The organism is Bradyrhizobium sp. USDA 4354 (genome assembly GCF_054060315.1).
This window is the reverse complement of record NZ_JBSSDC010000001.1, coordinates 2,791,309-2,902,939: the sequence shown is the minus strand read 5'-3', so window position 1 is coordinate 2,902,939 and position 111,631 is coordinate 2,791,309. Positions and strand designations below refer to the sequence as shown.

The following is a 111,631-nucleotide window of genomic DNA, read 5'->3' as shown; positions in this document are numbered from 1 at the left end:
CATGTGACCTCGCAGCCTGTCCACATCGGGAATTAAGCGCTACGCTGGCTGTTCTCTTTCATGACCTGATACAACCGAATCATGGCCACCGCTCCCGTACATATGCCCGAACTCGTCCGCGCCACCAGCGTGCGGCAGGTGCGGCTCATCTGCGGAATCATCCTGTTCTCTTATGTGGTCAGCCATTTCCTCAACCATGCGCTCGGCAACATCTCGGTCGATGCCATGGAGGCCGGTGTCTACTACCACACCCTGTTCTGGCAGTTCCTGCCAGTCGCGATCGTGTTCTACACGGCGGCTCTGACCCATATGGGTCTCGGCATTTACGCGCTGTATCAGCGCCGGCAGTTCCGCTGGCGGACCATCGAGCCGCTCCAGCTCGTGCTCGGCTTGAGCATCCCCGTCCTCGTCATGGGCCACGTCATCGGCGTGCGGCTCGGACAGACGCTGTACGGACACGAGAAGCTCTATCCGCAGGAGCTCTATTTGTTCTTCGTCGCCGCGCCGGGCCGGCTCTGGCAGATGTCAATCTTGCTACTCATCGCCTGGATCCACGGCTGCATCGGCATCTATTTCTGGCTTCGCCTCAAGGCCTTCTTCACGCGCGCGGCACCCTATTTGCTCGCGGCCGCCGTGCTGGTCCCGACGCTGTCGCTGCTCGGCATCTATCAGGGCGGCCGCAGCATCGAGATCGAGAGCGACGATCGAGACTGGCGTTCGCAAAATCTGGCCCGCCGTCAGGTCGGCACGGTCGCGGAAAACAATACGCTCGACCGTATCGCCGGTGGTCTCACCATGGGTTATTTTGGACTACTGGGACTGGCGCTGGCCGCGCGCGGCGTGCGGGCCTGGCGCGAACGGCGCGGCGGCATGATCGCGCTGTCCTACGGCAACGGCAAGACGGTGCGCGTGCCAAAGGGCCTCTCCGTGCTGGAGGCAAGCCTGCGCCACAACGTGCCGCATGCCAGCGTCTGCGGCGGCCGCGCCCGCTGCTCGACCTGCCGCATTCGCGTCATCGGCGATCACGGCGTCCTGCCCGAACCGTCGCAACGCGAGGCCTTCGTGCTCACCCGCGTCGGCACCGCCGATCCCTCGATCCGGCTGGCCTGCCAGCTGCGGCCGACGTCCGACCTCTCCTTCTTTCAGCTTTTCACACCTCACACGCATTCAACGGATGGGCAGGCCTCGACACCGGCGCGCATCGGCCAGGAGCGCTATCTCGTCAGCCTGTTCGTGGACATGCGCGGCTCGACGCAGCTTGCCGAGAAGCGGCTGCCGTTCGACACCGTCTTCATCGTCAACCGCTTCCTCGGCGCGGTGTCGCAGGCCGTCATCGAAAACGGCGGCCAGCCGAACCAGTTCGTCGGCGACGGCATGCTGGCGCTGTTCGGGCTGTCGGCCGATCCGCAAGCAGCCTGCCGGCAGGCCCTGAAGGCGGCCTCCGGCATCGCCATGCACATCGACGAGCTCAACGCGCTGCTGAGCCATGATCTGCGCCAGCCGATCCGCTTCGGCATCGGCATCCACGGCGGCGAGGTCATCATCGGCGACATCGGCTATCGCGATCACATCGTCTTCACCGCGCTCGGCGATGCCGTCAACGTCGCCGCTCGCCTGCAGGACATGACCAAGACGCTGGCCTGCGAGGCCATCGTCTCGGAAGAGGTCCGCCGCACCGCAAGTCTTGCCGAGGACGCCCTGCCGCAGCAGGAGGTCGCAATCCGCGGCCGCGACGAGCCGATGGCCGTGCGCGTGGTGGCGGATGCAAGGGAGCTGGCGGTGCTGGTCGATCGCGGCGAGCGCGTGGCGGCGTGATCTTTCTTCACCTCTCCCCGCTTGCGGGGAGAGGTCGGATCGCGCAGCGATCCGGGTGAGGGGGTACAGGTCTCTCGATGGATCTCACGTGTGGAGAGAGGCCCCTCACCCCAACCCTCTCCCCGTAAGAACGGGGCGAGGGAGCACACCTTCGCTACGGCCGCAGGTCGCCTCAATCTCGTTGCATGCGTAACACCGGCCTGCTGCAACGCAGCGGCATAGGCTTGCTGCGAAAGCACGAATTGACTTCATCCAAATCGTTGCGACAGATGAGCGTAGGATTGTGGTGATGACCGCTGGTCCAACAAAAAGCTCCGGGAGGAGACCAGAATGTTCGATCGACGCGACCTGCTCAAAGGAGCGGGGCTTGCCGCCTTTGCGGCCACACTGAATTCCACCCGAGCGCTGGCACTCGACACCGTCACCCTGCCCTTCGTCAATGGCGAACGGCCGCTGGTGAAATATCCGCAGAAGCGGCCGATGATCGGCCTGACCAGCCGACCGCCGCAGCTGGAGACGCCGTTTGCGGTGTTCAACGGCGGCCCGATCACGCCGAACAACGCGTTCTTCGTGCGCTATCACCTCTCCGACCTGCCCTACAATCTCGACCCCGACAAATTCACGCTCGAGGTCAAGGGCAAGGTCGACAAGCCGCTGAAATTGTCGCTGAAGGACATCAGGAAGATGAAGGCGACGGAGATCGTCGCCGTCAACCAGTGCTCCGGCAACAGCCGCGGCTTCTTCGAGCCGCGTGTCGCCGGCGGCCAGCTCGCCAACGGCGCGATGGGCTGTGCGCGCTGGCGCGGCGTGCCGCTGAAGGCGGTGCTGGAGATGGCGGGCGTCCAGACCGGCGCCAAGCAGGTGACGTTTGGCGGCATGGACGGGCCGGTCAACGACAAGACGCCCGATTTCGTCAAGGCGCTCGATCTCGAGCACGCCACCGACAGCGAGGTGATGCTGGCCTATGGCATGAACGGCGAGGATCTGCCGTTCCTCAACGGCTTCCCGCTGCGCCTGATCGTGCCCGGCTATTACGGCACCTACTGGCTCAAGCACCTCAACGAGATCACCGTCATCGACAACGTCTATGACGGCTTCTGGATGAAGTCGGCCTATCGAATCCCTGACACGCCCAACAACGCGGTCGAGCCGGGCACCGCGCCGAAGGCGACCATCCCGATCAACCGCTTCACCATCCGCTCCTTCATCACCAGCGTGCCTGATGGCGCCAAGCTGAAGGCGGGAGCTGTGACCCTGCGCGGCATCGCCTTCGACGGCGGCAAGGGCATCAAGGAGGTCCAGGTCTCGACCGACGGCGGCAGGACCTGGACCAGCGCGAAACTCGGCAAGGATCTCGGCAAATACGCGTTCCGCGAATGGAAGCTGCCGGTGAAGCTCGCATCCGGCAGCCACGAGCTCAAGGTCCGCGCCACCGGCAATGGCGGCGAGACCCAGCCGGATACGCCGCGCTGGAACCCGGCGGGCTATCTACGCAACGTGGTCGAAACCGTCCGCGTCAGCGTGGCCTGAAGGAGACTGATCATGCAGCGCACCGTTCTCCTCACCATCACGCTCGCCCTCGCCGCCGCGGTGGGTTCGGCGTTTGCCGCTCCGGTCAATTACAAGACCCCCGACGAGGTCGCAGCCTTCAAGCCCGGGCCCAATCTCGAGGTCGTGCAGGGCAATTGCAGCGCCTGCCACTCGTCCGACTACATCGCCACGCAGCCGCCGATGAAGGACAAGAAGGGCTTCTGGCAGGCCGAGGTGACCAAGATGATCAAGGTCTATGGCGCGCCGATCGACGATGCTGATGTCGGCAAGATCGTCGATTATCTGGCCGCGACTTACTGACGGACCGCATCACGCGCGCGCTTACCCTCCCCTGGAGGGCTACGCCGTATCGCCCTTTCCTCCGCAGCATGGCTTGCGGCGCACGAGCCATTTGACCGCGAAACGGGCAAAACCGGTAAAAACGCCACGAAGTTGAGCGGAATTCAGCAGAATGCCGATGTGGTTTGAGCTACCAAGCCCGCCACATTCCGCGTATCCTGCAGGACCGAACCGGCCGGTTGGCGGGGACTGGCGGTTCGAGATCTCGGAGGAAGACCCGCGGAGAAGTCGTGATGGCTAAAGGTACGGTCAAGTGGTTCAACCCGACGAAGGGTTATGGATTTATCCAGCCTGCGTCGGGTGGCAAGGATGTGTTCGTGCATATCTCGGCAGTGCAGAAAGCCGGTCTGTCCACCCTGAACGAGGGACAGACGGTGGAATACGAAGAGATCGCAAACCGGGGCAAGACCTCCGCGGAGAACCTCAAAGTATAAGCCCGCGCCAGCTTTTGCTGCCTCCCGGATTTGTCCGGGAGCGGGCCAAGAAAATTTAAGAAGACGGCCGGTGCACTCGACGACAGGCGTTGCGATTGCACAAGGATAGCTATTTTTCCTGCGAAGACCGCTTATCAAACCACAGCAATGACAATCGCGACAGCACTTCGCTAACCCACCGGCAGCGGTGCGTCGCGCTTGATCTCCTCCATCACCGCATAGGTCCGCGTCTCGCGCACGCCCGGCATCGACAGCAGGGTCTCGCCGAGAAAGCGTCGATAGGCGGCCATGTCTGCCAGCCGCGCCTTCACAAGATAGTCGAAGCCGCCGGCAACCATGTGACACTCCAGCACTTCAGGGGCGAGCTTCACGGCACGCGCGAAGCGCTCGAAATTGTCGGGCGTGGTCTTGTCGAGCAGCACCTCGACGAACACCAGGAGTCCGAGGCCAAGCCGGTGCGGGTTGAGCCGCGCGCCATAGCCTTCGACAAAACCCTCGCGCTGCAAGCGCTTCAGCCGCTCGCCGATCGAGGTCGGCGACAGCCCGATGCGCTCGGCGAGCTCGACATTGGCGATGCGCCCATCCTCCTGCAAAATCGAGAGGATTTTCCGGTCGATGCGATCAAGTTCCATATCTTACGAGGCCAAATGGCGAATGGTCTTCATTTTCTAAGGCAAAGTGGCTAGATTGTCTATCGAACTACGGCCATGCGGGCTTTATCCTGAATTTCAGCCACAGGACACGCCATGCCGAACATCCCGCCGCCCTTCACCGCTCCCTACGCACCCGACGACGCCGACCTTGCTGCGCGCCTATTGCCATCGGCGCATCTGAGCCTGCCGCAGGAGGCGCGGATCGACCGCATCGCGACGCGGCTGATCGAGACGATCCGCAAACGCGACGACCGGCTCGGCGGGGTCGAGGACATGCTGCGGGAGTTTGCGCTGTCGACGAAGGAGGGCCTCGCGCTGATGGTGCTGGCGGAAGCGCTGCTGCGCGTGCCTGATGCCCGTACCGCCGACCAGTTCATCGAGGACAAGCTCGGCGAGGGCGACTTCATCCATCACGAGACCAAGTCCACCGCCTTCCTGGTCAACGCTTCGGCCTGGGCGCTCGGCCTGTCGGCGCGGGTGATCCAGCCCGGCGAGACACCCGACGGCACCATCGGCCGGCTGGTGAAGCGGCTGGGCGCACCTGCCGTGCGCACCGCCACGCGCCAGGCGATGCGGCTGATGGGCAATCATTTCGTGCTAGGCGAGACCATCGAGCAGGCGCTGGAGCGGGGCCGGCCGCGCTCCGGCCAGAAGCCGCGCTATTCCTTCGACATGCTCGGCGAAGGCGCGCGCACGGCCGCCGACGCCAAGCGCTATTTCGACGCCTATGCCAGTGCGATCGAAACCATCGGCAAAGGGGCGGGCCCGCATCCCCTGCCCGACCGGCCCGGCATCTCGGTCAAACTCTCGGCGCTGCATCCGCGCTTCGAGGCGATCAGCCGCGCGCGCGTAATGGCCGAGCTGGTGCCGCAACTGCTGGACCTCGCGCAGCGCGCCAAGACCTACGACCTGAACTTCACCGTCGACGCGGAGGAAGCCGATCGGCTGGAACTGTCGCTCGACGTGATCGCGGCGACGCTCGCCGATGCCTCACTTGCCGGCTGGGACGGATTTGGCCTGGCGATCCAGGCCTATCAGAAACGCGCCAGCGCAGTGATCGACTATGTCGACGAACTTGCCCGCGCGCATGACCGCAAGCTGATGGTGCGGCTGGTCAAGGGCGCCTATTGGGATACCGAGATCAAGCGCGCACAGGAGCGCGGCCTCGACGGCTACCCCGTGTTCACGCGCAAGGCGATGACGGATCTGAACTTCGTCGCCTGCGCGACGAAGCTGCTGGCCTTGCGGCCGCGCATCTTCCCGCAATTCGCCACCCACAACGCACTGACGGTCGCGACCGTGCTGGAGCTCGCAGCCGGCAGCGGCGGCTTCGAATTCCAGCGCCTGCACGGCATGGGCGAAGCGCTGTACGAGCAGCTTGCCAAGGACCACTCTGATATCGCCTACCGCACCTATGCGCCGGTGGGCAGTCATCGCGATCTGCTCGCCTATCTGGTGCGACGGCTGCTGGAGAACGGCGCCAACTCGTCGTTCGTGGCGCAGGCGGCCGATTATCGCGTGCCGGTTTCGGCGCTGCTGCAGCGCCCGGCGGATGCCATTGGCCGACCGCAACAGGCACCTCATCCCAGGATTCCGCTGCCGGCAGATCTGTTCGCGCCGGAGCGGCGCAATTCGCGCGGCGTCGAATTCGGTGAGCGTGCCGCACTCGACCAGCTGCTGATGGACGTCAGGACCGAGGCGGCCGATCTCAAGCCCATCACCGACGCGACGCCGCATAAGGCCAACGCGGCGGTGACTGCTGCGAGCGCCGGCTTTGTCGCCTGGAGCCGGACGCCGGCGGGCGCGCGCGCGGCGGCGCTGGAGCAGGCCGCGCATCTGCTGGAGAGCCGGAGCGCCCGTTTCATCGCGCTGTTGCAAGCCGAGGGCGGCAAGACGCTCGATGATGCGCTGTCGGAGCTGCGCGAAGCCGCCGACTTCTGCCGCTACTATGCCGCGCAGGGCCGCAAGCTGTTCGGGAACGATGCCGCCATGCCGGGCCCGACCGGCGAGAGCAATGCGCTCACCCTGCGCGGCCGCGGCGTCTTCGTCGCGATCTCGCCGTGGAATTTTCCGCTGGCGATCTTCCTGGGCCAGGTCACGGCGGCGCTGATGGCCGGCAACAGCGTGGTCGCAAAACCAGCCGAGCAGACGCCGCGCATCGCGCGCGAGGCCGTCGCCCTGCTGCACGAGGCCGGCATCCCCAGAAGCGCGCTGCATCTCGTCACCGGCGACGGCCGAATCGGCGCCGTGCTGACCGCGCATGCGGATGTCGCGGGAATCGTCTTCACCGGCTCGACCGAGGTCGCCCGCAGCATCAACCGGACGCTCGCGGCCAAGGACGGGCCGATCGTGCCACTGATCGCGGAGACCGGCGGCATCAACGCCATGATCGCGGACGCGACCGCGCTGCCCGAGCAAGTCACCGACGATGTCGTGACCTCCGCGTTCCGCTCCGCCGGCCAGCGATGCTCGGCGCTGCGCCTGCTGTTCGTGCAGGAGGATGTCGCCGACCGCATGATCGAGATGATCGCGGGCGCCGCACGCGAGTTGAAGATCGGCGATCCCTCTGACGTCGCAACCCATGTCGGCCCGGTGATCGATCTCGAAGCCAAGCAGCGGCTCGATGCGCACATCGCGCGGATGAAACGCGAGGCGCGGCTGCACTTTGCAGGCCAGGCGCCGGAAGGCTGCTTCGTCGCGCCGCATATCTTGGAGCTCGAGGAGGCCGGCCAGCTCACCGAGGAGGTGTTCGGCCCGATCCTGCATGTCGTGCGCTATCGCGCCGAGAACCTCGCGCGCGCCCTGCAAGCGATCGAGCGCACCGGCTACGGCCTCACCCTCGGCGTCCACTCCCGCATCGACGACACGATCGAGGCCATCATCGACCGCGTCCAGGTCGGCAACATCTACGTCAATCGCAACATGATCGGCGCGGTGGTCGGCGTGCAGCCGTTCGGTGGCAACGGCCTGTCCGGAACCGGCCCCAAAGCCGGCGGCCCGCACTATCTCTCACGCTTTGCCACCGAGCAGACCGTGACCATCAACACCGCAGCAGCCGGCGGCAATGCGGCGCTGATGGCGGGGGAGGAGTGAGCGCCACTGCTAGAGGCGCCTTCACACACACGCGCCATATAAGTTCCGTCATCCTGAGGTGCGAGCGGCGCGATGCGCAGGCATCGCGCTGGGAGCCTCGAAGGATGAACGGCCCGGATGCAGCCGGGCCCTCGCCCTTCGAGGCTCGTCCTGCGGTACACCGCAGGACGAGCACCTCAGGGTGAAGGGGGATGGTTCTCGGTCCGTGGCGGATGCGCGCTGAGTAGCGCAATGAGCCCTGCGCCGGGCGCCGTTGCATCCCGCGGAGACATCGGTCTAATGCTCCCATGATGAGCCCGCGCCAATTCCAGCGCGCGGGAAACGACAAGAGCGAGGGAGCAACGCCGCGATGGAAAAGGGGATTTTTTCGGGGCTGAAGGTTCTGGACTGCGCGAGCTTCATCGCAGCGCCCGCGGCCGCGACCGTGCTGTCGGATTTCGGCGCCGACGTCATCAAGATCGAGCCGCCCGGCACTGGGGATCCCTACCGCAATCTGCCCAACCTGCCGGGCTATCCCTCAGGCGAGCACAATTTCGCCTGGCTCTTGGAGGCCCGCAACAAGAAGAGCATCGCGCTCGACCTGTCGAAGCCCGAGGCGCAGGCCGTGCTCTTTAAGCTGGTGGCGGAAGCCGACGTCTTCATCACCAACATGCCGCCGCCGGTGCGTACCAAGCTCGGCATCACCTATGACCATCTCGCCCATCTCAACGACCGGCTGATCTACGCCTCCTTCACCGGCTATGGCGAGAAGGGCGAGGAAGCCAACAAGCCCGGCTTCGACAGCAATGCCTATTGGGCGCGCTCCGGCCTGATGGACCTCGTCCGCGCCGACACCGACACGACGCCGGCGCGCTCGATCGCCGGCATGGGCGACCATCCCTGCGCCATGGCATTTTACGGCGCCATCGTCACCGCGCTCTATCAGCGTGAGAAGACCGGCAAGGGCTCGCATGTCGCCTCCAACCTGATGGCGAACGGGGTGTGGGCGGCAAGCGTGCTGGCGCAGGCCAAGCTCTGCGGCGCCAAGTTCGGCGAGCGACGGCCGCGCGAGCGTGCGCTGAACGCGGTCGCCAACCACTACCAGTGCAAGGACGGCCGCTGGCTGATCCTGTCCCTGCTCAACGAGGAGAAGCAGTTTCCGACGCTGGCCAAGTGCCTCGGACGCGAAGACCTGATCGCCGATCCCCGCTTCGCCACCAAGGCCGACCGTCACGCCCGCTCGGTCGAGCTGATCAAGATCCTCGACGAGACCTTCGCCACCAGGGATCTCGCCGAATGGCGCAAGATCCTCGACGGCAATGGCCTCGTGTTCGGCGTCGTCGCCATTCTGGACGACATCCCCAACGACAAGCAGATGCTCGACAACGAGGTGCTGGTGCCGTTCGAGAACGACACCATGCTCACCATCAACAGCCCGATCTGGATCGACGGTGCCAAGAAGGTGCAGCCGCGCAAGCCGCCGGCCGTCGGCGAGCACAGTGACGAGATTTTGCGTGGCGCGGGATACGACGAGGCGGCGATCAAGCAGCTGCGGAATTCGGGGGCGGTGTGGGGTAGCCCCGTCGTCTCTACAAACTCCGTCATTGCGAGCGCAGCGAAGCAATCCAGAGTGTCTCCGCGGATGCATTGCTGGATTGCTTCGCTGCGCTCGCAATGACGATGCCGGACTATCTCGCTATAACAATCGGCAACACACCGATGCCACGAGGTCCCATGCCCAGCTACCGCCTGCACTACTTCCCCGAATCCGGCAACAGCTACAAGCTGGCGCTGATGCTGACGCTCTGCGGCGAGACGTTCGAGCCGGTGTGGACCGATTTCGCCGGCGGCGTCACGCGCACGGCGGAGTGGCGTCGCAGCGTGAATCCGATGGGCGAGATTCCCGTGCTCGAAATCGACGGCGTGAAGATGACGCAGACCGCGCCCCTCCTGCTCAAGCTTGCCGATCAGTATGGCCGCTTCGGCGCCGAAACGGAAGAAGAGAGGTTCGAGCTGCTGCGCTGGCTGTTCTGGGATAACCACAAGCTCACCGGCTACATGGCGACCTACCGCTTCATGCGCGCCTTCACCGAGAAGAACGACGCGCAGGTGCTGAAGCATTTTCGCCGGCGGCTCGAGGATTTCCTCGGCATCCTCGACGGACATCTCCAGCACAATGAATTCGCGATCGGTACGAAGCCGACGGTCGCAGACATCTCGATGATGGCCTATCTGCACTATCCGAGCGACGAGCACGGCTTCGATTTCGCGGCGAGCCATCCAGCCATCCACGCCTGGCTCGGCCGCATGGCCGCGCTGCCCGGCTGGAAGCCGGCCTATGAGCTGCTGCCGGGCAAGCGGATGACGAATTACGCGAAGTGAGGCGCTCTTTCCCTCTCCCCGCGCGCGGGGAGAGGCGAAGGCAATCTCCGCAGCTACCGCAACGCCAGCCAGCCGAGCGTGAACAAGATCCCGCCGATCATGACGGCCACCGCGACCGCCCAGATGCTGACGCGGATGCTGCCGGTGATCTGCTTGGCTTCCTCATTGCGCGCGATCTCGCGATTGCGCTCCTTGTTGGCCTCGCTGGTATCCGTCATGGATCATCCAAATCGCTTGCTGGCTTTATCTAGCGCCTGATCTTTTCGAAAAACCGCTACGCACTTTTTCGGATCACGCGCTAACGCGTCTTGATGAAGCACATGCCGATGCGGCGCGAGGCCGCGGCAGCATGACAGGTGAGACCGTTAGCACAGCTCCATGACGTAAAACTCTTGTCGGGCGTTCCCGATCCCGCCTCTTGCAGGGAACAATGCGCGCCCCAGCCGTCCTGATATTCGGTGCCGGCGAGTTCGCTTCTGCCGCGGGTCTGCGGCCTATCGGCAAATCCGCGTGAGAAATCAGGGGGCTTGCCCGCGGCGAACGCGGTCAGGATGTCGCGGCGGCGCACCTGGTCGCCGAAGAAATGCGGCGAAGCCGCCACGATGGTGGAATTCGACGGCTTGTCCGCAAGCCAGTCCACGCCCGGGAAATGGAAACCGCCGATGCCGCGGGTCTGGTGGCAGCCGGCGCAGGTGAGGTCGTTGAGGCGGCGCTGGAAGCCTGCGACCGAGCGGACGCTCTGCATGTCGATCCCGCGTGCCGCAGCCTGCTTCAGCGCGCTGACCACGTCGCTATCGGTGAAGACTGGATCGCCGTTGCTCTCTCCTTGCATCATGCCGAACTCCGGCTGCAGCGCCGAGGCATCGAGGCCGGCGGGAGTCGGCACCACCGCGGCCTTGGCCAGGAATTTCTCCGGGATCAGCACGGTGCCGCGATCGAACTCGCGCAGATGATCGGGCGCGAGCAGCCAGGCCTTGAAGTCGCGCCGCAGCGCGTCGTCGGCAAGAATCCGGTCGCGATCGATCTGGTTCTCCAGCGTCGATTCCTCGAATGTCTTGGTGGCTGCGTCGTACTTGAACACCTTGAGCAGGTAGTCGGATCGGAAATCGTGCAGCGCCGACTTCGGCGCGACCGAGACCTGGATGTTGGTCTCGATGCGGTCGAGCATGGTGTCGTAAGGCGAGAAGCGGCTGCCGATCAAAACCTGCCAGTCGCCATTGTCGAGCCAGCGCCGAGCGACCTCGGCGCACGTGATCGGCTTGCCGCTCGCATCCATCTGACGCGGATCGCGCGCCTTCATCACGAGGTTGAGCGTCATCGGCAGGCGCGTTGCGGTCTTGCCGCCATCCGGTCCGCTGTCGAAACGCGCAAGACGGTAAATCAGCCGGATCTCGCCGCAGTACTCTTCCGAGACATAGGCGCGGTCCATACGATTGACGATGCCCGCCAGCACGAAACGGGTGTCGCGCGATTTCAGATTGGCGAGATCGAACAATTGCGCGTCAAAACCCTCGCCGACGCCGATGGTCTCGCCCGGATATGCCGCCTTGTACCAGGCGATGTAGCGGTTGAATTCCGCATCGATCGCCGGTGGAATGTCTTTCAGCTGCGGCAGCGACGCGAACATCAGCTCGGTCGTGAGCGGGACGTACGAATTCCGTTCCGGCGACAAAAGATGCGAGATCGTCAGCGTATTGTTCTGGTCGAGCTTGCGCAGGAGATCGGGATCGGTGATCGCGGTGCCGCGCGTCAGCGCAGTGTTTTCCGCTGCGAAGAGCGAAACGACACCGCCCAGCAATGCGGCGGCAGCAACGAGAATTCGCAAGGCGCGGCCCATGTCTCCAGTAACACCGCGCAGGGACGCCTATTCAAGCAAAAAGGCGCCTCACATCGTGGTGAAGCGCCTTTTCGAAGGTCGGATATCGAACGCTCAGCGACCGACGATCAGGCCCCTGCTGGTGACAACCACCCAGCGGCCGTCCTGACGGCGGATCGCATCGACACGGCCCACCCCGGGAATGGGGTCGCCGGGATAGACCTCGTAGAGACCGTCGCGGCCCTCGATCAGCGCACCGCCATTACCGGCGTTGCGCAGCCTCCAACCTTCGACCGTCGGCAGACGTCCGACCTCGGTCTTGGGCGCGGCGGGAGCCGGTGCGGCCGCGGCGGTCGCGACCTGGGTCGGCGCGATCGAGCCGGTGGTCTCCTTGGGCACCGCGGCTGCGGCCTGCGCGGGCGCGGCGGGTGACGTAGCGCGGAGCTTGTCGACGGTCTCGGACAGCTTTGCGATCCTGGCCAGCGGCTCGGCCTGTGCCTTCTCGAGCTTGTCGAGGCGGTCGTTAGCCCGGTTGAACTGGCTGAGACCGGTCTTCGAGCTCTGCTCGAGATTGGCCTTCAGTGCGACGACATCGGCATCGATCCGCGCGACGGACGCATCCAGCGCGCTGGTGTCGGCGACCTGTACCGGCGCCTGGGCCGGGGCGGCGAAATGCATCATGCCGGCGGTCGCAAGAGCGCCGCTGATCGCGCCGACGCCGGCGGCAATCGCCACCACTGCGGCCATGGCCGAGAGACGGCGCTTGCTGCCGGCCTCGCGCGGCTCGTCCGCCTTCACATGCGGAGCGAACGCCTCGCGCTCCCAGGCGCGGTCGGTGGGCGGCATGACGATGAGCTTGCCGAGCTTCGGCTCGGGATTGGCCTCGGTCTTGACCTCGGACTTGGCGTCGGATTTGGCTTCGGATTTCGGCACTTCGATCCGCGGCGGCTCCACCTTTGGGGCTTCCGCCTTGACCGGATCGGGCTTGGGCGGTGCCTCGTGGTCGGGGGCGATCGAGGGGGCGTCGATACCGGCGGCCGCCTCGATGGCCTGCGGCGCTGCGGCGTCAACAGCACCGGAATCCTGGGCAGCCTGCTCGGGCATTGGTTCGCTCACGGCTCAAATACTCCAGTCTCGGTTGACCTTTTGGTAACTTTCATTGCTTGCGAAATCCTTACCTCGGACCCGCTTACCGAAATTTTAGGAAGTTATCCGGGGCCGAATTGGGCCGGGAACGTGGAACCGGTGTGGCGGGCGTGAAACAATTCGTAATCGGGGGAAGATGAACGGCGGCGGAATGCGTGAAACACGAGGCAACCGTCGATCCGTCATGCTGAGGTGCGAGCGGCGCGGTGCGTAGCACCGCGCCGGGAGCCTCGAAGCATGAACGGCCGAGTTGCAGCAGTCGGGCCGTCGCCCTTCGAGGCTCGCCGAAGAGGCGAGCACCTCAGGGTGACGGTGCGAGAGTTGACCTAGCTCCTCGTCACATCACCACCGGTGCGTCCGGCAGCTCGTTCGGACGCGGGCCGCCCTGCGGTGGAAAATGCTTTGCCAGCTCGCGCGACACCGCCTCGATGCCGCCGATCACGCCGCGCTCGAAACGGCCGGATCTGAACTCGGCCTCCATCGCGCGGCAGATGGTTTCCCACCCCTCGGCGCCAACCTTCGCATCGATGCCGCGATCGGCGACGATCTCGACGTCGCGGTCGGCGAGCAGGAGATAGATGAGGACGCCGTTGTTGTGCGCGGTGTCCCAGATGCGCAGGAGCGAGAACACGTCGAGCGCGCGTTCGCGCGCCGGCTGGTTGCGGAACAACGGGCGGCCGTCGAGCGCGCCTTCGACGACGAAGCGGACCTGGCCGGAATGGCTCGCTTCGCCGCGCTTGATCGCCTGCTCGATGCGGTCGAGCACGGCTCGCGGAAAAATCTGCTTCGCCCGCCAATGATGCTGCACGAGATGTCGGGCAATGCGCTTGATGCTCATGACCGCTACCAGCTCCCCGAGGCGCCGCCGCCGCCGAAACTACCCCCACCGCCGCTGAAGCTGCCGCTGTCGCTGCTACTCGACGATCCGCTGCTCCAGCCGCCCGAGGAGCCGCTCGACCACGAGCTGCCGCGCGAGCGGCCTGTGCCCGGCGTGATCGCCGAAAACAGATCGGCGACAAATCCGATGATGAAGCCGAGGACCCCGACGGCCGCGGCGAGCGCGGCGGAGCCGAGGATGAACCAGGTCACCGCCGCGATGATGCCCCCGGTCACCAATGATCCGAGCAGCCGTCCCAGCATCGCGCGGAAGAACCCGCCGACGCCGATCGAGGCAAACAACGCCACGGCAAACACCGGCGCGAGGTCGTCCAGATTGTGGGCGAAGTTGACGCTGCGCGAGGGCGACGGCAGCGGTTCGCCATCGATCACCCGCATCATGCGGTCGACGCCGGCACCGATGCCCGCGGCGAAGTCGCCGCTCCTGAACTTGGGGGTGATATCCTCGTCGATGATGCGCCGCGACGTCACGTCGGTCAGCACGCCTTCGAGGCCATAGCCGACCTCGATGCGCAAGTGCCGGTCGTTCTTGGCGACCACGAGGATCGCGCCGTCGTCGACCTTCTTGCGGCCGATCTTCCAGGCTTCCGCAACGCGGATCGAGAATTGCTCGATCGTCTCCGGCTGCGTGGTCGGCACGATCAGGACGGCGATCTGACTGCCCTTGCGGTTCTCGAACTCGCGCAGCTTTTGCGACAACCCGGCGATGTCGGCGCTGGAGAGCGTGCCGGTCTGGTCGACGACGCGGCCGGTGAGCTGCGGCACGGGGACGTCGGCGTGGGCGGGAACGGTAAAGGTGGGGACCAGCGCGACAGCGAGGACGATCTGCGAGGAGACGGCCCAGCAAGCCAGCCACAGACTCAGTGTCATCGCCCGGCTCGACCGGGCGATCCAGTATTCCAGAGACGCCAGCGGACCACGGAGGAGCCGCGGCGTACTGGATTCCCCGCCTTCGCGGGGAATGACGGCGGAGGGTGTGGCGCGCATAGGAGGCGAACGCGCTTACTTCGACGGCGCCGGTGCCGGATTGAAATCCACCTTCGGCGCGGTCGAGATTGCCTTCTCGTTCTCGACCGCGAAGTTCGGCTTCTCCTTGTAACCGAACGCCATCGCGGTGAGGTTGCTCGGGAAGGAGCGGATGGTGACGTTGTACTCCTGCACCGCCTTGATGTAGCGGTTGCGCGCCACCGTGATGCGGTTCTCGGTGCCCTCCAGCTGGGACATCAGGTCCTTGAACAGGGCGTCCGACTTCAGCTGCGGATAGTTCTCGGTGACGACCAACAGCCGCGACAGCGCGCTCGAAAGCTCGCCTTGGGCGGCCTGGAATTTCTGGAACGCGGCGGGATCGTTCAGCACCTCAGGTGTTGCCTGGATGCTGCCGACCTTGGCGCGGGCATTGGTGACGCCGAGCAGGACGTCCTTCTCCTGCTGGGCAAATCCCTTCACCGAGTTGACGAGATTGGGCACGAGATCGGCGCGGCGCTGATACTGGTTCACGACCTCGGACCAATTGGCCTTGATCTGCTCGTCCTCGCTCTGGATCGCGTTGTAGCCGCAATTGGTCAGGCTCAGCGAGGCCAGGGCCGCCAGCAGGGTCAGGATATTGCGCATTAAATTTCTCCCGGTGGAATCCGGCGCAAACTATCAGATTGCGCGCCCGAGAAAAGCAGCCGGCTGACGCAAGCCTCTTGCCTATCGCAGGCCGACATAGTCAACTCCGGCAAAACAAAAGCGGAAACGCCAGGGGGAACGCGATGTCCTCGTTCGAGACCATCCTCGTGGAGCGGCCGGAGCCGGCGATCGTCCGTGTCGTGATGAACCGGCCCGAGGCGCGCAACGCGCAGAACCTGCAAATGACCTACGACCTCAACGCCGCTTTCGACGCGGCGCTGCAGGACGACGCGGTCAAGGTGATCATCCTCGCCGGCAACGGGCCGCACTTCTCCTCCGGCCACGACCTGCGCCCCGGAGACAAGAATACCGCAGGGGTCGATTTTCCGCCGATCGGAAATTGGGGCGGCTTCGCCGAGCCGAACGCCCATGGCCGCTTCGCCCGCGAGCAGGAAATTTATCTCCAGATCACGCGGCGCTGGCGCAACCTCGCCAAGCCGACCATTGCCGAGGTGCACGGCAAGTGCATCGCCGGTGGTCTCATGCTGGCGTGGGCCTGCGATCTCATCGTCGCCAGCGACGATGCGCAGTTCTGCGACCCCGTCGTCACCATGGGCGTTTGCGGCGTCGAATGGTTCGTGCATCCCTGGGAGCTCGGGCCGCGCAAGGCCAAGGAGTTCCTGTTCACCGCCGACAGCTGGAGCGCCGAGGTGGCGCACCAGCTCGGCATGGTCAACCAGGTCGTGCCGCGCGCGGAGCTGTCATCGCGCGTGCTGGAACTGGCGCGCCGGATCGCGACAAAGCCGTCCTTCGCGCTGAAGCTGACCAAGGAGGCCGTCAACCGCTCGGTCGACGTGATGGGCCAGCCCGCCGCGATCGACCAGGCCTTCGCGCTGCATCAGCTCTGCCACGCGCATAATCTGCAGGAGTTCGGCATGATCGTCGATCCATCCGGCCTGCATCCCTCCGTGCGCAAGCCGCCGGCGGCCGCGGAGTAGGCACGATGGATCTCAATCTCAGTGACGAGCAGAAGTTGCTGCGCGAGAGCGCGGAACGGTTCGTGGCCGAAAGCTACGATGCCGATCACCGCCGCAAGATGGCGAACGATCCGCTCGGCTTCAGCCCTTTGGTATGGAAGCAATTCGCCGAGCTCGGCTGGCTGGCGCTGCCGCTTCCGGAAGAGTTCGGCGGGCTCGGCGGCGGCGCGGTCGATATCGGCATTTTGATGGAAGCCTTTGGCCGCGGGCTGGTGTCCGAACCATATGTTGCGACTGTGGTGCTGGGAGCTGCGCTGATCGCCAGGTGCGGCACCACGGAGCAGAAGCAGGCGAGCCTGCCCAAGGTGGCGGACGGATCGTTGAAGCTTGCCTTCGCGCATTCCGAGCGTGCGGCCCGGTTCGATCTTGCCAAGGTCACGACCAGCGCCAACAAGACGGCGCAAGGCTGGCGCCTTGACGGCAACAAGATCGCCGTGCTGGACGGACATGCCGCCGATGAGATCATCGTCTCCGCCCATATCCACGATCATCGGGGGCCGTCCGGGCGGATCGGCCTGTTCCTTGTGCAGGCGACGGCGCCGGGCCTCGTCGTCAGCGACTATCCGCGTCTTGGCGGCGGACGTGCCTGCAATATCGAGCTGTGTGACGTGCATCTGCCGGACGACGCCCTGCTCGGCGACGGCAGCGATGCACTGCCGGCGATCGAATGGGCGGTCGATCGCGCCATGGCCGCGCTCGGTGCGGAGGCTGTCGGCATCATGCAGACGCTGCTCGACACCACGCTCGAATACACCAAGATCCGCAAGCAGTTCGGCCGGCCGCTCTCCGCCAACCAGGTGATCCGCCACCGCCTCGCCGACATGGCGATGCAGGTCGACGAGGCCCGCTCGATGGCGCTGCGGGCTGCGTTGAAGGTGGATGCTGCGCCGATCGAGCGTGCCCGGGCGGCGTCGGGCGCGAAGGCGAAGATCGGCAAATGCGCGCGCTTCGTCGGCGAGCAGTCGATCCAGCTCCATGGCGGCATGGGCGTCACCGAGGAGCTCGAGGTCGGCGCCTATTTCAAGCGACTCGTCGCCTTCGACACGCTGTTCGGCGGCAGCGCGCATCACTATGCCCGTCATGCCGAGCTGCGCCGCAGGGCCGTCTCGGCCTGACACTGGGAGAGCCTCATGGACCTATCGTACAATGCCGAGGAGCGTGCCTTCCAGGACGAGGTGCGCACCTTCATTGCGAAGAACCTCACCGAGGAGATGAAGCGAGCCACCGCGCTGACGCCGTCGGTGTTCTCCGATCCTGATATCGGCATGGCCTGGCAGCGCGCGCTGCACGCCCAAGGCTGGGGCGCGCCGGGCTGGCCGGTCGAATATGGCGGTCCGGACTGGACGCCGGCACAGCGTTGGATCTTCGAGACCGAATGCGCACGCGCCGGCGTGCCAAACGTGAATGTCATGGGCGTGAAGATGGTCGGGCCCGTCATCATCGGCTTCGGCTCGCCGGAGCAGAAAAATTTTTATCTGCCGCGGATTCTCTCCGGCGAGGACTATTGGTGCCAGGGCTATTCCGAGCCGGGCTCCGGCTCCGATCTGTCCTCGCTGAAGACGCGCGCGGTGCGCGACGGCGACGACTACATCATCAACGGCACCAAAATCTGGACCACGCACGCCCATCACGCCAACCGCATGTTCGCGCTGGTGCGCACCAGCGACGGGCCGCGGCAGCAGGACGGCATCAGCTTCATCCTGATCGACATGACGACACCGGGCATCACCACGCGCCCCATCCTCACCATCGGCGGCGACCACGAGGTCAACCAGGTGTTCTTCGACGACGTCCGCGTGCCCGTCGCCAACCGGGTCGGCGAGGAAGGCAAGGGCTGGACCTACGGCAAATATCTGCTCGAGTTCGAACGCGGCTCCGGCATCGCCTCGGCCAAGCTGCGTGAGGGCCTGAAGGCAATCGCGGATCTCGCCGAGTCCGACCTCACGGGCCGCGCAATCGACAGCCCCGATATCGCAACGCGGATCTCGGAGGTGGAGGTCGATATCGACGCGCTGGAGATGACCGAGCTGCGCGTGCTCTCGGCACTCCAGACCGGCCAAAATCCCGGCGCGGTTTCATCGATCCTGAAGCTGCGCAACAGCGAGATCCGCCAGGCCGTGACACGGCTGGGGGCTGACGTGATCGGCCATGACGCCCTCGCCGTCGAGCCGATGCGCCCGCTCTACAAGCTCAACCACGAGCCGGCGATTCCGGAGGAGATGCTGACGGTGATCCCGGAATATCTCAACGGCCGGGCGTACACGATCTTCGGCGGCACCTCGGAGATCCAGCGCGACATCATCGCGAAGATGATGCTGGGGATTTGAGGGCGACGGCTCTTTCCACCGTCATTGCGAGCGCAGCGAAGCAATCCAGAGTCCCTCAGCGGGAGGATTCTGGATTGCTTCGCTGCGCTCGCAATGACGTCGTGGTTACAGTGCGGCCGGATTTCGCTGCGCTCCATCCGGGCGTCGCACCTCTTACCCCACCGCCTTCGCGTCCCGGATCGCCTGCCAGATCTTCTGTGGCGTCAGGGGCGTGTTGAGCTGGGTGATGCCGAGTTCGGCGAGCGCATCCATCACGCCGTTGGTGACGCACGGCGGGCCGCCGATCGCGCCGGATTCGCCGCAGCCCTTGGCGCCGAGCGGATTGGTGCGGCAGGGCGCGGAATCATCCAGCGTCACCACGATCGGCGGCACGTCGTCGGCGCGCGGGATGCAGTAGTCCTGGTAGGTCGCGGTGAGCAGCTGGCCGTCAGCGTCGTACGAGACGCCCTCATACAGCGCCTGGCCGATGCCTTGCGCGACGCCGCCATGGATCTGCCCCGTGACCAGCATCGGATTCACGGCGACACCGACGTCATCGACCGTGGTGTAGCGCACGACCTTGGAGACGCCGGTCTCCGGATCGATCTCGACCTCGCAGATATGCGTGCCGTTCGGCCAGCTCGGACCGTCCACCTCGCCCTCCGAATCCACGCTGAGCTTGGCGCCGTTCTCCTTCTCGGCGAGATCGAACAGGCTGATGCGGCGATCGGTGCCGACCACGGTGAGCATGCCGCCCTGGTACTCGATGTCCTCGACCGAGGTCTCCAGCACGTTGGCCGCCTTCTCGCGCGCCTTCTGGATCAGATCGTTGGAGGAGACCGCAACCGCCGTGCCGCCGACGAACAGCGAGCGGGAGCCGACGCTGCCGAAGCCCATGGCGAGATCGGTGTCGCCCTGGACCACGTCGATCTTATCCATGGGGATGCCGAGCGTGTCGGAGATCATCTGGGTGTAGGTGGTCTGCAGCCCCTGCCCCATCGCCATGGTGCCGGAATGCAGCACGACGCGCCCTTGCGATGTCGCGTGCAGGCTGACCTTCTCGGTGTGGGCGCGGCCGCCGGTCCATTCGATATAGGAGGTGAGCCCGCGGCCGTAGAGCAGGCCCTTTTTCTTCGCCGACTTCTTGCGCGCGGCAAAGCCGTCCCAGTCCGCGAGCTTCACGGCACGGTCGAGCATGTGCGCGAAGGCGCCGGAATCGTAGACCTGGCCGGCGGCATTGGTGTAGGGCAGCTGCGCCGGCTTGATGTAGTTGGCTTTCCGGATCGCGCGCGGATCCATGCCGATCTTGCGCGCGGCGGCGTCGAACAGGCGCTCGACGATGAAGACGGCTTCGGGCCGCCCCGCGCCGCGATAGGCGCCCACCGGCGCGGTGTGGGTCATCACCGACTTCACCTCGAAATGCACCAACGGCAGATCGTAGACGCCGGTCTGCACGAACGGCCCGAGCACCAGCGGGATGATGTTGGCAGCGCCCGAGGAATAGGCCCCGGTGCAGCCGATCGACTTGACGCGATAGGCCAGCACCTTGCCCTTTTCATCCAGCGCGAAGGAGGCCGTCGAGGTGAGATCGCGGCCATGGGTGCCGCCGACGAACTCGTCGGTGCGGTCGCCGCGCCAGCGGATCTTCTTGTTCAACTTGGCCGCGGCATAGGCGACGATACCGTCCTCGGGATAGAGGTTGGTCTTCTGGCCAAAGCCGCCGCCGATATCGCCGACCAGCACGCGCACGCTGTCCTTCGGACGCTTGAGCACGGCTTCCGCCAGCACGTCGCGGGTCGAGGCCGGCGTCTGCGACTGCACGTGCAGCAAGAGACGTCCGGTGTTCTTGTCGATCTCGGCAATGGTCGAGCGCGGCTCCATCGCGGAGGGCACCAGGCGCTGGCTGACGATATCGAGCTCGACGGTGTGCGCGGCCCTGGCGAAGGCCTCGTCCACCTTGGCGGCATCGCCGTAAGCCATCGCGCCGACGATATTGTCGGGCGCCTCTGGCCACACCACGGGCGCACCGGGCTTCACCGCCTCGACGGGATCGACCACCGCGGGCTGCACGTCGTATTCGACCACGATCGCCTCGGCCGCGCTCTGCGCCTCCACGCGCGATGACGCCACCACCGCGGCCACGGCCTCGCCGGCATAGCGCACGACCTCGTGGGCGAGCAGCCGGCGCGGCGGCACCGTCATCGGCTTGCCGTCGGGGCGCTTGAATATGTTCAGAGTCGGGATGCTGCCGATGTCGTCCTTGACGAGGTCCGCGCCGGTGTAGACCGCGGTGACGCCCGGCATCGACGCCGCGGCGCTGGTGTCGATCGAGACGATCTTCGCGTGGGCGTGCGGCGAGCGCAGCACGTGCAACCACAGCGCGCCGTCTTCCGGCTTGTCGTCGATGAACTGTCCCTTCCCGGTGAGCAGCCTCTGGTCTTCCAAACGCTTGACGGGTTGCCCCGCTCCGAAACGCAAACTGCCGGGAAGAATGTTCATTCCGTTATGTCCTTGAAATCCGGAAAACGACCGCGGCGGTTTTAACCGATTTTGCGGGCCAGACAACCGAGCCCCGGCACATCTGCGATGCGCGTCAGAGCCCCTTGCTGGCGCGGATTGGCCCGCTAGGACCTGTCGATGTCGACGATGCTCACATTTACGTCACGGCTGTCCGCGCCCCGCTTGACAGTGAGGCGGACGGTCTTCCCGGCGCCGGCTTGCTCCAGCGCATCGGTCAGGTCGGAGAGGCGCCGCACCGGCTTGCCTTCCGCCGCGGTGATGATGTCTCCGACCGCTCCAGTCGAAAAGTTGACGCCGCGAATCCCTGCCCGCTCGGCAGGGCTACCGGGGCCCGTCCGCACCACGATCACCCCTTCGACGCCGAGCCGCGTCGAAACATCCTCGCTGGCGGCCACAATGCCGATACCAGGTGTCGGCACGCGGCCGTTGCGGATGAGCTCGGGCACAATCCGGTTCACGACATCGACCGGCACCGCGAAGCCGATGCCGGCGTTCGAGCCCGACGGCGATATGATCGCCGTCGTGACGCCGATCAGCCGGCCGGCGGAATCCAGCAGCGGCCCGCCCGAATTGCCTGGATTGATCGCGGCATCCGTCTGGATGACATTGGCGATCTCCCGGCCGCCGTGGGTCGGGAGCCTGCGCTTGAGCGCGCTGATGATGCCGCTGGTCATCGATTGATCGAGCCCGAAGGGGTTGCCGATCGCAAAGGCAGATTGCCCGACCTTCAGGTCGCTCGAACTGCCGAGCGCCACGGGCGGAGGGAATTCGCGCACACTGCGGATACGCAGCACCGCAAGATCGTAATTGGGAGCCGTGCCGACCAGGTCGACCTGGGCCACTTCTCCCGACGCAAAGCGCACGGCGATCTCGCCGCCATTGGCCACGACATGATTGTTCGTCACGAGATGGCCCTCACGGTCCCAGACGAATCCCGTGCCGGAAGCGCTGCCCTGGCCTTCCTCACCCATGAGAGGATTGGCCGCCGATTTCGCCGCCACCTGGACGACCGAGGGAGACACGCGCTCGAAGATGTCGATGGTGGCCTTTTCGGCCTCGGACAGCGGCCCGCGCTGCTCGATGGCTCGCGCGGAAGGCGCGGTCCAAGGCACATGCTGGATTTTCGCGGCAGTGACCACGACGAGCAGAGCGGCCAAAACTGCCGCGGCAATTCCGTAGCGACGGTTCATGGGTGATCACCGCGGTGTGTGCTGAAGGCAATGCTGGGGATGCACATACATAAGCTGGCGGACCTCGCTCACGCAGCAACGTTCGAAGCGGCTGGAAGTTTCCCAGTCAGGCAGATAGGGAACGGCTCGGCTCTTGGGCGTCCGACGACATATTGCCGCGTGACAATCGGCTATGCCAACTCCCTCAGTGCGGCTTCGACGATCCTGCGCTGCTCGGCTGTCAGCGCGGCCTGCGGCGGGACGGGATCGCCGACATCGTAGCCTTGGATTGAAAGGCCGGCCTTGATGCAGGCGGCGAGGTTGAAGCGGGCGAAGGCTTCGTTGATGCGCCACAACCTGCGCTGCAGCACCATCGCCTCGTCCCAGCGGCCGGCCTTGCAGAGATCGTAGAGCGCGACACTCTGGCGCGGGATGATGCAGGCCGGGCCCGCCATCCAGCCAAGGCCACCGATCAGCATCACCGCGGCCGGAATGTGGGCGGAGGCGGAGAACACGCGCAAGGCGTCCCCGCAGCGGTTCATGATCGACAGCAGCCGGCCGGTATTGGTCGAGGCGTCCTTGATGTAGCCGATACGCGGATGCTCGGCGAGGCGAGCGATCACATCGAGCGTCAGGTCGGAGCGCTGGAATTGCGGGTTGGTATAGATGACGACGGGAATGTCCACGGCATCGGCGATGGCGCGGAAGTAGGATTCGACCTGGGCATCGGCGAGCGGGAAATAAGCCTCCAGGATCGCCAGGATACCGTCGGCGCCGAGTGCCTGATAGGCTCTCGCCTGCGCCACCGCATCCGCCGTCGAAGTGGAGGCGACGCCTGCCACGACCGGCGCGCGGCCCTTCGCGGCTTCAATCGTGGTCTGCACGATCGCGGTGCGCTGCGCGGCATTAAGATAGGCGAATTCGCCGGTCGAGCCCAGCGGCGTCAGCCCGTGCACGCCGGCCCTGATCAGGTCGTCACAGAGCCTTGCGAGCACATTCGTCCGCACCGTGCCGTCAACATCAACGGGGGATACGAGATAGGGAAAGACGCCGTGGAATTCGGACATGTCGGAGGCTTCCGGAAAGCTGCTGGCACCCCATGGGTATTAGCAATGCCCGCTCCGGCGATCAAACCTTGAGCAAGCGCACCCGCGTGCCCCAGGGATCGATCGCCTCCACGCCGTCGGCAAGCGCCGTCACCTTCGCGCCGCTCTTGCGCAGGCGCTCCTCCTGGGCGGCGAGCAGCTCCGGTTTCGCCATCACCAGCGAGAACCAGGCAAGACCGGTCATGGAATCGTCGCGCGGCCCAGCACCCTGGCTCTGCCAGACGTTCATGCCGAGGTGATGGTGGTAGCGGCCCGACGACAGGAACGCCGCGCCGTTGCGGCGGCGGGTCGGGTCGAGGCCGACCGTGCCGTGATAAAAGCTCTCGGCCTGCGCGAGATCGCCGACGCGTAGATGCATGTGGCCGATGCGCATTCCGTCCGGCGCCTTGGCGTAATCAGGAACGCGCGTATTCGTCAGCGACAACAGGTCGGGGATGTTAAGCTCGTCGGTCGCCATCTTCACGCTGCCCTCGCTCCACTGCCATTGCGAGGGATCGCGATCGGCATAGACCTCGATGCCGTTGCCCTCGGGGTCGTCGAGATAGACGGATTCAGAGACGAGGTGATCGGCAAAGCCCGACAGCGGCACGCGGTGCGAGGCCGCGTGTACCAGCCAGCGCGCAAGATCCTTGCGCGTCGGCATCAGGAAGGCGGTGTGGTAGAGGCCGGCGGCGTTGCGCGGCTCGATTCCCGCATCGGGGCGGGCTTCCAGCACCAGCAGCGTGATGCCTGATGTGCCGAGCCTTGCTGCGGTTGCCGAACGCTCCATGACGGTGAGCCCGATCACGTCGCGGTAATAGTCGGCAACCTTGTCGAGATTCTTGACCCGGAGCGTCACCATGCCGACCCGCATCGGCGTGCGGCTGGCGTAGGTTGGCCCGCCGCCCTGCGGTGTGCCCTCGGCACGCGCTGCGGCTGTGGCTGCCATCGCGAGCGAGGTCGCACCGGCGAGCTGAAGCAGGGTGCGGCGGGTGAGATCGATGCTCATCAGTCAGGGCTCGCTGAAAAGGTTGAGGCCGCGCGGCGCAATGTCGGGCCGATTGCTACACGTTCCCGTGAGCGGCTCCCAATCACATGTTCGTCGGCAGCGGCCCTGCGCAGGCCTGGCCGCCCCCTATGTCCTGGCCACCCGGCCAGTTTCGCAAACGCCTGCGACGTCCCAGATTGAGGACAGCTACAGGAGCCTGCCATGACCGATCCAACTCCTCTGTCTTCGCTGTCGTCCGCGCTCGCGGACATCGTGGCGCGCACCGCGCCGTCCGTCGTGTCGGTGCATTCGCATCGCGCCCGCGCCACCGGCTTCGCCTGGAAACCCGGCCTGATCGTCACCGCCGACGAGGCGCTGGCCGACGAAGGCGCAGTCGAGATCGGCCTTGCAGACGGCGGCACCGCGGCCGCCACGATCTCCGGCCGCGACCATACGACTGACATCGCGCTGCTGCGCACGGATGCCGCCATCGCGCCGGCCAGGCTAGCCGCAACCGTCCCGCCGCTGGGGGCATTGTCGATCGTGGTCGCGACCAATCGCGATACGCCGAGTGCGGCGCTCGGGATGGTGTCGGCGTCTGGAAAGAGCTGGCGCTCCTTACGTGGCGGCGACATCGACGCGCGGATCGAGCTCGACGTCCGCCTGCGCGGCAGCCAACAGGGCGGCCTTGCGCTCGATGCATCGGGCGAAGCCTTCGGCATGGCCGTGCTCGGCCCGCGGCGCGGGCTGGTGATCCCGGCGGCCACGATCGAGCGCGTCGCGGCGCAGCTCGAGACGCGCGGCCGCATCGCGCGCGGATATCTCGGGCTCGGGCTCCAGCCGGTGCGGCTCGATGACGGCGTCGGCGCCATGGTGATGAACGTCGACAAGGCCGGGCCTTCGGCCGCGGCCGGCATCCGCCAGGGCGACGTGATCGTCGCGGTCAACGACCAGAAACTGTCGGGCGTGCGCGCGCTGTCGCGGACGCTGGGACCTTCGAGCGTCGGCGCGGTGGTCGATATCGCCGCCCGCCGCGGCGGCGAGCCGATCAGCTTCAGGGTCACGGTCGGCGAGAGGCCGGAGGCGTGAGCGAGAACAAGACGGCCGAGATCGTGCTGGCCCTGGAGATCGACGATCCCGCCCTCGCCGATCGCCTGGCGGCGCTGCTCGGCAATGTCGCCGGGCTTCGCCTTGCCGGCCCCGGCGAGCTTGCCGCGGCGACGATTGTCGCCCGCGATCCGCGCGGCATGCCCGATGACATCGCGCTGACGCAACGCGAGCTCGACGTGCTGGCGCTGATGGCCGAGGGCGCCTCCAACAAGATGATCGCGCGGCAGCTCGGCATCTCCGTGCACACCGTGAAATTCCACGTCGGCTCGCTGCTCGACAAGCTGGATGCCACCGGCCGCACCGATGCAGTCGCGCATGCGGCACGGCGCGGCGTGATCGAGCTTTGACGCCACCGGGCCTCACGGTGCTGGCGTCGCCGGGAAGCTGAGCTCGACCTTCAGGCCGGGCACATTGTCATTCAGCGCAATCTCGGCGCCATGAAGGCGCGCGACCGCGGCGACGAGGCTGAGGCCGAGACCGTTGCCCGGCGTGTAGCGGCTCTGCTCGAGCCGGTAGAAGCGCTTGAAGACATGATCGCGCTGCTCGGCGGGAATGCCCGGACCGTCGTCGGCAATCGAGATCACCGCACCGCGATCGGCTCTGCGGCAGCTCACGGTCACCTGCCCGCCCTTGCGGCCGTGCTTGATCGCGTTGTCGACGAGATTGGCAATGGCGTCGAACAGCAGGTCGCGGTCGCCGGTGATTGGCACTTCCCGGTCGCCGGCGAGGCTGAGCTTTGTAGCAACCTCTTCGGCGGCGGCATCGTAGAGTTCGACGACCTCGCCGGCGATCTCGGCGAGATCAAGCGCCCGGAAAGCGCCGGTGCGGGCGCGGGTCTCGATCTCGGAGATCCGGGTGATGGAGGCGAACATGCCGAGCACGGCATCGAGATCGGCGATGGTGTCCCCGATCAGCGCCGCGTCCGTCTCGCTGTTGCGCGGAGCGTGGTAGGCCTTCTCCAGCCGGCCGCGCATGCGCGTCAGCGGCGTGCGCAGATCGTGCGCGACGTTGTCGCTGACCTGCTTGACCTCGCCCATCAGCGTCTCGATGCGGTCGAGCATCTGGTTGAGGTTTTCGGCGACGCGATCCCACTCGTCGTTGCTGCCGCGCAAGGGGATACGCTGGTCGAGGCCGGAGAGCATGATGGCGCGGCTGGTGGCATTGATCTGTTCGATCCGTCCGACGGTGCGCCGCGTCACCAGGACGGCCGCGAGCCCGGCGAGCACCAGCAGCAGCGCGGCGACGGCGGCCATCGCGAGCTCGATCATGCCGGTGAAACCGTCATGATCGGCGACAGTGCCGAGCCGGCGCTCCACATAGGCGAGCGTGCCGAAATAGACATAGGCCATGATCGCCGCCACGATCAACCCGAATGCCGCGATCGCGATCAGTGCCAGGCGGAAGGTCGAGGAGCGGAGCGTCTTAGCCAGGAGCACGGAGGCAATATCCGATGCCGCGAATGGTGTGGATCAGCGGATAGGCCTGGGCATCGTCGACCTTGCGGCGGACCCGGCCGACATAGACGTCGATGATGTTGGTGGAGGGATCGAAATGCAGGTCCCAGACATGCTGGAGCAGCATCGCGCGGGAAACGACGCGGCCCTCATTGCGGACGAGATATTCGAGCAGCTGGAATTCCCGCGGCAGCAGCGGGATCTTGCGGCCGCGGCGGGAGGCGCTGCGCGCAATCAGGTCGATGGCGAGATCGCCGACGCGCAGCAGCGTTTCCTTGGCGATGGTCTCGCTGCGGCGGCCGAGCGCCTCGAGCCGCGCCAGCAATTCGGTGAAGGAGAACGGCTTGACGAGATAATCGTCGCCGCCGGCGCGCAGGCCGCGCACGCGGTCGTCGACTTCGCCGAGCGCGGAGATGATCAGAAAGGGTGACGCGATGCCGTCGTCACGCAGCTGGCGCATCACGCTGATGCCGTCGATATCGGGCAGCATCCGGTCGATGGTGATCACGGCATAGTCGCGCGCGGCGCCGTGGCTCAGCGCTTCGCGGCCATTGGCTGCGAGGTCGACGTCGTAGCCCGAAACCGTCAGCTCCTCGACGAGCTGGCCTGCGGTTTCCGGATCGTCCTCGACGACCAGGATGCGACGGTGACCTCCGGTCATGACAAGCTCCGCGCGACGATCGCCACCAGACTAGCCCGTTCCGGGGCTGAGCGGAACTGCCCGGTGGCGATCGCGACAATGGTGCGGTACGGCGATGCGATTACCAATAGTCTCCGCACACATTGACCCATTGCCACCCATAGGGCGTCCAGCTCCTGCGCCAGCAGCCGTCGTTGTAGCCGGCGTAGAAATAGGGCGCGCCGAAGACGGCGAAACGACGGAAATGGTGGTGACGATGGAAGCCGTGGTGGCCGTGCCAGGCCGCACCGGCGAAACGCGGGCCGATCGCCGCGTGCGCGAAGCGCGCCCCGCCCAAGGCGGGACCGCCGACGTGAGCGAAGCGTGCGCCTCCCATGCCGCCGGCTCGCATGCCGCCGAAGCCGCTGGCGTGCATGCCGCCGCCGAAATGGCCGCCGCCACCGAAATGACCGCCACCGCCAAAGCCGCCATGGCCGCCACCGCCGCGCGCAAGCGCCGGTGACGCGACCGCCATCATTGCTGCGATCACGGTTGCCGTGAGGCCTTTGAGAAGCCTGTTGTTCATCGGAACGTCCTCCTTGCAGCGCGGCGGTCTCCATGCCGCGCGAGGAGGATCAGATGAGGAGAACGGGCCGTCGGCTTCAACTTACAAATGCGCCAGATTCTGACGCGGCTGTTAGGGAGAGGAAGTCCCGGCTCTCTCCCCGTCATTGCGAGGAGCCCTTGCGACGAAGCAATCCAGAATCCCTCCGCGGAAGGACTCTGGATTGCTTCGCTGCGCTCGCAATGACGACGTGGGGATAAATTTCGATACGTCGAGCAGAGGACCTCTCCCCGCAAAGCGGGGAGAGGTTAAAAGAGGTCACACCCGCTTGCCGTTGTTCTTCTCCGCCGCGCGGCGCAGCGCTTCCGCAAGTGCGCCGCCGCCCGAAGACTCCTGCTTGCGCGGTGCCGACGAGGTCATGCGGGCGGGATTGCGTGAGCTGTTGTCCCGCTGCATGCCGGGGGCGTCCTTCTTGGCGCCGACCTCGTCGTCGAGACGCAGCGTCAGCGAGATGCGCTTGCGGGCGACCTCGAAGTCCAGCACCTTCACCTTGACGATGTCGCCGGGCTTCACCACCTCGCGCGGATCCTTGATGTAGGTCTTGGACATCGCCGAGATGTGGACAAGGCCGTCCTGGTGCACGCCGATGTCGACGAAGGCGCCGAAGGCGGCGACGTTGGTCACGGTACCCTCGAGGATCATGCCCTTCTTGAGATCCTTGATCTCCTCGACGCCCTCCTTGAACACCGCGGCCTTGAACGCAGGACGCGGGTCGCGGCCCGGCTTTTCCAATTCGCGCAGGATGTCGGTCACGGTCGGCAGACCGAACGTCTCGTCGACGAAGTCCTTCGGCTTCAAGGTGCGCACGATCTCGCTGCTGCCGATCAGCGCCTTGATGTCGCTCTTGGTGGCCGCGAGGATTCGGCGCACCACCGGATAGGCCTCCGGATGCACGCCGGAGGCATCGAGCGGGTCCTCGCCGCCGAGGATGCGCAAGAAGCCCGCGCACTGCTCGAACGCCTTCGGCCCGAGCCGCGGCACGTCCTTCAGCGCCTTGCGCGACTTGAACGGGCCGTTGGCGTCGCGGTGCGCCACGATGCTCTGCGCAAGGCCTGCGCCGACGCCCGACACGCGCGCGAGCAGCGGTGCGGAGGCAGTGTTGACGTCGACGCCGACCGCGTTCACGCAGTCTTCGACCACCGCATCGAGCGATTTTGCGAGCTTGGCCTGGCCGAGGTCGTGCTGATACTGGCCGACGCCGATCGCCTTGGGCTCGATCTTGACGAGCTCGGCAAGCGGATCCTGGAGACGACGGGCGATCGAGACCGCGCCGCGCAGGGTGACATCGAGGCCGGGCAACTCCTCCGACGCAAAGGCCGAGGCCGAATAGACCGAGGCGCCCGCTTCGGACACCACGATCTTGGTCATTTTCAATTCGGGCAGGCCCTTGACGAGGTCGGCCGCGAGCTTGTCGGTCTCGCGCGAGGCGGTGCCGTTGCCGATCGCGATCAGCTCGACGCGATGCTTCAGCGCAAGCCGGCCGAGCGTCGCCAGCGACTCGTTCCATTGCCGCTGCGGCTCGTGCGGATAGATTGCGGTGGTGTCGACCACCTTGCCGGTGGCGTCGATCACCGCGACCTTGACGCCGGTGCGGTAGCCGGGATCGAGGCCCATGGTGACGCGGGTGCCCGCGGGCGCGGCCAGCAACAGGTCGCGCAAGTTCGAGGCGAACACGCGCACGGCCTCCGTCTCGGCCGAGTTCCACAGCCGCATGCGCAGGTCGATGTTGAGATGCACCTGGATCTTGGTACGCCAGGCCCAGCGCACGGTGTCGATCAGCCAGCGGTCGCCGGCGCGCTTGAGGTCGGCAACGCCGAACCGCTTCATGATCTTCAGCTCGTAAGCGCTCGGCACGCCCGGCGGCGGCGCTTCGGCCTCGGGCTGAATTTGCAGATCGAGGATCTCCTCCTTCTCGCCGCGGAACATCGCGAGGATGCGGTGCGACGGCAGCTTGGTCAGCGGCTCGGAGAAATCGAAATAGTCGGCGAACTTCTCGCCCTCGGTCTTCTTGCCGTCGCGCACCTTGGAGGCCATGCGCGCGTTGGTCCACATCTCCTCGCGCAGTGCGCCGATGAGGTCGGCGTCCTCGTCGAAACGCTCGACCAGGATGGCGCGGGCGCCGTCGAGCGCGGCGGCGGCGTCAGCAACGCCCTTCTCGGCGTTGACGAAGCTTTCGGCCACGACCTTGGGATCATTGCCCGGCTCCGCCAGCAGCTGATTGGCGAGCGGCTCGAGGCCGGCTTCCTTGGCAATCTCCGCCTTGGTGCGGCGCTTCGGCTTGAACGGCAGATAAATGTCTTCGAGGCGAGCCTTGCTGTCGGCGGCCATGATCGTGGCTTCCAGCGCGGCGTCGAGCTTGCCCTGCTCACGAACCGATTCGAGGATGGCCTTGCGGCGGTCTTCGAGCTCGCGCAGGTAGACCAGGCGCTCCTCCAGGGTGCGCAATTGCGCATCGTCGAGCGCACCGGTCGCTTCCTTGCGGTAGCGGGCGATGAAGGGAACCGTGGCACCACCGTCGAGCAGCGTCACCGCCGCCTCGACCTGCTCGGCGCGAACCCCAAGCTCCTGCGCAATTTTCTGGTTGATGTTGGCCACGCGAGATTCCCTCTGTCAAAGCACGCGACGCAGGGGCGAACCACCGGCCGCGGGACGCCGCTTATGGACCAACCAAGGTTGATTCATCAAGGTGCGCCGCGCAACCGTCGACAGAGGATTTTTTGCTGGATCGATGCGATCTCGCCACATTCGTAGGGATGTCAGCGACTTCTCTCTTGCGTCGCGGCAAACCAGATAGCCGACCCGTCATCCCTGCGTAACGGCGAGGCCGTTATCGCTGGAGGTGCGAACGCCGCAGCGCCCATGGCGTTGCGGAGTGAGCCTCGAAGGATGAACGGCCGAGATGCAGCCGAGCCGCCGCCCTTCGAGGCTCGCCGAAGAAGCGAGCACCTCTCAGGGCAACGGTCAAAGATGAACGCTTGCGGCTTGACATCAGCCCCGCGTTCCGCGCCTGTTTCATCTGCCGGACCATCGAAATCCAAGGACCAATCATGCCTACAACATCGGTTGGCGTCTTCAGGGTCGCCACCAGCGGCCCCGGCGACGCCTCAGGTCTCATGGCCATGATCGGCTCCGGCGCGATCGATCCCAAATCGATCCTCGCCGTTCTCGGCAAGACCGAAGGCAATGGCGGCGTCAACGACTTTACCCGCGAATATGCCGTCGGCGCGCTGTGCACGGCGCTGGCGCCCAAGCTCGGCCTGTCGCCAGAGGCTGTCGAGCAGCGCATCGCCTTCGTGATGTCAGGCGGCACCGAGGGCGTGCTCAGCCCGCATCTTACGGTGTTCACGCGCAGCGAGGCCGAGCGCCCGGCAGGCCTGTCCGGCAAGCGCCTGAGCATCGGTATGGCGCAGACGCGGGATTTTCTGCCCGAAGAGCTTGGGCGCTCCGCGCAGATCACGGAGACGGCCAAGGCCGTGAAAGCCGCGATGGCGGATGCCGGCATCACTGATCCCGCGGACATCCATTTCGTGCAGATCAAGTGCCCGCTGCTGACCAGCGAACGTGTCGCGGCGGCGAACACGCGCGGCAACAAGACGGCGACGACAAGCTCTTACAGCTCGATGGCCTATTCGCGCGGCGCCTCGGCGCTCGGCGTCGCCGTCGCGCTCGGCGAGATCGGCTCCGATGTCCGCGACGAGGACGTGCTGCGGCGCTACGACCTGTTCTCCAAGGTCGCCTCGACCTCGTCGGGGATCGAGCTGATGCACAACGTCGTCATCGTGCTCGGCAATTCGGCCTCGTCAGCAAGCAGGTTCGTGATCGGGCATGCCGTGATGGAGGATGCCATCGACGCCCCAGCGGTGGTATCGGCGTTGAACAGCGTCGGGCTCGGCGTGGCTCCGCAAACCACCGCGGGCCGCGAGCTCGTCAACATCTTCGCCAAGGCGGAGGCCTCGCCTGACGGCAGCGTGCGTGGCTTTCGCCACACCATGCTCGAAGACACCGACATCAGCTCGACACGCCACGCTCGCGCAGCGGTCGGCGGCCTGATCGCGGGCTTTGCCGGCACCGGTGCGGTCTATGTCTCCGGCGGCGCCGAGCACCAGGGGCCGGCCGGCGGCGGGCCGGTTGCGGTGATCGCGCGACTGTCGGATTGATAGAGCCAGCCTCGCGGGTCGTCCGACCTCTCCGCCCGGCGCAACCCTGCCCCTCGCGCCGGCTCGGTTGATTCACGCGGGCCGTTGCGAAAAAGGTGGCACCGCACCTTAAGGGGATTTTGACGTCATGACTTTGCCGATGAGCTGGAGTGAATGGGCGCAGCACGATGGCGTTGCGCTGGCGGGGCGCGTCCGCAAGGGCGAGCTGACGGCGAAGGAATTGGCGCGGCAGGCCGCGGCCGGCGTCGCCAAGGTCAATCCGGCACTGTCGGGCGTGGTCGAGCTGTTCGAGGACGTGATCGCCGATCCCGCCAAGGACGGCGCCAATCTCGCAGGTCCCTTCGCCGGCCTGCCCTTCCTGATGAAGGACCTCGGGCCGACCATGAAGGGCCGGCTCCAGGAAATGGGCTCGCTGTTGATGCGCGGCAATCGCGCGAGCGCCGACACGTTCCTCACCGGTAAATTCCGCCACGCCGGGCTGAACCTGATCGGACGCACCACGACGCCGGAATTCGGCGTGTGCTCTTCGGCCGACAATCCCGCCGTCTACGTCACGCGCAATCCCTGGAACACCGATTACACCACCTGCGGCTCGTCGGCGGGCAGCGCCGCGATGGTCGCCGCGGGCGCGGTGCCGATTGCGCATGCGACCGACGGTGGCGGCTCGATCCGCATTCCCGCCGGCGTCAACGGCAACATCGGGCTGAAGGTCTCGCGCGGCGTGTTCTCGCTCGCCCCGCATATGTCCGATCTCACCGGCCTCGTCTCGATCCAGGGCTGCCAGTCGCGTTCGGTGCGCGACACCGCCGCCTTCGTCGACCACGCAAGGGGACCTGCGCCCGGCGAGTTCATGCCGTTCTGGACCACGGCGCAGCCTTATTGCGAGATGATCAAGCGCGACCCGGCCAAGCTTCGCATCGCGCTGTCGCACACATGGGGCGACTACACCGCCACGCCCGAGATCGCCGCCGAGCTGGAGAAGGCCGGCCGCTTTCTCGAAGGCCTCGGCCATCACGTCGACTACGCGTTGCCCGAGCTCGACTTCCGTGCCGCCTTCGCGGCGCAGACCACCTGCTACATCTCGAACTTCGCGGTGGTGATCTCCAACATGCTCGCTGCGCGCGGGCTGGAAAAACCGCCGGAAGATCTGATCGAACCCGTGAACATCCGGATCTGGGAAGCCGGCCGCCACACCAGCTTCGCCGAGCGGGCTAAGATGCAGGGGGTGTTCAACACGACCTCGCGCGGCTTCGGTGCGTTCTTCGAGCAGTGGGACGTGATCCTGACGCCGATCACGGCACTGCCGACGCCGAAAGTCGGCACCAGGGACTATCTGACCATCTCCGACAACCCTGATGTGCTCGACTGGTTCGGCAATCTCTGGCGCTTCTTCGCCTTCACGCCGCTCGCCAATCTCTGCGGCATGCCGGCGATCTCGATGCCGATGGCGACCCAGGACCACGGCTTGCCGCTCGGCATCCAGGCGATCGCCAAGCAGGCCAATGATGGCCTCTTGCTGCAACTCGCCGCCCAGATCGAGCGCGCGCTCGACGGCAAGTGGAACGGCGGCAGGAAGCCGAAGGTGCATGTGGGCTAGCGAATGTGCGATCGCATCGACACGCGATCGCAACTGCCTCAGTTCTTCACCGCCGGAATCTCCTCCGCCGGCTGCTGCTGGCCCTGCTTGTACATCGCGAGCGCCTTGTCGAGCGCTTCGCGCAGCGCCAGCGCGGCGGCCACACTGCAGCGCAGATGCGCGGTCTGGACCACGTCGACCCTGACGGCGGCGCCGACCGGCATCAGGAGGTTCGCGGCGAGCTCGATCTGAATCGCGCCGTTGTGATGGCCGAAACAGGAGGCGCCGTCGAAATAGATGATCGGCGCCCGTTCGGCGCTGGAAGTCGAAATCGTGACGGGCCCCTGGGCGGTCGAGGGCGTTTCGGGATCGGCCATGGGCACTCCTTGCGGCTAGTCGAACGAACGAAGCCCCACCATCGTCGCTTCGGCCCGCCCTGTCGAGGCCAAACCGGCCCAGGCCCGACCCGCAATGCCCATCCGGAGTTTTGCGCGGCGCCCGGCGCTGGTCTAGAACATCGCCATGTCCACGCTACCTGCCACCCTCCCCTTCGAGGAACTCGCCGAGGCCGTCCAGGGCCGCCGCTCCGATTACGGCCATATCAGCGGGCTCCAGCTCGACCGCTTCGCGCCTAGCGAGGCCTGGTCCAGCCTGCCCTACCGTCCCGTCTTCGTTGGCGACACCGAGACCGGGGTTCTGCATGGCGGTGTCGTCACTGCGATGCTGGACGAGAGCTGCGGCATGGCGGTGCAACTTGCGCTCGACGGCACGCGCGCGATTGCAACCCTCGACTTACGCATCGATTACCAGAAGCCGGCAACGCCCGGTCTCGACATCAAGGCGCATTCGGTGTGCTACCGCACCACGCGCTCGATCGCCTTCGTTCGCTCCACCGCCTATCAGGAATCCGAGGACGATCCGGTCGCGACCGCAACCGCCTGCTTCATGATCGGCGCCAACCGCACCAACATGCTCGCCGACCGCCGGATGGATGCGCGCAGCATCCCGACGCTGGAGGCGCCGGAGGATCCGGATGGTCCGTTCGCGCGCAGCCCGTTCGCGCGCTGCCTCGGCATTCGCGTCAATGACGACGGCACGCTGACGATGCCTTTCTCGCCGAAGATCATCGGCAATCCGATCCTGCCCGCGATCCACGGCGGCATGACCGGTGCCTTCCTCGAGACCACCGCGATCGTCGGCGTGGCACGCGAGCTTGGCGCTGCCGCGCCGCCCAAGCCGATCGGCCTCACCGTCAACTACTTACGCTCCGGCCGTGCGCTCGACACGTTTGCCAACGTCTCGATCGTGAAGCAGGGCCGGCGCATCGTGGCCTTCGAGGCGCGCGCCTGGCAGGACGATGCGAACAAGCCGATCGCCACCGCTTTCGGTCACTTCATGCTGCGCCCCACGTCGGGAAGTGACGAGGAATAAGCTCATTTTGACTTGACGGCCGCAGTTCCGGCCACAACGATAGCGCGTCCCCGCGAGAGGTATTGGATTGCGGCATCCGCTCGACATCGTCGCCATGTTCGCCGCGCTCTGGCTGCTGGCGTCGATGGTGCTCGACGCGCTGACGCCGAAGGAGCTGACGGCGGTCATGATCGCGGTCGCGATCGGTCCCGCCATCGTCATCACTGCCGTGTTCTACTACCTGCGCTGCCCGCGAACGGACTTTGCGGTCATGTTCGCAGCGCTGTGGCTGATCTCCGACATCGCCATCGCCTTCATCTCGCCGAAGGACCTGCCGCATTTCCTGATCGCGCTCGGCTTCGTGCCGGCGCTGCTGATCGGCATCGTGCTGCACTGGCAACGCTTCCAGCGCCGCCATGAGCGGCTGCCGGTGCCGTCAGTGAAGCGTGGCTGAGAAGATGCAACCACGCCAAGACGGCCGCCGTGGTCTACACCTCCCCGACGGGGAGAGGTGAACCGAGCCGCCTCAGCCGGAATCAACGCGGCAACAGATTGGTCTTCGCGAGGTCCAGCACCTCGTCGCCGCGGCCGTTCATCACCGCGCGCAACACCCAGAGGCTGAAGCCCTTGATCTGCTCGGCCGTGATGGTCGGCGGCATCGACAGCTCCTGCTTGGCGGTGACGACGTCGAGCAGCGCCGGCCCATTGTGCGCCAGCATCTCCTTCATCGCGCCGGGGAGCTCGCCGGGGTCCTCGACGCGCTTCGCAAAGATGCCCATGGCGCGGGCCATCGCGGCGAAATCGGGATTCTCCAGATCGACATTGGTGTCGACGAAGCCCGCCGCCTTCATCTCCAGCGCGACGAAGCCGAGCACGCCGTTGTTGAAGACGACCACCTTCACCGGCAGCTTCATCTGCGTCAGGGTGATGAGGTCGCCCATCAGCATGGTGAAGCCGCCGTCGCCGGAGAGCGAGATGACCTGGCGGCCCGGCTGTGCGGCCTGAGCCCCGATCGCCTGCGGCATGGCATTGGCCATCGAGCCGTGCGCGAAGGAGCCGATCAGCCGGCGGCGGCCGTTCATGTCGAGATAACGCGCGGCCCACACCGTCGGTGTGCCGACGTCGGCGGTGAACACGGCATCGTCTGATGCATGGTCGCTGATGACCTTGGCGAGATATTGCGGATGGATCGGCTTACTTCCCGGCGTGCCCCTGGCGAGCGAATCGAGCCCCTCCCGGGCCCTCTTGTAATGCGCGACCGCCTCGTCGAGATGCTTGCGCTGCGTCTTGGTCTTGAGCAGCGGCAGCAGCGCCTCGATGGTGAGCTTGGCGTCGCCGACGAGGCCGAGATCGATCCTGCAGCGCCGTCCCAGATTTTCCGGGCGGATGTCGATCTGCGCGATCTGGCAGTCGGTCGGGAAGAACTGCTTGTAGGGAAAATCGGTGCCGAGCATTACCAGCGCGTCGCAGGCGTGCATCGCGGCATAGCCCGAGGAGAAGCCGATGAAACCGGTCATGCCGACGTCGTAAGGGTTGTCGTACTCGACATGCTCCTTGCCGCCGAGTGCATGCACGATCGGGCTCTTCAGGGTCTCCGCAAGCTGCATCAGCGGCGCATGCGCGCCGGCGCAGCCGCGGCCGCAGAACAGGGTGACGCGCTCGGGCGCCGTTCAGGAGGTCCGCAAGCGCCTTCAACTCATTCGCCTGCGGCACGATCTGCGGTGCCGACAGCGCAAGCCCGCGCGTGGTCGACAGCGCGCGCTTCGGCGGGCTGCGGAAAGCGACATCGCCGGGCATGGCGACGACGGCGACACCCCGCAGGCCCACCGCCGCGCGGATCGCATTCTCCAGCACGTAAGGCAGCTGACTTGGGTCCGAGACCAGCTCGCAATAGTGGCTGCATTCGCGGAACAGGTTTTGCGGATGCGTCTCCTGGAAATAGCCGCCGCCAATCTCGGCGGTGGGGATCTGCGCCGCAATCGCCAGCACCGGAACGCGGCTGCGATGCGCATCGAACAGCCCGTTGATCAGATGCAGATTGCCCGGGCCGCAGGAGCCCGCACACACCGCAAGGCTCCCTGTCACCTCGGCTTCGCCGGCTGCGGCGAAGGCCGCAACTTCTTCGTGGCGGACATGGACCCATTCGATCGTGCCGCGGCGACGCAGCGCCTCAGTCAGCGCGTTCAGGCTGTCGCCGACGATACCGTAGATGCGCTTGATGCCGGCCTGCTCGAGCGTTGCCACGAACAGATCGGCCACGTTGTTGATCGCCATGTCGGTCTCCTGCTTCAGCCGGTCGCATGTGTACGATGCGCGAGGATCGCGACACCGCGAGAGACAATAAGCTATGACACGATCACGGCTTATCTGTTCCGGCTCACTTTTTCGCAATCGCCCGATCGTAAGCCGCGACCGTCACCTTTGCGCGAGCCGCGACATCGGCCGCACTCATGCCGGGCTTGTAAAGGCTGGAGCCGAGGCCGAACGCGGTCACACCACCCTTGATGTACTCCGCAAAATTCTGGTCGGAGACGCCGCCGACGGCAGCGATCATCACACCAGCCGGCAACACGGCGCGGATCGCAGCAATTCCGGAGGCGCCGAGCACGCTCGCCGGAAAGAATTTTAGGCTCGATGCGCCGGATCGCGCCGCGAGCAGCGCTTCAGTCGGCGAGAACACGCCGGGCATGGTCACCATGCCGTGCTGATGCGCGCGCGCCAGCACCTCGGTGTCGACATTGGGCGAGACCATCAGCCTGCCGCCGACGTCGTTGAGGCGATCGACATCTGCCGCTGTCAGCACCGTGCCGGCGCCGATCAACACGCCTGATGGCGCCTGCTTCACGGCCATCGCGATGGAGCGGAATGGATCGGGCGAATTCAGGGGAATCTCGATCGCGGTCATGCCGGCCTCGATCAGCACGCCGACGATCGCCTCGGCCTCCTCGGGCTTGACGCCGCGCAGGATCGCGACCAGCGGCCGCTTCATCGGCGGAAAGGGAACGCTCATCTTTGGCAGTCCTTCTACTTCTTCCAGATCGCGGCAGCCGCCATCGACAGACCGCGGCGGACGGCTTCATCCGCATCGACTAGTCTTGCGGTCACCGACAGCGCCTCGAAAGCAAGCCGATACAGCATCGCAAGCCGCCCCGAGGCAATCAGCTGGACACCCGCTTGCGGCAAGGCGCCGGAGAGCCCTGCCGCCAGCTCGATGCCGATCAACGTGCCCGACAGCGTCTCGCGCGCCGCAGCCGGCGTGCCGCCGAACAGAAGCTGCCGCGACCGCGCGGTGAACAGCAGGTTGGCGGCGAAGGCCGGGGCGTCGAACGCGGCCTTTACGGCCGCCTCGAAGCTCGCGACATCCTCGGCCTCGTCTGCGCCGGCGACCGCGAGCGACAGGATCGTCTCGCGCGAGACAGCGCTGAACAGCTCGCCGGTCATGAACGTGGAAAATCGTTCGACAGTGCCGTCCTTCACGCGAACCCATTTCGAATGCGTGCCGGGCATGCAGACCAGCGCCTCGCCCGCGGCATCGAGGCCAAGCGCGCCGAGCAATTGCGTCTCCTCGCCGCGCATCACGTCCGGCGCTTTTGCATCGCGCTGCGCGATGCCCGGCAGGATGCGGATGTCGCGCGCCTCGCCCGGCACGCGCACGGCCCGTTTGAGAACGGCAGAGAGCGGCGCCGGCGTGTCGACATAGCCGGCCTCGACCCAGCCGGTGCGGGCACCGGCCATGCCGCAGACGAGCACCGGCAGATGATCCGGCGCTTCGACGGCCGCAAGATGCGATTGCAGCACGGCGGGAAAACCCGCTTTGGCCGCGGCCAGCATACCCTCGCCGCTGCGGCGCTCGGTCAGCGCCTGACCGGCACGATCGATCAGCCAGAGCCGGAAGCTGCTGGTGCCCCAGTCCACCGCGACGTAAGCGGGTTCGGTCATGTCAGGTCTCGTCCTCGTCTCACGGCCAAGACGCCGTCTCGCGACGCATGAGACAATATCTGGCAGGCTCCCGTCGAGATACCGGCTATTGCGCGGGCAAACCAGCCCTTTCTCTTCAACTTGAGGCCCCGCCGCGCTGGCACACCGCTTGCTCGAGCCTCGTCACTCAACTCCGCCAACGCGCGACAAGACGCATCAACATCAGATGAGGAAACCCATGGAGATCGGCTATTTCACGATGCCCTCGCATCCACCGGAGTGCGGCCTGAAGGAAGGGAACGACTGGGACCTGCAAGTCATGCGCTGGCTCGACGAGCTCGGCTATCAGGAAGCCTGGGTCGGCGAGCACCACACCGCGCCCTGGGAACCCAATCCCACGCCGGACCTCTTGATCGCCCAGGCCTTGATGCAGACCAAGAAGCTTCGCATCGGGCCGGGCGGCTTTCTTTTGCCCTACCACCACCCGGCCGAGCTCGCCAACCGCGTTGCCATGCTCGACCATCTTTCCGAGGGCCGGCTCAATTTCGGCGTTGCGGCGTCGGGGCTGCCGAGCGACTGGGCGATGTTCAACGTCGACGGCATGAGCGGACAGAACCGCGACATGACGCGCGAGGCGCTGGAGATCATCCTGAAGCTGTGGACTGAACCTGCGCCGTTCACCCACAAGGGCAAGTTCTGGACGGTGACCAAGCCCGACACGATGTTCGACTTCCTCAAGCCGCACATCAAGCCGCTGCAGGCGCCGTATCCGCCGATCGGCGTCGCCGGGCTTTCCAAGAACTCGGACACCCTGAAGCTTGCGGGTGAGCGCGGCTTCATCCCGATGAGCCTCAACCTCAACCCGGCCTATGTCTCCAGCCATTGGGACTCGGTCGAGATTGGTGCTGCGAAAACAGGGCGCAAGCCGAATCGGCAGGACTGGCGACTGGTACGCGAGGTGTTCGTTGCCGACACCGACGAGGAAGCCTGGAAGCTCTCGACCGGCGACATGATGGGCCGGATGATGCATGAGTACTTCCTGCCGCTGCTCGGCCATTTCGGCTTCAAGGACTATCTGAAGCACGCACCCGACGTGCCCGACAGCGACGTCACGGTCGAATATTGCGCCAAGCGGAACTGGATCGTCGGCTCGCCCGCGACGGTCGCCGAGAAGATCGAGAAGATCTACGACGAGGTTGGCGGCTTCGGCGTGCTCCTGGTGTTCGGCTTCGACTACAAGCACAAGGCCGAAGCCTGGCATCACTCGCTCTCGCTGCTGAAGAACGAGGTGATGCCGCGTCTTGCGCATCTCGGCTCCGCGAAGAAGGCGGCTTGACCCGATGCGGGTGCGGCGCGATCGTGCCGCACCCGCGTTCATTTGGGAGATTGCGCGTGTCGGTGGACGCAAAGCATTTCAAGCAGGCGATGCGCCAATGCGCCGGCGCGGTTGCGCTGGTGACGGTCGGCGCCGAGCACGGCAAGCGCACGGGCTTGACGGTAACGTCGGCCTGCTCGCTCTCCGACAATCCGCCATCGCTGATCGTCTGCGTCAACCGCAACGCCAGTGCGCACGCGCGCATCTGCGAGGAAGGCGCTTTCGCGATCAACTTCCTGCACGAGGATCACGCCCTACTCGCGCTGACGTTTAGCGGCCAGAAGGGCGTCAACGGCGATGATCGCTTCGCGTTCGGACAATGGACGCGCGGGGCGACCGGCGCACCGGTGCTGACGGACGCGGTCGCCGCATTCGACTGCGTGCTGGCGCAGGAGTTCGAGACCAGGACGCATTCGATCTTCGTCGGGGAGGTCCGCGGCGTCTCGCATGCTGATGCCGCCAAGCCGCTGGTCTATCTGCGCGGCAATTTTCACGCGCCGCAGGAGATCCGCGAGACGGTCGCGCTCGGCGACCTCGATGCGCGGCATCTGAGCTGGACGGATTTCTCCTGATCTAGAACAGATCATATCCGGGCGTGAGAATGCCGCCCGGATCGTAATGGCGCTTGGCATCTCGCAGAAGCGGCCATCTCGGGCCGAAATGATCCGCCCAATCCTGCGACGACATGGCAAGCGCGCTCACCGGATACAGCATGCCGCCGGCAGAGCGAATGCGATCATAGACCGCGCGATTGCGCACAAGCTGCCGGTCTGCGTTCGCCTTGTCCGACGATGCCGGAATCCGGATGAGATTGAACGGGAACACGACGCGCTCGTCGGGCAGCCGTAACAGGGGCGTGCGGCAGCTATCAGTGAGCATGGGGTAATAAGTGATCCGCCCGAACGGGCCGAGATCATCGCTGTTGAGCCCGGCAATGACCTCGCTCGCAACCTCCAGCGCGTTGCCGCCGCGCAAGTAGGTCAGCAGCCAGGGATGCGGATTGAGCCATTGGCCGTTGGATCGCAACAGCTTTTCGAGCTTGGCAAATGCGTTGGCGTCGTCGCCGAAGGCGAGATCGGAGACGGTCTCGCGCTTGTCGGCAAGACCCAGCAGAGCCTTGTCGTCGGGAGGCGTGTCGCCGTCGTAGAAGACGCCCGCCTCCAATTGATAGCGCCAGCCGCCGGCTCCGTCGGGTACGACAGCGCCCTGCAGCTGATCGAAGCGTTCCTCGTCGAGAGCACGCCGCTGCTCGGCGGTCAGTGAGGCAAGATCGGGGTATGACAGCAGATATCGGCGAACCCGTTCGGGTGTGCGCATCAAACGAAGCATTGCTCGGGTGATGATCGCACACTGCGCAAGACCGGCCCGAACGGCGTCGAACAGTTCGGCGTGTACGGTCGGCGAGCAAGTCAGCTCCACGCCTTCGCCGGTGACGACTTCGAGTTCCAGAACCTGGTCGGTCTGGAGCCCGTGCCGGGACGAAGATCCGCCGATCCCTCCGACGGCGAGCGTGCCGCCGACGGACAGGGCCAGGTAGTTGGTCAGCACCGGCGGCGCGAGCCCTTTGGCCAGTGTCGCCTGTAGCACAGCGTGCCAGGTCGTACCGGCATCGACCACGATGCGATCGGGCTCGATCCGGTGGATCGCGGCCATTGCACCGAGATCAATCACGATGCCGTCTTCGGCCATGGCCCGGCCGTAGGTCGCGTGCCCCTGCCCGCGTGCCGCGACCTTGAGCCCCTGTTCCCTGGCCCAGCGCAGGATGTCGGCGACTTCGGCGCTCGACTTCGGTTTGCAGACGGCCCGTGGCTGCTTCTGAATGATGTGGCCAAAATCCCGCCCGGCCGCCGCGCGGGACTCGGCGTCATCCACGAGCAAGGCTTTGGGCGGCCGCGGGTCGCGCGCGCCGGGCGATTGTCCGGCTAAGGTGGCGGAAGCGAGCGTCGCGGTGACGCTGACGCCCGCGTGCAAGAGTGTCCGTCGATTGGGAGTCATGGTGCAGTCCTCTGCGTCCTTGCCGATCGGATGGCCCCTGCACCTGAAGCTGCGATCGACCGCCCGCCGCGACAACCGGCGCATCGCGGGATAGACATTCCCGCAAATCGGGAGAATGACGCGTTCCCTCGGCGCGTCCCCGCCGCTGATGTCAAAGCCGTTCGTGCTTCAGCCGCTCCGCCAGCAGATCGATGAAGAGATGCGTCTTGGCCGGCGGTATCGCGCTTGGCGGAAACACGGCGCGCACCGGCGTTCGCGGCGCCTCAAACGTCTCCAGCACGATTTCGAGCGCACCCTGATCGACAAGATCGCGGATCTGCCAGAACGGACCGTATCCGACGCCAAGGCCATGACGGGCGGCTGCATGCGCGGCCGTCATATTGTCGGTACGAAAGCGACCGTTCACTGGCACAGTGGTCATTTGGCCATCGATCTGAAACCGCCAAATGTCGGCTTCACCGCGACCGGTCCTGCGCAGGATGCATTGATGCTTGGCGAGATCATGAGGGTGGTGCGGAAGGCCGTGCCGCGCAAAATAGGCGGGAGCGCCGTAGACGACCGTGCGCAACTCCCCCAGGCGGCGGGTCTTTAGCGAAGAGTCCGGCAGCTCCCTGATCCGGACGGCGAGATCAAAACCATCGCCGACGACATCGACGGGCCGATCGGACATGTTGATGTCGGCTTCGATCTGGGGAAAGCGCGCCATGAATTCGGCGATCACAGGCACCACATGAGTCGATCCGAACAGGACCGGTGCTGCGACCCTCAGCAGTCCCGACGGCTCGATGCGCCGGTTTGCCGCTTCAAGCCGCGCTTCGGCGATCTCCGCAAATGCCGGCTTGACGCGGCGATAGAATGCCAGTCCCGCTTCGGTCGCCACCGATTGTCGGGTGGTTCGCCGCACCAGCTCGACGCCGACGCTCTGTTCGAGCGCGGCCAGTGCGCGGTTCACCGATTGCAGCGACCGCTCCAGTTGTCGCGCCGCGGCCGTTTGGCTGCCGGCTTCGATGACAGCCAGAAAGACTTCGATCTCCTCCATCGAATGCTCTCCTCTCTCACTCTCTCGAGAATATATGCTCGCGGCGACGCGTCTGCCGACTGATTCACGAGAGCCGAGCAAGAGCCAAATGGCGTCCCCCGTTTCGGCAGGAACCCGCGGGCTCGCTAGAATGAGATCTTCAATTGCTTGATCTTCCGGTACAGCGTGGCGCGGCTCAGCTTCAGCGCGCGCGCCGCTTCCGTCACGCGGCCGCCATGCTGGCGCAGGGCTTCCACGATCGTCGCGCGCTCGGCTGCCGCGAGATCCGGCTCCGCCCTCCCACCAAACGGCGGCAGGTCGAGGTCGGTGTCGGCGATGACACCGTTCTCCGCCGTGCAGCCGGCGAGCCGCAGCACGTGGCGGAGCTGGCGCATGTTGCCGGGGAACGGGTAGGCCGCGAGCTGCGAACTGGCCTGCTCCGACAGGCGGCAATTCGGCGCCTCCTCGCGCGCGATCTGGCGGATGATGTCGCCTCGGTCGGCGCGCTCGCGCAAGGCCGGCAGGTGCACCTCGATGCCGCGCAGGCGGAAATAGAGGTCGGCGCGGAAGGTGCCCTCTTCCGCCATGCGGCCGAGATCGCGATGCGTGGCGCTGATCAGGCGGATGTCGACGGCGACAGGCTTGAGCGCGCCGAGCGGCCAGACCTCGCGGTTTTCCAAGACGCGCAACAGGCGCGTTTGGAGCGCAATCGGCATATCGCCGATCTCATCGAGAAACAGCGTGCCGCCATCGGCCTGCACGATCAGGCCCTTCGAGCCCTCGCGCCGCGCGCCGGTGAAGGCGCCGGCCTCGTAGCCGAACAGTTCGGCGTCGATCAAACTCTCGGGCATGGCTGCGCAATTCAGCGCGACGTAATTGTTGCGCGCACGATTGCTTGCCGCATGAATGGCGCGCGCGAACACGTCCTTGCCGACGCCGGTTTCGCCATGCAGCAGCACCGGCAGATTGTGATCCCCAATGCGCGCGAGCCGGTTCACGCTCTTGATGAGGCCGGGATCGCGGCCGGCGAGCCGATGCAGCGCACCGAAGCGGTCGACCGGCGCATCGCGGCGCGGCGCATGCGACTTTGCACGCAGCGGCGGGGCAACATGCCCCTGGCCCAACGGACTGCCATCCGCGCGACGCAGCTCGACGAGCTCATCCGTACCACGCGTGGCATGATGATCGAACTTGACGTAGCGCGACAGATCAATGCCGGAGGCGATCATGCCGTCCGTGAGACCCAGCAGTGCGCGCGCAGAACGGCAGGCGCCGACGACGCGCCTGTCGTCGTCATAGGCGATGAGGCCGCTGCCGCCGCCACCGGGCACGGTGGCGATCCAGGCGTTGCGGAAATGGCCGCGGAAGATCGCACCCTCCATCCGCCGCGTCGCCTCCATCGTCACCGCGAGCGCAAGCTGGTGCGCGGCGCGCTCCAGATCCTCGCGGCAGGAGGTAATGTTAATGGCACCGGCGAGCCGCCCGGCCTGGTCGAACAGCGGCGCCACGGCGCAGGAGAACATGTGCCACTGAGCGCGAAAATGTTCGTCGCGATGCACCAGGATCGGCTTCTCCTCGGCCAGCGCGGTGCCGAGCCCATTGGTGCCCTCGAAGGTCTCGGCGAAATTCGAGCCCGTGTAGATCTTCCAGTCCAGGAACATCCTTGCGTCGGCCTCGCCCGGCAGGCGGCTGAACAGCATGGTCGCGTTCGCATCCGCGAGATTGACGCAATAGCCGGCGTCGCGCAGCACACGGGCGAGACCGTCGAGCTCGGGCATGGCGAGCCTGATCGTCTCCTCCATCGGTTCGGCGGCACGCCGGATTTCGGCCTCGGTCAGCGTCTGCGGCGGGCCCTGGCGGGCGGGATCGAGCTTGTGATTGACGAGGCACCGCCGCCAGGAATTGGCAATCCGCGAAGAGGCATCGACGTCAGCCACGTGGTTGGCGACGGACAAGACACGGGCGACATGGTTCGAGGCCGAAAGGCTGGCCATCGCGGACGTCTCCACCCTGTATTATTGTGCAAAGTCTGGCACCACAGGCGGGGATGTCAATCGGGAACGGGTTTCGCTGTCATTCCGGGGCGGCTCGAAGAGCCGAACTATGGTGCGCCCTTGCGCACCTGAGAATCTCGAGATTCTCGGGTGCGCAAGGGCGCACCCTAGTTCGCGCTTACGCGCGCCCCGGAATGACGGCATCATCAGAATTGCTGCACCGCCCTCACCACGTATCGATGCACGGCCGCTTCTTCGCCGTCCTCGCCGGCGGCTTCGGCACAGAGCGCAGGCCCGCCATGATCCAGCGCCGCGTCTCGGCGGGGTCGATGACGTTGTCGATCTCGAACACCGAGGCGATCGAGACCGCCTTGCCGTTGGCGTAGAGCTCGGCGACCTTGTTGCGGTAATAGGTCTCGCGCTCTTCGGGGTCTGCGATCGCCTCCATCTCCTTGCGGAAGCCGAGGCGGACATAGCCTTCGAGGCCCATGCCGCCGAACTCGCCGGTCGGCCAGGCCGCGGTGAAGAAGGAGGCGTGGAAGCCGCCTCCGATCATCGACTGCGCGCCGAGACCATAGCCCTTGCGCAGCACGATGCCGAACAGCGGCACGGCGAGACTCGCGCCGGTGACGAACATGCGCGAGACGTGGCGCACGATCGCCGTCTTCTCCGCTTCGGGACCAACCATGAAGCCGGGCGTGTCGCAGAGCGAGACGATCGGCAGATCGAAGGCATCGCAGAGCTGGAGGAAGCGCGCAGCCTTGTCGCCGGCATCGGCATCGATCGCGCCACCGAGATGGCGCGGATTGTTGGCGATGAGGCCGAACGGCTTGCCCTCGATGCGGATCAGCGCGGTGATCATGCCGACGCCGTAATCGCGGCGCAGCTCCAGCACGGAATCCTTGTCGGCGACGAGGTCGATCACGCTGCGGATATCGTAGACGCGCAACCGGTTCTCAGGGATAGCGCGGCGCAAGAGGCGCTGGTCGGCGGCTTCCCAAGCCGTCACCGCGCCCTGGAAATAGGACAAATATTTCTGCGCAACGCGCGTTGCCTCTTCTTCGTCCTCGACCAGGATGTCGATGACGCCGTTGGGCGACTGGAACGTAACAGGGCCGACCTCGGCCGGGTGATAGACGCCGAGCCCGCCACCCTCGATCATGGCGGGACCGCCCATGCCGATCGAGGCGTTCTTGGTAGCGATGATGACGTCGCAGCAGCCGAGCATCGCGGCATTGCCGGCGAAGCAATAGCCGGAAACGACGCCGACGACAGGCACGAGACCGGAGAGCCTTGCGAACTGCACGAAGGACGGGCCGTCGAGGCCGGTCATGCCGAGGCGGTCGGTGTCGCCGGGCCGGCCGCCGCCGCCTTCCGCATAGAACACCAGCGGCACGCGCCAGTCTTCCGCGAGCGTCAGCATGCGGTCGATCTTCTTGTGATTCATGTGGCCCTGCGTGCCCGCGAGCACGGTGTAGTCATAGGCCACGACGATACAGCGCGCGCCCTCGGGCCCGAACTTCTCGGCATTCACCGTGGCGACGCCCATGACCAGGCCGTCGGCCGGTGTGTTCTTGATGAGGTCGTCGAGCTTGCGCCGGCGGCGCTGTGCCGCAATCGCAAGGCTGCCGTACTCCATGAACGAGCCTTCGTCGACGAGCTGCGCGACATTCTCGCGCGCGGTGCGCTGGATGGTGTTGCGGCGGCGCTCGACGGAGGCCGGGCGATTCTCGTCGAGCGTGTTGGCCTGGCGCGCGATCAGCTCGGCGAGGTCGGGGCGAATGTGATCGAGATCGATATCGGCTTCCGTCGCCGTGCTGTCAGCTGCGACCTCGAGCGGCTCGAGATACAGAATCGGCTCGCCATGCATCAGCGTGACGCCGTCGTCCGCGACGAGCTTCATGACGCGGCCGCCCTGCTCGGCCATGACCAGATGCTCCATCTTCATGGACTCGATCACGGCGAGCTGCTGGCCGGGGCGCACGATCTCCCCTTGCTTCACCTGGATGGTGACGATGGTTCCCTGCAGGGGCGCTGCGACCATCACCGCGCCTTCAGGTGCGACCTGCGCGACATGCGCTTCCGGGCCGTGACCGGAGTGCTCGGTCGCCGCGAAGTAGAGCGGCCTGGCTGCGCCATCGGCGGCCTCGACGAGCTTGGCGATATTGCGATCGATGAAATCGGTCGCAATGCGGTTGGTCCTGAAATCGGGATGCGCCAGCACCGCCTGGAGGAAGGCGATGTTGGTGATGACGCCGTCGATCCGGAATTCGCGCAAGGCGCGCGAGGCCTTTGCGACCACGTCGTGCCAGGCCTCGCCCGGCGTGTGCACGATCACCTTGGCGAGCAGCGAATCGAAGGCCGCGCTGGTCTTGTAGCCGGCATAGCCAAAACTATCGACGCGGACGCCTGGGCCCGATGGCGGCTCGAACACGGCAAGCACGCCGCCGGTCGGATGGGTCGCGCCTGTCTCGTCCAGCGTCTCCATGTTGACGCGAAGCTGCATGGCATGGCCGCGCGGCTTCGGGATCGAACCCTGCTCAAGACCCAGCGCAGCCAGCGTGCTGCTTGCAGCGACCGCAAGCTGGGCACGGACGAGGTCGACGCCGAGCACCTCTTCTGTGACGGTGTGCTCGACCTGGAGCCGCGGATTGGCCTCGATGAAGGCAAAGCTGTCCTCGGCCGTGCCATCGACCAGGAACTCGAAGGTGCCGAGATTGTCGTAGGACGCCGCACTCGCCAGCTGCTTTGCCGCCTCGATGATGCGACCGCGCAGGGCATCGCTCAATGACGGGCTCGGCGCCACCTCGATCAGCTTCTGGTGGCGGCGCTGGATGGTGCATTCGCGCTCCCAGAGATGGGAGACCGCACCATGGCGATCGCCGATGATCTGGACCTCGATGTGGCGCGCCTGCCGGATCAGCCGCTCGGCATAGACGCCGTCGAAGCCGAACGCTGCCTTGGCCTCGGACTGGCAACGCGCATAGGCTTCCGCGAGATCGGACGCCTTCTCCACCACGCGCATGCCGCGGCCGCCGCCTCCGGCCATCGCCTTGATCACGATCGCCGCATTGCCGCCGAGCGAGGTGAAGAACGCCGTGATCTCCTCCAGCGAGGACGGCCCGCTGGTGCCGGCGATGATCGGCACGCCGCAGCGCTTTGCCAGTTGCCGTGCCGCAACCTTGTCGCCGAACAGTTCGAGCGCCACGGCCTTCGGCCCGACGAAAACGATGCCCGCATCGCTGCAAGCCTTGGCGAATGCCGCGTTCTCGCTGAGGAAGCCGTAGCCGGGATGCACGGCATCGCAGCCGGCCGCCTTCGCCGCGTTCACCACCGCTTCGATATCGAGATAGGCTCGGGCGCCGCGGCCGGGGATTTCGACGGCTTCGTCGGCAACGCGCACGTGCAGCGACAGCGCATCGTCGGCGGGATGGATCGCAACGGTCGCGATGCCGGCGTCGGCCGCCGCGCGCGCGATGCGGATGGCGATCTCGCCACGATTGGCAATCAGGAGTTTTTTGAACGACATGCAGGCCGCCTCCACGCCCGCGTGCAAGTCGCGGGATCAGGTTCGAGCATCCTGCATCCTCACTTTCGCAGCGATCGTCAAGACCGGCCAGGCCTGCGTCGAGAACCGCTCCCGTAAGCCGGAATATCCTTGCGTGGACAACCGTCGTGGCGGCAGCCACCCCGGACGTTTTGAGCCCCGCACGCACCTGCTTCAAGAGGTCGCGAACAGCTCAACCATATAGGACCTCGCGTCCGAAGAATTCTGGAAGCCGATCGACATAGCGGTACTCGAGAGGTAGCGTTGGCCTTACCCCCTCCTTCATCGCCTTGATGAATTCAAGGTCGTTGCACACCATCACTCGGACCTTGAACGGATCGAGTATCTCCTCGCGCAGAGGTGACCTTCCCCCGTAGGAGATATAGAGGGAGAGGGGTCCGCTGTACTTCAAATCAAATGCATCCTGACTCGAGAATTTGAAGTTGCAGAGGGCAAACATGTGATCCGTTTTGCCCAATCGGATCATCACAACGGTGGGCGTCTCCCTTCCATGCTGCGCCATCAACTCTTCCGCAAGGCTGTGTTCCTCATCGTGAGTCGTTATGGAGTGGAGGCGACACTGCATGCCTCTGTGGTACAGTATCTTCCTTACCGACATCGTGATCGGTCTTTCGGTCGCGTCAGGATTCGTTTGCGTCACCACGACGCACAGGCAATGAATCAGTCTCAAGAATTCCCGCTGGCCGAGATTCTGCCACAACGACCTGATTGTCGGATCGTCACAAGAACCTGTGGTCAGCAGTTGACGAACCTGATCCAGGAAACCGCTGCCGCTGCCCAGCGCTTTCATCGCCTGGTTCTGATCGACATTTGATTTCTCCACGAGATGAATCAATTCCATCATCTCCGGGCTTAGCAGTTCAATCTTCTTGGGTTTGCTTGCTTCAGCATACAGCGCGATGATTTCCGCGCCGGACGATGGCGCCGCCGGATAGTCCAGTCCTTTCAGCGCTCGCTCGACGACACCCCCGCACCAGGGCTGGGCCAAGATCGAAAAGATCGTCGAACAATCAGCCAGGATGGTGGAAAGCATGCGTGCGTCTCCACGAGCCTTGGCCAGGTCCACGCACCGGCTCGCGCTCTCAACATCATCAAGTGCGGCGCATAGCCAAAACCCCGCCTCGAGCTGGTCGTTCGACCACGTTTCCGAGCTGTGCAGATCGGTCGATGTCACGATTTTTGCGTTCGCATCACCTTTTGTTGCGGCGAGCGTGAAGCGAAGGACATCCTTCCACTGATCCGACCAGTGTTCCGAATCGTCGATCAATGTCCCCGCCTTTTCATAATCACCAGCTCCGATCAGCGCTATGACATGGTAGAAATCGGCTTGAAACGGCTCGTACGGCTCTGCCTGCAATACGGTGAAGACCTGCAATGCTTCAGCATACTTGCCAGCAATGCAATAGCTGATGGCTCGCCAATGACGAACGAACGGCTCGTCCTGGCGTTCGTTCTGGTACAGAAAGTCTACATCCGCCTCGACCGCGGCATACCACGACGCAAGGTGCTTCGCTTTCAATCGCGCTTCCCACATTCTCAATTCGTCATTGCCGGCAAGCGCAGCTTCGTTGAACGCTAGAGTTGCTTCAGCCGGACGGTCGAGACGATAGAGGACCAGTCCCCTGAAATAGTGGACTTGGCGCGGGTCTTGCCCTTCAGCCGCCGCCCTCTCCAACGCGACCAGAGCCTCCTCGTAGACATCCCGCTGAAGGGAACACCAACCGAGATCAAACCAAGCGCCCGCGTTTGCTGGCTCGGCTGCAACGAGCAGAGTACAAGAGGCGTGCATTCCATCGAACAGGCGATTTTCTTCACAGAAGGCTGACTTCACGCGGCTGGCCCATTTTGTGTGGGCCGGATCCCGTTCGGCATTCCCCAGCACTTCGACAATTTCATCCGTATTCAACGGAGGCGCAATCTTCGCTGCCAGCAACACGCTGATCGCAAAAGCCCGCTTTCCGACAGATAGCGAGGGGTCTGCCGCGTACCGCAGGGCGAGTCCCCTGGTTTTCTTGCCGCCTATGCTGGCTGAAAAGAAATCTACGGATACCTCGTCGCTGGCCAATCGGGCGGTGACCTCCTCCTCGAACCCAGCGTCCAGCAACGTCGTCACCGCCTGGAGCGCCGCATTGTAACGGTCATCCGCTTCCGCACCCCTTCCCTCCGGCGCGATCCATCTATGATCTTTCCCAAACTTCGTTTCCGAGCCGAACACGAATCTGGCGCCCGGCCGCGCGCGCAGCGGCTCCAGTGGCGAATGTTGTCCTGACAGCAGCCGGCGCGCGAGTTTTAGGGCGGTCGGACCGTGCGGCCCCTCCGCAGCGACGCAGCCGCGCAAGCCGTCCGCGAGGTCAGCGGGCGGCACGAGTCGCCCTGACTCAATGAACTGATCGAGGACAACGCTACTGCGGCCTACCAGGAGCAGGAAATGCGCAACCCCCGATTTCGGCAGGTCGAACTGACGAAACAGTCGCTCATATCGGTCTGCAATGGGCTGCAATGCTTCCATCAGCGGGGGATGGTCGGCCCAGCGACGCAAGCAGCGGACCACGCCTTCGTCACCCGCGCACCGCCCGCGAGGCTCGTCGAAATAGCCGATGAAGTCGCTATGCAGCCGCGACAGCCGGTCGATGATCGATTTGACCGCCTGAGTTGACCCGGGCCGCAGCTCAGCGAAGATTTCCGCCAGAAGCAGCGTGGCTGCTGCGCTGATGGTCGATTCTGGAGATCGTTCTGTCGCCGACCTCATACGAAACAATCTCTGCAGCAGCGACGGCTTCTCCGTGGGTTCCGGCGGCTTGCAAAAGAACGACGAAAGCGTTTCGGCCAGATCGCATCGCTGCTGGTCACCACGATAGGCAGGGGACGACGCCCAGATCGAAAAGGCGAACAGGACGACGCTGCGCAACCGAGGCTCGTGGCATGCCCGAGCGGTCAGGTCGAGGATGATTGAATCTTCCGGCTTGAAGCGCTGCGTGATCCAACGCGCGGCGAGAAACTCCCGGCAGGTTTCGTGAGACCACACGACCGGCTCGACGGACGTCATGACGCCGCCCCGAGTTCTCAGCCAACCCAAGACCTCGTTCGCCGCGCCACGGGCCAGCGGCGGCGGCATGTCGCTGCGCAGTTCCTGGAGGGCATCGGCGACGGCCTCTGAAACAATTGGCGCCGAATGGATGAATACATCGAATTGCGATGCGGCAATCGATCCAAGCACACGCAAGATGCCCTCATCGTTGACGAGCACGTCCGGAATCTCGATCGGCCCCTCCGTGGCGTCGCCGAAGGATTGACGGATCAGGAGCTCATAGAGCTCTCCCCGCGTATCCGGCAACTTGCGATCCCGCCGTATGATGGCCGCCGCCATCCGAACTCCGAGCGCCGTGTCGAAAGCGAACGAGCGCCCACGATCGCGCTCCTGGAAAAATCGCTGAAGCTCTGCTTCGCTAAGCAGCGCCCTCGCGATGTCGGCGGCCTGAGCCGGGCTGAGCTGATAAAGAGTCAGACAGGAACAGGCGTCCGCCAATGCGAAAATCGTATTCCGCAAGAGATCCGCATCTCTTGTCGTAATAATCATGGAAGCCGCGGGAAACTGCTTTCTGAGTTGCTCCAGAAACGTCAAAACCCGCCTTCGGTCGGCACTCGGAACTTCATCGAGGCCATCAAACAAAAGGAGCGCCGAGACCTTGGCGGCTTTTGGCCAAGACGTGAGAAAGTCGTCAGGCAACGGCTTGAGAAGGGTAAAATCACCCGCTGAAATGAGCGCATTCCTTATCTTCTGCTCGAACGTTTCCCCACTCGCCACGGCGATGTGTCGCAATCGAACCAGAAACGGCAAACGTTGACACGAGAGCCCAACTGCGGCCGGATCGCTCCACGCCAGAAGAGCAAACCTTCGAATGAGGGTCGACTTCCCCGTCCCGGCTCCGCCACATAGAACGGCGGCACCGTCCTTGTCGATGACGTCGGCTAGCAGCTCGCGCGCCAGCGCAACTGGCGGCGAGTCGCTCGACTTGTCGCCGCGCGCCCGCAACGACATCGCCTGAATGGTCGTCTGGCCCGCATCGATGTCGACATAAAGTTGTTTGGCGTCGGAGGACAAGCTGTCGCCAAGTGTGTAAGTCGATCGTCCGCAGAAAGACTCCAGGCCTTCGATATACATCGAAATGCTGGCGGCCGCCTCGCGTTCGCCTTCGTATCGTGCGATCATCGCTCCGATGTCGGCGATGACCGTGGTCATCGCGGCATTCCAATGCTCAGTGCCCAGGGCCGGGTCGAGACACGGCATCTGCTGCGCCGAGTGGGTTCCGGGAAGAGCCGTCGGACTGACCTCATCGATCGTGCAAGCGAGCAGTTTTTGTTCTGTCCGCGCGTAGCCAGCCTCCTCCAGCCACGTGACGCGTTCCTTGCCGCTGATAACACCATCGGTCACCGCATGACTCGACCAGCACACCAGAATGCACGCTGCCTGCTTCTTTGCTTCGTCGATCTCATCTTCCCATCGCCCTCCGGCGCGGATCCGGTGGAATGACTCCACCTCGGAGGCGGAAAAACCCGCGGCGGCCGGATTGTCGAGCCACACTTGCAGGCCAGCGTTACGCAAGGCGACAACGATAGGCCTTATTCGAGGCTTGTCGGGGCTCGCGTGACTAATGAACACGTAAGACATCCGCTTCGTCCTTGTCGGCGGCCGCAGAACGTTCCGACTGTCGTCATGATTTCAAGCAGGCTGGACCAGCAGGGGTACGCCCCCTGGCAATAATCCGCGTCCGCGGTCGATTTGCGATGGCGGGCCGAAATCAGGAAACAGTCGGATGCAATCAATGGAATACTTCTTCCAATGATACAATCTGACGCCTTCAGTGCAAGCTCCTTGATGCGCGCTATCAGGTCGTCAAGCGCAATGGAGTGGTGCGGGAGGTCGCCCGCGCCGTCCCGAGCATCAGCTTCGCGATGCACCATCACCGATCGGGTTGACCGGCCCATAGCGCGGCAACGAAGCCGAAAGCTTCATCGTGTGTCGTCGGCCTTCAACCCGAGCCGATTCAGCCGTCCCAACTTCAGAAAAAAGCCGTCGACCAGCCAGAGATGGAGCCGCGCCGGGACGCACAACACGAGCGTCAAGACGCCGACCGCGATCCTGGTTACGTGTTCGCGAATGATGGGAACGGCCAACAAAATCGCCATGAAGACGACCGCAATGACGGCAATGAGAATTGTCCGACGGTCGATCGTGAGTGGCGTCTCATTTGCGCCTGATGTGAACAGCTCGAACAGCCAGATGCCCGCTGCGACAACTCCAACCATCGCAAGCAGCCCAGTCGACAGGAGAAGTACACGGGACTGCGACCAGACTCTGAACATGAGCTTACCTCCACTGCCAAGCAGGTCCAGCAGACGCTGGTAGGTCGGATCGGATATCCTCGCGTCGTTCATGACGGATTCGATGGCCAGGAAATTCCAATTGCCCGGAGCCTGCGTGGCCTGCGGCAGAACCTGCACCTTGGAAAGATAGTGATCGGTCATGCGATAGCCGCTGGTCATCAGGGCAAAGGCCTCGACGTCGGAAAAGCTGTCGAGGTCGGTGCGGATGCCGGCGAGGAGCTGCTGGACCTCCTTGCGGATATTGTAGCTGGTGCGTGGCTCGCCTACGCTAGACCTCGGCTCGTGCGGTTCCTCGCATCCGACCCAGTCGAGCGGCACGACGTCGAGATCCTTCTTCAGGTGGATGAACATCGTTCCCTTGAGCAGGCCGCGCTTCTCCAGCGTATCGAGGCGGGTGTATTGTTCCTGCCGAACGCGCTCCATGAGCACCGAATTGCTGCGCATGAGCGGCGCAACGGTCCCGCCGCCGGGATCGATCGCAACGTCTGTTTGTCCCGAAGCATCGCTCACGAGAACGACGCTGCAGCCTTGCTCGAACAGGCCCGCAATGCCTTGATTGTCGTGTACGCCGCCGTCGACCTGGCGCAGGACGAGTGGCTCCGCCTTCTTGCCGCGGTGCTCGAGCCGGTAGAGGCCATCGAGCCTGATGGGCTCGAACAGGCCCGGCACGCAGGCGGATGCGACCACCGCCTGTGACAGCGGCGTATTCCGGTGCGCCGGCGGCGCATCGTTGTGGTACATCCTGCGCAGCCGGTTGGTGCCGTCGGCGTTGGGATCGATGGCCCACGGAGATTCGCCCATATAGCTCACCGTGTATTGCCAGGCATGCCCGGTGTTCAATGTCGTGGCGTTCAGGATCAGCATCGGCACCTTGGCGGCGCGGCGCCAATTGTGGATCTTCGGATCGAAGCCCTCTTCCGCGTCGGCGGGGATAATTCTCAGTTCTTTCAGGAGCAGGGGGGTGCCGGGCTTTTCTCTCTTGACGCCGATCTTGTCGAAGAGCTGGCTCTCGAACAGCTCACCCAACCGAACCGTTCGTGTATAAGCACGGCTGAAAATCGAGCGCAGCAGCGCGACCGGATTCGCAAATACGCGCATCCGGATGTTCGTCTGCACGCCTGCGAGAAAGTCGGTCGCGACCTGCCTCACGAGCTCGACGTATTTCTCGCGAATCTTCTCCGGCTCCAGCTCATCGAGCTTCGTGGTCATCATCATCTCGCGCAGCGCGAGGTAATAATGGGCACCAATGATCGAACCGCCGGAGACGCAAGACAGTACCTCGACCCGGCGCAGCACATCGAGTTCGGCCATCCTTGCAAGCACACCAATGTGGAACAACGATGCCCTAAAGCCGCCGCCAGACAGCGCCAGACCGACCTTGCCGATGAAGGCGCTCTCGCGCGCTGCCGGCGATTTCGCAGAATTGCTCTTGCTCGCCACCTTCAATTCAAGGAAATCGTCGAGGACCTCGGATGCCTTCAGGACGTCGGGTGAGTCAGGAGATGGCGTACCCTTTTGCTGGAGCTGAGCAAGCGTCGCGAGTTGGTTGGCCGTGCTGCGAAATTCCCAATCCGGCGTGCCGCGGACGCTCTTTGCTCGCGTCAGCCAGGTTTTGGCGTCGTCATATTTTCGCAGTCCGAACAGCGCTTCGGCGACCGTGACAAGATACCACCATTCCTTGTCGAGGTCAGGATTGTTGGACCGCATCGGCACCAGCTGCGCCTCGATCGCCTCACGTATCTTCTGAGCCTCGGCTCGCCGCTCATCAACCGATGGCGCCTCATTGGCCGCTTCGATCTCAGCCAGCTGGTCCAGAACGAATGCAGCGTTGATCGCGGTGTAGCCCTTGTCGATCTCGGGTCCGACCTCAAAGCCCCGCCGGTAGAAGCGGTATGAGCGCTCGAGCTGATCCTTCTGACCGGTCGCCTGCCAGCGTCGCTTGAAGATCGCGCCGGCCAGTCCAAGCACCTCCTGATCCCGTGTGGTGGAGAGGTTGAAATGCCCGCCGAGGATCTCCATGGCCCTGTCGAGGGCGACCAGGACCGGCATGTCGGAATCCTTATAGGTGCACAACGCATGCTGCCGCGCGAATTTGTCGCGAACCTCGGCCCTGTCGATCTGGGTCTTGCGGACCTTCGCGATGACCTGGCGCGCCCAACCGAACCTGTCCTCCTCCTTCAGCCGATCGACCAGAGCCAAGACCTGGTCGGGCGAGAGGTTGCTTCCTCTGAGATAATCCTTGGCCTCGTCGATAACCGAACAGGTCAGAACGACGCGATCCTCGAAGCCCGCCTGGATCGCCGATTGACGAAACCGGGCGGTCGCATCGTTGCCTTCCCTGGCCGTCCCTTCCCACACGATCGCGGAGACCCGCCGATGCGCCCCGGCATCCTTCGCCAGCGCTTCGGCCTGTTCGATGATCGCCGCGTTTGCGGCCGCGTAGGCAGCATCATCGTCCTCCGGCTTCCCAGCCAGCACGATGAGATCGCCGCGCCTTTCGGCTGCTTCGATCATGCGATCGAAGATCGGCTGCCACTTTCCTGGACGGTCATTGACGGAGGACTTGAGGAAGCTTTGCACCGCAAACGGCAAGATGATCCGGACCCGCAGGCCGAACTGCTCCGCCTCATCGAGAGCGACGAGATCGGCGCCACAGGCGGCCGAGCAGACCAGCGCCACCGCGTTTTCATCCCGGAGCAGCGCAGCGATCCGCCGATGCACGCTGGTGATGGCATCTCGCGGGAAGCGGGGCGGATGGGTATCGGGCGCATCGATCCGCCGCCCGGCGAGCGCGATGACAGCAGGGACAGGGCCATTCGGCATCGTCGTACTCCGCAATAAGGTGCTGGCTGGGCTGCGTCCCGCAATGGAAAAATCGACCTACGTGTGCCGCGGGTGAGGCGGTCACCGAGAGCCGGGGAGGCCACGTTCCAGCCAAGCTCAAGCAATCATTCGACACAACCAACAGAAGTATCGTCTGGCACGATACAATCCGTTGCTTCCAGCGCAAGCCCCTTGTGCGCGCCATGAAACATCCGGACAGGCCTGGCCCTCTCGACCTGTGACGCGTAGCCGTCCGCCCCCGGGACGCCGGGACAGACGCGCGACCAAGCCGGCCCTTCGATTGCAGCACGAGGCCGGCGGCATCGGCCATCGCCTTGCGCTTCTCGTCATCGGCCTTCCGCTTCAGCTCCTGCCGCAACTCCGCGGGGAGCGATGCCGGCACGCGGCGTACGGCTCGAGGAAAGCGAGACATGCTGCATCCGAGATACGAATTCTTCCAATCTAGAACACCTCGACATCGCCTCTCCGAGCGTTGACTTGGAGAGGTCTCTGGCAGAACGATCGGCGCAGATCATCCGCGCCAGCTCTGGCGCGAGCGCAGCCAAAGGCCAAAGGCTCAATGCATCAATCGACATATACCGGGCGTCTTGACCTTCCTGCGCTGAACGCAGCGGAGCGGCTCTTCATCTGGGGATTCAGGGCGAAGGCACGCAGCGGAGGTGCCGTTCCGACCGCGGCCGATATCAAGCAGGTGTACGACCATTTCCGCGTCGGCGACGCCGTGCCCTCGCTGGACTCCATCATCGAGGTCTTCGCCTGCACGGCCCATACCGCCATCGAAGTGCACTGCCCGACTTGTCCACGCATGTCGGACAGCGAGCACGGAATTCTGCGCGCCATCGCCGCGGCACAACAGGACCGCATCGATGTCGCCCGCGAACAGTTCGAGCGCTGGCTGCCGCCGGTCGGCGCCGATTGGGCGCTCGCGCCGGTCCACGGGCTTGCAACGATCTTCCGCATGGCCGGTCTCATCCTGCCCGATCGGCACGTGCGGTCTTTCGACCATGACCGGATGATGGCGATGCAGAGCTGGCTGGTCGGAAGCCCCACGCTGCATTGACGAGAACATTCATGATGCAGGATGCATGCGATTCTGTGGCAGTCACGGACGCCGGCCAGTCGCAGCTCTGTCCGCTCCAGGCCGCGCTTGCTGCGCCACGAAGCGTCGAGAGCTACGATGATTTCTGCCGCGTCGCGCTGTCGCTGTTCCGGTTCATCGGAGCGGCCTATGCGACCGGCGCCTCCGATTGTTGGGAAGCGGCCTATCGCTTTGCCGACGAGGCGCCCGGCATCGCCGACAGTCCGCTGCTGGTCGCCCGGGCCGCGGCCCTAGTCAGGATCCTGCGCGGCGGCCCATGCGAGCTGTGCTTCATGCCGCCGTGCTGCCGGCGCCTCTCCAAGGACGAGGCGGAATTGATGCGCCTGCTGGCGGTCGCACGCCGCAAGCAGGCGGGTGAGCTCGCGTCCGTGGTTTGCCAATTTGTCGGCTCCGGGAAAGAGGATGCGACAACGCGGGCGGTCAACGCGCTGGCCTGCTGCTGACACCTAACCTCCCTTCTCGAGCACGAGGTCGATCGCGTGCGCGGCGATCTTGCGCAGCTGGGCTTCGTCGCCATAGGCGCGCTCGAGCACGGCGAGGCCGCGCGTGACCGTGATGATGTGCAGCGCTGCGGCCGCCGGATTGCCCTTGAACTCGCCACGCTTGGCGCCCGCCGACAAGGTGTCCTGAACCAGCGCGGTGATGCGGGAGACGAGACTCGCAAAGGCCTGACGCGCCTCTTCATCCAACCCTTCGCCTTCCGCCGCGCCGAGTTCCATCAGGCCGCGCGTGGTCGGGCATCCCCGCGGCGGCGAGCCGGAACGGAAATTGGTGATGGTGAGGTCGAAGAACGCGGTGAGGCGTTTGCGCAAGCTGCCTGTCCCGAGCGCCTTCTGCAGGGCGAGCAGATAGTCGCCCGCGTAGCGCTCATAGGCCTGCAGGAACAGCGCTTCCTTGCTGCCGAAGGCATTGTAGAGGCTGCCGCGCTGCACACCGGCGTCGCGCGCGATGTCCGACAGCGAGGTGCCGCGCACGCCCTTGCGCCAGAACTGGTCGAACGCGATGCGCAGCACTTCGTCATGGTCGAACTCGCGCGGCCTCAAATGTTGCTCCTCAAAATATTTGACACTCCGTCAAGAACGTGCTTTCTCGACATCGTGTCAAAAATAAATTGGGATCCCCGTTGCGTCAATAAGCCGACGGCCGGCGCGGATCATGTGCCTGGCCGATCAGGCCCGCATGCAGAGGGACGTACGATGCCTCTCCTCCACATCTCGATGCGCACCGGAAAGCCGGACGCCTACCGCCAGGCCATCCTCGACAGTCTCTACCGCGCCATGCGCGAGGCGCTGAATGTGCCCGAAGGCGACGAGTTCATGACCATCAGCGAGCTTTCGCCCGCAAACTTCCGCTGCGGCAATGCCTACGGCATCACGCGCAGCCAGGACGCCGTGCTGATCCAGATCACCGTGTTCGCCTCGCGCACCCCCGAGCAGAAGAAGGCGCTGTACCGGCGGATCACGGAGCTGCTCGGCGAGCGCCCGGGTATCCGGCCCGAGGACGTGTTCGTCAACGTGCTCGATGCGCCCAAGGAAAATTGGTCGGTCGGAAACGGTCTCGCGCAATTTGCGTGAGATTGCCGGACCTGCCGCCCCCCTCTTGAGAATTGCCGGCCGGAAGGGTCTGATAGGCCGAGGCGGAAGCCTCCGCCGAGCCGAACCTGGGACCTGAACGGCATGACCATGTCGATCGAACAATTGTGGAGCCTGCCGGAGACCGCGCTGGTCGGCACCTATGCGGAAGCGCGGCGCCGCTATGTCGAGAAGAAGTTCGAGCGCGACACCCTGCGGACGCGACTGGAATGGATGCGTGCAAAGCTGTTCGTCAATACGTCCGGCGGCGTGACCGAACGCAGGATGGCGGTCGACGTGTCGGAGGAACTGGCGCGCAAGGGTCAGGAGGTGCGCCGGCGCGTTCGACGAGAAGCTGGAAGCGACGCCCGGCCGGCATGTGCAGTGGGCATCGCGCGCGGAATGGTATGTCCACGGGGATGGGTTGCCCGTGGAGAGGATTGAGACGCTGCGGGGGCTTCACAACGCTGCAACGCACGCCTCCATGATTCCATCGAGCTCCGCCTTTGAGAGAACGCCGAGTTCGGCAATGAAGACGATGCGCGTTCGCGCCACGCCCGGCGCCGGGGTGTCACCCGGCACCAGCGTCGCGCGGCCGGCGGCGAACTGAAATACCATGCTGCGGCCGGGCTGCTCGACCGTCTCGAACAGGCCTTTGGCGCGCGCCAGCTTTGGCGCCAGCCGGTTGATGGCCTGCTGCAAGCGGGGCAGCGAGACCGGCTTATCCGAGGTCCAACTCAGCGTCTCGAAGCGTTCTTCCGCCGGGCGGCGCGGCCCGACTTCGCGCGGCGCGGGCGCGCGGTCGACATTCGCAGGAAACAGCAGCGCGGACGGGAGCTCGCCGTGCTGCGCATCAACCACCACGGCAGGAACACGCAGCGCCCGGACGGCCGCGCGCATCCGCGCCCCCGCGCCCGCGTCCGCCAGATCCAGCTTGCTCAACGCCACGATATCGGCGACGCGCAACTGCGACCGCTGGAGCGCGTCGTCGAACGCGCCGGGCGGCGCCGTCGCATCCAGCACGCAGAGCACCGTCTCCAGCGTCGCCTCGCGCAGGATCACCGGGTCCATCAGGTTGCGCACGATGTCGGAGGGATCGGCGACGCCGCTGGTCTCGATGACGATGCACTCGGGCTTCGGATCACGCCGCAGCAGCGTCGAGAGCGTGCGGAGCAGATCGCCTTCGAGCGAGCAGCAAATGCAGCCATTGGCAAGGCTGACCACGCCATCGCTGGCGCCGGCGATCAGCTCCGCATCGATGTTGATCGCGCCGAAATCGTTGACGACGGCAGCGATCCGCCGGCCCTCCGCATGCGCCAGCAGATGGTTCACGACCGTGGTTTTGCCCGCCCCCAGAAAGCCCGTGACCAGGAGAATGGGGACCGGCATGAATCAGCCCTCGACGACAGGGCGGCGCACCGGTTTTCCGGGCCGCGCATTCACATCCAGAATGCCGTTGGAAATCAGCGGTTGGCCGCTGACGACGAGATGCCGCACGCCTTCGGAGGGCCGGTTCATCGTCGTAAAGGTCGCGCGGTCGCTGAGCTTCTCGTAGTCGAACACGACGATGTCGGCATCGGCGTCTTTCGCAAGCCGGCCCTTGGCCCGCATAGCGGGCGTGCTCTGCGACAAGATCTCCGCGGGGATCAGCGCGCATTTGCGTACGCCTTCCAGCAGCGACACTGCCTTGCGCTCGCGCACCCATTCGCGGATGAATTTCGTGAAGCAGCCGGCCGAGCGCGGATGCGAGGTGGCATCGTCGGGCAGCGGCCAGGCATCGCCGGTGTAGGTCTTGCCGTCCGACGTCGTCCACGGCATCGCGTCTGACGCGATCGCGCCGCCGGGATACAGCACCGACATGTCGAGCAGGTCGCGGTGATGCGCATTGTTCTCGGTATCGAGGATGTGCCAGAGCACCAGCGAGGACGGCTCTTCGGCCTGCGCCTTGAGAAGCTCCTCGCGGTCGTGGAAGCGGTAGCCGTCGGTCACGCGCTGCACGGAATCGTAGCCGGTGCCGTTGCGCTCGACGAACTCCGGATCACTGAAGAATGCGGCGGCCAGCACGGTCGAGCCGGTGCCGTAAGGATAGGCCTCGACTGTGATCGGCAGGCCCTGCGCCTGCGCCTTCTCGATCAGCACGCGGCAACGCTCGACGTCGGTCTTGCTCGACGAGTTGAAATGGCAGATGTGCATATGCGCGCCGGTGGCGCCGGCATAGCCGATCAGGCGGATATAGGCTTCCGCCGCGCTTTCGGGGTCGATGCGCGACATGAAGGCGACATGGGTGAAGGTCGGCACGTCGTTGGCCGCAGCCAACTGGCACACTGCCGTCAGCTCCTGCACGCCGGCGCCCGGCGCATAGGCGTTCAAAATGCCGATGCCGATGCCGCCTTCGTTCAGGCCGCGGGAGAGGCGCTCGAGGATGCCTGATACCTCCGCATCGGTTGCGACATTGTCCATCCAGCGGCGATCGCGCATGGCGTTGCCGAACGCCTCCAGCGAGCTCTCCGCGTTGGAGCCCGTCATCGCGCCGATGCGGGCAAAGGCCCAATTGGTGGCGGCGCCGTAGTTCAACACGCGGCCTTTCCGCGCCTGGCGCTCATACCAGGATGCGACCGGCAGCACGCCGGCCTCGAGATCGAGCGTCGTCGTGACGCCGTCGAAGGCCTGCATCCGGTCGGCCGGGATCGACTGGCCATGCGCATGCAGATCGATGAAGCCGGGCGCAACCACAAGCCCGGCCGCATCGATCACCCGCTCGGCGCCGCCGAGGCCCGTGCCGACGGCGGCGATCTTGCCGTCCACCACCGCCACGTCGCCGATGGCATCCATCCCGCTCGCGGGATCCACCACCCGGCCGCCAGAGATCACCAAGCCGCTCATATCTCACTCCTCCGCCTGAAACCGCATCAAGGCAGATTCCGGGGGCAACGACCACCTCCACGGAGGCCGATGCATCATGCTTACATGGAAGATCGTTTAGCGGACCAAGCGCAGACACGCGACCGCGTCCTCGCGGCAGGATTTGCCCGAGCTATGCTCCGCGTCACACCCTCTCCAAAGAAAGGGCGCAGGGAAGACCGGGCGCCAGCTGGCACCCATAAGACCCCTGCGCTGAACGAATGCACACGCAATGCACAGGGAAAACACAGGGCAGCCGAAACCCGGCCTTCCCTGCGCGATGGTTTGACGGCCTATGCCGCGCTCTCCCCGGAGCCGAATTCCTTCTGGCCTCCGTCACCTCAGCGAAATGCACGGCACCGCGCCGGTTGACGCGAGTGACGCCTTCGCCAGGGCTTGACCGTAGCAACGACGGCCAGGACCACACGGTTTCGCCGTACGCGGACTGACCCTGCTTCGCCAACAGGCTTCGCAAGGCATGGGCGCCGTCCGTCTTCGCAGGAAGCGCCATGCTCACGAGGTTCATCTCGCCCCGCACGCGCAAGCCCACAGACTTCGTGCGTGACGCGGCCGTGCGGGCCGCCGAGGACGTGCTGATGGAGACGGCGCCCATTCGCATGAGTCCGTCCGGCTTCAAGGCGTTCATGGCGGCGCTATCCGGACCGGCGGCCCCCGTGCCGGAAATGGTCGAAGTCTTCAAGCGCACCGCGCCATGGGAGAACAAAGCGTCTTCAGACGAGGCGGACGCTGGTTCGCGCGAAGAAAAGGCATCGAAGAAGGAAATCCGCTCGGGCAAGCGGCGCTGAGGCTTGGCGATCTCCGCCCCCGAACCGCTGACGCCGGCTCATCATCTCGACGAGTTCTCCTGCGGCAAGCCATCGCTCGACCGGTGGCTGAAGACGCGGGCGCTGTCCAACCAGGAGAAGGGCTTTACCGCCGTCATGGTGGTCCACGAGATGAATCGGGTGGTCGGCTATTACGACCTCGCGCCGACGGCAATCATCCCCTCGTCTCTGCCGCGGTCGATACGGACGGGGCAGCCACCCGACCCTGTGCCCTGTCTGTTGCTGGGACACCTCGCGATCGATGAGGATTGGATCGGCCAAGGAATCGGCACCAGCCTGGTCAAGCATGCGCTCCAGCGCTGCGTCACGGCCGCAGGCCTGATCGGAGGACGCGCGCTGGTCGTCAACGCGATCGATGCCGAAGCTGCTGCATTCTGGAAGCGGCGAGGATTTCTTGCCTAAGGACGATGCGCTCGTTCTCTTCAGATCCATCGCCGACATTGCGGCGTCGCTTCGCTAGACAAGCTGCTTTGGTGTATTGTGACCCCGATCAAATCCTGTCGCTGGTGCTCGCAATGGTAAATTGGCACAAGGTGGGACGAAACGACCCCTGCCCCTGCGGCAGTGGCAAGAAGTTCAAGAAGTGTTGCCTCGACTCGCACAGGCTGGACGCGCCGCCATCCGCTTTGTCCCAGTTTATGCATACACCGGACGTTGCCCGGTCGGCGCTCGAGGACGAAGAAGCGATCCTGGCGTATGATCCATTGATAGAGCCAGACCCGGATCTGTGGGTTGTGCTGGACGAGGAGGAACGGATCGATCTCGTGATGGCGTACCATCGGCGCGCCGGAATCCGCCTTCCGCGAGAGCAAGCGCACGCCGTCTTTCACGTGATCATCGAGAACCAAATTGCCGATCCCGAGCTGCCGGTGCGAAGCACGGCGCAGCGGCTGATGTCCGAAGGCCTCGATCGCCACGAAGCCATCCATGCGATCGGTTTGGTGCTTGCAGGACACATGAACGAGCTAGTGAAGACCAGATCGGGCGATGACAACGCCGACACGAGGCCCAATCAGGACCCAAATGAGGCTTATTTCGCCGAGCTGGAACTATTGACGGCGGACGAATGGCTTCGTTCAGGCTGACCGGCGCGCCCACATTCGATATCGACCTTCTCGAGGCCTCCAGGCGACCGCCTTGCCTTCGCGGCTAGAGCCACTGAGAAAGCGTTGCGCGATTGGTGCAGGTTCCATTCGATTGAAGTCATCGACTGATCTGGCCCTCGTTCGGACGCCATGACTTTGAACCCACCGCGAGCGGCTCTGCCGTCTTCTCGCCCCCATTGTCATTCAGGGAGCTAGGCGGGGCGGCGTTACGGTGGGCAAAGTTCCCGAGGTTCCGTGTGATCGTCCGACGTCTTCTGCAACGCGACTCCCGTCATTCCGTTTCGCGCCGCGCTCTCCTCGGCGGATTCGTGTCGGCAGGGAGTGCCCTCGCGCTCGGCGGATGCGCCGGCCTGGGTGCGACCGGCGCCCGCTTCGACGCGTCGTCGCTGTCCGTTGACCCCACGTTGCTTGTCGTCACCACGCGCAAGCCCGTGAACGGCGGCCGCACGAAACCCTGGTTCGGGCCGGCGCGCGCGACGAGCATGACGGTCGCGCGGGCCAGGCTGGTGGCCCCGGACGAGAGCCGTCTTTCTCTCGCCTCGGTTGGACTCGACGACTGGCGCCTTGATCGGGTCGAACCGGTAGCGGCCGACGCTGGCGACCTCGCTGCACAGGCCGGCGGAGGCGACGTGCTGATCTATGTGCACGGCTTCAAGCAGACATTCGAGACGGCGGTGCTGGATGGCGCCCATCTCTCCGATGGAGTCAAGTTCCGCGGCCGGACCATGGTGTTCTCCTGGCCTTCAAAGGCCGGACTGTTCGACTACGCCTATGACCGCGACAGCGCGATGTGGTCCCGCGACGATTTCGAACGCGTGCTGTCTGCGCTCGTGTCGGCGCCAGCCGGCGGCCGCGTGCACATCGTCGCGCACAGCATGGGAACCATGCTGACGCTCGAAAGCCTGCGCCAGCTCCATGCGCGCTACGGCGACACGGTGACGAGCAAGATCGGCGCGGTGGTGTTTGCCGCGCCCGACATCGACATGGACGTGTTCTCGTCGGCAATCCAGCGCATCGGTCCGCTCGCCGGCAAGATCACCGTGATCGCCGCGACGAACGATCGTGCACTGGCGCTGTCGGGCCAAATCGCAGGTGGAATGACGAGGGTCGGCGCCGCCGAGAAGGCTGTCATCGCGCAGCTCGGCGTGCGCGTGGTCGATGCCTCCCAGGAAGGCTGGGGCATCATCAACCATGATCTGTTCCTATCGAATGCGGAAGTGCAGCGGGTGATCCGCCGCTCGATCGACGGCACGACGGCGTGAGAAAGCACCGGCGCGCATTCTTCTAAGCGATCAAACGCTGCACCAATGCGGACTCGCTCGAATACGTCAGGAGCGCCTCGTGCGTTGCCCGGGTCACCCCGACATAGGTCAGCCGGACACATTCCTCGACGGTCTCGCCGTGGCGGCCGAGCGAGCCCAAGCCGGCGATAGCGACGCAGGGAAACTCCAGCCCTTTCGCACTGTGCATGCTCAAGAACCGCACGGCCACCCGCTTGACCGAAACTCTGTTGCGATTGTCCTTGGCCATATCGATGGGCACATCATGCCTGGCGAGGATCTGCGCGACCCGCCCGCCGATCCAGTGCTCCGGGTAGAGACACGCCATCTGCGACCACTCGTACCCGGCTTTTTTCCGGTCGAGAAACCACTCGGCGACGCAGTGCGCTTCTGCGTCGATGCTCACGCAACGCCGCACGGCCGGCTCCAGTCCCTGCCGGCCGGCATCTTCGGGCAACAGGATGGCGTGCTCATCGTCGGCCGTGATGCCCGGAGCGCCGATGACGTCTGCGGCGAAGCGTCTCGCGAAGGCAACGATTTGCGCCGTGTTGCGGTAGTTGACCTTCAACACGGTCGTTCTGCCCTTCGCTTCGATGCCGAGCTGGCTCCACACCGGACGTTCCCGGCCCTTGTAGATGGCCTGGATATCGTCGTAGACGACCATCAGCGCCTTCGTGCGCGGGTTCACCATCTTGGCCGCAAGCGCGAGCCATTGCGGCTCGAAGTCGTGCGCCTCGTCGATCAGGACAGCGTCGTACTGCTCCGCTGGGATATGGCCTTGATCTACCGCCTTCACGACCTCTGAAACGCTCGCAGCCAGTCGCGTTGCGTAGTCCGGATAGTCTCGCTCGGATGGGGCGGGAATCCCGTAAGTCCGCAGCATCCGGTAGCACCACGAGTGGAAGGTGAGAACCTGAACGCGGTCCTCCACGCCCCTGCTCTGCATGGCATCCTCGAGCCGGCCGGCGATGCCGTTGGCGTAACACAGGATCAGCACCGGCTTTGCCGCCGCACGTGCCAGATACTCGGCGCGAAAAGCGAGGATCAGGGTCTTGCCCGATCCGGCGACGCCGCGAATGATCCGATGCCCCTCGCCCAGACTGCGCGCGAACTGCTCCTGATGCAGGTCCATGACCGCAAGCGTCCGGTCCGAAGAATCGGCCCGGGGCGCCTCCTCCAAAGGCAGGGCAATCTGCCGTATGCGAATCTCCGGAAAGAGCAGCGCCCGCAGGCGGTCGAACTGCGGCATGGACAGCGGCTCTTCGAGACGCGGATGAACCATGTGCCACAACCTCGTCCGGAATTCCTCGGAGCCCGCTCCCTCCGTCATTTCATCCTTGAACAGACAGAGATGCTCGGCCAGCACCTCCTTGAGATTGGTCTGGTCGAACTGCTTGCGCGTGATGTTGGTGAATACGACCCCGAAGCCGAACGGAACAATGGGGCGGCCCGCGAAGCGATGACCGGGCGGAAACAGCAACTGCCCATCACGCTCCAGCGTGCGCACGACCTCAAACGTATACCTGCGAGCCTGCTCGAGGGGATTGCTCTCCCGTACGACACCACGATTGGTCAGCAGCTCGACCTTTGTCTTGTCCGCCGAGACAATCGTCTCCAGGCGCCAGTCTTTCACCTCGAGCACGAGCAGGCCGTTCGCAGGATGGACGATAATGAAATCCGGATGCCGGTTGAGAGGACCAACAGGGAGATTGTGCCAAACGACAGCGTTGTCTTCGACGAAATCCTTCAGCCGTTCCGCCAGGCGTAACTCTCCACGGCTGTCGAAGCGCGCAAAGCCCAGACTGGGGATCAGTATTGCCATTTTGACGCGATCGCCATTGCGGAGCACCTTGTGAGTTACATGTGTAGCAGCGGTCTCCAGGCTCACATGGTTGCCTAGACTGTGTAGATTTTCAATGGCTTAGGATTGTCCGGCGCCACTCAGAACAAGAGTGCGAACTCTTATGTGATTGAGATCGCCATCTAACTCGAGCCTTCCATTCGTGCACCCCCGTACAGGAGCAGGAAAGCGCAGGTGGCACGGGCGGCACGCGCCTCGACCTGCGCCTTGCCGGGCCGCGGCAGCAAGCCGCCTGATCTGAGTGTCGCCTAGCAACAGGCTGAGAAGGTCTTCGGCGGCCAATGTGGCGTCGTCGAGCTTCAGCCCCTCATGCTCGGCGTACCCTCCGCAATCACGGCAGGGTTGATCGCGACCGCACTATCGCATCCGTCTTCGAACGGGCGCTCCACATGCGGACCTGAGATGCGAGTGTCAAACGGTCGTCATCCGCCACGACATGCGAAATGGCCACGCGACTTGCACCCTGCGTCAAATCAACGGGCGTGGCCGAAGACGAAGTATTTCGTAAGACGAGAACGACCAGGCAGGTTATCCGAAATGCGGCTCTGCCAAGAAGCCATGCTTTTGTGACGTCGCCTTCTTCGTTCCCGACCGCTGAGCCTCCCGAGTTTCCCAGATCTGCTCGGTGAGAAACGGCGTCCATCGCACACATGCAGCGCTCCTGCTCGGTTGAACATGCGCACGATGGGATCCCGTTGTCGCAGAACTTTGCCGACGGCCACCGGGAATTGTCGCGATCTGTCTCAGGTATGCTGCATTGCATAGTTCGCGACAAAGTTGATCACCTTCACCTGCCGTCCTCCTATTCGCCGGTTTGGGATCACGTTGGTGTCAGTGCGGCTTCGGAAATCGCATCAGGTCCTGACGGGCATGCGAGTTTGCGACAATTTGCGACAGATGCGGCCCGCCGGGACAAAGTTCTGCGACAGCTTGTGGCTAAAGTGTCGGACTAGGATCGGAAATCCCTGCAGATGCAGGCGGTTCCTCCCCTAACAGGCCGGCACCTTGCAATCCGGATCTGACGCCAAGTTGCTTTCAAGAAGCCATCCCGCAAGGATGTGATTTCAGTCGATCGTACGCGGCCGATAGATTCTGGATGCTGAACGGAGCAATCGGATGGACTCGGCACCACACATCGCCGTCGTGGACGATCATCGCGACATCCGCGACCTGGTCGGCAGATACTTGATGCAGCATGGCTACCGGATCAGCCTCGCGGAGAGCGCAATCGCGCTGCGCCGTCTGCTCGAACGAAGTGCTCCGGACCTCGTGGTTCTCGACATCATGATGCCAGGCGAGGATGGATTGTCCCTCTGTCGCCATCTGCGCAGCACCACGGAGCTTCCCGTTATCCTTTTGACCGCCATGGCGGAGGAGACCGACCGCATCGTCGGCCTGGAGGTAGGCGCCGACGACTACGTGACGAAGCCATTCAATCCCCGCGAACTCCTCGCCCGCATCAAGGCGGTGCTTCGGCGCGTGCAAAGCCTGCCGCCGCAGAAGGGCAGGCTGGCCAGCAAGATCGTACGTTTCGACCGGTGGACCTTTGACGTCAATCGGCGCGAGTTGCTGGGAAACGATGGCGTTGCCGTGCCGCTCAGCACGGCGGAGTTCCGTCTCTTGTGTGCATTTCTCGATCATCCGGGCCTGGTGCTCAGCCGCAACCAGCTCCTCGACCTGACGGTCGGCCGAGATGCTGATCCGTTCGACCGGAGTATCGATAATCAGGTGAGCCGCTTGCGGAAGAAGATCGAGGCCGACCCGAAGGTACCCGCCTTGATCAAAACTCACTGGGGTGGTGGATACAGCCTCGTCGCCGAGATCGGGCAACCATGATGAGCCTGTGGACGCGCAGTCTTGCAGCCCGCTTCATCTGCTTCACGCTGCTGTCCCTCGTGCTGTCGCAAGCGATCGTATTCTTCATTTCCTGGGACGAGCACGGGCAGTCGATCCGGAAGGCAGCCAAGGGCGAGATACTCAGCAGGTGCGCCTCGCTGGCCCGGGTCCTGGAAGCGACCCCTCAATCGCTGCAGACCGACATCCTCAATGCCAGCAACACCAGTGCGGCGAGATACTGGATATCGACCGACGGCCTGAAGGATGCCTCGGAGTGGCGAGAGGACGCATGGGAGCGCCTGGCGCAGCCATTGCCGCGCGTATCCTTTCCCGGTCACGTGCCCGCCGAGGTCAGACCGGACTTCACCCGAAACACAGCCAAGAGCAGCAGCGCCACCTCCTCACAGTGGATCGACCTGAGACCGGAAGCCTGGCCGCTCTCCCGCCCTGCGAAGTTTCTTTATCTCGATGACAGCACTGGCATGGGTCTGGCCGTACAGTTGGCGAATGGGACGTGGCTCAACACTGCATTTGCCAAACCTGCACAGGACGGCTTCTGGACCTCCAAGTCCACCCTGGCGCTCGGCCTTTCAGCGTTGTCGTTGTCCGTTATTGCCGTGTTTGCCGCACGCGGCATTGCGCAACCCTTGCGCCGCCTCGCCGTAGCGGCCGACGCGCTTGGCCGGGGCCAGGAGGTCGTGCCGCTGCCGGAAACCGGGCCCGACGATATCCGACGCACCGCCGAGGCATTCAACCGCATGCAAGCGCGCCTGCATCGTTTCGTCGACGACCGCACCAAGATGCTGGCCGCGATCGGTCATGATCTGCGCACCCCCCTGACCTCGCTGCGCTTGCGTGCGGAGTTCGTGCGCGACGAGGACGTCCGCGAGAAAATGCTTTCCACCCTTAGCGAGATACAGACGATGACAGAGGCGACCCTGGCATTCGCCCGCGAAGATGCAACTGCGGAAACTACGCGCACCGTGGAACTCTCGGCGCTCGTGGAAAGCCTCTGCCATGATCTCGCCGAACTCGGTCACGACGTCTCCTTCGCCAACGGACAGAAGATCGGCTACAGCTGCCGGCCAGACGCACTCCGCCGCGCGTGCCGCAACCTCATCGAGAACGCCATCCGTTATGGCGAGCGTGCGCGCGTCAGCGTGGGGAGACGCGCAGACAATATCGAAATCATCGTCTCGGATGACGGACCCGGCATTCCCGACAGCGCCCGCGAGCAGGTTTTCACGCCATTTTTCCGGATCGAGAATTCGCGAAATCGCGAAACAGGAGGCGTGGGCCTCGGCCTTTCCATTGCCCGGACCATCGTCCGCCACCACGGCGGGGACATAGACTTGGCCAACGGAGCGAAGGGACTGTACGCGGTCATCAGCCTGCCGGCGCAGGAAGGCGCCCCGCCTCCCGTCAGCCGGCCGATCACGGCCGCAGCAGTGAAGGATGTTATCAACGATCTCGAACCGGCGCCGCGCGGCATCTCCGCTTGAAACCCGGCGGTGCATGTGTGCGTCTTCGCTGGCGACCTGTTCGCTGCCCGAACCGGTGCCGCATCGCACGATGTCGCTGAATATTGTAGGTTTGGCGCGCCAGTCAGAACAGAACCGAGAACCCTTATGTAATTGAAGCTCTCCAATGCCAGTGCGCACCAAGGGTCGATCACCGCGCGTCTGCGAGGGCTCGCGGCTCGACCAGCAGGCCCTGTCGTTCGTAACGGCCGCGAGTTCTGCTGAAGCGTACGACGACGGCATATCGGGTACTGTTCGCCTTCACGCGCCGCGTGAGCAGGGCATCACCTGCCGGCAGAAATTCGAGATCATCGAGGCCGACGCAGCGCAGACACGCCGGGCCGGCAGGCTCCATCATGAGGAGATTACCGATGCCGCCACAGCGATGGCATGCCCACTCCGTGTTCAATGGCTGGATGACCACCAGTTCCGGGCCGCGGCTTGCCTTCCGCGCCAGACGCTCGCGCTTTGCCTCGGAGAGTTCCGGCGACACCCAGTGTGTCCGGTAAGACGCCTCGATCTGAGGATCTTCGCTTCGGCTGAAGCGCAGCTCCCGGCGTTGCGGCGTACGATCGACATAGGCTGTGGGGCTTGCGATCAGTCCTCTCGCGGTCGCCCAGGACTGGAATAGCTGCACGGCTTCCAGGATGCGAGACGGATCGATTTGGACAACCTCCTTCCAGGCAACCGATCTGCCGGCGCAGCCAGCGCTCGACGGCTCCGGGATCAAGCCACCCGATCCCGATGAGGATGTCGGTGGCGCTCACAAAGTGCCGGGCCGCCAGCGCCCTTTCGGCTGCTATGGCGACGCGATCGCCAAGTGGAACCCGATTCTTCCGGGCGGATCAATTTCGCAAGGCTTCAACCCGTTCCCGGTCCAGATGCGGCCCGTGGACCGGAGCAAACTCCTCGGATTGCAGCCGGCACACTGTCGATAATGGACATTGCTGTTTCGCGTATCAATGCGCATCGCTAACGATGAGGAAAGCTGGCGGCCCAACTCGGGAGCGTTTCATGGCCCTTCCCCTCGCCCAACAGCAGTCGATTTTCGCCTGGGGTGGCGACATGCCTTCGACGCGCGGGGACATCCTCGCCCGCTACCTACAGCTTCGGGAAAATCTCCAAGAAAGTTCATGAGGAAGTCCTCCAGTGCGTATCCGCCGATGCCTTACTCAATCACGCACGCAGGCTCGGATTGGCGCAAGGAAAGACGTTGCTTCTCGAAGACATGGACGAGATGTACTACGTCTACGACCTTGCCGTTTACACTGCACCGGCGGATCGTTCGCGGGCGATCGATCGCTACGCGAAGTCGGCCAGGTTCGAGGCGCAGTCCGACGAAGGGGTGATGCTGGACGCAATGCGTCGGTCGCAGTTCGCGATACTCTTGATCGAGCAGCGTCACGACGAGGTGGGCTTGATCGCCACTGACGTTATTCGCAAATCGAAAGTATGGCTGCTCGACGTCGGGCTCGAAAGTTCGATGGACGATGGAGAGCTGATCGCCACAAGGCTCCTTACCCCCGGGGCGTTCTCGATGACTGCCGGCGTCATGGTCCCGTTTGAAATTGAAATGATCGATCCAGTTTGCAGGCTGCTGCCGCAGCGCCTGGGCAACAGCAAGCTGAGCCGGATAGCGGACGACAGGCGCTTCGCAGAAGCCGTCTACAAGGTGGCGCTCGCGGACAGCGTCATGGATCGCATGGCTTATCTTGATACCCCCGATCGGCTCTGACGTCGGATCGGCGGATTCGCGAATCGATGGGCGCCTAACGCCAGAAGGCGAGCGATCAAGTGCTACGCTGAGGAGGATGCTTTCTCCACGAGGCGAACGGACGACCGGAAGGGAGCGACCAGCGGCCCGTGGTTATGTAAGTCCTCAATTGGCATTCCATAAAGAGCTCCCTGCATGAGTTCGCCGACATCGAGTAGCGAACGATGGAGCAATGAATTGAGTGCACTGGACCGTAATCCCTACAGCCACCACCATCACCGCGGCTATGAAACGCAAAGGCGCTCGCCTACCCAGCTTCCGTCGTGCCGTCCAGAATCCAACCGATCGCCAGTGGCCCGATGAAGCGGCCGAAGTAGCCGAATGTCGAATGTACCGCGAACGTGGCACCGAGGCGTGTAGCTTCGGCGATGTCGACCGTACCGGCCCTAATTGACACTGAGCCGAGCCAGATCATTGCGGAGTAGATCATCATCAACGCGACGCCACGGCGCGCGGACGATGTCAGCGGTCAAGGTTCATGACCACATTCCCGCCCTGCTGATTAAATTCAAAAGGCCACGAGATATGTTCGTGCACAATCAACCAGCCGCGTTTCGAGCGTTGGCAGCAAACGGTCGACCGTATCCACACCTCCTCAAGCCCTGCCTTCGATAAGTGAACGTTTCCTTTGTCCAAGTGAAGCATATGCGCAAAGGCGACATTCTCGCTCAGCGCAATATCCAAGTCGCGAGTTTCCAAGCCGATCGGGCCCTCATACTCATCAAACCACCGCAGAAAATTGCGCCGGACCGCATCGGATCCGATGAACCCCTCAAGAGGAGGTACACAATCGAAATAGACGATATCGGGGGAATAGAGCGACATGAGGCGCTCGATGTCCTTCGCTCTGCATGCCTCAGTTCGACTTTCCAAAAGTGCTTTGACATCAGACTGTATTGGAGCCATTGCGCTTTCCTGTGTTGAAGCCGTTGCCCCCAAGCCAGTGGGCGCCATCGGTTCATTCCGTCGCAAACGCCTGCGGCGCCAAAGCGGTTCCTTTCGAGAAGGACGAACCGTCAAAGCTGATTAACCAGCTGCCCGTTTCGGCAAACTGATTAGCTGAACACGACAGCGCCTGTAAGCGCCACGAAACCGATGAGCTGCACGACAAAGCGAGCTGCATGCGAATAATCCCACTGCCGGCGCCAAGCGGCCCAATCGGACGGAACGGATTGGGTCGACCATTGAAGGATCTCCACGTTGGCGGCGTTGGTGACAAAGATCCAGATGCCAAGGAAGGCGAGCGCGAAGCACGCGGTCGCGGCTGAGCCCAGCAGAAATGGCACTTGATCGTGTCGCAGCATGAACGCGAGCAATGCCGACGCGACGATGGCGCCAATCTCGACAGGTCCGCCAACCCACGCAAAGAACGGATAAAGGGTCTGCTGCAGCCGGGTCCACAGCGGCCCGTCGTACTGCAGCTTGGCCATGATTTCGAGCGTGTGGGCGAAGGTCGTGCCCAGCAGCAACGCGGCCAACAGCAGCGTGACCATAGTCCATATCTTCAGCAGCATGTATTCCTCTTGCTGGGCAGACCCCTAGTTTGGAACCTTTTGCGCCGAACGTGGTCCCGAGCGTGAACCGTCAGCGTGCGAAGACTCATGATGAAGACTCATGATAATGATGTCGCGAACATGTGTGACTGCATCTGACTGCTACGGTCGTGCACGCGACTACTTGAGTTTCATCGGGAAACGCAATGCAAGCTGGGCAACCCAGCTGCGATAACCACAGATGGGGCTTCGCAGTTCTGATCTGCGGCACGAACGCTCGCACTAATTTGCTCTCATCACCGTCTTGCGCTCGTGGCGCTGGTCCGTGGAACGCATCGCGCGTCGATATGTTCTCCAAACCGAGTGCAGCCCACTCATGCTTCTTGCCGGGCCGTGCCCGCTCAAGTCGGAACAGACCTCCTGCTCTAGGCGCAGCGCAGTGACTAGGCTCGGAAGGACAGCAATGGCGATGCGATGGGATTTACCGAATCGGTTCTCGTTTGAGGGACAGGACATCGCCTGGGGCGTGGCGGGCCAGGGCCGGCCGGCCGTTGTAATGCATGGCTCGCCTTTCTCCTCGCGTGAATGGCGTCGGATTGTGCCTTGGCTCGCTCGGCATCGGCGCGTCTTTTACTACGACCTTTTGGGCTACGGCCAATCCGCTAAGCCCGACGCGGACGTCCTTCATAGTGCCCAGAACCGACTGTTCGCCGCCCTCGCACGTCATTGGAGCATCGACCGGCCCGACATTATCGCGCACGACTTCGGCGGTTCGGCCGCGCTGCGTGCGCATCTCCTGGACGCTATCAACTACCGTAGCCTCATGCTCGTCGATCCCGTCGCGATCAGCCCACAAGGCTCGGTGCTCGTCCAGGCGGCAAAGGCGCACCCGAAGGTGTTCTCCGGTCTGCCCGCCTACGTTCACGAGGCAATCTTGCGCGCCTACATCGGCGCCTCGGTGAAGCACCGCCTGCGCGAGGAAGAGATGCGGGCTTACATAGAGCCATGGCTTGGCGACGAGGGACAGAAGGCGTTCTGGCGGCAGATCGCGCAGATGGACGACAAGTATTCGGAAGAGGTCGAGGGGCGGTACGGCGAGATCCGGTGCCCCGTCGCCATCCTGTGGGGTGAGGAAGACGAATTCATTCCGCTGGAGGATGGCAAGGAACTCGCCCGACGCATTCCGAACGCGTCGTTCACTGTCATCCCGGACGCCAAGCACTTCGTCCAAGAGGACGCACCGGAGGCAATCGTCGCCACCGTCCTTGATTTCTGGCACCGACTGGATGCAAGTGGCTAACCTTATCGCTTGAGCGTGCCCGCCGGGCTGGTGCTCGCCTGCTAGGGAAGCCCGCGCCAACCAAACCCTTCGTTCCGGGGTCGGAGCGCCGTGCAGCGGCGGCATCGTATCGGTGATGCTCTTAAGCGAGGAGAAAAGGCGTTCGGAGTCTAGATGGCGAACACTTACTGTCCCACCGGACATGAAAGTGGGACAAAGATCGAAAATACTGCAGAGTTTTCAGTGTGGTATTTTGACAATGGCGCTCCCTAGGGGAATCGAACCCCTGTTTCAGCCTTGAGAGGGCCGCGTCCTAACCGCTAGACGAAGGGAGCGTGAGGCGTACGACATAGCCGCGAAATCCGCCGGCGGCAAGCCTCGATCGGGGGCAAAATCGGCTGATATGCGCGGTGACTGCGGCTCCAAGCTTAACCGCATGATGGCCCGTCAGGCGCCGCCAAACTCCGCCACATGAGCGGAACACTTATGTGGCGTGGCGGGCTGGAGAACGATCAACAGCCCGGGCCCCTCACGGCTCGTTGGCAAATTTCAGCTTTCCGGCCGGTTTCAGCGTGTGGGCGTCGAAAGTGCGGATCTCGATGATCCCGCCGACCTCCAGCGTGACCACGAGACGGTCGCCAGCAACCCCGGTCGAGACGATTTTGGCGCCCTTCGGCAGGGTGGCGGTGACGTCACTGGCCGCCTCGGCCGCCCTTCCCTCGGACTTGAAAAGGCGGTAGCCCACCGCGATCAGCACGGCGCAGATCGCCAGCGCCGTGGTCAACCCCGCGATCAGCATCATCCGCCGCACCCGCGCGAACAGCGCGGCCTGCTCGGGGGTCGGTTCGGGAACAGCGGTATCAGACGTCGTCATGGAAAGCTCTGGGTCAGCGCAAAGGTTGGTGGTCGTGGTCGCCGGCGACGAAGGCTCGGCGCGGCTCGACCGCGTGCTGGCGGCGCGCCTGCCGGAGCTGTCGCGATCGAGGCTGAAAGCCCTGATCCTGGCGGGCGCAGTGCACCTGAAGGCCTCCGCGGTCCGCGACCCCGCTTATCACGTCACATCCGGCGATACGATCATAATCGACGTGCCGGAGGCGGCGCCTGCCGAGCCCAAGGGGGAGGATATCGCCCTCGATATCGTGTTCGAGGACTATGACATCGTCGTCCTCAACAAGCCCAAGGGCCTGGTGGTGCACCCCGCGGCCGGCCACGAGACCGGCACCTTGGTGAACGCGCTGATCGCCCATTGCGGCACCTCGCTGTCGGGCATCGGCGGGGTGCGCCGGCCCGGCATCGTGCACCGGCTCGACAAGGACACCACAGGGTTGATGGTGGTCGCCAAGAACGACCTCGCCCATGCCTCGCTGACCGCCCAATTCGCCGATCACGGCCGCACCGGCGCGATGCGGCGCGGCTACATGGCGTTCGCCTGGGGCGTGCCCGGCCGGCATCGCGGCACCGTCGATGCGCCGATCGACCGCCATCCGCATGCCCGCGAGAAGATGGCGGTGCGCCAGGGCGGCCGCGACGCGGTGACACATTGGGAGGTTCTGGAGAGCTTTGCCGGGCGCGACGGCAAGCCGGTGGCCGCCCTGCTCGCCTGCGAGCTCGAGACCGGCCGCACTCATCAGATCCGCGTCCACCTCGCCCATATCGGCCACCCGCTGATGGGCGATGCCGTCTATGGCCCGCATTTCAAGACCAAGGCCAACCAGCTCGGCCCCCAGTCGCAAGGAGCTTTGGCGGCGCTGGAGCGGCAGGCCTTACATGCTTACCTGCTGGTATTGGAGCACCCGAGGACGGGAGAACTTCTGCATTGGGAGGCGCCTCTGCCGGAGGATTTGCTTCTCCTCGAACGCGCGCTGAAAGCGGCGCTATGACGCAGGCCGCTTCAGAAAGGCTTTACATTACAAAAAGTTATAGCTGCCACACGGGGACGTGACGTCAGCAATCCTTCCCTTTTTGACCCTCGATGGGGTATATTGCGCCTGCGTTGAAATGATCAACGCGGAACATCGCAGCTACGGCCGGCTTTAACACAGCGGTCGTCTGCCTGGCCCGCCGCTATCGGGGGCCTGAACCTTTTGGAGGGCGCACTATGGCCCGTACCGCTGCTTTGCCGGTCCTCAATGGAGAATCCGGCCTTTCTCGCTACCTCGCCGAGATCCGCAAATTCCCGATGCTGGAACCCCAGCAGGAATACATGCTCGCAAAGCGTTGGCGCGAGCATGACGATCGCGACGCGGCACACCAACTCGTCACCAGCCACCTCCGCCTCGTGGCCAAGATCGCCATGGGCTATCGCGGCTACGGCCTGCCGATCTCCGAGGTCGTCTCGGAAGGCAATGTCGGCCTGATGCAGGCGGTGAAGCGTTTCGAACCCGAGAAGGGGTTTCGTCTCGCCACCTACGCCATGTGGTGGATCAAGGCGTCGATTCAAGAGTACATCCTGCGTTCCTGGTCGCTCGTGAAGATGGGCACCACCGCGAACCAGAAGAAGCTGTTCTTCAACCTGCGCAAGGCGAAGAGCAAGATCAACGCGCTGGACGAAGGCGATCTCCGCCCCGACCAGGTGAAGATGATCGCCAAGCGCCTCGGCGTCACCGATCAGGACGTGATCGACATGAACCGCCGCCTCGGTGGCGACGCGTCGCTCAACGCGCCGATCCGCGACGACGGCGAAGCCGGCGAATGGCAGGACTGGCTGGTCGACAACACGCCCAACCAGGAAGCCTTGATGGCGGAGCACGAGGAGTATGATCACCGCCGTGACGCGCTGAACGGCGCCATGGGCGTGCTCAACCCGCGCGAACGCCGCATCTTCGAGGCCCGCCGCCTCGCCGATGAGCCGATGACGCTGGAAGACCTTGCCGCCGAGTTCGGCGTGTCGCGCGAGCGCGTCCGCCAGATCGAGGTCCGCGCCTTCGAGAAGGTGCAGTCCGCGGTCAAGGGCACGATCGCAAGGCAGGAACAGGCTGCACTGGAAGCCGCGCATTAAGCGGGCCGGTTCAGCACAAGAGATTGGCGGATCGAAAGTAGAGAAAAAGCCGGCGGCAACGCCGGCTTTTTTTGTTGGGGTGGCGTGTCGCTTCACATTCGCTGTCATGCCCCGCGAAGGCGGGGCATCCAGTACGCCGCGACGAAAGTGGCGAGAGCGAGCTTTTCAGGGCACGTCTCTGGGTACTGGATCGCCCGGTTAAACCGGGCGATGACAGCGGTGAGTGGGACAGCCATCGCATTCCCTCTCGACGATTCTTCGGCTCGGTGGCGCGGCCGGTCTGGCTTGTTCGAGCCGCTGCTCCTTCACCTCTCCCCGCAAGCGGACGAGGGAGCACGCCTTTCTACTCCCCCCATTGCCTTGCCATCGTCGCGAGCGTGCAGCCTTCGCAATAGCGCGCGTCCTTGTAGTCGACCCAGTTGTGCGCATAGACACGGTCGAGCGGGATGTCGTAGCGCGCGCGCAGCACCTTGATGAGGATCTTCCACGCCGCGACCTGTGCCTCGGTCGGGCCCGTGGTCACGTCGGGATAGTTGCCGGCGAACTCGACGCCGATCGAGTTGTCGCGCAGCACCTGGCGGTAGGTCGATCTGTTGTCGATGTACTTGTTGTCGTTGCGGTTGGCGCCGTCGCCATGGGTCGGCACCAGGTTTTCGGCGACCGCCCAATAGACCGTGCCGTCGGTCTCGACCCAGACCGTGACGCCGCGCCGCGTCGGGTTCTTCGCCTGCGCTTGCGCGCCGCCGCGCGCCGAGCCCGCAGGTCCCTCGGTCTGGTGCACGATGATGTTGCGCCAGGATCTTGCGTCGCGGACGTCGCCCCATGGCGCCAGCCAGACGATCTTCAAGCCGGGGATGTCAGGCATACCGGAGGCGCGCGCAAGCTTGGCGAGCTCGCGGTCCATGGCGCCGGCTGGGGCAATCAGAAGGAGAACGGCAAGACCGGCCGCGAGCAGGCGAAACATCATATGCCGAAACATCATATGCAAGGTCCGATGCGACCCCAAGCCTAAAGCGCGATGGAGATAAGGATCAATCATCATCGCGCTTTAGGGTGTCGTTTGAGCATGATCTTTTCGGAAAACCGCTGCGCACTTTTCCGGATCATGCTCTAGCAGGCTTTACGCGAATTTCCTCAACGTCTCGATCGTCTCGGGCGAAAGCGGTGGGGCGGGATCATAGACCGCGAAGTCGTTCTTGCCGTTCTTCTTGGCGGCATAGAGGGCGTGGTCGGCATTGGCCATCAAACGGTCCGGGAATTCCCCGATGGCGCGATCCCACTGCGCAACCCCGATCGAGATCGCGATCGGAATATCGCTGGCGGTGCAGGCCTCGGCATCCTGACGGCAGACCTCGAGCACGCGGCGGGCGATCGCGGCAGCCTCGCGCAACGACGAGGACGGCAGCACGACACAGAACTCGTCGCCGCCGGTGCGGGCGAGCATGTCGCCGGGCCGCAGGCGCGTCTGCGCCATCAGGGTGAAGTGCTTGAGGCAGGCATCGCCGGCGGCATGGCCATGGGTGTCGTTGATGGTCTTGAAGCCGTCGAGATCGATCAGCAGCAGCGAGAACGGCACGCCGCTGCGCCCCGAACGGGCGCACTCCTCGGTCAGACGCTGCAGCAGATGCCGCCGGTTGGCGACACCGGTGAGGTCGTCGAGCAGCGCAAGGTCGGCCACCTCGTTGCGCAGCCGCTCGATCGCCATCAGCAGACAGGCGAAATTCCAGGCCATGGCCAGGAACACCAGGAGCAGGATCATCAAGGCCTGCAGACCGTTGAAGTTGATCGCGGTGATGGCGCCGCCATAGCCGAGCAGCGCCGCGCCGGAGCGGACCACGTGAATGGACAGGAGCAGCAATCCCACGATCGCAGCGAGGCGAGCGCCGGGATTTTCCCGCCCGTTCTGCTTGCCGAGGAGCAGCGGCAGCATCAGCAGGATCGGGGTCGATTGTGCCAGCGAGTAGATCACGACCCGCATCGGCATGTTGTCGGTGACGACCAGGAAGAAGGCGAGGCCGGCGCTGCAGAGCAACGACGTGGCGATCGCCGTCGGCCAGGACACCGGCCGGTGATAGAACCGGGCGACGCCCATGCAGGCGAGCCACGACGAGAAGATCATCAGGCCGCCACCGCCGATCAGCGGGAAGCGCGGATCCATCACGTCGCGCAGCATCGAGATCGCCGCGCCTGCTGCAGCCAGCACCGCCGCCGCCGTCCAGTACCGCGCCGCCTCGAATTTGGGATAGGCGCGCGCCACATAGGCCCAGATCAGGCCCAGCGCCAGGAAGTTGATGACGATGACGGTCCAGAGTGTCGGCACGCTCAGCATGGCGACTGCGGGACGCGCATGGTCCCGCCCTCTTCGTTTGGCAACTGCCCGTACATACCCGCCCCCGTGTTCTTGCGGGCGATCATGCGCGCGGCGCGCTTAATGGAGTCTCACCGCAATCGTGCAAACTTGGCCGTTGGTTTTGGATTGATGAATCCGCGAGCGGATTCCGGAATTGTTAAGCAAGCCCGGCTGCGGACGAGCGGCCCATGCCGCGGGGTGCGCGAAGCGGATTCGCGAACCAAAATCACCCGAAAATGCATCTGAGCTGTGGATAACGCGATGACGGAGATATGACAGCGCGGGGCAGCCGGCTCCGAATCTGCTGAGTTTGTCGTCGAGGATGTTGCGAGGCTGGCCCTCCGCCGAGCATCCCTCGTGTCGCGTTCCACCATTAACCCTTGAGAGGATACTATGGCTAAGAAAGCGAAGAAGGCGGCGAAGAAGAAGGCGAAAAAGGCCAAGAAGGCGAAGAAGAAGTAACGAGGCTTCTGTTTCTTTGCCCGGGTGGGGTCTCGCTCCGCCCGGGCGTCGGGTCGATCGAACGGGTTTGACGATGGCGGGCAACAGGCCCGCTTTTTTATTGGATGAGTGTTCGAGGCGCAGATGCTCCGACAGCATCATGGCCGGGACAAGCCCGGGCATGACGATCTTTCAAGAGCTGAAGAAAACCTACCGCTCGGCAAACGCCAGCTTGGCGCCAAGCGCGGCAAAGCCGGCCGCAAAGCTCCGGCGTAGCCAGGCCATGACGCCCGGGCGGGAGATGACGCGCTCGCGCACCGCGGCGGCGGAGAAGCCGTAGAGGGCGAACACCGCAAAGGTCATCGCCATGAATGCACCGCTCAATTCCAGCATGCGCGCCAGCACATGGGCCTCGTCCGCCGCGATGAACTGCGGCAGGAAAGCGAGGAAGAAGATCGACAGTTTTGGATTGAGGATGTTGATCAGGAATCCGGTGACGATGACGCGGCCGCTCGATCGTTCGCGGATATCACCCTCGACCGCTAATGCGCCACGCTCGCGCAGCGCCTGCCAGGACATATAGAGCAGATAGGCGACGCCGCACCATTTCAGCACGGCGAAGGCAAGTGCGCTGGTGTGGAGCACGGCGGCAAGGCCGAGCATCGCCGCCACCATGTGCGGCACGATGCCGAGCGTGCAGCCGAAGGCGGCCGCTATGCTGGCCCGCGAGCCACGGGTCAGTGCCGCGGCCAGCGTGTAAAGCACGCCGGTGCCCGGCGATGCGACGACGATGAGCGAGGTGAGCAGGAAGGACCAGGTCATGCGCCGACCTTATCACCGCGGCTCGCGGCGAGAAAGTGAGCCGGCGGGGTAGCCGTCAGGACAGCTGAGCGATCTCGGCCTCGCGCAGCACGTCGAGCGGCGCCCAGGGTTTGGCCCAGAACTTGGCGCCATCGGGCAAGGGCTGCATCAAGGGACGGCCGGAGGTGACGATGACGTCGAGCTTGGGATTGCGGTGCTTGGCCACGTGCGCGAGCTCGACGCCGTTCATGCGGCCGGCAAGCTGGACGTCGGTCAGCATCAGACAGAGTGCGCCGGCGCTCGTGTCGAGGACGAGCTCAGCCGCCTCGGCGCTTTCGCACTGTATGACCTGATAGCCGCTCTCTTCCAGGAGAACGCAAAGCATCTCCCGCTGCATGGCGTCGTCTTCAACGATCAGCGCTGTCGCGCGAAATGGCTTTGCCTGTCCCATCGGCGGCTCCCAATGATCGATTGCCTAACGTATGTTAAAAACCAAGTGCGGGTACGGTTCGGTTTCATTTCAAAAAAAAGTAATCCGAGTTCCACGATTGGGGATTTGACCGGGAAATTCGCCGACAGACGCCGCGCTGAGCATCATCAGGGGCATCGAGAAGAACGAGTCTCGCATTCTGATCTGCAACGATGCCCGCTTCATGGACCTGTTGGAACGCTTCCGTCCGGGAACGTACTTGGCGCCGTTGCAGCGGCGGCTGGGAGAGAATCGCGAAGGGGACATGAATGAGGAATTCGCCTATCGCGCCACACCACCGCTGTCATTCCCCGCGACCCGTCTACGCCAAGGCTTCGCCGGGGTTGAGGTCCAGGGGCGCCGAAGCTTTAGCGAAGGCGGCAGGCGGGGAATCCCGTACGCCGCAGCTTCTCGTTTCCATCACTGCTGTCTCGGAGTACTGGATCGCCCGGTCAAAGCCGGGCGATGACACCGCGTGTGTGGCGTGGGCGCTCTGCCCGCCCTCGGGGTGCCGCTCTCACTGCCCCATCAACCGGTCCGCGAAATACCCGATGGTCTTGCGATAGATCACCGCCCTGTTCCACTCGCGCATCGCCTCGAAGTTCGGCGTGCCTTCGCCATAGGGCTGGCCCATCTTGAAGCCGCTCGTGTGCAGGAGGTTCGCGGTCGAGGCGAGCACGTCGGGGATGCTGTGGCGGAGATCGACATGGCCGTCGCCGTCGAAATCGACGCCGTATTTGATGTAGGACGACGGCAGGAACTGGGTCTGGCCGATCTCGCCGGCATAGGCGCCGATGAGGTCGCGCAGCGGCAGGTCGCCGCGCTGCACGATCTTGAGCGCAGCGAGCATCTCGCCCTGGAACAGATCGGTGCGGCGGCAGTCATGCGCGAGCGTCGCCAGCGTGCGGATCACCGGCAGCTTGCCGGTGTCGCCCTTGCCGAAATCGCTTTCCAGCCCCCAGATCGCGACCAGGATGTACCGAGGCACGCCGAACTGCTGCTCGATACGCGACAGCAGCGCGGCGTGGCGCTGCAGCAGCGCCCGCGCGCCATTGATGCGGCCGGGGCCGACGCGGGTCGAGACGTACTGCTCGAAGCTCTTGTTGAAGGTGTGGCGCTGGCGTCGGTCGAAGGCGAGCACGGCGCCGTCCGGCGTCACGCCGCCGAGCGCCGCATTGGTCACGCTCGCGGAGACGCCGGCCGCCTGTGCTTCCTGCGCCATGCTGGCAATGAAGCTGTTGAAGTCGCCACCGCAGCGGGCGGCCTGCGCCGACCCGCCGGCCAGAGACACGACCAACGCGGCGGCGAAAAGCAGTCTCAGCATGTGGAGCAGTCCCCCCAAATCCCAGCGCGAAGCAGCGCGCGATCATGCCCGGGAACGCTGCGAGCGTCAAAGCGCAATGCCGTCGGCCAGGTCATGACGTGTCTCGAAATGATCAACCAGGCGCTGACCGAGGTGAAGAAGGAATCGTCGATGCGGTTCTGCGGCTTCGACAATGAGGGCCATTGCCGGATCGCGCCGCACACGCAGGAGAGCATCGCAACGCTGTGGCAGACCATGATGGAGCGCCAGCAGGCGGCGCAAGAGCGCGGCCAGGTGGCGCCGGCGGCGTGACGGCGGCGTCCGCGTTTCCGGGACAATCGCGCAGGCGACGATCGCACCGCAGGCAACGTGAGATGAATGGTCGCACCGCATCCTCCACTCGTCATTCCGGGGCGCGCGAAGTGCGAACTATGGTGCGCAATTGCGCACCTGAGAATCCATCGGGCGACAGAGTTGGTGGATGAATGGATTTCGGACTCGCGCTTCGCGCGCTCCGGAATGACGGATGAGAGAGTTATCGCTATAGCGTTGATGCCCGCAGCGCCCTCGGCCGATGCATTGTCCCCGTGAGGCAACTACCCATCCCCAACCACCAGCCTTCTCAGCCAACCCGCTCCCTTCTCCGCATCCCGCTGTTTCGCCTGCTCGCCATCAACCTCGCGATCGGCGCCTGCGCCGCCGCGCTGCTGGTCGGCGGCCTGCTCTGGCTCAACCCCGGACATCTGCGCGAGCTGATCTTCGCCGACCGCGCACCCGGCGTTGCACTTGTCCTCTTGCTCGCCTCCTTCCTCATCACCTTCGGCTCGGCCGCGATGGGCAGCGCGATCATGGCACAGGGGCGCAAGGAGGACAGCGGCAAAGGCGGCGGACACGGATCGCGGCTCGCTGTGCAGGAAGTGACGCAGCGCACACGCGCCCGCTGAGCGGAGTGCCGGGACGATGGAACTTGCTTTGCACATGGGATCACACCGTCTGCGCGCAGGTGGGAAGACGTGCAGGCCAACGCACCTTCCTACAGACCGCGCGGCTCTCGCTGCGTTGCAAGAGCAAGAAGAATGAACAAATTGATTTGGCAACCCAAACAATTGTTTTGATGCGGGGCCACATCACCCATCGTTACCAGCGCATATCTGATGCGCTCGCTGCGACATCGACGCCACCACGATTTGCCTTGCCATAGCGGGGCGCAGCCTATAGCCTTCTATTTTAGGTTGTCGCCCTGCCAGCCCCGGGCGACGCTGAAGACCAATAAACGGCGGGCTTCGGCCCGCCGTTTATTGAGGGCAGCGCGGTTTGCGCACCCCGACATCGAACTCACTTGGCCTGTTTCGCGATCCAGGATGCGTTCTCCGCCGCCAGAATATTTTCGCAGTCGTTGACGAAGTCCGACAACGGTTCTTTCGCGCCGTCCACGCGTCGCTGCAGCTGCAATGCAGTTGCGCGATACGTGACCACGAGAAAGCTATAACGCTCCGCCTCGATATGGGCGATGACAGCGCCGCCAAGGGTCGTGAGCACAGCCGTAAGCGCGGCGAGATCGAAGTGGACGCCCAAAATAATGGGCTTGGCAACGACGCTGGCAACGGCCGTGAGCAGCGTCGCGGCTGCCGCCAAGACCAGCTCCAGAGACCTGAGCCGCCACGCCGTCGACTGGTACTCCTTGGCCCGGTCCTCATAGTATGCGATCTGCTTGTTGGCCCGCTTCGCCAGATACTCGTCGATCCCAAGAAAAGCACGCGGCGATGATCCCTGGTCCTTGGCCGGGATTTGCTGCTCGAGCAGTTCTTTGGCGTCCTGATCGATCTTCTGAAGCTCAGCACCGAGAACGACGTCCGCCTTGGCTGGATCGTCATAAGGCGCAGCTTTCGTCGCGTATCGATAGGCCTCACGCTTCAAGCGTTCCGAGATTGCGCGGGCGCGAACCCAGGCGGCGATACGATCGGGACCGAGCAGGCGGTGCGTGAAGAAGGTCGCGAATGCGAGGCATATCGCCGCCGTGATCGCGACCCAGGTGCGGGGATTGGCATTCCCTTCCGGCATCTGGCTTGCCACTGCCGCCAATACCGCACCCAGTGACGACAGAGCGAAGACAAACCACCGTGCGCGATCGATCGTCGACTTCATCCCATTCGCGGTGGTCGACCATTTGGCCTGACTATCCGCAACGGACTCCAAGATGGTCATCGTCGTCTCCCCAGGATGCTTCCATTGAACACACGGTGTCAGGGCATTTGGCGCGACCGGCGTCGCGCTTCACCTCTGAACCAGCGGAGGCGCGTTCGGTCGCTCCGGCGGCAGTTTCTTCTCCAGCTCTTCGAAGCCCGCCTTGAATCCCGGAAACTCGCTCTCTGCGGGCAGCAGTCCGCGCAGAGCGTCGATGAAGGTCTTGCGCTGCCAGTTGGCCGTGTCGAGATCCGCGAATCCATCCTTGGCGATCATGAGAAAGGCAGCGGCATCCCCTTGATACAGCCTGATCTCCGCGAGATCGAAGTAGCACCAGGGTCGATCGAACGGCGGCTGCTGTTTCAACTGCGCCTCCCGGACGCGGGCGGCACGCGCCAACGCAAGCTTATCCGACTCGGACACGAGAAGACGGCCGTTGATTTGCGCACGCAGCTTCAGCGCGTTGAGCAGCGGGTACGGATGCCCGCCCGAGACCTTCATCGACTCCTCATAGGCGGCAAGTGCAGGCCCAAGCCGCTTGGCGCGTCTGAGGACGCCGCCGAGGGAGGCGAGAGCGTCAAACCCCTTGGGGTTGAGCCTGATCGCCTCGCGAATGGATGTTTCGCCGGGCGCGGGATCGGAATCGAGTGGCTGTTTGGCGATCTGCGCGACCTTGTTCTCGGCGACCCCCTTTTCGCGCCAGGCTTCGCTATAGGTCGGCGACACCTTCGCCGCAGCGGTGAATTGTTCGAGCGCTTCGTCCCAGATGTTGTTGTCTCTGCATAACAAGCCGAGCTTCATCCGCGGCAACGGATTATTGGGATCGGCCGCGACCACTTGGCGATAGATCTCCATCGCGCCGGTGACGTCGTAGGCGCGGATCTCGTTTTCAGCCTGTGTCAACAAGTCGTTGACCGGCGGAGACTGCCGCTGCTCGTCGAGGGCACGCCGAACCGGACTGTCGATCCGGTTGCGCTTGAGCGACTCTGTCAACACCCGCGTGATCAGCGTCCGCGATTTCTCCGCCTCCGAAGCAGGCGCATATTCGTAAGGGAAGGCCTTGATCGACGCGATATCAAAGGGCGGAGCGGCGTTGCCCTGGCGGAAGATCGCCGTGCCGGCCTCACGAGCGCGGTGCCGAACGCCGAGTTCGTAGGCGACATTGAAGTTGAGACCACTGATGTCGGCCAACGCGAAGCGCGAGTACTCCAAGTACTCGAACATGTCCTGCGTGATCAATGCCGTGAAGAAGTCCTGATCGGTACGCCGCGGCTCGAGCTTGCCGCCCTCGGGCAGGTCGACCGCGGCGATGGCGGGGATAAAGATGTCACTGTAGATCACATCGAAATCGACATCCTTGTCGCCGACTTTCTTCGAGCCGAACGGCATGATGACGAAACAGATTTTGGAATAATCCATGACCGTATTAGGCATATCACGCGCTCCCAAATGCAGCGGAGCAATTGAAAGCTTCATTTTCGTTCAATATCAACCTCAGGTCAAGTACGCGCATCAAGGAAGCGCGGAGGCTTCGCCCCCTCGGAAAGAGCCCGCCTATGGCAGGCCCAAAGTCATTTGACTGCAGCGTCCTGATCGACGACAAGCCGCCATGGCCAAGAAACCCGGAACCAATCCCAAGGGCGAATTCGCCTTCTTCAACGTCGTCTATGAAGACGGCTCCCAGCGCTCCAACCGCCGCGTGCCCACCGAGCTGCTCGGCGGCCTCGACGGCGACGAACCCGCCCGCGGCTACATCATGGAGCAGGACCGCGAGATTGCGGAGAAGAGCGGCCGTCCCCCGCTGGAGATCAAGCGGATCGAAAGGGTGGGGGCGAAGAAGAAGTAGGCCTTCAATCACTCCACGTCATTGCGAGCCTACGGGTCCGTGCGAAGCGCGGCCCCGTTGGCTCGCAATGACGGACAAAACAAAAAACGGCGGGCCAACGCCCGCCGTTTTGCTTTGGATCGCGGTCTACGATCAGTTGTCCAAGAAGCTCCGCAGCTTCCGCGACCGCGACGGATGCTTCAGCTTCCGCAGCGCCTTCGCTTCGATCTGGCGGATACGCTCGCGCGTCACCGAGAACTGCTGGCCGACTTCTTCCAGCGTGTGGTCGGTGTTCATGCCGATGCCGAAGCGCATGCGCAGGACGCGTTCTTCGCGCGGCGTCAGGGACGCCAGCACGCGCGTGGTGGTCTCGCGCAGGTTCGACTGGATCGCGGCGTCGATCGGCAGGATCGCGTTCTTGTCCTCGATGAAATCGCCGAGATGCGAATCCTCTTCGTCACCGACCGGCGTCTCCAGCGACAGCGGCTCCTTGGCGATCTTGAGGACTTTTCGCACTTTCTCCAGCGGCATGCCGAGCTTTTCGGCCAATTCCTCTGGAGTGGGCTCGCGGCCGATCTCGTTGAGCATCTGGCGCGAGGTGCGCACGATCTTGTTGATCGTCTCGATCATGTGCACGGGGATGCGGATGGTGCGCGCCTGGTCCGCAATCGAGCGGGTGATCGCCTGCCGGATCCACCACGTGGCGTAGGTCGAGAACTTGTAGCCGCGGCGATACTCGAACTTGTCGACCGCCTTCATCAGGCCGATGTTGCCTTCCTGGATCAGGTCGAGGAACTGCAGGCCGCGGTTGGTGTATTTCTTGGCGATCGAGATCACGAGACGGAGGTTGGCTTCCACCATCTCCTTCTTGGCCTGGCGTGCCTCGCGCTCGCCCTTCTGCACGGAGTGCACGATCTTGCGGAACTCGACGATCTCGAGGCCGGTCAGCGCCGCGAGCTGGTGCACCTCGTGACGGAGGTCCTTGATGCGGTCCTTCTCGTGATGGACGAAGTTCTTCCAGCCCTTGGCCGAGAGTTTCGAAACGCGGTTGAGCCAGCGCGGATCGAGCTCCGAGCCGGTGTAGTTGCGCAAAAAGTCCTCGCGCGCGACGCCGTGGCTGTCGGCAAGGCGCATCAGGCGGCCCTCATGCGAGACGAGGCGCTTGTTGATGTCGTAGAGCTGCTCGACGAGTGAGTCGATGCGGGCCTGGTTGAGGCGCAGCGACTTCACCTCGACGATGATCTCGTCCTTCAGCTTCTTGTACTTGCGCTCCTGGTGCGGCGAGAGCGACTCGTTCTGGAGCTGGTTCTGGATGTCCTGCTCCTGAAGCTTGCGCAGCTTCTTGTAGCTGTCGGCGATCTTGTCGAAGATCTCGACCACCTTCGGCTTGAGCTCGGCCTCGATCGCCGCGAGCGACATCTGGTTCTCGAACTCGTCGTCGTCCATGTCGGCTTCGGCCGCGGCCTCGCCCGGATCCTTCTCCTCGCCCTCAGTGCCGGCCGCAGGCGCGGCGCGGAACGGGGTCGGCGCCGGCGGCGCCGCAGGCGGGGCGACATGCGCGGGCGCAGCTGCGGACGCTGTAGCTTCGCCGCCCTCGGCAGGAGCTTCGCCGTTCTCGCCGCTCGGACCTGCGATCATCGCGGTGTTCATGCCGCCCTTGGCGTCCGGGCCGGCATAGGTCGCTTCGAGATCGATGATGTCGCGGAGGAAGATCTTGCCTTCGTTGAGCTCGTCGCGCCAGATGATGATGGCCTGGAAGGTCAGCGGGCTTTCGCAGAGGCCCGCGATCATCGCCTCGCGGCCGGCCTCGATGCGCTTCGCAATCGCGATTTCGCCTTCGCGGGAGAGCAGCTCGACCGTGCCCATCTCGCGCAGATACATGCGCACGGGATCGTCGGTGCGCTCGCCCGGCTCGCTCTTCTTGACCTCGGTGACGGCCTTCTGGGTGACCTCGACGAGCTCGTTATCGGTCTCGTCGTCGCCCTCGTCCTTCTCCTCCTCGCCTTCGGTGTCCTCGGCTTCGGTGACGTTGATGCCCATGTCGGAGAGCATCGACATGATGTCCTCGATCTGTTCGGGCGAGGTCTGGTCGGACGGCAAGACTTCGTTGAGCTGATCGAAGGTCACGAAGCCGCGCTTCTTGGCCTGCTTGATCATCTTCTTCACGGCGGCGTCGGACAGGTCGAGCAAGGGCGAGGGTGCGTCCTGGGAGTCCTTCTCCGGCGCATCCGCTGCCTTGTCGTCTTTTTCCTTGTCCTTCGCCTGCAGCGTCTTTGCCTTGGTGGCCATCCATTGCTCCTAAACGCGCTTCATGCGAGACGCCCGCCGCGCCTGCCTGAATTCACATGAACCTGTTGCTCGACGCTCTCGCTTCGGCAGCTCTCGACACGGAAAGGGCGGCGCACAAACCTCTCGCCACCCCCAACTTTCTCTCGCCGGAATTGCCTAACGCTTCGTCAGCCTCTTTGTCGCGGCGGATGCAGGTGTAGTGCCAACAGCGATTGCGCGGATTTATTCCTGACGCGTCTGTTATGCCTGCGGCCGCCTCTGGGCCAAAGTGCTACAAGACCGTTAAGCCTCGATTAACCCTGTTTTTGCCGCCAAACCTAGGATTTGGCGAGTCTTTTAGCGGTTCCGGCCGCGGCCGTCCGCATGTTTCTTTCATCACATGCTCTTCTGGAGCCGGCCCGACAGCTCGCCAAAACCCTCGATCAGGGCCTCGGTACCGTCGACTTCCCCTATCCGAGCCTTGACGTCACGCAGCCATGCCAAATTGGCCTCGCTGGAATCCTCCCCCAAGGCCAGCTCGGCGTCTTTCAGCTCTCTAAGTAGTGAATGCCACTGCCGATGCAAGGCAACCAGCTGGTGCCAGGTGGCAAGAACGTCGTCCCGTGCTGCGCCCTCGCGGGCGGCCCACACCGCCTGGGTTGTGATGACATTCTCAACCCTTTGAAGAGTTTGAGAAAATCCGCCCTTTTCGAGGTCGCTGCGCATCTTGTCGGCCTGCTCGCCAGGGTCCGGCGAGTGGTGATGGTCGTTGGCGAAGGCGGCGATGATGCCGGCCCTGAGCTTATGGGCCTCGGGATGGGCCAGCTCCAGGGCGGCGACCTCCTCGAGATGCTCATGCAGCAGCCAGGGGTGGTTGATCAGGCATTGCAGGATCAGGGCCTCCCGGCGGGAGATGGCGCTGCGCTGGCCCCGCATGATCGGGCTTGCCGCGAGCTGGGGGCTCGCCGCCTGGTAGGGGCCTGACGGTAGCAAAGTAGGACCCGGGGCGCCGCGTCGGCCCCCGCCAAATCCTTGACCACCGAATCCCTGGCCACCAAATCCTTGGCCGCCGAATCGATTCGATTGGCCCACCGCCCTCGGCTGGAACGGCCGGCCGCCGCCGGGACGGAAATTGCCCCGGCCGCCAAAGCCGCGCCCGCCTTCGGGCGCGAAGGTGCGCTGCAGCCGCTCGACGAACTCGTCGCGGTAATAGCGCCGCACCACCTCGTCGCGGATGCCGTTCGTGAGCTCCTTGATGCGGGCCTCCAGCGCGGCGCGGCGCTCCGGCGTTGCAAAATTGCCGCCTTCGAGCTCGCGCGACCAGATCATGTCGGCGAGCGGACGGGCGGCTGCGATCACCTCCTCGATCGCGCCGCGTCCGCCCGAGCGCACGAGATCGTCGGGGTCCTGCCCTTCCGGCAGCAGCGCAAAACGAAGACTCTTTCCGGGTGCGAGGAAGGGCAGCGCGAGATCGGCAGCGCGATACGCCGCCTTCTGCCCGGCGCGGTCGCCGTCGAAGCAGAGGATCGGCTCGTCCGCCATCTTCCAGAGCAGCGCGAGCTGGCTCTCGGTGAGCGCGGTGCCGAGCGGCGCGACCGCGCCCGCAAAGCCCGCAGTGACCATGGCGATGACGTCGACATAGCCTTCGACCACGATCAGCGCGCTGCCGCCATGCGCGGCTTTGCGCGCGGTCTGGTGGTTGTAGAGATTGTCGCCCTTGTGGAAGAGCGGCGTCTCCGGCGAGTTCAGGTATTTGGCCGGAACGTCCTTCTCCAGCGCGCGCCCGCCGAAGGCGATGACGCGGCCGCGCAAATCGGTGATCGGAAACATCACGCGATCGCGGAAGCGATCGTAAGGAACAGGGATATCATTGCCGGCAACGAGCAGCCCGGTCTCGACCATGTCGTCGACGGAGACGCCGAGCTTGCCGAGATGCTCCTTCAGCGCGAAGCGCTCGGGCGGGGCATAGCCGAGGCGGAACTGCAATTGCGTCGCCGGCGAGATGGCGCGGTCGGCGAGATAGCCGCGCGCTTTCGCACCAACCCGCGAGGCCAGCGTCTCCGCGAAGAATTTCGCGGCGAGATCCATGACGTCATGCAGCGACTTGCGCCGCTGCTCGTGCCGGGCCGCATCGGGCGTCACCGCCGGCAGCGGCAGGCCCGCCATGCCCGCAAGCCGCTCCACGGCCTCCGCAAACGGCAGGCCGTCGGTCTCCATCACGAAGGTGATGATGTCGCCGTGCTTGCCGGAGGAGAAGTCGTGGTAAAAACCCTTCTGGTCGTTGACGTAGAAGGAGGGCGTCTTCTCCTGCTGAAACGGCGACAGCCCCTTCCACTCCCGCCCCGCCTTCTTCAGCTTGACGCGCTTGCCCACGACCTCGGAGACCGAAAGCCGGGCACGAAGCTCGTCGAGGAATTGGGGCGTGAAGCGCATGGCCTGTGTGTAGCGCGAAACCGGGTGAGTCGGGCGAAGGATCAGGCATATAGGTGCGGGCCGGCTGGAAGTCAGGTTTAAGCGCGTTATCCGGCTTATTCGACCTATTCACAGGGCCTCTCACCCGTCACCCTGAGGCGCTCGCCTCTTCGGCGAGCCTCGAAGGGCGACTGTCCGTCTGCATCGGGGCCGATTCATCCTTTCGAGGCTCCCATGTGGCGCGGCGCGCCGTATGGGAGCGCCTCAGGATGACGGGACGAATGACGCGACGGCGGAAAAGCTTGAACCGCGCCCGGTTCCACGCTTCCATACCCCCATGTTCAGGACCTTTCGAGGCGGCCAGAGCGGGGGCTGGCGTGTGACCTCGATTTCATCAGTGACGGGCGAGCCCCTGCCCTTCGTGCCGGCGCTGTCGGTGACCGACAGCGAGGCCGTCTCGTTGCCGCTGGTGCCTTCGCGCAATGCCTGGCGGCTGGTCGGGGTCGCGAGCAGCCTGCGCTACACCGAGCGGCCTGAGAAGCAGCAGCTCGTTGCCGCGCAGGCCGGCCTCGGCCGGTTGGAGGCAACCAGCGCGGCGCTGATCCCGATTCGCAAGTCGCAGGCCTGGTGGGAGCTGACCCAGGAAGAGCGCCGCAGGATCTTCGAGGACAAGTCGCACCACATTGCGAGCAGCCTGCGCTTCCTGCCGGCGATTGCGCGCCAGCTCTATCACTGCCGCGACCTCGGCGGCCCCTTCGACTTTCTCACCTGGTTCGAATTCGCTCCCGCGGACGCCTCGCTGTTCGAGGAGCTGGTCGCGATGCTGCGGCGGACCGAGGAGTGGAGCTATGTCGAGCGCGAGGTCGACGTGCGCGCGGTGAAGGAAGTGCTGTCGGCTTAGAGCGGCAACGGCGGTGCGCTCCCTCGCCCCGTTCTTACGGGGCCGCGACGAGCTTCGCTCGCGCTGAGAGGGTTGGGGTGAGGGGTCTCTCTCCACGCTTGAGGTCGTCGAGAGACCTGTATCCCCTCACCCGGATTGCATCTTCGATGCAATCCGACCTCTCCCCGCAAGCGGGGAGAGGTGAAGGCCGCATGCGCTTTCAGTGCTCCAGGAAACGCCCGGACTCGATGCGCGGCAGACCGATGACGGGCCAGTTGTAGACGTAGGTCCAGGCCTTCTCGGTGGCGCCATCAGGCAGAGTCACATCGATCAGCTGCCGCAGATATTCGGTCGGCTCCGGAAAGCCCTCGCCGCAGGCCTCGTACATGTCGAGCTCACGCAGCAACTCGTCCGGCACACGCAGATGAAAGAGCTCGCCATGGACGATGTCGGTCGGCGCGTCGGAGAGCAGCAATCCCGGATAGTGCTTCACCAGCACGAGCCGGCCGCGGCAGGTCGCCTCACCCAGAAAATCCGCGTGCCCCGCGAGCAGCCGCGCCATCGGATGGTCGAAGCCGCGCATCAGGGTGCCGTAGACGAAGAGGCGATCGGAGCTCATGCTGTTCTAACGTTGCGAGGTCAGTGCAATATCGTTACTCCGTTTAGACACGTAATTGTTTCATAGGCAATCAGGATGGACCTGCACACGGCCGAGACAGCCGATCAACTGCTCGGCGAAGGCGACATTCCGCCCGTGCATGAGGTGAATGCGGCAGGGGCGTCGCCCTTCCTGCTCACCGCCGATCACTACGGACGGGTGCTGCCGCGCGCGCTCGGCGATCTCGGCGTCGCGGAAAGCGAGCTTGTCAGGCACATCGCCTGGGACATCGGCATTGCCGGCGTCGCCGAGCGGCTCGCCAAGATGCTCAATGCGCATCTGATCGCGCAGCGCTATTCGCGGCTCGTGATCGACTGCAACCGCCCGCCCGGCGTCGCGAGCGCGATCCCTGTGATCTCCGAGGCGACCGCCATCCCCGGCAACGAGAATCTACCGGCCGCGGCCAAGGAGACGCGCCGGCGCGAGATCTTCGATCCCTATCACGGCCGGATCGGCGCTGCGATCGATGCGCGCGTGCAGGCGGGCAAGCCGACGGTGCTGGTGGCGTTGCACAGCTTCACGCCCGTCTATTACGGCGATCCGCGGCCCTGGCACATCGGCACGCTCTATCACCGCGACACGGTGCTGCCGCGGCTGATGCTGAGGCACCTGCGGGGCGAGAGCGACCTCATCGTCGGCGACAACCAGCCTTATGCGGTGAGTGACATCACCGACTACACCATCCCGGTCCACGGCGAGGCGCGCGGGCTGATCAACACCGGCATTGAGATCCGCCAGGACCTGATCACCGACGAGAGCGGCCAGCAGCAATGGGCCGAGCGGCTGGCGCGGATCCTTGGCGAGATCGAGGTCGAGTTGGGGGCGGAGCGGTTGGTGTAAGGCTCACTTCGCCCGTGTCAGCGCCAGCCAGATGCCGCCGCCGATCATGAAGCCGCCGGAGATGCGCGACATCATGCGCGTGCGGCGGGCCGAGAAGAATTTTCGCGCGCGGCCGGCAGCGATGGCGTAGAGCGCGTCCGTCATCACGGCGGTGACCATGAAGGTGACACCCAGCAGCGCGACTTGCGGGAAATGCGGCTGACTCATGTCCATGAACTGCGGGATGAAGGCGCCGAAGAAAACCAGCACCTTCGGATTCGACAGCAACACCAGGAATCCCTGCAGGAAGAAACCGCCGCGCGGCGGCGGAGGTGGCGCGTCGACATCGACGCCCTCGACCGGCGCCCAGATCAGCCTGATGCCGAGCCAGACGAGATAGGCGGCGCCGGCAAAGCGCACCCAGTCGAACCAGTAGCCCATGGTCGCCATCAGCGAGGTCAGGCCGACCGCGACGATGCCGATGACGATGGCAAGCCCGGCTTGCGCGCCCGCGACATTGATCAGCGCCGCGCGGGTACCGTGACGCAGGCCATTGGCGATGACGAGGGTGACGATCGGCCCCGGCAGCAGCGCCAGCGCAATGCAGGCGGCGACGAAGGCGAGATAGGCTTGCATGGACATCATGGGAAGGACTCGGCTGGGGGCGGTTTGCCGCATTAATGCATGGCGAGGGCTGGAACGGAAGCCGCAACTGTGTGGCAGGCCGGCTCCTGAGTCACAGCCGTCATCCCCCGCGAAGGCGGGGGATCTAGTACGCCGCGGCTTCTCCGTAACATCAGCATCTCTGGAATACTGGATCGCCCGGTCAAGCGGGGGATAACAGCGGAGAATGCGGAAGCCAGCGCGCCTCGCCCACTTCCATAGTTCGTCGCTAACGCGTCGCCCCGGAATGACGTCGCACTTGACATGCAACCATTTGGTTGCCTATTATCGCTGCCATGGATGAGATCTTCAAAGCGCTCGCCGACGCGTCACGACGCTCGCTCTTGGACAGGCTTCACGCCAGGAACGGCCAGACCCTGAACGAACTTCGCGAGGGCCTCGCGATGACGCGGCAGGCCGTCACAAAACACCTTGTCATTCTCGAAGACGCCAACCTGGTCACCACCATCAGGCATGGGCGCGAGAAGCTGCACTATCTCAACCCGGTGCCGATCCATCAGATCGGCGAACGCTGGATCAGGAAGTTCGAGCGCGGCAAGCTCGCGGCGCTCAACGAGTTGAAACGCCAGTTGGAGAAGCGCGATGAGTAAGCCGGAGTTCGTCTATGTCACCTACATCGAGACCACGCCCGAGAAGCTCTGGGAAGCGCTGACGTCGAGCGAGTTCACCAGGCAATACTGGTTCGGCGCCGAGGTGAAATCGGACTGGAAGGTCGGCTCTCCCTTCGCGCTCACGCTCGACGGCGAGGTCACCGATTCCGGCGAAATCCTCGAAGCCGATCCGCCGCGGCGCCTGTCCTACAGCTTCAAGCACCACAAGTTCGAAGAGCTTCGGGGCGAGCCGATCTCGCGTGTCGTCTTCACCATCGAACCGTTCGGCTCACTCGTGCGTTTGACTGTGCTGCATGACGGTTTCGTCGAGGGCGGCAAATATCTCGGCGCCGTCTCCAACGGCTGGCCCGCGATCTTGTCCGGACTCAAGAGCCTTTTGGAGCGAGGCCAGGTGCTCGCCATCCCGCGCGCAGCCCTCAACAAAGGATTCGACGCAAAATGAACCTCGATCAATTCAAGCCGCTCACGGTCTACACCATCTACATCGCCGCAACGCCGGAGCAGGTGTGGGAGGCGCTGACCTCGGCCGCGTTCAGCAAGCAATATTTCTTCGGCAATGAAGTGGAGGTCGAGCCGCGCCTTGGCGGCGCGTTCACCGTTCGAACGCCCGATGGCGCGCTGCACATCAGCGGCGAGGTTCTCGCCTACGACCCGCCGCGGAAGCTCTCGGTCACGTTCAACGTGAACTGGCCCGAGCTGATCGAAAAGCTCGGCCCCACGCTGGTCACCTACGAGATCGAACAGGTCGGCGACGCGGTCCGGCTCACAATGAGCGAAGGCCATGACCGCCCGCTCAGCGACGACATCCTTGCCGGCGGGCGCTCCGGCTGGCCGGCGATCCTGTCCAGCCTCAAGACCCTGCTCGAGACCGGAAAGCCACTGGTGGTGAAAATGGGCCCGCCGCAGCGGATGCTCGACGCGCTGAAGGCGATGGGGATCAAGACGCCGTAGGTGCGACGAGGGCGCCTCCGCGAACTCGATCTCGTAGGGTGGGCAAAGGCGCACTTGCGCCGTGCCCACCACTGACTCAACCTGCAACAAAGCCCGTGGGCACGCTTCGTTTTGCCCACCCTACGGCACTGGCCAAGGGGTGAAGAGAGCGATGAGCTACATCGGCGCCACCAACCGCCGATACAGGTGCCAGGTCGCATGCCCCAGCACCGGCAGCGTCACGATCAGGCCGAGAAAGTACGGCAACGCCGAGACGATCAGCAGCATCACGATGACGGCCGCCCAGCCGATCATCGGCAGCGGGCTCGCGACGACGGCGCGCACGCTCGTCACCATGGCCGTGACGAAATCAACCTCGCGATCGAGCAGCAGCGGGAACGACACCACGGTCAGCGAGAACAGGATCAGCGACAGCACGGCGCCGACTGCATTGCCGATACCAAGGAACAGCAGGCCCTCGTTGGTCGTCAGCACCACCGTCATGAATTCCTGCAAGCTCGAGAACGAGGCATTGAGGCCGAGCAGCAGCGCGATCAGGAGCCGCACCTGGTACATCCAGATCACGAACATGAATAGCGTGACGAACGCCATCCAGCCGATCTCGCTACGCGAGCGTATCGCCGACCAGATCGCACCGAATGAGACCGACTCGCCGCGCTCGCGGCGACGGCTGACCTCGTAGAGGCCGATCGCCACGAACGGCCCGATCAGCGCAAAACCGGCAGCCAGGGGATAGACCAGATAGACCATGCCGAAGGCGGTGAGACAGAGCAGGATGGCGATGCCGCCGGCGGCGTAGAGCGCGCCGAAGCAGAGACCGTAAAGAGGCAGCGCCTGAAAGTCGCGCAGGCCTTCGACCAGCGCCTCGGCGATGTCGGTCGCCGCCACAGGACGCACCACCGGATCGACCTTGCCCGAGATGGACATCAGCTTCCTCCCTCACGCGATCTTCGCCGCGCCTTGGGGCCGATGTTAGCTCGCTCTCGTGATCCTTGCACGCAGGAGTTAGGCGGTCGGCAGATACCGCTGCGGCTCCGCTTGAAGCCGCGCGTGTCAGGCGCGCAACGTTAGCAGAAGCGCCACGCCGAGATTGGCCGCGAACAGAGCCGCGTCGATGACGAAGATCCTGAGCATCGGGCCTTTCAGCACCGGCCAGTACGCCACGCCGACCCGCCCTCCGCGCATCAGCACCGGAACGTTGTAGGCGAACTGGCTGAAATGGCAGGCGGCGAAGAACAGGAACAGCGCCAGCTGCGCTTCGGTCGGCTGGAAGAAGGATGGACGAGCGGCCAGAAGATAGAGCGACAGCAGCCCGATCGGCAGATTCATGCCGCCGAGGAACGCGACGCTCGCCGCGAGGGTCGGCGCGATCGGATTGCTGCGCTCTTCCCGCGGCAGCAGGATCTTCAACGTGTTGGCTTGCGCGATGCTGAACTGGATGAACGCGCCGACGAACCAGAGCGTGTTGAGGAGCAGGACGATATCAGAAAGGTGCATGGCTATTTCCCGTAGAAGGCTTCACTGCGCACGACGCGGCCCGCATCGTCGAAGTCCATGAACTCGCTGGCGCGGGTGTCGCCCAATTGCCACCACACTGTCAGTCGCGCGATCACTTCGTCCCAGCTCCAGCTCAGGATCTTCAGGTCGGCACTTTCGATGTGGCCATAGGCTTTGCGCCAATAGGCGCGGATATTCTCGGCGCCGGTGACGGTCGGAGATCCGGTCAAGGTGAGAGCAAGAGGGCTGCGCATTTGCGCATCGTCGGCGAAATGAGCGACGATTGCGTCGATGTCGACCCTGCACCAGCTCGCGCACCATACCGCGACGAAGCGTTCGGCGGCCGCGCGATTCATTGCCTGTCCGCTCATGATACGGATCCTCCCCTGGCTTGTGGCCGGGAAGGTGGCAAAGCCCGCGCCTCATGTCAACTATGTTGACTTGAGGATTCGGTCAGTTGTTGTCGGCGATCGCCTCCATGACGGCCATCCAGGCCGCCGCACCCGACGGTCCGGCGTGCTCGAACGCCTCGCGCATGACCATGCGCTCGTGGTCCGAGGCCCTTTGCTCGATGCGCCGCCCCGCTTCCGTCAGGCGCAGCAGTTTCGAGCGGTGCTGCTCCGGCGAGCGCTTCGACGTCAGGAGCTTGCGCTCCAGGAGCAGATTGAGCGGCCGGTTGAGGGCCTGCTTGGAAATGCCGAGAATCTCGATCAGCGCGCCGATCGCGATGTCGGGCCGGCGCGCCACCACGTAGAGAATACGATGGTGCGGACGCGACAGACCCTGCTTCGCAAGATATGCGTCGGCCTCCAGCGTCATCCCGCGCCAGCCGTAATACATGAGCTCCAGCGCAGCATCGAGCTCGTGCAGCTTTGCAAGCGAGGCGCGGTGAAGCCCCGCGGCTTGAGACGTCTTTGCCATTGTCGGAAGCTAGCCCTTGTAAGAAGTCAGCCTTTGGCCCGCAACTCGCGCCGCAGCACCTTGCCGGTCGCCGTCATCGGCAGTGTCTCGGCGAACTCCACGAAGCGCGGATATTCGTGCGCGGCGAGCTGCACCTTGACGAACTCCTGGATCTCGCGCGCGAGCGCGTCGGTGCCGGTAAAGCCGGGGCGCAAGACGATCCACGCCTTGATCGATTCGGTGCGGATCGGATCGGGAATGCCGACCACCGCGGCCATGGCCACCGAAGGATGCTTCATCAGCGTGTGCTCGATCTCGGAAGGGCCAACGCGATAACCGGCGGTGGTGATGACGTCGTCCTCGCGGCTGACGTACCAGAAATAGCCGTCCTCGTCCTGCACGCCGAGATCGCCGGTGAGCAGGAAGTCGCCGGCATATTTCTTCGCCGTCGCCTCCGGGTTGCGCCAATACTCGAGCATGGTGACGGGACATGGCTGGCGCACGCCAATGATACCGCGCTGGCCGCGCGGCAATTCCTCGCCCTTGTCGTTGACGATGCGGACGTCGAAGCCCGGCGTCGCCTTGCCCATCGCGCCGGGGCGGATCGGAAAGAGATTCGAGTTGCTGCCGATCACGAGGTTGCACTCGGTCTGGCCGAACACCTCGTGTGCGTCGATGCCGAAAGTCTGGCGCACCCAGCCCAGCAACTCGCCGCCGAGCGATTCACCGCCCGTGAAAATGCTGCGCAGCTTGACGCCGGAATGCTTCACGCCGGCCTGCCGCATCAGCTTCAGCGCGGTCGGCGGCAGGAAGACGTTGCGCACGGAAAGATCGGCCATCATCTGCATCGCCGCCTGCGGCTCGAATTTTCGCGCGCGATGGCCGACCAGGGGAATGCCGTGATACCAGAACGCCAGCAGGCCGTTGACGAGGCCGCCGATCCAGGCCCAGTCGGCCGGCGTCCACATGAGATCACCAGGGCGCGGCAGGAAGTTGTGACACATCTCCACATTGGGAAGATGACCAAGCACGACGCGGTGCGCATGCAGCGCGCCCTTGGGATTGCCCGTGGTGCCCGAGGTGTAGATGATCAGGGCGGGATCGTTGGCCGAGGTATCGACGTTCGCAAAATCCTCGGACGCGGTTTCGATCGCTGACCAGAACGGTTTTGCGCCGGCGTGGACAGCGCCGCTCGTGACATAGATGTCCTGCAAATAGGGCAGCCGATCGCGGATCTTCGTGAGCTTCTCCCAGCCCGCCTCATCGGTGACGATGGCTCTTGCCTGCGAATTCGACAGGCGGAATTCCAGCGCGTCCTCGCCAAACAGGGCAAACAGCGGGATCGAAATCAGCCCGCAGCGGAACGCCGCCATATGCGCAATCGGCAGCTCCAGCGACTGCGACAGGAACACCGCGACGCGATCGCCGCGCGAAAGGCCGTCGGCCGTCAGCACGTTGGCGAAGCGGCGCGACATGTCCGCGACCTCGTCGAAAGAGGTGCGCGTGATCGCGCCGTTCTCGTCGACATAGATCAGTGCAAGCCGGCCGGTGCCGTCGGCATGGCGATCGCAGCAGGCCTCCGCCATGTTAAAGCGCGCGGGGATATCCCAGCGGAAGTTGCGGTAAAGCTCGTCGTAGGTTGCGGCTTCGGTGAGCATGGCTCGGCGTTCCACGGTGTCGGCGTCATGGCCGGACTAGTTCCGGCCATCCACGTTCTTCTTGCTTGCAGCCAGTTTAAGCCCGTGGATGCCCGGGACAAGCCCGGGCAAGACGACGGAGGCACTCACCGCACGGCGAGGATGTCGTCGTTGCTGGCGATGCGGAACGGTTTGATGGCGCCGGGCATCGTGCCTCCCCCATTTTCTTATCGAGAGTAAACCGATCTGATGCCGCATCAAAGGTGTCCCCTTCTCTCCCTGTGGGAGAAGGCCGCCTATTGCCACCCTCTCCCACAAGGGAAGAGGGGAAGATGGCGCTAGCCCGACAGTGCGGCCTTCACGAGGCCGCTGGCCTTGCCGAAATCCATCTGGCCGGCGTATTTCGCGCGCAGCACGGCGATCACCTTGCCCATGTCCTTCATGCCGGCGGCGCTCGTCTCGGCGATCGCATCCGCGATGGCCTTCTTCACGTCCTCCCCCGACATCTGCTTCGGCAAATACGCCGAGATCACCGCGATCTCCTCGCGCTCCTGCGCGGCAAGCTCGGCACGGCCGCCCTTGTCGTAGAGCTCGACCGCCTCCTGGCGCTGCTTGATCATCTTCTGCAGCACGGCGAGGATGTCGGCGTCCGACAACGGCGGCTTGCCGCTGCCGCGCGCATCGATGTCGGCGTTCTTGATGGTCGAGTTGACCATGCGCAGCGTGGACAGCTTGCGCTCGTCCTTGGCCTTCATGGCCTCCTTGACCGCATTGTTGATGTCGTCGCGCAGCATGATCGCCTCGTTTGGAAACAGTCCGGAAAGACTCGTGGTCTACAACAAGATCCGGGGTCAATATAGGTGCTTGCATGAAGACCGGAAAGCATCTCGCCATGTTGGCAGTCTGCCTCGTGGTGCTCTGGGCAAGCCGTTTCGGCCCCTACACCTGCGGCTCGCTTCCGGCCTTCACCGGAGAAACCGGCTCGTCCTGGCTCGCGATCGCGGCGAACGGCCTCTTTCTGATCCTTCTGCTGTACCTGCCGGTCTACGATTTCATATCCCTGCTGACGTACAAGCTCGGCTGGGAAACGAAGTTCGATCCGCTCGTGGTCTACGAGGGTGAGCACTCCACCAATCCCAATCCGGTCTCGGCGAAGGCCCGGCGCGTCCTCTACGTGGTCGATATGGTCGTGGCGGGCTTCTTCCTCCTGCCGCTATGGACCAAGGCCGCCTATTGCGGGTGAATGATCAGCTCTCGAGCCATTCGGTCAGCGCCTGCATTGTCGCCTCCGGCTGCTCGGCTTGCGGCAGGTGCCCGCAACGGTCGACGATCGCGAGCCTCGCGCCGGCGATGCCCTCGGCCATTTCCTTCGAGAGCGCATTCGGGATAGTGTTGTCGGCATCGCCCGTCAGCACCAGCGTCGGGCATTTGATCGTGGCCAAGGTCGGCCGAGAATCCACCCGGGCGATGATCGCGGTCTGCTGCCGCAGACAGCCGTCGACACCGACGTCCTCATCCTGCCGATGCACGAGCTCGAGAATAGCGGCATCATCGCGCCGCGACGGATGCACGAGCTCCGGAAAACTCTCCTCGCGGACGGCGCGGAGCTCGCCGCGCCTGGCGCGCTCCATCAGGCCAAGACGGCGTGCGGTCGCCTCCGGCGTATCGGGCCGCGCCTGGGTGCTGATCAAGGCGAGCTTCGCCACCCGCTCGGGCGCCTGGCGCATGATCTCGAACGCGACGTAGCCGCCCATGGAATGGCCGGCGAGCGCGAAGCGCGGCGGCGCCTCGGCGAGGATGCGGCGGGCGATCGCGGCCATGCTGTCGTCGCGGATGTGGTTGGCGATCATCACCGGCCCGAAACGCCAGAGCGCGGGGATCACGGGCGCATAGATCCGGGCCGAGGACGCCAGCCCCGGAACCAGCACAATCGGGGTCGTCCGGTCCATTATTGCCTCGCAAGCCCCAGGAATTTGCCGGAAATTAGTCGGCCGAGCTTAAGGCTCGGAGGAGGCCTGTCAAATATGCAAAAACGCATGTGAATCGGCCCTCTCGCGCTTTGACTGGCACGCGCGGGGGCCTTATGAAGCGGGCTCATGACACAACATGACAACGATCCCGCCTGGCCGGACCACAAACCGACCGCGCTCCTCGTGCTTGCCGACGGCACGGTGCTCGAGGGCTTTGGTCTCGGCGCCGAAGGCCACGCCGTCGGTGAGGTCTGCTTCAACACCGCGATGACCGGCTATGAGGAGATCCTGACCGATCCCTCCTATGCCGGCCAGCTCATCACCTTCACCTTCCCGCATATCGGCAATGTCGGCACCAACGAGGACGACATCGAGACGGTGAACATGGCCGCGACGCCCGGCGCGCGCGGTGTGATCCTGCGCACCGCGATCACCGATCCCTCGAACTACCGCGCCACCAAGCATCTCGACGCTTGGCTGAAGGCGCGCGGCATCGTCGGCCTCTCCGGCATCGACACCCGCGCGCTGACCGCGCTGATCCGCTCCAAGGGCATGCCCAATGCCGTGATCGCGCATTCCAGGACCGGCGAGTTCGACCTGCATGGCCTCAAGGAAGAGGCGCGCGAATGGCCGGGCCTCGAGGGCATGGACCTCGTGCCGATGGTCACAAGCGGCCAGCGCTTCACTTGGGACGAGACGCCGTGGCTGTGGGACAAAGGGTTCAGCCGGCAGGACAAGCCGGAATTCAACGTCGTCGCCATCGACTACGGCATCAAGCGCAACATCCTGCGCCTGCTCGCCGGCGTCGGCTGCAAGGTGACGGTGGTGCCGGCGACGACGTCGTCCGAGGACATCCTGGCGATGAAGCCGGACGGCGTATTCCTGTCCAACGGTCCGGGCGATCCGGCTGCGACAGGCAAATATGCCGTGCCCGTGATCCGGGACGTGATCAAGTCGGGCACGCCGACCTTCGGCATTTGTCTTGGCCACCAGATGCTCGGTCTTGCCGTCGGCGCCAAGACGAAGAAGATGCATCAGGGCCATCACGGTGCCAATCATCCCGTCAAGGACGAGACCACCGGCAAGGTCGAGATCACCTCGATGAACCACGGCTTTGCCGTCGACGAGACGACGCTGCCGAGGGGCGCGACGCAGACCCACATCTCGCTGTTCGACGGCTCCAATTGCGGCATCCAGCTTGACGGCAAGCCCGTGTTCTCGGTGCAGTACCACCCCGAGGCCTCACCCGGCCCGCGCGACTCGCACTATCTGTTCCAGCGCTTCGCCGACCTGATGCGGCAGAAGAAGAGCGCCTGAGCAGGCCACTAATCTCGTGCCCCGGGCGCAGTGCAGCGCGCCGCTCTTTGCGGCGGGTGCACTGCTGAACCGGGGCCCATAGCCGCGACACTCTGGGTCCCGGCTCAGCGAAGCAGCGCTACGCGCTGCATCGCGTCCGGGACACGAGAGGAACGCAATCCGGGCAACGCCCGTTAGAGATGCGTGGTCCCTTCAGGAGTCCCACCATGTCCGCCGTCCGCGACAAGGCCGAGCCGCTCGCCATCGTGTTTGAGGACGATGGCCTCGTGCCGAACAACATCCTTCCGTTCCTGGTCTACCAGGGCGCGGTGGAGCTCGATCCGAGGCGCCCGGAAGAGACGATCGAAAACCTGTTCGAAGCGAACGGCTGGGGCGGGACATGGCGCAACGGAGTCTTCGACTATCTGCACTATCACGCGACTGTGCACGAGGTGCTTGGCGTCGCGCGCGGCATCGCGCGGGTTCGCTTCGGCGGCGATCATGGCCAGGAGCTGGAGATCAAGGCCGGTGATGTCGCGATCCTGCCGGCCGGCACCGGACATCAGTGCATCAAGGCGAGCAGCGACTTCTGCGTGATCGGCGCCTATCCGCCCGGCGCGAAGATGGAGATCACGCGGGCGACGGCTGCGAACCACGCCAAGGCGCTGAAGACGATTCCAGAAGTCGCGCTGCCGCCGGCCGATCCCGTGGCGGGCAAGGACGGTGCATTGATGCGACTGTGGCGGGGTTCCTAACGTATTTTCGGCACCAGGCTCAGGCGCAGTACAGCCGGTAGAGCGTCTGCAGCACTTCGCGAACTTCAGGGCTGGCGAGCCGGTAATAGATCGTCTGCCTGTCCCGCCTGGTCGTGACCAGGTCGAGCGCACGCATCTTGCCGAGATGCTGCGACAGCGCGGCCGAGGACAGCCCGACGAGGTCGGCGAGATCGCCGACCGACCGCTCCCCGTCGAGGAGGTTGCAGAGCACCATCAACCGTTTGGCATTCGCCATCGCGGTCAGCAGGCGCGAGGCCTCCTCGGCCTTCGCTTCGAGGGCCGCGGCGGCAGTTTCGAGAATCTTGCGCTTGGTCTGATTCTTCATGCTTGATAATTTAGAATATTCGAATATAATAATCAACTATAATTCTGAGGAGCGCACCCATGCCGACTACGTTCACACCGCTGGCCTCGCTTGCGGGCGGGATCCTGATCGGGCTTTCCGCGGTGATGCTGATGGCCGTCAGCGGCTGGATCGCCGGCGTCAGCGGCATCGCCGCGCGCCTGCTGCCGCCCTTCGGCGATAACGCAACCGCGGGCCGCCTCGCCTTCATCGCCGGGCTCATCGCCGCGCCCGCGCTTGCGCGCCTCCTCACCGGCGAGTTTCCACCGCAAGCGATCGAGACCGGCGGCATGCTGCTGGCCGTCGCCGGCCTGCTGGTCGGCTTCGGCTCGGTATGGGGCAATGGCTGCACGTCCGGGCACGGCGTCTGCGGCATCTCGCGCCTGTCGACCCGCTCGATCGTCGCCACCCTCGTCTTCATGACCACCGGCTTCGCGACGACCTTCGTCGTCCGGCATCTCCTGTGAGGCCCGCCATGTCCGCCCTGATTCAATTTGCCATCGGCCTGATCTTCGGCGTCGGGCTCTTGATCTCCGGCATGTCGGATCCTGCGAAGGTCCTCAATTTCCTCGATCTCGCCGCCATTCGCGCGGGATCGTGGGACCCGAGCCTGATGTTCGTGATGCTGGGTGCCGTCGCCACGGCTTTCGTCGGTTTCCGCCTGGTACTGAAGCGACAACGGCCGCTGCTCGGCGACACCTTCCATGTGCCGGCCAGGAACGATCTCGATCCGCGTGTGATTGTCGGGCCGGCGATCTTCGGCGTCGGCTGGGGTCTCGCCGGCTTCTGTCCGGGCCCCGCCTTTGTGGCGCTCGGCTACGGCACCTCGGCTGCGGGCCTGTTCGTGATCGCGATGATGATCGGCATGGCCGCTGCCCGCGCGCTCGCGGAGCGGCAGCCGACGCTGGCGACACCATCCTACGAGTAACGGAGTTCCCAATGTCAGATCTTCCCGTTGCGATCGATCTATCGGTGAAGCCGGTGATCGCCCCGTTCTTTGATGCGGCAACAAACACCGTCAGCTATGTGGTCAGGGATCCCGGCTCCAAAGCTTGCGCCATCATCGATTCCGTCATGGACATCGATTACGCGGCCGGGCGGATCTCCTATCACTCTGCCGATACGATCATCGACTTCGTTTTGCAGAACGGCCTCACGCTCGAGTGGCTGATCGAGACCCACGTTCATGCCGATCACCTCTCGGCCGCGCCCTACATCCAGGGCAAGCTCGGAGGCAAGATCGGCATCGGCGAAAACATCACCGTGGTGCAGGAGACCTTCGGCAAGGTGTTCAACGAGGGCACGGAATTCCAGCGCGATGGCAGTCAATTCGATCGGCTGTTTGGCGATGGCGACAGCTACCGGATCGGCGCGATGACGGCGGTTGCCCTGCACACGCCCGGCCATACGCCGGCCTGCATGACCCATGTCATTGGCGATTCCGCCTTCGTCGGCGACACGCTGTTCATGCCCGATGGCGGCTCGGCGCGCGCGGATTTTCCGGGCGGCGACGCGCGCAGCCTGTACCGCTCGATCCGGCGGATCCTGTCGCTGCCCGATCAGACCCGCCTGTTCATGTGCCATGACTACGGCCCGAACGGCCGCGACATCCACTGGGAGACGACGGTCGCCGAGCAGCGCGCCCACAATATCCATGTCCGCGACGGGATTTCGGAGGACGAGTTCGTGGCCGCGCGCGAGGCGCGCGACCGGACGCTGGAGATGCCGAGGCTCATCATCCCGTCACTGCAGGTCAACATGAAGGCGGGCCAGCTTCCCTCGCCCGACCCGAGCGGAAAGCGCTTCCTCAAGGTGCCGCTCAACGTTCTGTAGCCCGCAGGAACAGCGGCAGCGCGCTGACCGTCTTGCTGCTGTTCATTTCCTCCCGCGCTGTTGCGCGGGATCTCCTGGAGCATGAATGATGGTTGCGCTCCCTATAGCGCGAATGACGCTCGGTTCGCTCTCCGGCTCGCTTGTCGGCTTCTCACTTGGGCTTGTCGGCGGCGGGGGATCGATCCTGGCCGTCCCACTGATGGTCTATCTCGTCGGTGTCGCGAATCCGCATCTCGCGATCGGGACGAGCGCGATCGCGGTGGCAGCGAATGCGGGGGTTAGCCTCGCGAACCATGCCAAAGCGGGCAATGTGAAATGGCCATGCGCGAGCGTCTTTGCGGTGGCGGGTATTGTGGGCGCGCTCGGCGGCTCGACACTCGGCAAGATGCTCGACGGCCAAAAACTGCTGCTGATCTTCGCGCTGTTGATGCTCGTCGTCGGCGCGCTGATGCTGCGCAAGCGCGCGGGCGACGGCGATTTTGCCGTGAGGCTCGGTCGCGAAAATTTCCCGGCGCTTCTGGGCCTTGGCCTTGCGTCCGGCGCCCTGTCGGGCTTCTTCGGAATCGGCGGCGGCTTCCTGATCGTGCCCGCCCTGATGCTGGCGACCGGGATGCCGATCCTCAATGCCATCGCCTCCTCGCTCGTCTCGGTGACGGCATTTGGACTCACCACCGCGGCCAACTACGCCCTATCCGGCTTGGTCGACTCGCGGCTTGCGACCGTATTCCTTGCGGGGGGCGCCGTTGGCGGCCTGCTCGGTGCGCGGCTGGCCAAGCACCTCGCCGGCAAGAGAGGCGCGCTCAACAACGTCTTCGCCGCGCTGATCATCGCGGTCGCGACCTACATGCTCTATCGAAGCTGGACGGCCCTCGGCTAACATGGCCAGCTCCGGCAGCCTTAGGTTACGAGCTCACAGCGTCGTTCCGGCAAAGTCCGAGGCGACGTTGTGACCTACGCCTCGTTGGCGCCTTCCTGCCTTGTCGCTTCGAACAGGAACCAGGTGCGGCGCTCGGTCTCGTCGATGAAGTTCTCGAGGATGCTGGCGCTGGCGACGTCGCCGGCCTCGTCGCAGACCTCGTGCGCCTTGCGCATCGCAGCTGCGACGTGCTTGTTGTCCTGCATGAGTTCGCGCAGCATCTCGCGCGGCGGGACGTAGTCCTCGTTGTTATCCTTGATGGTTTGGAGCTTCGCGACCTGGCCGATCGACTTCAGCGTGGTGCCGCCGATCTTGCGGACGCGCTCGGCCAGCTGGTCGGTGGTGGCGAAGATTTGGTCGGACTGCTCGTCGAGCAGCAGATGGTAATCCCGGAAGTGGCGCCCGCTGATGTGCCAGTGGAAATTCTTGGTCTTGAGATAAAGCGCGAACGCGTCGGCCAGAAGCACGTTGAGCGCCTCCGAGACCTTCTTGACCCCAGCGGGCGGCAGATCGGTGGGGGTGTCGAGATCGGGCGAGACCTTGTTGTTGGTTTTGCTCACGGGGGACCTTCCTGTTAGGACGCGGACATTGACGGCGCGCCGTCGCACCCCTAACGCAAGGCGGGCAGCGCCGGTTCCTGAGTAGGAACCGTTTGGCCGGGACCTTCGAATACCATGGACGATTGGATCGATTATTACGACTCCACGCATACGATCTATGTCAGCAAGCTGCATCGCGACTTGCACTTCCAGATCATTGCGTGGGACATCATCGGCTACATCCCCTCGCCTGATGCGACGGTGCTGGACTATGCCTGCGGGGAAGCGCTGTCGGCGAACCAGGTGGCAGCCGCCTGCGGCAAGCTGATCCTGGCCGAGCCGGCGCCGGGCGTGCGCGGCCGGCTGATCGCGCGGTTCGCCCCGAATACCAAGATCCGCGTCCGCTCGCTCGACGACGTCCGCAAGATGCAGGACCAGTCCATCGACCTCGTCGTGATGAACTCGGTCGCGCAATACATGACGCCGGAGGAGCTCGATGCCGCCCTCCTCAACATCCGCCGCATCCTGAAGCCCTCCGGCAAGCTGGTGCTTGGCGATATCCTCCAGCCCAATGTCGGCATGGTCAGGGACGTGATGGCGCTGCTCGGCTTCGGCCTGCGCCACGGTTTCCTGAAGGACGCGCTGATCGGGCTGATCAGCACCGCGCTGTCGGATTACCGTCAATTGCGCTCGAAGATCGGGCTGCAGCGCTACAGCGAAGACGAGATCACCGCCAAGCTGAAGGCAGCGGGCTTCGCGGTCCAGCGCGCCCACAGCAATATTGGCCATAATCGCTGGCGCATGACCTTCATCGCGCGGCCGCCTCTGGTCCGTTAAGCATAACAATCAGCTGTAGTGGCCTGTCGCACGCTGATCGGGAATAATCCTGATGGCCCGGTGGCGGAAGTGTCTACGCGGGGGCGGTGCATCGCTCTTCATCCTGGTTCAAATCCAGGCCGGGTCTCCACGCTTCGCCCCCGCGGGCTACACGTGGCGCAGCCACGCTAGCCCGCAGGGGCGAAGCGTGTCTGGCGTAGCTGGAGCGGAGCGAAAGCGTAGACGGACTGCCCGCGCCGACCTCAATCCACCTTCACTACATTACACTCCGGCAGCAGTTGAAGCCGGTCCGCATCCCTGGCTGCGGAGCTGATCACGGCGTCAAGCAGGCCCGGGAACCGCGCGTCCAGATCTTCCCGGCGCAGCCGCATGAACCGATTGGTTCCGGCCAGGCGCGTCTGCATCAACCCGCATTCGCGCAGCTTGGCGAAGTGGTAGGCGAGGTTCGACTTGCCGCCAAGCCCGCTGAAATCACCGCAGCAGAGTTCGCTGCTGACACGTTCTTGCTGGGCGAGCTGATAGACGATGGCGAGCCGGATCGGATCGCTCAGGCAATCCAGCACCATCGGCAGCTCGATCTGCTCGCGGTTCGGATGAAGAGGTGTGCGGCTCATGTGCAGATCATAGTGACGCGGCCATGATGTTCAATAGTTCTTGAACCGATTGACTCCTGAACCGCAGCATCCAATAGTTCAATAAACATTGAACATGAGGACTTTCCAATGAGCGTGTTCTGGCTGGCCCTGGCGGCCTTTGCGATCGGCACTGAAGGCTTTGTCATTGCGGGACTTTTGCCGGCAATCGCCACCGATCTTTCGATTTCGGTCTCGGCCGCAGGCCAATTGGTCACCGCCTATGCCCTCACCTATGCGGTGGGCTCGCCTATCCTCGCCGTGGCGCTGAACAACATCGACCGCCGCACCGTACTCGCCCTGGCCCTGACGACCTTCATTGCAGGCAACCTCGCGGCGATGGTCGCATCCAACTATGCCCTGCTGC

At 64.4% G+C, this 111,631-nt stretch carries 101 protein-coding genes, 1 tRNA gene and 4 pseudogenes (1 of these 106 cut by a window edge); 50 read left to right on the top strand and 56 right to left on the bottom strand.

Going from position 1 to position 111,631, the window contains the following annotated elements:
- The first annotated feature begins 81 nt into the window (after positions 1-81).
- From ACVIIV_RS13615 to ACVIIV_RS13600, 4 genes are all read left to right on the top strand, one after another.
- Positions 82-1,815, top strand: a complete 1,734-nt coding sequence (locus ACVIIV_RS13615) for an adenylate/guanylate cyclase domain-containing protein (protein WP_456744643.1) — start codon at positions 82-84, stop codon at positions 1,813-1,815.
- A 330-nt stretch (positions 1,816-2,145) separates the two neighbouring features.
- Entirely contained in the window at positions 2,146-3,345 is a 1,200-nt protein-coding gene (gene sorA / locus ACVIIV_RS13610) for a SorA family sulfite dehydrogenase catalytic subunit (RefSeq protein WP_456744642.1), read from the top strand.
- A 12-nt stretch (positions 3,346-3,357) separates the two neighbouring features.
- Positions 3,358-3,666 carry a SorB family sulfite dehydrogenase c-type cytochrome subunit gene (gene sorB / locus ACVIIV_RS13605; RefSeq protein ID WP_456744641.1) on the top strand — a complete coding sequence of 103 codons (309 nt, stop codon included), beginning with the start codon at positions 3,358-3,360 and terminating at the stop codon, positions 3,664-3,666.
- 272 nt (positions 3,667-3,938) lie between these two features.
- On the top strand, positions 3,939-4,139 hold the full coding sequence (locus ACVIIV_RS13600; RefSeq protein ID WP_008563500.1) for a cold-shock protein: 201 nt from the start codon (positions 3,939-3,941) through the stop codon (positions 4,137-4,139).
- Positions 4,140-4,309: 170 nt separating this feature from the next.
- Here the strand turns inward: ACVIIV_RS13600 and ACVIIV_RS13595 are convergent, their stop codons facing one another.
- Entirely contained in the window at positions 4,310-4,771 is a 462-nt protein-coding gene (locus ACVIIV_RS13595; RefSeq protein ID WP_018317238.1) for an Lrp/AsnC ligand binding domain-containing protein, read from the bottom strand.
- A gap of 114 nt (positions 4,772-4,885) precedes the next feature.
- Here ACVIIV_RS13595 and putA point away from each other — a divergent pair, with 114 nt between their 5' ends.
- The 3 genes and pseudogenes from putA (at position 4,886) to ACVIIV_RS13580 (ending at position 10,246) form a co-directional block, all read left to right on the top strand.
- Positions 4,886-7,885 carry a bifunctional proline dehydrogenase/L-glutamate gamma-semialdehyde dehydrogenase PutA gene (putA, locus tag ACVIIV_RS13590; protein ID WP_456744640.1) on the top strand — a complete coding sequence of 1,000 codons (3,000 nt, stop codon included), beginning with the start codon at positions 4,886-4,888 and terminating at the stop codon, positions 7,883-7,885.
- A 349-nt stretch (positions 7,886-8,234) separates the two neighbouring features.
- A pseudogene (locus ACVIIV_RS13585) lies at positions 8,235-9,434 on the top strand (CaiB/BaiF CoA transferase family protein); the annotation flags it as partial.
- A gap of 164 nt (positions 9,435-9,598) precedes the next feature.
- Complete coding sequence (locus tag ACVIIV_RS13580) at positions 9,599-10,246, top strand: glutathione S-transferase family protein (RefSeq protein WP_456744639.1); 648 nt, start codon at positions 9,599-9,601, stop codon at positions 10,244-10,246.
- Positions 10,247-10,299: 53 nt separating this feature from the next.
- Here the strand turns inward: ACVIIV_RS13580 and ACVIIV_RS13575 are convergent, their stop codons facing one another.
- The 6 genes from ACVIIV_RS13575 to ACVIIV_RS13550 all read right to left on the bottom strand — a co-directional run bounded on the left by ACVIIV_RS13575 (position 10,300) and on the right by ACVIIV_RS13550 (position 15,716).
- Positions 10,300-10,464, bottom strand: a complete 165-nt coding sequence (locus tag ACVIIV_RS13575; RefSeq protein WP_456744638.1) for a hypothetical protein — start codon at positions 10,462-10,464, stop codon at positions 10,300-10,302.
- Positions 10,465-10,544: 80 nt separating this feature from the next.
- Positions 10,545-12,083: a hypothetical protein gene (locus ACVIIV_RS13570; protein WP_456744637.1), complete on the bottom strand. Its 1,539-nt coding sequence runs from the start codon at positions 12,081-12,083 to the stop codon at positions 10,545-10,547.
- Between the two features lie 93 nt (positions 12,084-12,176).
- Positions 12,177-13,166, bottom strand: coding sequence for a hypothetical protein (locus ACVIIV_RS13565; protein WP_456748717.1), 990 nt, complete (start codon positions 13,164-13,166; stop codon positions 12,177-12,179).
- A gap of 379 nt (positions 13,167-13,545) precedes the next feature.
- Positions 13,546-14,046 (bottom strand): TPM domain-containing protein, encoded by a 501-nt coding sequence (locus tag ACVIIV_RS13560; RefSeq protein ID WP_456744636.1) that lies wholly within the window; start codon positions 14,044-14,046, stop codon positions 13,546-13,548.
- 5 nt (positions 14,047-14,051) lie between these two features.
- Positions 14,052-14,975 (bottom strand): TPM domain-containing protein, encoded by a 924-nt coding sequence (locus ACVIIV_RS13555; RefSeq protein ID WP_456744635.1) that lies wholly within the window; start codon positions 14,973-14,975, stop codon positions 14,052-14,054.
- A gap of 132 nt (positions 14,976-15,107) precedes the next feature.
- Entirely contained in the window at positions 15,108-15,716 is a 609-nt protein-coding gene (locus ACVIIV_RS13550) for a LemA family protein (RefSeq protein WP_456744634.1), read from the bottom strand.
- A gap of 143 nt (positions 15,717-15,859) precedes the next feature.
- Between ACVIIV_RS13550 and ACVIIV_RS13545 the strand changes: the two genes are divergently transcribed.
- The 3 genes from ACVIIV_RS13545 to ACVIIV_RS13535 are packed head-to-tail and all read left to right on the top strand — an operon-like array spanning position 15,860 to position 19,080.
- A complete protein-coding gene (locus tag ACVIIV_RS13545; RefSeq protein ID WP_456744633.1) occupies positions 15,860-16,714 on the top strand; it encodes an enoyl-CoA hydratase in 855 nt (284 codons plus the stop codon).
- A 5-nt stretch (positions 16,715-16,719) separates the two neighbouring features.
- Positions 16,720-17,868 carry an acyl-CoA dehydrogenase family protein gene (locus ACVIIV_RS13540; RefSeq protein WP_456744632.1) on the top strand — a complete coding sequence of 383 codons (1,149 nt, stop codon included), beginning with the start codon at positions 16,720-16,722 and terminating at the stop codon, positions 17,866-17,868.
- Between the two features lie 15 nt (positions 17,869-17,883).
- Positions 17,884-19,080: an acyl-CoA dehydrogenase family protein gene (locus tag ACVIIV_RS13535; protein ID WP_456744631.1), complete on the top strand. Its 1,197-nt coding sequence runs from the start codon at positions 17,884-17,886 to the stop codon at positions 19,078-19,080.
- Positions 19,081-19,233: 153 nt separating this feature from the next.
- Here ACVIIV_RS13535 and ACVIIV_RS13530 read toward each other — a convergent pair whose 3' ends face one another.
- The 4 genes from ACVIIV_RS13530 to ACVIIV_RS13515 form a co-directional block, all read right to left on the bottom strand.
- Positions 19,234-21,558: a xanthine dehydrogenase family protein molybdopterin-binding subunit gene (locus ACVIIV_RS13530; RefSeq protein ID WP_456744630.1), complete on the bottom strand. Its 2,325-nt coding sequence runs from the start codon at positions 21,556-21,558 to the stop codon at positions 19,234-19,236.
- Positions 21,559-21,683: 125 nt separating this feature from the next.
- Positions 21,684-22,769: a S1C family serine protease gene (locus ACVIIV_RS13525; RefSeq protein ID WP_456744629.1), complete on the bottom strand. Its 1,086-nt coding sequence runs from the start codon at positions 22,767-22,769 to the stop codon at positions 21,684-21,686.
- A gap of 170 nt (positions 22,770-22,939) precedes the next feature.
- Positions 22,940-23,815: a dihydrodipicolinate synthase family protein gene (locus ACVIIV_RS13520; protein WP_456744628.1), complete on the bottom strand. Its 876-nt coding sequence runs from the start codon at positions 23,813-23,815 to the stop codon at positions 22,940-22,942.
- Positions 23,816-23,876: 61 nt separating this feature from the next.
- Positions 23,877-24,842, bottom strand: coding sequence for a VOC family protein (locus ACVIIV_RS13515; protein WP_456744627.1), 966 nt, complete (start codon positions 24,840-24,842; stop codon positions 23,877-23,879).
- A gap of 201 nt (positions 24,843-25,043) precedes the next feature.
- On the opposite strand from ACVIIV_RS13515, the gene ACVIIV_RS13510 reads away from it, so the two are divergent.
- Entirely contained in the window at positions 25,044-25,910 is an 867-nt protein-coding gene (locus ACVIIV_RS13510; protein WP_456744626.1) for a S1C family serine protease, read from the top strand.
- A complete protein-coding gene (locus ACVIIV_RS13505; protein WP_456744625.1) occupies positions 25,907-26,278 on the top strand; it encodes a response regulator transcription factor in 372 nt (123 codons plus the stop codon). Before ACVIIV_RS13510 ends, ACVIIV_RS13505 begins: the two co-directional genes overlap by 4 nt.
- Before the next feature lie 12 nt (positions 26,279-26,290).
- On the opposite strand, the gene ACVIIV_RS13500 is transcribed toward ACVIIV_RS13505, so the two are convergent.
- The 4 genes from ACVIIV_RS13500 to ACVIIV_RS13485 all read right to left on the bottom strand — a co-directional run bounded on the left by ACVIIV_RS13500 (position 26,291) and on the right by ACVIIV_RS13485 (position 31,224).
- Positions 26,291-27,367 (bottom strand): sensor histidine kinase, encoded by a 1,077-nt coding sequence (locus ACVIIV_RS13500; protein ID WP_456744624.1) that lies wholly within the window; start codon positions 27,365-27,367, stop codon positions 26,291-26,293.
- A complete protein-coding gene (locus ACVIIV_RS13495; RefSeq protein ID WP_100233691.1) occupies positions 27,354-28,046 on the bottom strand; it encodes a response regulator transcription factor in 693 nt (230 codons plus the stop codon). Before ACVIIV_RS13495 ends, ACVIIV_RS13500 begins: the two co-directional genes overlap by 14 nt.
- A 100-nt stretch (positions 28,047-28,146) precedes the next feature.
- Positions 28,147-28,590, bottom strand: a complete 444-nt coding sequence (locus ACVIIV_RS13490; protein WP_456744623.1) for a hypothetical protein — start codon at positions 28,588-28,590, stop codon at positions 28,147-28,149.
- Between the two features lie 297 nt (positions 28,591-28,887).
- Positions 28,888-31,224, bottom strand: coding sequence for a Tex family protein (locus ACVIIV_RS13485; protein ID WP_456744622.1), 2,337 nt, complete (start codon positions 31,222-31,224; stop codon positions 28,888-28,890).
- A 452-nt stretch (positions 31,225-31,676) separates the two neighbouring features.
- Here ACVIIV_RS13485 and atzD point away from each other — a divergent pair, with 452 nt between their 5' ends.
- Positions 31,677-32,786: a cyanuric acid amidohydrolase gene (atzD, locus tag ACVIIV_RS13480; protein WP_456744621.1), complete on the top strand. Its 1,110-nt coding sequence runs from the start codon at positions 31,677-31,679 to the stop codon at positions 32,784-32,786.
- A gap of 127 nt (positions 32,787-32,913) precedes the next feature.
- Positions 32,914-34,383: an amidase gene (locus ACVIIV_RS13475; RefSeq protein ID WP_456744620.1), complete on the top strand. Its 1,470-nt coding sequence runs from the start codon at positions 32,914-32,916 to the stop codon at positions 34,381-34,383.
- 38 nt (positions 34,384-34,421) lie between these two features.
- Here ACVIIV_RS13475 and ACVIIV_RS13470 read toward each other — a convergent pair whose 3' ends face one another.
- Positions 34,422-34,739 carry a hypothetical protein gene (locus ACVIIV_RS13470; RefSeq protein ID WP_456744619.1) on the bottom strand — a complete coding sequence of 106 codons (318 nt, stop codon included), beginning with the start codon at positions 34,737-34,739 and terminating at the stop codon, positions 34,422-34,424.
- Between the two features lie 145 nt (positions 34,740-34,884).
- Here ACVIIV_RS13470 and ACVIIV_RS13465 point away from each other — a divergent pair, with 145 nt between their 5' ends.
- Positions 34,885-35,793, top strand: a complete 909-nt coding sequence (locus ACVIIV_RS13465) for a PaaI family thioesterase (protein WP_456744618.1) — start codon at positions 34,885-34,887, stop codon at positions 35,791-35,793.
- Between the two features lie 67 nt (positions 35,794-35,860).
- Positions 35,861-36,226, top strand: coding sequence for a hypothetical protein (locus ACVIIV_RS13460; RefSeq protein WP_456744617.1), 366 nt, complete (start codon positions 35,861-35,863; stop codon positions 36,224-36,226).
- A gap of 82 nt (positions 36,227-36,308) precedes the next feature.
- Here ACVIIV_RS13460 and poxB read toward each other — a convergent pair.
- The 3 genes and pseudogenes from poxB to ACVIIV_RS13445 all read right to left on the bottom strand — a co-directional run bounded on the left by poxB (position 36,309) and on the right by ACVIIV_RS13445 (position 39,711).
- A pseudogene (gene poxB, locus ACVIIV_RS13455) lies at positions 36,309-38,046 on the bottom strand (ubiquinone-dependent pyruvate dehydrogenase).
- A gap of 103 nt (positions 38,047-38,149) precedes the next feature.
- On the bottom strand, positions 38,150-38,782 hold the full coding sequence (locus tag ACVIIV_RS13450; protein ID WP_456744616.1) for a 2-dehydro-3-deoxy-6-phosphogalactonate aldolase: 633 nt from the start codon (positions 38,780-38,782) through the stop codon (positions 38,150-38,152).
- A 14-nt stretch (positions 38,783-38,796) separates the two neighbouring features.
- Entirely contained in the window at positions 38,797-39,711 is a 915-nt protein-coding gene (locus ACVIIV_RS13445) for a 2-dehydro-3-deoxygalactonokinase (protein ID WP_456744615.1), read from the bottom strand.
- A gap of 217 nt (positions 39,712-39,928) precedes the next feature.
- Between ACVIIV_RS13445 and ACVIIV_RS13440 the strand changes: the two genes are divergently transcribed.
- Together ACVIIV_RS13440 and ACVIIV_RS13435 are read left to right on the top strand one after the other, a co-directional pair.
- A complete protein-coding gene (locus tag ACVIIV_RS13440; protein WP_456744614.1) occupies positions 39,929-41,026 on the top strand; it encodes an LLM class flavin-dependent oxidoreductase in 1,098 nt (365 codons plus the stop codon).
- Positions 41,027-41,082: 56 nt separating this feature from the next.
- Complete coding sequence (locus ACVIIV_RS13435; protein WP_456744613.1) at positions 41,083-41,637, top strand: flavin reductase family protein; 555 nt, start codon at positions 41,083-41,085, stop codon at positions 41,635-41,637.
- 1 nt (position 41,638) lies between these two features.
- On the opposite strand, the gene ACVIIV_RS13430 is transcribed toward ACVIIV_RS13435, so the two are convergent.
- The 6 genes from ACVIIV_RS13430 to ACVIIV_RS13405 form a co-directional block, all read right to left on the bottom strand.
- Positions 41,639-43,060 carry an FAD-binding protein gene (locus tag ACVIIV_RS13430; protein ID WP_456744612.1) on the bottom strand — a complete coding sequence of 474 codons (1,422 nt, stop codon included), beginning with the start codon at positions 43,058-43,060 and terminating at the stop codon, positions 41,639-41,641.
- 151 nt (positions 43,061-43,211) lie between these two features.
- Positions 43,212-44,099: a LysR family transcriptional regulator gene (locus ACVIIV_RS13425; RefSeq protein ID WP_456744611.1), complete on the bottom strand. Its 888-nt coding sequence runs from the start codon at positions 44,097-44,099 to the stop codon at positions 43,212-43,214.
- A gap of 125 nt (positions 44,100-44,224) precedes the next feature.
- Complete coding sequence (locus ACVIIV_RS13420) at positions 44,225-46,072, bottom strand: sigma-54-dependent Fis family transcriptional regulator (protein WP_456744610.1); 1,848 nt, start codon at positions 46,070-46,072, stop codon at positions 44,225-44,227.
- A gap of 226 nt (positions 46,073-46,298) precedes the next feature.
- Complete coding sequence (locus ACVIIV_RS13415) at positions 46,299-49,601, bottom strand: carboxyl transferase domain-containing protein (RefSeq protein ID WP_456744609.1); 3,303 nt, start codon at positions 49,599-49,601, stop codon at positions 46,299-46,301.
- 211 nt (positions 49,602-49,812) lie between these two features.
- Positions 49,813-54,309, bottom strand: a complete 4,497-nt coding sequence (locus ACVIIV_RS13410) for a TIR domain-containing protein (RefSeq protein ID WP_456744608.1) — start codon at positions 54,307-54,309, stop codon at positions 49,813-49,815.
- Between the two features lie 341 nt (positions 54,310-54,650).
- The gene (locus tag ACVIIV_RS13405; RefSeq protein WP_456744607.1) at positions 54,651-57,848 is read right to left on the bottom strand and encodes a patatin-like phospholipase family protein; all 3,198 of its coding nucleotides are present in this window, start codon (positions 57,846-57,848) and stop codon (positions 54,651-54,653) included.
- 580 nt (positions 57,849-58,428) lie between these two features.
- Between ACVIIV_RS13405 and ACVIIV_RS13400 the strand changes: the two genes are divergently transcribed.
- On the top strand, positions 58,429-58,929 hold the full coding sequence (locus ACVIIV_RS13400) for a hypothetical protein (RefSeq protein WP_456744606.1): 501 nt from the start codon (positions 58,429-58,431) through the stop codon (positions 58,927-58,929).
- Positions 58,930-58,940: 11 nt separating this feature from the next.
- Positions 58,941-59,411: a hypothetical protein gene (locus ACVIIV_RS13395; RefSeq protein ID WP_456744605.1), complete on the top strand. Its 471-nt coding sequence runs from the start codon at positions 58,941-58,943 to the stop codon at positions 59,409-59,411.
- Positions 59,412-59,414: 3 nt separating this feature from the next.
- On the opposite strand, the gene ACVIIV_RS13390 is transcribed toward ACVIIV_RS13395, so the two are convergent.
- Positions 59,415-60,011 (bottom strand): TetR/AcrR family transcriptional regulator, encoded by a 597-nt coding sequence (locus tag ACVIIV_RS13390; RefSeq protein ID WP_456744604.1) that lies wholly within the window; start codon positions 60,009-60,011, stop codon positions 59,415-59,417.
- Positions 60,012-60,164: 153 nt separating this feature from the next.
- Here ACVIIV_RS13390 and ACVIIV_RS13385 point away from each other — a divergent pair, with 153 nt between their 5' ends.
- Positions 60,165-60,542 carry a tautomerase family protein gene (locus tag ACVIIV_RS13385; RefSeq protein WP_456744603.1) on the top strand — a complete coding sequence of 126 codons (378 nt, stop codon included), beginning with the start codon at positions 60,165-60,167 and terminating at the stop codon, positions 60,540-60,542.
- A 102-nt stretch (positions 60,543-60,644) separates the two neighbouring features.
- Positions 60,645-60,983: a hypothetical protein gene (locus ACVIIV_RS13380; protein WP_456744602.1), complete on the top strand. Its 339-nt coding sequence runs from the start codon at positions 60,645-60,647 to the stop codon at positions 60,981-60,983.
- A 15-nt stretch (positions 60,984-60,998) separates the two neighbouring features.
- On the opposite strand, the gene ACVIIV_RS13375 is transcribed toward ACVIIV_RS13380, so the two are convergent.
- Complete coding sequence (locus ACVIIV_RS13375) at positions 60,999-61,928, bottom strand: CobW family GTP-binding protein (RefSeq protein ID WP_456744601.1); 930 nt, start codon at positions 61,926-61,928, stop codon at positions 60,999-61,001.
- Between the two features lie 3 nt (positions 61,929-61,931).
- Positions 61,932-63,422, bottom strand: coding sequence for an amidohydrolase family protein (locus ACVIIV_RS13370; protein WP_456744600.1), 1,491 nt, complete (start codon positions 63,420-63,422; stop codon positions 61,932-61,934).
- A 527-nt stretch (positions 63,423-63,949) separates the two neighbouring features.
- Here ACVIIV_RS13370 and ACVIIV_RS13365 point away from each other — a divergent pair.
- From ACVIIV_RS13365 to ACVIIV_RS13350, 4 genes and pseudogenes are all read left to right on the top strand, one after another.
- Positions 63,950-64,246: a type II toxin-antitoxin system TacA family antitoxin gene (locus ACVIIV_RS13365; protein WP_456744599.1), complete on the top strand. Its 297-nt coding sequence runs from the start codon at positions 63,950-63,952 to the stop codon at positions 64,244-64,246.
- Between the two features lie 3 nt (positions 64,247-64,249).
- Positions 64,250-64,687 carry a GNAT family N-acetyltransferase gene (locus ACVIIV_RS13360; RefSeq protein WP_456744598.1) on the top strand — a complete coding sequence of 146 codons (438 nt, stop codon included), beginning with the start codon at positions 64,250-64,252 and terminating at the stop codon, positions 64,685-64,687.
- Positions 64,688-64,818: 131 nt separating this feature from the next.
- Positions 64,819-64,914, top strand: a pseudogene (locus ACVIIV_RS13355) (SEC-C metal-binding domain-containing protein); the annotation flags it as partial.
- Between the two features lie 713 nt (positions 64,915-65,627).
- The gene (locus ACVIIV_RS13350; protein WP_456744597.1) at positions 65,628-66,653 is read left to right on the top strand and encodes an alpha/beta hydrolase; all 1,026 of its coding nucleotides are present in this window, start codon (positions 65,628-65,630) and stop codon (positions 66,651-66,653) included.
- Between the two features lie 22 nt (positions 66,654-66,675).
- Here ACVIIV_RS13350 and ACVIIV_RS13345 read toward each other — a convergent pair whose 3' ends face one another.
- On the bottom strand, positions 66,676-68,559 hold the full coding sequence (locus tag ACVIIV_RS13345; protein ID WP_456744596.1) for a UvrD-helicase domain-containing protein: 1,884 nt from the start codon (positions 68,557-68,559) through the stop codon (positions 66,676-66,678).
- A 1,089-nt stretch (positions 68,560-69,648) separates the two neighbouring features.
- On the opposite strand from ACVIIV_RS13345, the gene ACVIIV_RS13340 reads away from it, so the two are divergent.
- Together ACVIIV_RS13340 and ACVIIV_RS13335 are read left to right on the top strand one after the other, a co-directional pair.
- Positions 69,649-70,368, top strand: a complete 720-nt coding sequence (locus ACVIIV_RS13340) for a response regulator (protein WP_456744595.1) — start codon at positions 69,649-69,651, stop codon at positions 70,366-70,368.
- Positions 70,365-71,870 (top strand): sensor histidine kinase, encoded by a 1,506-nt coding sequence (locus ACVIIV_RS13335; RefSeq protein ID WP_456744594.1) that lies wholly within the window; start codon positions 70,365-70,367, stop codon positions 71,868-71,870. The genes ACVIIV_RS13340 and ACVIIV_RS13335 overlap by 4 nt, the downstream gene beginning before the upstream one ends.
- Positions 71,871-72,039: 169 nt before the next feature.
- On the opposite strand, the gene ACVIIV_RS13330 is transcribed toward ACVIIV_RS13335, so the two are convergent.
- Entirely contained in the window at positions 72,040-72,618 is a 579-nt protein-coding gene (locus ACVIIV_RS13330) for a hypothetical protein (RefSeq protein WP_456744593.1), read from the bottom strand.
- A gap of 483 nt (positions 72,619-73,101) precedes the next feature.
- On the opposite strand from ACVIIV_RS13330, the gene ACVIIV_RS13325 reads away from it, so the two are divergent.
- Positions 73,102-73,623, top strand: a complete 522-nt coding sequence (locus ACVIIV_RS13325; RefSeq protein WP_456744592.1) for a hypothetical protein — start codon at positions 73,102-73,104, stop codon at positions 73,621-73,623.
- Between the two features lie 286 nt (positions 73,624-73,909).
- Here ACVIIV_RS13325 and ACVIIV_RS13320 read toward each other — a convergent pair whose 3' ends face one another.
- From ACVIIV_RS13320 to ACVIIV_RS13310, 3 genes are all read right to left on the bottom strand, one after another.
- A complete protein-coding gene (locus ACVIIV_RS13320; protein WP_456744591.1) occupies positions 73,910-74,095 on the bottom strand; it encodes a hypothetical protein in 186 nt (61 codons plus the stop codon).
- 29 nt (positions 74,096-74,124) lie between these two features.
- A complete protein-coding gene (locus tag ACVIIV_RS13315; RefSeq protein ID WP_456748716.1) occupies positions 74,125-74,568 on the bottom strand; it encodes a YybH family protein in 444 nt (147 codons plus the stop codon).
- Between the two features lie 149 nt (positions 74,569-74,717).
- Positions 74,718-75,176, bottom strand: a complete 459-nt coding sequence (locus ACVIIV_RS13310; protein ID WP_456744590.1) for a hypothetical protein — start codon at positions 75,174-75,176, stop codon at positions 74,718-74,720.
- Positions 75,177-75,618: 442 nt separating this feature from the next.
- Between ACVIIV_RS13310 and ACVIIV_RS13305 the strand changes: the two genes are divergently transcribed.
- Positions 75,619-76,455, top strand: a complete 837-nt coding sequence (locus ACVIIV_RS13305; protein ID WP_456744589.1) for an alpha/beta fold hydrolase — start codon at positions 75,619-75,621, stop codon at positions 76,453-76,455.
- A 239-nt stretch (positions 76,456-76,694) separates the two neighbouring features.
- On the opposite strand, the gene ACVIIV_RS13300 is transcribed toward ACVIIV_RS13305, so the two are convergent.
- Positions 76,695-76,769, bottom strand: a tRNA-Glu gene (locus ACVIIV_RS13300).
- Between the two features lie 194 nt (positions 76,770-76,963).
- Positions 76,964-77,308 carry a hypothetical protein gene (locus ACVIIV_RS13295; protein WP_456744588.1) on the bottom strand — a complete coding sequence of 115 codons (345 nt, stop codon included), beginning with the start codon at positions 77,306-77,308 and terminating at the stop codon, positions 76,964-76,966.
- On the opposite strand from ACVIIV_RS13295, the gene ACVIIV_RS13290 reads away from it, so the two are divergent.
- Positions 77,307-78,314, top strand: a complete 1,008-nt coding sequence (locus ACVIIV_RS13290; protein ID WP_456744587.1) for an RluA family pseudouridine synthase — start codon at positions 77,307-77,309, stop codon at positions 78,312-78,314. The genes ACVIIV_RS13295 and ACVIIV_RS13290 overlap by 2 nt on opposite strands.
- Before the next feature lie 218 nt (positions 78,315-78,532).
- The gene (gene rpoH, locus ACVIIV_RS13285) at positions 78,533-79,432 is read left to right on the top strand and encodes an RNA polymerase sigma factor RpoH (protein WP_028178479.1); all 900 of its coding nucleotides are present in this window, start codon (positions 78,533-78,535) and stop codon (positions 79,430-79,432) included.
- A gap of 343 nt (positions 79,433-79,775) precedes the next feature.
- Here the strand turns inward: rpoH and ACVIIV_RS13280 are convergent, their stop codons facing one another.
- The 4 genes from ACVIIV_RS13280 to ACVIIV_RS13265 all read right to left on the bottom strand — a co-directional run bounded on the left by ACVIIV_RS13280 (position 79,776) and on the right by ACVIIV_RS13265 (position 83,475).
- The gene (locus ACVIIV_RS13280; RefSeq protein ID WP_456748715.1) at positions 79,776-80,399 is read right to left on the bottom strand and encodes a peptidoglycan recognition protein family protein; all 624 of its coding nucleotides are present in this window, start codon (positions 80,397-80,399) and stop codon (positions 79,776-79,778) included.
- A 153-nt stretch (positions 80,400-80,552) separates the two neighbouring features.
- Positions 80,553-81,761: a GGDEF domain-containing protein gene (locus ACVIIV_RS13275; RefSeq protein ID WP_456744586.1), complete on the bottom strand. Its 1,209-nt coding sequence runs from the start codon at positions 81,759-81,761 to the stop codon at positions 80,553-80,555.
- A gap of 672 nt (positions 81,762-82,433) precedes the next feature.
- Positions 82,434-83,045, bottom strand: a complete 612-nt coding sequence (locus tag ACVIIV_RS13270; protein WP_456744585.1) for a LysE family translocator — start codon at positions 83,043-83,045, stop codon at positions 82,434-82,436.
- 55 nt (positions 83,046-83,100) lie between these two features.
- Positions 83,101-83,475, bottom strand: coding sequence for a response regulator (locus ACVIIV_RS13265; protein ID WP_456744584.1), 375 nt, complete (start codon positions 83,473-83,475; stop codon positions 83,101-83,103).
- A 118-nt stretch (positions 83,476-83,593) separates the two neighbouring features.
- Between ACVIIV_RS13265 and ACVIIV_RS13260 the strand changes: the two are divergent.
- Positions 83,594-83,755, top strand: a pseudogene (locus ACVIIV_RS13260) (acetoin dehydrogenase); the annotation flags it as partial.
- Positions 83,756-84,010: 255 nt separating this feature from the next.
- Here the strand turns inward: ACVIIV_RS13260 and ACVIIV_RS13255 are convergent.
- On the bottom strand, positions 84,011-84,817 hold the full coding sequence (locus ACVIIV_RS13255; protein ID WP_456744583.1) for a lytic murein transglycosylase: 807 nt from the start codon (positions 84,815-84,817) through the stop codon (positions 84,011-84,013).
- Between the two features lie 93 nt (positions 84,818-84,910).
- Here ACVIIV_RS13255 and ACVIIV_RS13250 point away from each other — a divergent pair, with 93 nt between their 5' ends.
- On the top strand, positions 84,911-85,108 hold the full coding sequence (locus ACVIIV_RS13250) for a hypothetical protein (protein WP_456744582.1): 198 nt from the start codon (positions 84,911-84,913) through the stop codon (positions 85,106-85,108).
- 290 nt (positions 85,109-85,398) lie between these two features.
- Positions 85,399-85,740, top strand: a complete 342-nt coding sequence (locus ACVIIV_RS13245) for a hypothetical protein (RefSeq protein ID WP_456748714.1) — start codon at positions 85,399-85,401, stop codon at positions 85,738-85,740.
- 391 nt (positions 85,741-86,131) lie between these two features.
- On the opposite strand, the gene ACVIIV_RS13240 is transcribed toward ACVIIV_RS13245, so the two are convergent.
- Together ACVIIV_RS13240 and ACVIIV_RS13235 are read right to left on the bottom strand one after the other, a co-directional pair.
- On the bottom strand, positions 86,132-87,001 hold the full coding sequence (locus tag ACVIIV_RS13240) for a DUF4231 domain-containing protein (protein ID WP_456744581.1): 870 nt from the start codon (positions 86,999-87,001) through the stop codon (positions 86,132-86,134).
- A gap of 69 nt (positions 87,002-87,070) precedes the next feature.
- Complete coding sequence (locus tag ACVIIV_RS13235) at positions 87,071-88,414, bottom strand: hypothetical protein (protein ID WP_456744580.1); 1,344 nt, start codon at positions 88,412-88,414, stop codon at positions 87,071-87,073.
- A gap of 175 nt (positions 88,415-88,589) precedes the next feature.
- On the opposite strand from ACVIIV_RS13235, the gene ACVIIV_RS13230 reads away from it, so the two are divergent.
- Entirely contained in the window at positions 88,590-88,826 is a 237-nt protein-coding gene (locus tag ACVIIV_RS13230; protein ID WP_456744579.1) for a hypothetical protein, read from the top strand.
- Between the two features lie 132 nt (positions 88,827-88,958).
- Here ACVIIV_RS13230 and rpoD read toward each other — a convergent pair whose 3' ends face one another.
- Both rpoD and dnaG read right to left on the bottom strand, forming a co-directional pair.
- Positions 88,959-91,094 carry an RNA polymerase sigma factor RpoD gene (gene rpoD / locus ACVIIV_RS13225; protein ID WP_456744578.1) on the bottom strand — a complete coding sequence of 712 codons (2,136 nt, stop codon included), beginning with the start codon at positions 91,092-91,094 and terminating at the stop codon, positions 88,959-88,961.
- A gap of 375 nt (positions 91,095-91,469) precedes the next feature.
- Positions 91,470-93,506 (bottom strand): DNA primase, encoded by a 2,037-nt coding sequence (gene dnaG / locus ACVIIV_RS13220; protein ID WP_456744577.1) that lies wholly within the window; start codon positions 93,504-93,506, stop codon positions 91,470-91,472.
- Between the two features lie 316 nt (positions 93,507-93,822).
- On the opposite strand from dnaG, the gene ACVIIV_RS13215 reads away from it, so the two are divergent.
- Positions 93,823-94,386 (top strand): chlorite dismutase family protein, encoded by a 564-nt coding sequence (locus ACVIIV_RS13215; RefSeq protein WP_456744576.1) that lies wholly within the window; start codon positions 93,823-93,825, stop codon positions 94,384-94,386.
- 199 nt (positions 94,387-94,585) lie between these two features.
- Here ACVIIV_RS13215 and ACVIIV_RS13210 read toward each other — a convergent pair whose 3' ends face one another.
- Positions 94,586-94,984 carry a gamma-glutamylcyclotransferase family protein gene (locus ACVIIV_RS13210; protein ID WP_456744575.1) on the bottom strand — a complete coding sequence of 133 codons (399 nt, stop codon included), beginning with the start codon at positions 94,982-94,984 and terminating at the stop codon, positions 94,586-94,588.
- Between the two features lie 75 nt (positions 94,985-95,059).
- On the opposite strand from ACVIIV_RS13210, the gene ACVIIV_RS13205 reads away from it, so the two are divergent.
- A complete protein-coding gene (locus tag ACVIIV_RS13205) occupies positions 95,060-95,863 on the top strand; it encodes an N-formylglutamate amidohydrolase (RefSeq protein ID WP_456744574.1) in 804 nt (267 codons plus the stop codon).
- Between the two features lie 3 nt (positions 95,864-95,866).
- On the opposite strand, the gene ACVIIV_RS13200 is transcribed toward ACVIIV_RS13205, so the two are convergent.
- The gene (locus ACVIIV_RS13200; RefSeq protein WP_456744573.1) at positions 95,867-96,487 is read right to left on the bottom strand and encodes a LysE family translocator; all 621 of its coding nucleotides are present in this window, start codon (positions 96,485-96,487) and stop codon (positions 95,867-95,869) included.
- A gap of 314 nt (positions 96,488-96,801) precedes the next feature.
- Between ACVIIV_RS13200 and ACVIIV_RS13195 the strand changes: the two genes are divergently transcribed.
- The 3 genes from ACVIIV_RS13195 to ACVIIV_RS13185 are packed head-to-tail and all read left to right on the top strand — an operon-like array spanning position 96,802 to position 98,088.
- A complete protein-coding gene (locus ACVIIV_RS13195; protein ID WP_456744572.1) occupies positions 96,802-97,116 on the top strand; it encodes an ArsR/SmtB family transcription factor in 315 nt (104 codons plus the stop codon).
- Positions 97,109-97,579 carry an SRPBCC family protein gene (locus tag ACVIIV_RS13190; RefSeq protein WP_456744571.1) on the top strand — a complete coding sequence of 157 codons (471 nt, stop codon included), beginning with the start codon at positions 97,109-97,111 and terminating at the stop codon, positions 97,577-97,579. Before ACVIIV_RS13195 ends, ACVIIV_RS13190 begins: the two co-directional genes overlap by 8 nt.
- Positions 97,576-98,088, top strand: coding sequence for an SRPBCC family protein (locus ACVIIV_RS13185; RefSeq protein ID WP_456744570.1), 513 nt, complete (start codon positions 97,576-97,578; stop codon positions 98,086-98,088). Before ACVIIV_RS13190 ends, ACVIIV_RS13185 begins: the two co-directional genes overlap by 4 nt.
- 156 nt (positions 98,089-98,244) lie before the next feature.
- Here ACVIIV_RS13185 and ACVIIV_RS13180 read toward each other — a convergent pair whose 3' ends face one another.
- The 6 genes from ACVIIV_RS13180 to ACVIIV_RS13155 all read right to left on the bottom strand — a co-directional run bounded on the left by ACVIIV_RS13180 (position 98,245) and on the right by ACVIIV_RS13155 (position 102,916).
- Positions 98,245-99,015 (bottom strand): DUF2189 domain-containing protein, encoded by a 771-nt coding sequence (locus ACVIIV_RS13180; protein WP_456744569.1) that lies wholly within the window; start codon positions 99,013-99,015, stop codon positions 98,245-98,247.
- 126 nt (positions 99,016-99,141) lie between these two features.
- Positions 99,142-99,585 carry a hypothetical protein gene (locus tag ACVIIV_RS13175; protein WP_456744568.1) on the bottom strand — a complete coding sequence of 148 codons (444 nt, stop codon included), beginning with the start codon at positions 99,583-99,585 and terminating at the stop codon, positions 99,142-99,144.
- A 2-nt stretch (positions 99,586-99,587) separates the two neighbouring features.
- A complete protein-coding gene (locus ACVIIV_RS13170) occupies positions 99,588-99,956 on the bottom strand; it encodes a nuclear transport factor 2 family protein (RefSeq protein WP_456744567.1) in 369 nt (122 codons plus the stop codon).
- Positions 99,957-100,038: 82 nt separating this feature from the next.
- Positions 100,039-100,506, bottom strand: coding sequence for a MarR family winged helix-turn-helix transcriptional regulator (locus tag ACVIIV_RS13165; protein ID WP_456744566.1), 468 nt, complete (start codon positions 100,504-100,506; stop codon positions 100,039-100,041).
- Between the two features lie 26 nt (positions 100,507-100,532).
- Positions 100,533-102,143, bottom strand: coding sequence for an acyl-CoA synthetase (locus ACVIIV_RS13160; protein WP_456744565.1), 1,611 nt, complete (start codon positions 102,141-102,143; stop codon positions 100,533-100,535).
- 317 nt (positions 102,144-102,460) lie between these two features.
- Entirely contained in the window at positions 102,461-102,916 is a 456-nt protein-coding gene (locus ACVIIV_RS13155) for a GatB/YqeY domain-containing protein (RefSeq protein ID WP_456744564.1), read from the bottom strand.
- Between the two features lie 74 nt (positions 102,917-102,990).
- On the opposite strand from ACVIIV_RS13155, the gene ACVIIV_RS13150 reads away from it, so the two are divergent.
- Positions 102,991-103,365 (top strand): hypothetical protein, encoded by a 375-nt coding sequence (locus ACVIIV_RS13150; protein WP_456744563.1) that lies wholly within the window; start codon positions 102,991-102,993, stop codon positions 103,363-103,365.
- A gap of 4 nt (positions 103,366-103,369) precedes the next feature.
- Here ACVIIV_RS13150 and ACVIIV_RS13145 read toward each other — a convergent pair whose 3' ends face one another.
- Entirely contained in the window at positions 103,370-104,071 is a 702-nt protein-coding gene (locus ACVIIV_RS13145) for an alpha/beta fold hydrolase (protein WP_456744562.1), read from the bottom strand.
- A gap of 147 nt (positions 104,072-104,218) precedes the next feature.
- On the opposite strand from ACVIIV_RS13145, the gene carA reads away from it, so the two are divergent.
- Positions 104,219-105,409: a glutamine-hydrolyzing carbamoyl-phosphate synthase small subunit gene (carA, locus tag ACVIIV_RS13140; RefSeq protein WP_456744561.1), complete on the top strand. Its 1,191-nt coding sequence runs from the start codon at positions 104,219-104,221 to the stop codon at positions 105,407-105,409.
- 206 nt (positions 105,410-105,615) lie between these two features.
- On the top strand, positions 105,616-106,143 hold the full coding sequence (locus ACVIIV_RS13135; protein ID WP_456744560.1) for a hypothetical protein: 528 nt from the start codon (positions 105,616-105,618) through the stop codon (positions 106,141-106,143).
- Between the two features lie 19 nt (positions 106,144-106,162).
- On the opposite strand, the gene ACVIIV_RS13130 is transcribed toward ACVIIV_RS13135, so the two are convergent.
- Entirely contained in the window at positions 106,163-106,489 is a 327-nt protein-coding gene (locus tag ACVIIV_RS13130; RefSeq protein ID WP_456744559.1) for an ArsR/SmtB family transcription factor, read from the bottom strand.
- A 59-nt stretch (positions 106,490-106,548) separates the two neighbouring features.
- Between ACVIIV_RS13130 and ACVIIV_RS13125 the strand changes: the two genes are divergently transcribed.
- From ACVIIV_RS13125 to ACVIIV_RS13110, 4 genes are all read left to right on the top strand, one after another.
- Positions 106,549-106,974, top strand: coding sequence for a YeeE/YedE family protein (locus tag ACVIIV_RS13125; protein ID WP_456744558.1), 426 nt, complete (start codon positions 106,549-106,551; stop codon positions 106,972-106,974).
- A gap of 8 nt (positions 106,975-106,982) precedes the next feature.
- Positions 106,983-107,435: a DUF6691 family protein gene (locus tag ACVIIV_RS13120; protein WP_456744557.1), complete on the top strand. Its 453-nt coding sequence runs from the start codon at positions 106,983-106,985 to the stop codon at positions 107,433-107,435.
- An 11-nt stretch (positions 107,436-107,446) separates the two neighbouring features.
- Entirely contained in the window at positions 107,447-108,340 is an 894-nt protein-coding gene (locus tag ACVIIV_RS13115; protein ID WP_456744556.1) for an MBL fold metallo-hydrolase, read from the top strand.
- Positions 108,341-108,425: 85 nt separating this feature from the next.
- The gene (locus ACVIIV_RS13110) at positions 108,426-109,217 is read left to right on the top strand and encodes a sulfite exporter TauE/SafE family protein (RefSeq protein WP_456744555.1); all 792 of its coding nucleotides are present in this window, start codon (positions 108,426-108,428) and stop codon (positions 109,215-109,217) included.
- Positions 109,218-109,291: 74 nt separating this feature from the next.
- On the opposite strand, the gene ACVIIV_RS13105 is transcribed toward ACVIIV_RS13110, so the two are convergent.
- Complete coding sequence (locus ACVIIV_RS13105; protein WP_456744554.1) at positions 109,292-109,816, bottom strand: Dps family protein; 525 nt, start codon at positions 109,814-109,816, stop codon at positions 109,292-109,294.
- A 114-nt stretch (positions 109,817-109,930) separates the two neighbouring features.
- On the opposite strand from ACVIIV_RS13105, the gene ACVIIV_RS13100 reads away from it, so the two are divergent.
- Positions 109,931-110,632 (top strand): class I SAM-dependent methyltransferase, encoded by a 702-nt coding sequence (locus ACVIIV_RS13100; protein ID WP_456744553.1) that lies wholly within the window; start codon positions 109,931-109,933, stop codon positions 110,630-110,632.
- 242 nt (positions 110,633-110,874) lie between these two features.
- Here the strand turns inward: ACVIIV_RS13100 and ACVIIV_RS13095 are convergent, their stop codons facing one another.
- On the bottom strand, positions 110,875-111,246 hold the full coding sequence (locus tag ACVIIV_RS13095; RefSeq protein WP_456744552.1) for an ArsR/SmtB family transcription factor: 372 nt from the start codon (positions 111,244-111,246) through the stop codon (positions 110,875-110,877).
- Positions 111,247-111,354: 108 nt separating this feature from the next.
- Between ACVIIV_RS13095 and ACVIIV_RS13090 the strand changes: the two genes are divergently transcribed.
- Positions 111,355-111,631: the 5' portion of an MFS transporter gene (locus ACVIIV_RS13090; protein WP_456744551.1), read on the top strand. It continues 893 nt past the right edge of the window; the window shows 277 of its 1,170 coding nt (coding positions 1-277); it begins with the start codon at positions 111,355-111,357; the stop codon falls past the right edge of the window.

What these genes read in the sequence shown, in the direction of transcription:
- ACVIIV_RS13135 (WP_456744560.1), top strand. Translation starts at nt 105,616, where the DNA reads ATGTCCGCCGTCCGCGACAAGGCCGAGCCGCTCGCCATCGTGTTTGAG.
- ACVIIV_RS13145 (WP_456744562.1), bottom strand. Translation starts at nt 104,071, where the DNA reads ATGGACCGGACGACCCCGATTGTGCTGGTTCCGGGGCTGGCGTCCTCG.
- ACVIIV_RS13370 (WP_456744600.1), bottom strand. Translation starts at nt 63,422, where the DNA reads ATGAGCGGCTTGGTGATCTCTGGCGGCCGGGTGGTGGATCCCGCGAGC.
- ACVIIV_RS13515 (WP_456744627.1), bottom strand. Translation starts at nt 24,842, where the DNA reads ATGAGCATCGATCTCACCCGCCGCACCCTGCTTCAGCTCGCCGGTGCG.
- ACVIIV_RS13335 (WP_456744594.1), top strand. Translation starts at nt 70,365, where the DNA reads ATGATGAGCCTGTGGACGCGCAGTCTTGCAGCCCGCTTCATCTGCTTC.
- ACVIIV_RS13165 (WP_456744566.1), bottom strand. Translation starts at nt 100,506, where the DNA reads ATGGCAAAGACGTCTCAAGCCGCGGGGCTTCACCGCGCCTCGCTTGCA.
- ACVIIV_RS13125 (WP_456744558.1), top strand. Translation starts at nt 106,549, where the DNA reads ATGCCGACTACGTTCACACCGCTGGCCTCGCTTGCGGGCGGGATCCTG.
- ACVIIV_RS13415 (WP_456744609.1), bottom strand. Translation starts at nt 49,601, where the DNA reads ATGTCGTTCAAAAAACTCCTGATTGCCAATCGTGGCGAGATCGCCATC.
- ACVIIV_RS13595 (WP_018317238.1), bottom strand. Translation starts at nt 4,771, where the DNA reads ATGGAACTTGATCGCATCGACCGGAAAATCCTCTCGATTTTGCAGGAG.
- ACVIIV_RS13290 (WP_456744587.1), top strand. Translation starts at nt 77,307, where the DNA reads ATGGAAAGCTCTGGGTCAGCGCAAAGGTTGGTGGTCGTGGTCGCCGGC.
- putA (WP_456744640.1), top strand. Translation starts at nt 4,886, where the DNA reads ATGCCGAACATCCCGCCGCCCTTCACCGCTCCCTACGCACCCGACGAC.
- ACVIIV_RS13555 (WP_456744635.1), bottom strand. Translation starts at nt 14,975, where the DNA reads ATGACACTGAGTCTGTGGCTGGCTTGCTGGGCCGTCTCCTCGCAGATC.
- ACVIIV_RS13565 (WP_456748717.1), bottom strand. Translation starts at nt 13,166, where the DNA reads ATGCCCGAGCAGGCTGCCCAGGATTCCGGTGCTGTTGACGCCGCAGCG.
- ACVIIV_RS13180 (WP_456744569.1), bottom strand. Translation starts at nt 99,015, where the DNA reads ATGTCCATCTCGGGCAAGGTCGATCCGGTGGTGCGTCCTGTGGCGGCG.
- ACVIIV_RS13545 (WP_456744633.1), top strand. Translation starts at nt 15,860, where the DNA reads ATGTCCTCGTTCGAGACCATCCTCGTGGAGCGGCCGGAGCCGGCGATC.
- ACVIIV_RS13405 (WP_456744607.1), bottom strand. Translation starts at nt 57,848, where the DNA reads ATGCCGAATGGCCCTGTCCCTGCTGTCATCGCGCTCGCCGGGCGGCGG.
- ACVIIV_RS13570 (WP_456744637.1), bottom strand. Translation starts at nt 12,083, where the DNA reads ATGGGCCGCGCCTTGCGAATTCTCGTTGCTGCCGCCGCATTGCTGGGC.
- ACVIIV_RS13155 (WP_456744564.1), bottom strand. Translation starts at nt 102,916, where the DNA reads ATGCTGCGCGACGACATCAACAATGCGGTCAAGGAGGCCATGAAGGCC.
- ACVIIV_RS13265 (WP_456744584.1), bottom strand. Translation starts at nt 83,475, where the DNA reads ATGGGACAGGCAAAGCCATTTCGCGCGACAGCGCTGATCGTTGAAGAC.
- ACVIIV_RS13170 (WP_456744567.1), bottom strand. Translation starts at nt 99,956, where the DNA reads ATGAGCGGACAGGCAATGAATCGCGCGGCCGCCGAACGCTTCGTCGCG.
- ACVIIV_RS13575 (WP_456744638.1), bottom strand. Translation starts at nt 10,464, where the DNA reads ATGACGGATACCAGCGAGGCCAACAAGGAGCGCAATCGCGAGATCGCG.
- ACVIIV_RS13095 (WP_456744552.1), bottom strand. Translation starts at nt 111,246, where the DNA reads ATGAGCCGCACACCTCTTCATCCGAACCGCGAGCAGATCGAGCTGCCG.
- ACVIIV_RS13535 (WP_456744631.1), top strand. Translation starts at nt 17,884, where the DNA reads ATGGACCTATCGTACAATGCCGAGGAGCGTGCCTTCCAGGACGAGGTG.
- ACVIIV_RS13250 (WP_456744582.1), top strand. Translation starts at nt 84,911, where the DNA reads ATGACGTGTCTCGAAATGATCAACCAGGCGCTGACCGAGGTGAAGAAG.
- ACVIIV_RS13315 (WP_456748716.1), bottom strand. Translation starts at nt 74,568, where the DNA reads ATGGCTCCAATACAGTCTGATGTCAAAGCACTTTTGGAAAGTCGAACT.
- ACVIIV_RS13215 (WP_456744576.1), top strand. Translation starts at nt 93,823, where the DNA reads ATGTTCAGGACCTTTCGAGGCGGCCAGAGCGGGGGCTGGCGTGTGACC.
- ACVIIV_RS13255 (WP_456744583.1), bottom strand. Translation starts at nt 84,817, where the DNA reads ATGCTGAGACTGCTTTTCGCCGCCGCGTTGGTCGTGTCTCTGGCCGGC.
- carA (WP_456744561.1), top strand. Translation starts at nt 104,219, where the DNA reads ATGACACAACATGACAACGATCCCGCCTGGCCGGACCACAAACCGACC.
- ACVIIV_RS13280 (WP_456748715.1), bottom strand. Translation starts at nt 80,399, where the DNA reads ATGATGTTTCGCCTGCTCGCGGCCGGTCTTGCCGTTCTCCTTCTGATT.
- ACVIIV_RS13295 (WP_456744588.1), bottom strand. Translation starts at nt 77,308, where the DNA reads ATGACGACGTCTGATACCGCTGTTCCCGAACCGACCCCCGAGCAGGCC.
- ACVIIV_RS13400 (WP_456744606.1), top strand. Translation starts at nt 58,429, where the DNA reads ATGCATCAATCGACATATACCGGGCGTCTTGACCTTCCTGCGCTGAAC.
- ACVIIV_RS13540 (WP_456744632.1), top strand. Translation starts at nt 16,720, where the DNA reads ATGGATCTCAATCTCAGTGACGAGCAGAAGTTGCTGCGCGAGAGCGCG.
- ACVIIV_RS13495 (WP_100233691.1), bottom strand. Translation starts at nt 28,046, where the DNA reads ATGACCGGAGGTCACCGTCGCATCCTGGTCGTCGAGGACGATCCGGAA.
- ACVIIV_RS13235 (WP_456744580.1), bottom strand. Translation starts at nt 88,414, where the DNA reads ATGCCTAATACGGTCATGGATTATTCCAAAATCTGTTTCGTCATCATG.
- ACVIIV_RS13520 (WP_456744628.1), bottom strand. Translation starts at nt 23,815, where the DNA reads ATGTCCGAATTCCACGGCGTCTTTCCCTATCTCGTATCCCCCGTTGAT.
- ACVIIV_RS13510 (WP_456744626.1), top strand. Translation starts at nt 25,044, where the DNA reads ATGACCGATCCAACTCCTCTGTCTTCGCTGTCGTCCGCGCTCGCGGAC.
- ACVIIV_RS13200 (WP_456744573.1), bottom strand. Translation starts at nt 96,487, where the DNA reads ATGATGTCCATGCAAGCCTATCTCGCCTTCGTCGCCGCCTGCATTGCG.
- ACVIIV_RS13115 (WP_456744556.1), top strand. Translation starts at nt 107,447, where the DNA reads ATGTCAGATCTTCCCGTTGCGATCGATCTATCGGTGAAGCCGGTGATC.
- ACVIIV_RS13490 (WP_456744623.1), bottom strand. Translation starts at nt 28,590, where the DNA reads ATGAACAACAGGCTTCTCAAAGGCCTCACGGCAACCGTGATCGCAGCA.
- ACVIIV_RS13185 (WP_456744570.1), top strand. Translation starts at nt 97,576, where the DNA reads ATGAACCTCGATCAATTCAAGCCGCTCACGGTCTACACCATCTACATC.
- ACVIIV_RS13580 (WP_456744639.1), top strand. Translation starts at nt 9,599, where the DNA reads ATGCCCAGCTACCGCCTGCACTACTTCCCCGAATCCGGCAACAGCTAC.
- ACVIIV_RS13395 (WP_456744605.1), top strand. Translation starts at nt 58,941, where the DNA reads ATGATGCAGGATGCATGCGATTCTGTGGCAGTCACGGACGCCGGCCAG.
- ACVIIV_RS13430 (WP_456744612.1), bottom strand. Translation starts at nt 43,060, where the DNA reads ATGACTCCCAATCGACGGACACTCTTGCACGCGGGCGTCAGCGTCACC.
- ACVIIV_RS13150 (WP_456744563.1), top strand. Translation starts at nt 102,991, where the DNA reads ATGAAGACCGGAAAGCATCTCGCCATGTTGGCAGTCTGCCTCGTGGTG.
- ACVIIV_RS13210 (WP_456744575.1), bottom strand. Translation starts at nt 94,984, where the DNA reads ATGAGCTCCGATCGCCTCTTCGTCTACGGCACCCTGATGCGCGGCTTC.
- ACVIIV_RS13465 (WP_456744618.1), top strand. Translation starts at nt 34,885, where the DNA reads ATGTCCACGCTACCTGCCACCCTCCCCTTCGAGGAACTCGCCGAGGCC.
- ACVIIV_RS13380 (WP_456744602.1), top strand. Translation starts at nt 60,645, where the DNA reads ATGACCATGTCGATCGAACAATTGTGGAGCCTGCCGGAGACCGCGCTG.
- ACVIIV_RS13530 (WP_456744630.1), bottom strand. Translation starts at nt 21,558, where the DNA reads ATGAACATTCTTCCCGGCAGTTTGCGTTTCGGAGCGGGGCAACCCGTC.
- ACVIIV_RS13550 (WP_456744634.1), bottom strand. Translation starts at nt 15,716, where the DNA reads ATGCGCAATATCCTGACCCTGCTGGCGGCCCTGGCCTCGCTGAGCCTG.
- ACVIIV_RS13440 (WP_456744614.1), top strand. Translation starts at nt 39,929, where the DNA reads ATGGAGATCGGCTATTTCACGATGCCCTCGCATCCACCGGAGTGCGGC.
- ACVIIV_RS13560 (WP_456744636.1), bottom strand. Translation starts at nt 14,046, where the DNA reads ATGAGCATCAAGCGCATTGCCCGACATCTCGTGCAGCATCATTGGCGG.
- ACVIIV_RS13110 (WP_456744555.1), top strand. Translation starts at nt 108,426, where the DNA reads ATGATGGTTGCGCTCCCTATAGCGCGAATGACGCTCGGTTCGCTCTCC.
- ACVIIV_RS13470 (WP_456744619.1), bottom strand. Translation starts at nt 34,739, where the DNA reads ATGGCCGATCCCGAAACGCCCTCGACCGCCCAGGGGCCCGTCACGATT.
- rpoH (WP_028178479.1), top strand. Translation starts at nt 78,533, where the DNA reads ATGGCCCGTACCGCTGCTTTGCCGGTCCTCAATGGAGAATCCGGCCTT.
- ACVIIV_RS13270 (WP_456744585.1), bottom strand. Translation starts at nt 83,045, where the DNA reads ATGACCTGGTCCTTCCTGCTCACCTCGCTCATCGTCGTCGCATCGCCG.
- ACVIIV_RS13425 (WP_456744611.1), bottom strand. Translation starts at nt 44,099, where the DNA reads ATGGAGGAGATCGAAGTCTTTCTGGCTGTCATCGAAGCCGGCAGCCAA.
- ACVIIV_RS13420 (WP_456744610.1), bottom strand. Translation starts at nt 46,072, where the DNA reads ATGGCCAGCCTTTCGGCCTCGAACCATGTCGCCCGTGTCTTGTCCGTC.
- rpoD (WP_456744578.1), bottom strand. Translation starts at nt 91,094, where the DNA reads ATGGCCACCAAGGCAAAGACGCTGCAGGCGAAGGACAAGGAAAAAGAC.
- ACVIIV_RS13120 (WP_456744557.1), top strand. Translation starts at nt 106,983, where the DNA reads ATGTCCGCCCTGATTCAATTTGCCATCGGCCTGATCTTCGGCGTCGGG.
- ACVIIV_RS13175 (WP_456744568.1), bottom strand. Translation starts at nt 99,585, where the DNA reads ATGCACCTTTCTGATATCGTCCTGCTCCTCAACACGCTCTGGTTCGTC.
- ACVIIV_RS13240 (WP_456744581.1), bottom strand. Translation starts at nt 87,001, where the DNA reads ATGACCATCTTGGAGTCCGTTGCGGATAGTCAGGCCAAATGGTCGACC.
- ACVIIV_RS13130 (WP_456744559.1), bottom strand. Translation starts at nt 106,489, where the DNA reads ATGAAGAATCAGACCAAGCGCAAGATTCTCGAAACTGCCGCCGCGGCC.
- ACVIIV_RS13410 (WP_456744608.1), bottom strand. Translation starts at nt 54,309, where the DNA reads ATGTCTTACGTGTTCATTAGTCACGCGAGCCCCGACAAGCCTCGAATA.
- ACVIIV_RS13385 (WP_456744603.1), top strand. Translation starts at nt 60,165, where the DNA reads ATGCCTCTCCTCCACATCTCGATGCGCACCGGAAAGCCGGACGCCTAC.
- ACVIIV_RS13305 (WP_456744589.1), top strand. Translation starts at nt 75,619, where the DNA reads ATGGCGATGCGATGGGATTTACCGAATCGGTTCTCGTTTGAGGGACAG.
- dnaG (WP_456744577.1), bottom strand. Translation starts at nt 93,506, where the DNA reads ATGCGCTTCACGCCCCAATTCCTCGACGAGCTTCGTGCCCGGCTTTCG.
- ACVIIV_RS13375 (WP_456744601.1), bottom strand. Translation starts at nt 61,928, where the DNA reads ATGCCGGTCCCCATTCTCCTGGTCACGGGCTTTCTGGGGGCGGGCAAA.
- ACVIIV_RS13525 (WP_456744629.1), bottom strand. Translation starts at nt 22,769, where the DNA reads ATGAACCGTCGCTACGGAATTGCCGCGGCAGTTTTGGCCGCTCTGCTC.
- ACVIIV_RS13615 (WP_456744643.1), top strand. Translation starts at nt 82, where the DNA reads ATGGCCACCGCTCCCGTACATATGCCCGAACTCGTCCGCGCCACCAGC.
- ACVIIV_RS13450 (WP_456744616.1), bottom strand. Translation starts at nt 38,782, where the DNA reads ATGAGCGTTCCCTTTCCGCCGATGAAGCGGCCGCTGGTCGCGATCCTG.
- ACVIIV_RS13100 (WP_456744553.1), top strand. Translation starts at nt 109,931, where the DNA reads ATGGACGATTGGATCGATTATTACGACTCCACGCATACGATCTATGTC.
- ACVIIV_RS13190 (WP_456744571.1), top strand. Translation starts at nt 97,109, where the DNA reads ATGAGTAAGCCGGAGTTCGTCTATGTCACCTACATCGAGACCACGCCC.
- ACVIIV_RS13195 (WP_456744572.1), top strand. Translation starts at nt 96,802, where the DNA reads ATGGATGAGATCTTCAAAGCGCTCGCCGACGCGTCACGACGCTCGCTC.
- ACVIIV_RS13160 (WP_456744565.1), bottom strand. Translation starts at nt 102,143, where the DNA reads ATGCTCACCGAAGCCGCAACCTACGACGAGCTTTACCGCAACTTCCGC.
- ACVIIV_RS13445 (WP_456744615.1), bottom strand. Translation starts at nt 39,711, where the DNA reads ATGACCGAACCCGCTTACGTCGCGGTGGACTGGGGCACCAGCAGCTTC.
- ACVIIV_RS13275 (WP_456744586.1), bottom strand. Translation starts at nt 81,761, where the DNA reads ATGCTGAGCGTGCCGACACTCTGGACCGTCATCGTCATCAACTTCCTG.
- ACVIIV_RS13205 (WP_456744574.1), top strand. Translation starts at nt 95,060, where the DNA reads ATGGACCTGCACACGGCCGAGACAGCCGATCAACTGCTCGGCGAAGGC.
- sorB (WP_456744641.1), top strand. Translation starts at nt 3,358, where the DNA reads ATGCAGCGCACCGTTCTCCTCACCATCACGCTCGCCCTCGCCGCCGCG.
- ACVIIV_RS13340 (WP_456744595.1), top strand. Translation starts at nt 69,649, where the DNA reads ATGGACTCGGCACCACACATCGCCGTCGTGGACGATCATCGCGACATC.
- ACVIIV_RS13600 (WP_008563500.1), top strand. Translation starts at nt 3,939, where the DNA reads ATGGCTAAAGGTACGGTCAAGTGGTTCAACCCGACGAAGGGTTATGGA.
- ACVIIV_RS13320 (WP_456744591.1), bottom strand. Translation starts at nt 74,095, where the DNA reads ATGATGATCTACTCCGCAATGATCTGGCTCGGCTCAGTGTCAATTAGG.
- atzD (WP_456744621.1), top strand. Translation starts at nt 31,677, where the DNA reads ATGCCTACAACATCGGTTGGCGTCTTCAGGGTCGCCACCAGCGGCCCC.
- ACVIIV_RS13230 (WP_456744579.1), top strand. Translation starts at nt 88,590, where the DNA reads ATGGCCAAGAAACCCGGAACCAATCCCAAGGGCGAATTCGCCTTCTTC.
- ACVIIV_RS13365 (WP_456744599.1), top strand. Translation starts at nt 63,950, where the DNA reads ATGCTCACGAGGTTCATCTCGCCCCGCACGCGCAAGCCCACAGACTTC.
- ACVIIV_RS13310 (WP_456744590.1), bottom strand. Translation starts at nt 75,176, where the DNA reads ATGCTGCTGAAGATATGGACTATGGTCACGCTGCTGTTGGCCGCGTTG.
- ACVIIV_RS13475 (WP_456744620.1), top strand. Translation starts at nt 32,914, where the DNA reads ATGACTTTGCCGATGAGCTGGAGTGAATGGGCGCAGCACGATGGCGTT.
- sorA (WP_456744642.1), top strand. Translation starts at nt 2,146, where the DNA reads ATGTTCGATCGACGCGACCTGCTCAAAGGAGCGGGGCTTGCCGCCTTT.